The 115,343-nt window shown below is 63.9% G+C and carries 102 protein-coding genes and 1 pseudogene (1 of these 103 running past the window's edge); 36 read left to right on the forward strand and 67 right to left on the reverse strand.

From position 1 onward, the window contains the following. Nucleotides 1-111: 111 nt before the first annotated feature. The 6 genes from holA to glpK form a co-directional block, all read right to left on the reverse strand. The gene (gene holA / locus AC5RWO_RS10890) at nt 112-1,119 is read right to left on the reverse strand and encodes a DNA polymerase III subunit delta (RefSeq protein WP_498731397.1); all 1,008 of its coding nucleotides are present in this window, start codon (nt 1,117-1,119) and stop codon (nt 112-114) included. A 69-nt stretch (nt 1,120-1,188) separates the two neighbouring features. Next, a complete protein-coding gene (locus tag AC5RWO_RS10895; RefSeq protein WP_498731398.1) occupies nt 1,189-3,909 on the reverse strand; it encodes a ComEC/Rec2 family competence protein in 2,721 nt (906 codons plus the stop codon). Continuing rightward, nucleotides 3,906-4,691, reverse strand: coding sequence for a ComEA family DNA-binding protein (locus AC5RWO_RS10900; RefSeq protein WP_498731399.1), 786 nt, complete (start codon nt 4,689-4,691; stop codon nt 3,906-3,908). Before AC5RWO_RS10900 ends, AC5RWO_RS10895 begins: the two co-directional genes overlap by 4 nt. Nucleotides 4,692-4,777: 86 nt before the next feature. Beyond that, entirely contained in the window at nt 4,778-5,731 is a 954-nt protein-coding gene (locus AC5RWO_RS10905) for a DegV family protein (RefSeq protein WP_498731400.1), read from the reverse strand. Nucleotides 5,732-5,743: 12 nt separating this feature from the next. Beyond that, entirely contained in the window at nt 5,744-8,233 is a 2,490-nt protein-coding gene (gene leuS, locus AC5RWO_RS10910) for a leucine--tRNA ligase (RefSeq protein ID WP_498731401.1), read from the reverse strand. Nucleotides 8,234-8,441: 208 nt separating this feature from the next. Then, nucleotides 8,442-9,956 (reverse strand): glycerol kinase GlpK, encoded by a 1,515-nt coding sequence (glpK, locus tag AC5RWO_RS10915; RefSeq protein WP_498731402.1) that lies wholly within the window; start codon nt 9,954-9,956, stop codon nt 8,442-8,444. Nucleotides 9,957-10,122: 166 nt separating this feature from the next. On the opposite strand from glpK, the gene AC5RWO_RS10920 reads away from it, so the two are divergent. The 3 genes from AC5RWO_RS10920 to AC5RWO_RS10930 are packed head-to-tail and all read left to right on the forward strand — an operon-like array spanning nt 10,123 to nt 12,926. Further along, the gene (locus AC5RWO_RS10920; RefSeq protein ID WP_498731403.1) at nt 10,123-10,962 is read left to right on the forward strand and encodes an aldo/keto reductase; all 840 of its coding nucleotides are present in this window, start codon (nt 10,123-10,125) and stop codon (nt 10,960-10,962) included. 3 nt (nt 10,963-10,965) lie between these two features. Beyond that, nucleotides 10,966-11,847: an alpha/beta fold hydrolase gene (locus AC5RWO_RS10925; RefSeq protein WP_498731404.1), complete on the forward strand. Its 882-nt coding sequence runs from the start codon at nt 10,966-10,968 to the stop codon at nt 11,845-11,847. Continuing rightward, complete coding sequence (locus AC5RWO_RS10930; protein ID WP_498731405.1) at nt 11,844-12,926, forward strand: glycosyltransferase family 4 protein; 1,083 nt, start codon at nt 11,844-11,846, stop codon at nt 12,924-12,926. The genes AC5RWO_RS10925 and AC5RWO_RS10930 overlap by 4 nt, the downstream gene beginning before the upstream one ends. Here AC5RWO_RS10930 and AC5RWO_RS10935 read toward each other — a convergent pair. The 25 genes from AC5RWO_RS10935 to rpsD all read right to left on the reverse strand — a co-directional run bounded on the left by AC5RWO_RS10935 (nt 12,923) and on the right by rpsD (nt 38,853). Further along, nucleotides 12,923-15,049, reverse strand: a complete 2,127-nt coding sequence (locus tag AC5RWO_RS10935; protein ID WP_498731406.1) for a primosomal protein N' — start codon at nt 15,047-15,049, stop codon at nt 12,923-12,925. The genes AC5RWO_RS10930 and AC5RWO_RS10935 overlap by 4 nt on opposite strands. A gap of 7 nt (nt 15,050-15,056) precedes the next feature. Then, entirely contained in the window at nt 15,057-16,262 is a 1,206-nt protein-coding gene (metK, locus tag AC5RWO_RS10940; protein ID WP_498731407.1) for a methionine adenosyltransferase, read from the reverse strand. Nucleotides 16,263-16,330: 68 nt separating this feature from the next. Beyond that, nucleotides 16,331-17,557 (reverse strand): bifunctional phosphopantothenoylcysteine decarboxylase/phosphopantothenate--cysteine ligase CoaBC, encoded by a 1,227-nt coding sequence (gene coaBC, locus AC5RWO_RS10945; protein WP_498731408.1) that lies wholly within the window; start codon nt 17,555-17,557, stop codon nt 16,331-16,333. Between the two features lie 36 nt (nt 17,558-17,593). Beyond that, nucleotides 17,594-17,857: a DNA-directed RNA polymerase subunit omega gene (gene rpoZ, locus AC5RWO_RS10950; RefSeq protein WP_169997529.1), complete on the reverse strand. Its 264-nt coding sequence runs from the start codon at nt 17,855-17,857 to the stop codon at nt 17,594-17,596. Nucleotides 17,858-17,906: 49 nt separating this feature from the next. Next, a complete protein-coding gene (gene gmk, locus AC5RWO_RS10955; RefSeq protein ID WP_498731409.1) occupies nt 17,907-18,479 on the reverse strand; it encodes a guanylate kinase in 573 nt (190 codons plus the stop codon). A gap of 21 nt (nt 18,480-18,500) precedes the next feature. After that, nucleotides 18,501-18,818, reverse strand: a complete 318-nt coding sequence (gene mihF, locus AC5RWO_RS10960; RefSeq protein ID WP_074702268.1) for an integration host factor, actinobacterial type — start codon at nt 18,816-18,818, stop codon at nt 18,501-18,503. Nucleotides 18,819-18,938: 120 nt separating this feature from the next. Next, nucleotides 18,939-19,802, reverse strand: coding sequence for an orotidine-5'-phosphate decarboxylase (pyrF, locus tag AC5RWO_RS10965; RefSeq protein ID WP_498731410.1), 864 nt, complete (start codon nt 19,800-19,802; stop codon nt 18,939-18,941). After that, nucleotides 19,795-23,094, reverse strand: a complete 3,300-nt coding sequence (carB, locus tag AC5RWO_RS10970; protein WP_498731411.1) for a carbamoyl-phosphate synthase large subunit — start codon at nt 23,092-23,094, stop codon at nt 19,795-19,797. Before carB ends, pyrF begins: the two co-directional genes overlap by 8 nt. Beyond that, nucleotides 23,094-24,356 (reverse strand): glutamine-hydrolyzing carbamoyl-phosphate synthase small subunit, encoded by a 1,263-nt coding sequence (carA, locus tag AC5RWO_RS10975; protein WP_498731412.1) that lies wholly within the window; start codon nt 24,354-24,356, stop codon nt 23,094-23,096. Before carA ends, carB begins: the two co-directional genes overlap by 1 nt. Nucleotides 24,357-24,364: 8 nt before the next feature. Further along, on the reverse strand, nt 24,365-24,871 hold the full coding sequence (locus tag AC5RWO_RS10980; protein WP_498731413.1) for a PH-like domain-containing protein: 507 nt from the start codon (nt 24,869-24,871) through the stop codon (nt 24,365-24,367). A gap of 5 nt (nt 24,872-24,876) precedes the next feature. Then, nucleotides 24,877-26,211, reverse strand: a complete 1,335-nt coding sequence (locus AC5RWO_RS10985; RefSeq protein WP_498731414.1) for a dihydroorotase — start codon at nt 26,209-26,211, stop codon at nt 24,877-24,879. After that, nucleotides 26,208-27,206, reverse strand: coding sequence for an aspartate carbamoyltransferase catalytic subunit (locus AC5RWO_RS10990; RefSeq protein WP_498731415.1), 999 nt, complete (start codon nt 27,204-27,206; stop codon nt 26,208-26,210). Before AC5RWO_RS10990 ends, AC5RWO_RS10985 begins: the two co-directional genes overlap by 4 nt. Continuing rightward, nucleotides 27,203-27,796, reverse strand: a complete 594-nt coding sequence (gene pyrR, locus AC5RWO_RS10995) for a bifunctional pyr operon transcriptional regulator/uracil phosphoribosyltransferase PyrR (RefSeq protein ID WP_498731416.1) — start codon at nt 27,794-27,796, stop codon at nt 27,203-27,205. The genes AC5RWO_RS10990 and pyrR overlap by 4 nt, the downstream gene beginning before the upstream one ends. A gap of 166 nt (nt 27,797-27,962) precedes the next feature. Beyond that, on the reverse strand, nt 27,963-28,385 hold the full coding sequence (gene nusB, locus AC5RWO_RS11000) for a transcription antitermination factor NusB (protein ID WP_498731417.1): 423 nt from the start codon (nt 28,383-28,385) through the stop codon (nt 27,963-27,965). Further along, nucleotides 28,385-28,948 carry an elongation factor P gene (efp, locus tag AC5RWO_RS11005; RefSeq protein ID WP_498731418.1) on the reverse strand — a complete coding sequence of 188 codons (564 nt, stop codon included), beginning with the start codon at nt 28,946-28,948 and terminating at the stop codon, nt 28,385-28,387. Before efp ends, nusB begins: the two co-directional genes overlap by 1 nt. A gap of 72 nt (nt 28,949-29,020) precedes the next feature. Continuing rightward, nucleotides 29,021-30,109: a 3-dehydroquinate synthase gene (aroB, locus tag AC5RWO_RS11010; RefSeq protein ID WP_498731672.1), complete on the reverse strand. Its 1,089-nt coding sequence runs from the start codon at nt 30,107-30,109 to the stop codon at nt 29,021-29,023. Between the two features lie 8 nt (nt 30,110-30,117). After that, entirely contained in the window at nt 30,118-30,642 is a 525-nt protein-coding gene (locus AC5RWO_RS11015) for a shikimate kinase (protein WP_498731419.1), read from the reverse strand. A gap of 17 nt (nt 30,643-30,659) precedes the next feature. Next, on the reverse strand, nt 30,660-31,859 hold the full coding sequence (aroC, locus tag AC5RWO_RS11020) for a chorismate synthase (RefSeq protein ID WP_498731420.1): 1,200 nt from the start codon (nt 31,857-31,859) through the stop codon (nt 30,660-30,662). A 32-nt stretch (nt 31,860-31,891) separates the two neighbouring features. After that, entirely contained in the window at nt 31,892-32,767 is an 876-nt protein-coding gene (locus tag AC5RWO_RS11025) for a shikimate dehydrogenase (protein WP_498731421.1), read from the reverse strand. 27 nt (nt 32,768-32,794) lie between these two features. After that, nucleotides 32,795-34,021 carry an endolytic transglycosylase MltG gene (gene mltG, locus AC5RWO_RS11030; RefSeq protein WP_498731422.1) on the reverse strand — a complete coding sequence of 409 codons (1,227 nt, stop codon included), beginning with the start codon at nt 34,019-34,021 and terminating at the stop codon, nt 32,795-32,797. Then, nucleotides 34,018-34,593, reverse strand: a complete 576-nt coding sequence (ruvX, locus tag AC5RWO_RS11035) for a Holliday junction resolvase RuvX (RefSeq protein ID WP_498731423.1) — start codon at nt 34,591-34,593, stop codon at nt 34,018-34,020. Before ruvX ends, mltG begins: the two co-directional genes overlap by 4 nt. A gap of 9 nt (nt 34,594-34,602) precedes the next feature. Next, nucleotides 34,603-37,284 carry an alanine--tRNA ligase gene (gene alaS / locus AC5RWO_RS11040; RefSeq protein WP_498731424.1) on the reverse strand — a complete coding sequence of 894 codons (2,682 nt, stop codon included), beginning with the start codon at nt 37,282-37,284 and terminating at the stop codon, nt 34,603-34,605. A gap of 74 nt (nt 37,285-37,358) precedes the next feature. Further along, a complete protein-coding gene (locus AC5RWO_RS11045) occupies nt 37,359-37,592 on the reverse strand; it encodes a hypothetical protein (protein WP_170837969.1) in 234 nt (77 codons plus the stop codon). 18 nt (nt 37,593-37,610) lie between these two features. Continuing rightward, a complete protein-coding gene (locus AC5RWO_RS11050) occupies nt 37,611-38,000 on the reverse strand; it encodes a DUF948 domain-containing protein (protein WP_139003451.1) in 390 nt (129 codons plus the stop codon). Nucleotides 38,001-38,226: 226 nt separating this feature from the next. Continuing rightward, nucleotides 38,227-38,853: a 30S ribosomal protein S4 gene (rpsD, locus tag AC5RWO_RS11055; protein ID WP_498731425.1), complete on the reverse strand. Its 627-nt coding sequence runs from the start codon at nt 38,851-38,853 to the stop codon at nt 38,227-38,229. Between the two features lie 241 nt (nt 38,854-39,094). Between rpsD and dtd the strand changes: the two genes are divergently transcribed. After that, complete coding sequence (gene dtd, locus AC5RWO_RS11060; protein ID WP_498731426.1) at nt 39,095-39,547, forward strand: D-aminoacyl-tRNA deacylase; 453 nt, start codon at nt 39,095-39,097, stop codon at nt 39,545-39,547. A gap of 26 nt (nt 39,548-39,573) precedes the next feature. Here the strand turns inward: dtd and AC5RWO_RS11065 are convergent, their stop codons facing one another. After that, the gene (locus tag AC5RWO_RS11065; protein ID WP_498731427.1) at nt 39,574-40,995 is read right to left on the reverse strand and encodes a replication-associated recombination protein A; all 1,422 of its coding nucleotides are present in this window, start codon (nt 40,993-40,995) and stop codon (nt 39,574-39,576) included. A 19-nt stretch (nt 40,996-41,014) separates the two neighbouring features. Between AC5RWO_RS11065 and AC5RWO_RS11070 the strand changes: the two genes are divergently transcribed. Continuing rightward, the gene (locus AC5RWO_RS11070; protein WP_498731428.1) at nt 41,015-41,686 is read left to right on the forward strand and encodes an acVLRF1 family peptidyl-tRNA hydrolase; all 672 of its coding nucleotides are present in this window, start codon (nt 41,015-41,017) and stop codon (nt 41,684-41,686) included. A 102-nt stretch (nt 41,687-41,788) separates the two neighbouring features. Here AC5RWO_RS11070 and aspS read toward each other — a convergent pair whose 3' ends face one another. Beyond that, nucleotides 41,789-43,615, reverse strand: a complete 1,827-nt coding sequence (aspS, locus tag AC5RWO_RS11075; RefSeq protein WP_498731429.1) for an aspartate--tRNA ligase — start codon at nt 43,613-43,615, stop codon at nt 41,789-41,791. A gap of 203 nt (nt 43,616-43,818) precedes the next feature. Between aspS and AC5RWO_RS11080 the strand changes: the two genes are divergently transcribed. Next, nucleotides 43,819-45,072, forward strand: coding sequence for an APC family permease (locus AC5RWO_RS11080; RefSeq protein WP_498731430.1), 1,254 nt, complete (start codon nt 43,819-43,821; stop codon nt 45,070-45,072). Between the two features lie 18 nt (nt 45,073-45,090). Here the strand turns inward: AC5RWO_RS11080 and hisS are convergent, their stop codons facing one another. After that, nucleotides 45,091-46,434: a histidine--tRNA ligase gene (gene hisS, locus AC5RWO_RS11085; protein ID WP_498731431.1), complete on the reverse strand. Its 1,344-nt coding sequence runs from the start codon at nt 46,432-46,434 to the stop codon at nt 45,091-45,093. Nucleotides 46,435-46,621: 187 nt separating this feature from the next. Here hisS and AC5RWO_RS11090 point away from each other — a divergent pair, with 187 nt between their 5' ends. The 3 genes from AC5RWO_RS11090 to AC5RWO_RS11100 all read left to right on the forward strand — a co-directional run bounded on the left by AC5RWO_RS11090 (nt 46,622) and on the right by AC5RWO_RS11100 (nt 49,711). After that, complete coding sequence (locus AC5RWO_RS11090; RefSeq protein ID WP_498731432.1) at nt 46,622-47,428, forward strand: peptidylprolyl isomerase; 807 nt, start codon at nt 46,622-46,624, stop codon at nt 47,426-47,428. A gap of 68 nt (nt 47,429-47,496) precedes the next feature. Continuing rightward, the gene (locus tag AC5RWO_RS11095) at nt 47,497-48,936 is read left to right on the forward strand and encodes a DUF349 domain-containing protein (RefSeq protein ID WP_498731433.1); all 1,440 of its coding nucleotides are present in this window, start codon (nt 47,497-47,499) and stop codon (nt 48,934-48,936) included. Nucleotides 48,937-49,066: 130 nt separating this feature from the next. Next, nucleotides 49,067-49,711, forward strand: a complete 645-nt coding sequence (locus AC5RWO_RS11100; protein WP_498731434.1) for a hypothetical protein — start codon at nt 49,067-49,069, stop codon at nt 49,709-49,711. Here AC5RWO_RS11100 and AC5RWO_RS11105 read toward each other — a convergent pair. The 9 genes from AC5RWO_RS11105 to pdxT form a co-directional block, all read right to left on the reverse strand. After that, complete coding sequence (locus tag AC5RWO_RS11105; RefSeq protein ID WP_498731674.1) at nt 49,708-51,927, reverse strand: RelA/SpoT family protein; 2,220 nt, start codon at nt 51,925-51,927, stop codon at nt 49,708-49,710. The genes AC5RWO_RS11100 and AC5RWO_RS11105 overlap by 4 nt on opposite strands. A 328-nt stretch (nt 51,928-52,255) precedes the next feature. Continuing rightward, nucleotides 52,256-53,263 carry a protein translocase subunit SecF gene (gene secF, locus AC5RWO_RS11110; RefSeq protein WP_498731435.1) on the reverse strand — a complete coding sequence of 336 codons (1,008 nt, stop codon included), beginning with the start codon at nt 53,261-53,263 and terminating at the stop codon, nt 52,256-52,258. Further along, nucleotides 53,263-54,996, reverse strand: coding sequence for a protein translocase subunit SecD (gene secD / locus AC5RWO_RS11115; RefSeq protein ID WP_498731436.1), 1,734 nt, complete (start codon nt 54,994-54,996; stop codon nt 53,263-53,265). The genes secF and secD overlap by 1 nt, the downstream gene beginning before the upstream one ends. Before the next feature lie 108 nt (nt 54,997-55,104). Then, complete coding sequence (gene yajC / locus AC5RWO_RS11120) at nt 55,105-55,554, reverse strand: preprotein translocase subunit YajC (protein ID WP_498731437.1); 450 nt, start codon at nt 55,552-55,554, stop codon at nt 55,105-55,107. Nucleotides 55,555-55,698: 144 nt separating this feature from the next. After that, nucleotides 55,699-56,781, reverse strand: coding sequence for a Holliday junction branch migration DNA helicase RuvB (ruvB, locus tag AC5RWO_RS11125; protein ID WP_498731438.1), 1,083 nt, complete (start codon nt 56,779-56,781; stop codon nt 55,699-55,701). Further along, nucleotides 56,781-57,419, reverse strand: coding sequence for a Holliday junction branch migration protein RuvA (gene ruvA, locus AC5RWO_RS11130; RefSeq protein WP_498731439.1), 639 nt, complete (start codon nt 57,417-57,419; stop codon nt 56,781-56,783). The genes ruvB and ruvA overlap by 1 nt, the downstream gene beginning before the upstream one ends. Before the next feature lie 126 nt (nt 57,420-57,545). Further along, nucleotides 57,546-58,127, reverse strand: a complete 582-nt coding sequence (gene ruvC / locus AC5RWO_RS11135) for a crossover junction endodeoxyribonuclease RuvC (RefSeq protein WP_498731440.1) — start codon at nt 58,125-58,127, stop codon at nt 57,546-57,548. A 7-nt stretch (nt 58,128-58,134) separates the two neighbouring features. After that, complete coding sequence (locus AC5RWO_RS11140; RefSeq protein ID WP_498731441.1) at nt 58,135-58,896, reverse strand: YebC/PmpR family DNA-binding transcriptional regulator; 762 nt, start codon at nt 58,894-58,896, stop codon at nt 58,135-58,137. A gap of 2 nt (nt 58,897-58,898) precedes the next feature. Beyond that, nucleotides 58,899-59,564 (reverse strand): pyridoxal 5'-phosphate synthase glutaminase subunit PdxT, encoded by a 666-nt coding sequence (gene pdxT, locus AC5RWO_RS11145; protein WP_139003436.1) that lies wholly within the window; start codon nt 59,562-59,564, stop codon nt 58,899-58,901. 146 nt (nt 59,565-59,710) lie between these two features. On the opposite strand from pdxT, the gene AC5RWO_RS11150 reads away from it, so the two are divergent. Further along, nucleotides 59,711-60,985: a MurT ligase domain-containing protein gene (locus AC5RWO_RS11150; RefSeq protein ID WP_498731442.1), complete on the forward strand. Its 1,275-nt coding sequence runs from the start codon at nt 59,711-59,713 to the stop codon at nt 60,983-60,985. Next, the gene (locus AC5RWO_RS11155; protein WP_498731443.1) at nt 60,986-61,708 is read left to right on the forward strand and encodes a type 1 glutamine amidotransferase; all 723 of its coding nucleotides are present in this window, start codon (nt 60,986-60,988) and stop codon (nt 61,706-61,708) included. Nucleotides 61,709-61,747: 39 nt separating this feature from the next. Here the strand turns inward: AC5RWO_RS11155 and AC5RWO_RS11160 are convergent, their stop codons facing one another. Then, on the reverse strand, nt 61,748-63,004 hold the full coding sequence (locus tag AC5RWO_RS11160) for a CapA family protein (protein WP_498731676.1): 1,257 nt from the start codon (nt 63,002-63,004) through the stop codon (nt 61,748-61,750). A 185-nt stretch (nt 63,005-63,189) separates the two neighbouring features. Between AC5RWO_RS11160 and AC5RWO_RS11165 the strand changes: the two genes are divergently transcribed. Both AC5RWO_RS11165 and AC5RWO_RS11170 read left to right on the forward strand, forming a co-directional pair. Further along, nucleotides 63,190-65,223 carry a M3 family metallopeptidase gene (locus AC5RWO_RS11165; protein WP_498731444.1) on the forward strand — a complete coding sequence of 678 codons (2,034 nt, stop codon included), beginning with the start codon at nt 63,190-63,192 and terminating at the stop codon, nt 65,221-65,223. Nucleotides 65,224-65,281: 58 nt separating this feature from the next. Next, complete coding sequence (locus AC5RWO_RS11170; RefSeq protein ID WP_498731445.1) at nt 65,282-66,265, forward strand: acyl-CoA thioesterase; 984 nt, start codon at nt 65,282-65,284, stop codon at nt 66,263-66,265. 140 nt (nt 66,266-66,405) lie between these two features. Here AC5RWO_RS11170 and pdxS read toward each other — a convergent pair whose 3' ends face one another. From pdxS to AC5RWO_RS11200, 6 genes are all read right to left on the reverse strand, one after another. After that, nucleotides 66,406-67,320, reverse strand: a complete 915-nt coding sequence (gene pdxS, locus AC5RWO_RS11175) for a pyridoxal 5'-phosphate synthase lyase subunit PdxS (RefSeq protein ID WP_074702214.1) — start codon at nt 67,318-67,320, stop codon at nt 66,406-66,408. Between the two features lie 108 nt (nt 67,321-67,428). Beyond that, nucleotides 67,429-68,040 carry a phosphatidylinositol phosphate synthase gene (gene pgsA, locus AC5RWO_RS11180; protein WP_498731446.1) on the reverse strand — a complete coding sequence of 204 codons (612 nt, stop codon included), beginning with the start codon at nt 68,038-68,040 and terminating at the stop codon, nt 67,429-67,431. Nucleotides 68,041-68,048: 8 nt separating this feature from the next. Continuing rightward, entirely contained in the window at nt 68,049-68,627 is a 579-nt protein-coding gene (locus AC5RWO_RS11185) for an HIT family protein (protein ID WP_498731447.1), read from the reverse strand. Beyond that, nucleotides 68,624-70,642 (reverse strand): threonine--tRNA ligase, encoded by a 2,019-nt coding sequence (gene thrS / locus AC5RWO_RS11190; protein ID WP_498731448.1) that lies wholly within the window; start codon nt 70,640-70,642, stop codon nt 68,624-68,626. The genes AC5RWO_RS11185 and thrS overlap by 4 nt, the downstream gene beginning before the upstream one ends. Nucleotides 70,643-70,715: 73 nt before the next feature. Next, a complete protein-coding gene (locus AC5RWO_RS11195) occupies nt 70,716-74,201 on the reverse strand; it encodes a DNA polymerase III subunit alpha (protein ID WP_498731449.1) in 3,486 nt (1,161 codons plus the stop codon). A 67-nt stretch (nt 74,202-74,268) separates the two neighbouring features. Beyond that, on the reverse strand, nt 74,269-74,583 hold the full coding sequence (locus AC5RWO_RS11200; protein ID WP_498731450.1) for a DUF6504 family protein: 315 nt from the start codon (nt 74,581-74,583) through the stop codon (nt 74,269-74,271). Nucleotides 74,584-74,851: 268 nt separating this feature from the next. On the opposite strand from AC5RWO_RS11200, the gene AC5RWO_RS11205 reads away from it, so the two are divergent. Beyond that, the gene (locus AC5RWO_RS11205) at nt 74,852-77,026 is read left to right on the forward strand and encodes an FG-GAP-like repeat-containing protein (protein ID WP_498731451.1); all 2,175 of its coding nucleotides are present in this window, start codon (nt 74,852-74,854) and stop codon (nt 77,024-77,026) included. Between the two features lie 119 nt (nt 77,027-77,145). Then, nucleotides 77,146-77,589 (forward strand): VOC family protein, encoded by a 444-nt coding sequence (locus AC5RWO_RS11210; RefSeq protein WP_498731452.1) that lies wholly within the window; start codon nt 77,146-77,148, stop codon nt 77,587-77,589. Here the strand turns inward: AC5RWO_RS11210 and AC5RWO_RS11215 are convergent. Then, a complete protein-coding gene (locus AC5RWO_RS11215) occupies nt 77,586-78,341 on the reverse strand; it encodes an SOS response-associated peptidase (protein WP_498731453.1) in 756 nt (251 codons plus the stop codon). The genes AC5RWO_RS11210 and AC5RWO_RS11215 overlap by 4 nt on opposite strands. A 178-nt stretch (nt 78,342-78,519) precedes the next feature. Here AC5RWO_RS11215 and AC5RWO_RS11220 point away from each other — a divergent pair, with 178 nt between their 5' ends. The 3 genes from AC5RWO_RS11220 (at nt 78,520) to AC5RWO_RS11230 (ending at nt 80,737) form a co-directional block, all read left to right on the forward strand. After that, a complete protein-coding gene (locus AC5RWO_RS11220; protein ID WP_074703397.1) occupies nt 78,520-78,777 on the forward strand; it encodes a mycoredoxin in 258 nt (85 codons plus the stop codon). 245 nt (nt 78,778-79,022) lie between these two features. Next, entirely contained in the window at nt 79,023-80,111 is a 1,089-nt protein-coding gene (locus tag AC5RWO_RS11225; protein WP_139003422.1) for an S-(hydroxymethyl)mycothiol dehydrogenase, read from the forward strand. Then, a complete protein-coding gene (locus AC5RWO_RS11230; protein WP_139003421.1) occupies nt 80,108-80,737 on the forward strand; it encodes an MBL fold metallo-hydrolase in 630 nt (209 codons plus the stop codon). Before AC5RWO_RS11225 ends, AC5RWO_RS11230 begins: the two co-directional genes overlap by 4 nt. A gap of 76 nt (nt 80,738-80,813) precedes the next feature. Here the strand turns inward: AC5RWO_RS11230 and AC5RWO_RS11235 are convergent, their stop codons facing one another. After that, on the reverse strand, nt 80,814-81,275 hold the full coding sequence (locus AC5RWO_RS11235; protein WP_498731454.1) for a DUF4262 domain-containing protein: 462 nt from the start codon (nt 81,273-81,275) through the stop codon (nt 80,814-80,816). A gap of 83 nt (nt 81,276-81,358) precedes the next feature. Further along, on the reverse strand, nt 81,359-82,306 hold the full coding sequence (locus AC5RWO_RS11240; protein WP_498731455.1) for a lipoate--protein ligase family protein: 948 nt from the start codon (nt 82,304-82,306) through the stop codon (nt 81,359-81,361). A gap of 171 nt (nt 82,307-82,477) precedes the next feature. On the opposite strand from AC5RWO_RS11240, the gene AC5RWO_RS11245 reads away from it, so the two are divergent. Beyond that, nucleotides 82,478-83,074 (forward strand): uridine kinase family protein, encoded by a 597-nt coding sequence (locus AC5RWO_RS11245; protein WP_498731456.1) that lies wholly within the window; start codon nt 82,478-82,480, stop codon nt 83,072-83,074. On the opposite strand, the gene AC5RWO_RS11250 is transcribed toward AC5RWO_RS11245, so the two are convergent. The 3 genes from AC5RWO_RS11250 to AC5RWO_RS11260 form a co-directional block, all read right to left on the reverse strand. Continuing rightward, nucleotides 83,071-84,174, reverse strand: a complete 1,104-nt coding sequence (locus AC5RWO_RS11250) for a class I SAM-dependent methyltransferase (protein ID WP_498731457.1) — start codon at nt 84,172-84,174, stop codon at nt 83,071-83,073. The two genes, AC5RWO_RS11245 and AC5RWO_RS11250, sit on opposite strands and share 4 nt — an antisense overlap. A 16-nt stretch (nt 84,175-84,190) precedes the next feature. Then, on the reverse strand, nt 84,191-84,574 hold the full coding sequence (locus AC5RWO_RS11255; RefSeq protein ID WP_498731458.1) for a hypothetical protein: 384 nt from the start codon (nt 84,572-84,574) through the stop codon (nt 84,191-84,193). 147 nt (nt 84,575-84,721) lie between these two features. Then, nucleotides 84,722-86,344 carry a LuxR C-terminal-related transcriptional regulator gene (locus AC5RWO_RS11260; protein WP_498731459.1) on the reverse strand — a complete coding sequence of 541 codons (1,623 nt, stop codon included), beginning with the start codon at nt 86,342-86,344 and terminating at the stop codon, nt 84,722-84,724. Nucleotides 86,345-86,449: 105 nt separating this feature from the next. Here AC5RWO_RS11260 and AC5RWO_RS11265 point away from each other — a divergent pair, with 105 nt between their 5' ends. Beyond that, a complete protein-coding gene (locus tag AC5RWO_RS11265) occupies nt 86,450-86,887 on the forward strand; it encodes a VOC family protein (RefSeq protein WP_498731460.1) in 438 nt (145 codons plus the stop codon). 96 nt (nt 86,888-86,983) lie between these two features. Beyond that, a complete protein-coding gene (locus AC5RWO_RS11270; protein WP_498731461.1) occupies nt 86,984-87,343 on the forward strand; it encodes an iron chaperone in 360 nt (119 codons plus the stop codon). Between the two features lie 41 nt (nt 87,344-87,384). Here the strand turns inward: AC5RWO_RS11270 and AC5RWO_RS11275 are convergent, their stop codons facing one another. The 4 genes from AC5RWO_RS11275 to AC5RWO_RS11290 form a co-directional block, all read right to left on the reverse strand. Further along, nucleotides 87,385-88,566, reverse strand: a complete 1,182-nt coding sequence (locus AC5RWO_RS11275; RefSeq protein ID WP_498731462.1) for an epoxide hydrolase family protein — start codon at nt 88,564-88,566, stop codon at nt 87,385-87,387. Nucleotides 88,567-88,670: 104 nt separating this feature from the next. Then, the gene (locus AC5RWO_RS11280; RefSeq protein WP_498731463.1) at nt 88,671-89,234 is read right to left on the reverse strand and encodes a dihydrofolate reductase family protein; all 564 of its coding nucleotides are present in this window, start codon (nt 89,232-89,234) and stop codon (nt 88,671-88,673) included. A gap of 208 nt (nt 89,235-89,442) precedes the next feature. Beyond that, nucleotides 89,443-90,045: a dihydrofolate reductase family protein gene (locus AC5RWO_RS11285; protein WP_498731464.1), complete on the reverse strand. Its 603-nt coding sequence runs from the start codon at nt 90,043-90,045 to the stop codon at nt 89,443-89,445. A gap of 474 nt (nt 90,046-90,519) precedes the next feature. After that, nucleotides 90,520-91,911: an MFS transporter gene (locus AC5RWO_RS11290; protein WP_498731465.1), complete on the reverse strand. Its 1,392-nt coding sequence runs from the start codon at nt 91,909-91,911 to the stop codon at nt 90,520-90,522. A gap of 83 nt (nt 91,912-91,994) precedes the next feature. Here AC5RWO_RS11290 and AC5RWO_RS11295 point away from each other — a divergent pair, with 83 nt between their 5' ends. The 14 genes from AC5RWO_RS11295 (at nt 91,995) to AC5RWO_RS11360 (ending at nt 105,807) form a co-directional block, all read left to right on the forward strand. After that, nucleotides 91,995-92,882 carry a sigma-70 family RNA polymerase sigma factor gene (locus AC5RWO_RS11295; protein ID WP_498731466.1) on the forward strand — a complete coding sequence of 296 codons (888 nt, stop codon included), beginning with the start codon at nt 91,995-91,997 and terminating at the stop codon, nt 92,880-92,882. Nucleotides 92,883-93,212: 330 nt separating this feature from the next. Then, complete coding sequence (locus tag AC5RWO_RS11300) at nt 93,213-93,908, forward strand: hypothetical protein (RefSeq protein ID WP_498731467.1); 696 nt, start codon at nt 93,213-93,215, stop codon at nt 93,906-93,908. 275 nt (nt 93,909-94,183) lie between these two features. Beyond that, nucleotides 94,184-94,915 (forward strand): hypothetical protein, encoded by a 732-nt coding sequence (locus AC5RWO_RS11305; RefSeq protein WP_498731468.1) that lies wholly within the window; start codon nt 94,184-94,186, stop codon nt 94,913-94,915. 260 nt (nt 94,916-95,175) lie between these two features. Next, nucleotides 95,176-95,475 (forward strand): hypothetical protein, encoded by a 300-nt coding sequence (locus AC5RWO_RS11310; protein ID WP_498731469.1) that lies wholly within the window; start codon nt 95,176-95,178, stop codon nt 95,473-95,475. Between the two features lie 44 nt (nt 95,476-95,519). Then, nucleotides 95,520-95,843: a hypothetical protein gene (locus AC5RWO_RS11315; protein ID WP_498731470.1), complete on the forward strand. Its 324-nt coding sequence runs from the start codon at nt 95,520-95,522 to the stop codon at nt 95,841-95,843. A gap of 172 nt (nt 95,844-96,015) precedes the next feature. Next, the gene (locus tag AC5RWO_RS11320; RefSeq protein ID WP_498731471.1) at nt 96,016-96,537 is read left to right on the forward strand and encodes a class I SAM-dependent methyltransferase; all 522 of its coding nucleotides are present in this window, start codon (nt 96,016-96,018) and stop codon (nt 96,535-96,537) included. A gap of 115 nt (nt 96,538-96,652) precedes the next feature. Then, a complete protein-coding gene (locus AC5RWO_RS11325; protein WP_498731472.1) occupies nt 96,653-97,201 on the forward strand; it encodes a hypothetical protein in 549 nt (182 codons plus the stop codon). A gap of 239 nt (nt 97,202-97,440) precedes the next feature. Further along, complete coding sequence (locus AC5RWO_RS11330; RefSeq protein WP_498731473.1) at nt 97,441-97,977, forward strand: hypothetical protein; 537 nt, start codon at nt 97,441-97,443, stop codon at nt 97,975-97,977. A gap of 1,296 nt (nt 97,978-99,273) precedes the next feature. Next, nucleotides 99,274-99,873, forward strand: a complete 600-nt coding sequence (locus tag AC5RWO_RS11335) for a recombinase family protein (protein ID WP_498731474.1) — start codon at nt 99,274-99,276, stop codon at nt 99,871-99,873. Between the two features lie 800 nt (nt 99,874-100,673). Further along, a complete protein-coding gene (locus AC5RWO_RS11340; RefSeq protein WP_498731475.1) occupies nt 100,674-101,117 on the forward strand; it encodes a hypothetical protein in 444 nt (147 codons plus the stop codon). A 457-nt stretch (nt 101,118-101,574) separates the two neighbouring features. Further along, nucleotides 101,575-102,564, forward strand: coding sequence for a 1-phosphofructokinase family hexose kinase (locus AC5RWO_RS11345; RefSeq protein ID WP_498731476.1), 990 nt, complete (start codon nt 101,575-101,577; stop codon nt 102,562-102,564). Between the two features lie 704 nt (nt 102,565-103,268). After that, nucleotides 103,269-104,273 (forward strand): 2-hydroxyacid dehydrogenase, encoded by a 1,005-nt coding sequence (locus AC5RWO_RS11350; RefSeq protein ID WP_498731477.1) that lies wholly within the window; start codon nt 103,269-103,271, stop codon nt 104,271-104,273. Nucleotides 104,274-104,284: 11 nt separating this feature from the next. Then, on the forward strand, nt 104,285-104,701 hold the full coding sequence (locus AC5RWO_RS11355) for a hypothetical protein (protein WP_498731478.1): 417 nt from the start codon (nt 104,285-104,287) through the stop codon (nt 104,699-104,701). Then, on the forward strand, nt 104,620-105,807 hold the full coding sequence (locus AC5RWO_RS11360) for an L-lactate permease (RefSeq protein ID WP_498731479.1): 1,188 nt from the start codon (nt 104,620-104,622) through the stop codon (nt 105,805-105,807). The genes AC5RWO_RS11355 and AC5RWO_RS11360 overlap by 82 nt, the downstream gene beginning before the upstream one ends. Before the next feature lie 157 nt (nt 105,808-105,964). Here the strand turns inward: AC5RWO_RS11360 and AC5RWO_RS11365 are convergent, their stop codons facing one another. Together AC5RWO_RS11365 and AC5RWO_RS11370 are read right to left on the reverse strand one after the other, a co-directional pair. Further along, on the reverse strand, nt 105,965-108,655 hold the full coding sequence (locus AC5RWO_RS11365; RefSeq protein WP_498731480.1) for a cation-translocating P-type ATPase: 2,691 nt from the start codon (nt 108,653-108,655) through the stop codon (nt 105,965-105,967). Further along, entirely contained in the window at nt 108,648-108,986 is a 339-nt protein-coding gene (locus tag AC5RWO_RS11370) for a DUF1538 family protein (RefSeq protein WP_498731481.1), read from the reverse strand. The genes AC5RWO_RS11365 and AC5RWO_RS11370 overlap by 8 nt, the downstream gene beginning before the upstream one ends. 534 nt (nt 108,987-109,520) lie before the next feature. Between AC5RWO_RS11370 and AC5RWO_RS11375 the strand changes: the two genes are divergently transcribed. Further along, nucleotides 109,521-109,973: a universal stress protein gene (locus tag AC5RWO_RS11375; RefSeq protein WP_498731482.1), complete on the forward strand. Its 453-nt coding sequence runs from the start codon at nt 109,521-109,523 to the stop codon at nt 109,971-109,973. Nucleotides 109,974-110,072: 99 nt separating this feature from the next. Here the strand turns inward: AC5RWO_RS11375 and AC5RWO_RS11380 are convergent, their stop codons facing one another. From AC5RWO_RS11380 to AC5RWO_RS11400, 5 genes and pseudogenes are all read right to left on the reverse strand, one after another. Then, a complete protein-coding gene (locus AC5RWO_RS11380) occupies nt 110,073-110,534 on the reverse strand; it encodes a universal stress protein (protein WP_498731483.1) in 462 nt (153 codons plus the stop codon). A gap of 191 nt (nt 110,535-110,725) precedes the next feature. Then, a complete protein-coding gene (locus tag AC5RWO_RS11385) occupies nt 110,726-111,151 on the reverse strand; it encodes a pyridoxamine 5'-phosphate oxidase family protein (protein WP_498731484.1) in 426 nt (141 codons plus the stop codon). 134 nt (nt 111,152-111,285) lie between these two features. Continuing rightward, nucleotides 111,286-113,164 (reverse strand): annotated as a pseudogene (locus AC5RWO_RS11390) (heavy metal translocating P-type ATPase). Nucleotides 113,165-113,544: 380 nt separating this feature from the next. Next, nucleotides 113,545-114,600, reverse strand: a complete 1,056-nt coding sequence (locus AC5RWO_RS11395; protein ID WP_498731485.1) for a zinc-dependent alcohol dehydrogenase family protein — start codon at nt 114,598-114,600, stop codon at nt 113,545-113,547. A gap of 489 nt (nt 114,601-115,089) precedes the next feature. Further along, nucleotides 115,090-115,343: the 3' portion of a DUF4389 domain-containing protein gene (locus AC5RWO_RS11400; RefSeq protein WP_498731486.1), read on the reverse strand. The gene runs 1,324 nt beyond the window's last position; only the last 254 of its 1,578 coding nucleotides appear in the window; its start codon lies beyond the right edge, outside the window; it ends in the stop codon at nt 115,090-115,092.

Here is a 115,343-nt window from a genome sequence, read left to right on the forward strand (position 1 = left end):
TTCACAAGTACTGGTGCTAAGGCATAACGAACCCCGTTTTACTGCACCAACACAGGGAAGCAAGCCGATTCGATACACACTTTTTTGCCTATAAGCCTTAACGATAGGAAGTCAGTGGCCAACGCTCGCTGCGATGACGGTAACGGCGCGCTCGACGGCATATTCGGGATCCCGGGCTGCGCCCTTCACTTGGGCATCGGTTTCGGCAAGCATTTGAATACAGGCAGCAAGCGCAGCCGAGTCCCAGTTCCTGGCGTCCTTACGTGCTTGGTCGAACTGCCACGGGGCCAGGCCGGCGTCTTTAGCGCTGACTGATGCTCCCTTTACCTTGGCGATCTGCCGGAGTTTCATAGCCAGGACAGCGACGATCGGCACCGGATCCACGCCCGTGGCCAATGCATGGCGAAGCGTGGACAGGGCGACCGCGCCCCTGCCGGAGACGGCGGCGTCAGCCACCTTGAACCCGGTGGCTTCCACCCGGCCGCCATAGTACTTCTCGACCGTCTCCTCCGTGACAGTTCCCTGAACGTCCGAGATCAGCTGGTTGCACGCCGCCGCAAGGTCCGGGAGGGATGCCCCGACGGCAGAGACCAGGGCTTGACCGGCCGCCGGATCGAGTCCACGCCGGGCGGCTTTGAACTCCCGCCGGACAAAGTCCAGTTTGTCGGAGTCCTTCTTCATCGCCTGGCAGTCGACCACTGGTGCCCCGCTGGCCTTGATAGCGTCAAGCAATTTCTTGCCCCGGACGCCGCCCGAATGGTGCAGCACCAGAGTGACGTCCTCCGCCGGCGCCCGCAGGTATGCCAAGGCGTCGGCCAGAAACTCGTCGTTCATCTGCGCAACTCCGTCCACTTCAACGAGCTTTGACTCGCCGAAGAGGCTGGGGCTGGCAATCATGGTCAGTTGGCCGGACGCATAGGATGCGGCTTCCAGCGTGGTGAGCTCGACGTCCGGATGCACTCCGCGGGTCAGCGAACGAATACGGTCTCTGGCCCGGTGTGCCAAATATTCTTCCGGCCCGCTGATGAGCACGACCGGAGCCGGTTCAACGTCGCGCCAGGAAACGATTCGGCCGGCAGTCTTGCTGCCTGCGGCCGGACGGGCCGGGGGTGGATTCACAGCTCAGGTCCTCCTAGTATCAGAGTCAACATTGTCACGGGCAGCCGATTTTCCCAAGCCGGAATCCCCTCATTCCGCCGGGCGCACGGCGAAGCTGCCCTCTGCGAGATCGACGACGATGGTACCGATTTGATCCGTCCGGAATACTGGTATCCGAAGCCGCTCCAGGGCCGAGAGGATCTCGGGCGCAGGATGGCCGTAGTCATTGTCACGACCCACGGAAATAACCGCCGTTCTCGGCTGCAGCTGGTCCAGGATCGCTGTCCCGCCGTTGCGGGCGCCATGATGGCTGATCTTGAGGACATCCACGCTGCCCGGTTCAAGAGCCAAGCCTCGGAGTAGATCTGCCGCGGCATCCTCTTCCAGATCGCCGGTCAGCAGTAGCCGCAGAACCCCGTCGGCGCCGGAGACTGTGACCAGCATGACGATACTCGAATCATTCTCCGAAGCACCGCTCCGTCCCGCCGTCGGCCAGAGTATTTGCCACGAAGCGCTGCCCGTCCGGCCGGACTGTCCCGCCTCGCCTAGCTCAGGATCCACCCCATGTTCAGCCAGTGTGCCCTCGACCAAATCGGGCAGCTCCTTCTTCGAACTTCCAACGAGCACCCGGGCCACCTTACGTCCGTCCAGGACGCCGTCCAGGCCACCGTAATGGTCCAGATGCATATGCGTGAGGACCAAAATCCCAACGCTCTCCACTCCGAGCGAATCCAGACATGAATCCATAGCGCCTGGTTCAGGCCCGGCATCAATGACCATGGCCTGACCTGCACCTGTGCGGATGACCAGCCCGTCTCCTTGGCCGACGTTGCAGACCACGGCATCCCAGCGATCCGGCAGCGGAACCGCACTCGTGCTGGAGACCAGCCAGCCCAGCAGCGCACCGACGACGGCGGCCGCGCAAAACGCAGCCCCCACCCGCTGCTTCCCGGTCCATCGCGCTACAGCAAACCGCGTGGGTCCGTTCCCGAAGCCGGTCCCCTGGTCCGCGTGCACGCGGGTCCCCTGGTTTGCGGACGCAGGCAGTTCAGGAATGTACCGCTGGCCGGAGCCACGGCCACGGCCGCTCGCCTGCCCGACCCTGAACCACAGAGAGGAAATGCCGCCGCGACCCTGTGCAGCCAGCCACAAAATGGCGAGAAGGACGACGGCGGCAGCGGCGGCCAGGACCGCGCCGGCCGCTCCACCAAGCCACGGAAGAGTGGCCAGTGGCAGTCCGGAGAAGGTCCGGGCGATCTGCGCGACCCAGAGGGTGAGAAAGCCGGTCGCCTGGACGAGCCAAACGCCGGGCAGTGGCGCCCATGGGAGCAGCCCCAAGGAAACCATGCCGCCGATGGTGACGAAGGGAACCACCGGCGCCGCCAGGATGTTGGCCGGTATCGAGAACATGGCCAATTCCGGTTGGAGCTGGACGAGGACGGGCGTGCAGAACAGCTGCGCAGCCAGCGGAATCGCCATGGCATCGGCGAGTAGCTTCGGCATAAAGTGTCGCAGCCATTGCGAGCACGTGCTGCCGAGCAGCACCAGCCCCAAGGTAGCCAGCACCGAGAGAATGAAACTGTATTCGCCGGCGAGCCATGGATTCGCCAGCAGGAGGACGATGACGGCCAGAGCGAGGAAAGATAGCGAGGCTCGACGCCGCCCGGATACCAATGCAGCCACGCCTATCGTGCCCATGACGGCGGCACGCAGGACGCTCGGCTCCGGCCGTACCAGCAGCACGAATCCGGCCAGCGCGACGATGCCCAGTACGGAACTCAGCCATCGAGGCGCTCGGCAGGCTGCCGCCAACAGGTAAATAAAGCCGAGCAAGTAACTGCAGTTTGCGCCGCTGACCGCCATGAGATGCGTCAGTCCTGTGCGGCGCATGGCCTCCTCCAAATCGTCGGTCTGCTGTTCCCTGTCGCCAAACACCATTCCTGGCAGCAATCCGCGCGCATCCGGCGGCAGTCCCCCGGTGTATTCGACGAACAGGCTCCGGAGTGTGTTGACTGCTTCAGCAGCCGCCGGCGTCGATGTCACATCAGGTGCCGTTGAGGCACTCAGCATGGCAGCTTCCGACGATCCCGGTTCCATCGGTGCCAGGGTTCCGGCGGCTTGCAATCGATCCCCGTAGCGGACTGTCTGCCATGTCTGGTTACCGATGACGAGCACCGGGGTTGCAGCCTCGAATTTCCGTCCCGCGTGCGATGCCTCCGTGATTTCGGCGGTGACGAGATACCGTGGACCGGAGCCAAACATCGACGGTGTCTTTGAGCGCGAGGCATCCGAGAGGGCCGTTAGTTCGGCGGTGACGTACGCTCCGGATTCGATGGCGGGACCGATCGGCCCGCTGAGCCGCTCCGTGTGTTTGACGCCAATGACCAGTGCCAGCAGGCCGGCAGTGCACACCAGCAGGAACACTGTGCCATTCACCGCGGGAATTGATTTCCACCGCCGGCGGAGCAGCCCTGCCAGCAGGAGAACTGTAACCGCGCCCATGCCGGTACCTGTGCAGGTCAAGGCCACGGCGGCCGGTAACCGTAGCAAAATGAGCGACACCAGCCAACAGGTTGTCGCCGCGGCGGCTAGCCTTAGATCCAGCCGGACGGTGTTGGGACCGTTCTCGCCAGCTCCCGGCCGCAACGCTTTTGCTGCGGCGGCACTACTTGGGCCCTTTTCCCGGAAGAACCATGCCTTCAAGCTTCGTTTTCCGGCGGGGCCTGCCTCGCTGGGGGCGTCCTTGACCGTTCCGCTGGCCACTTCGCGGGCGGCCCGCGCATAGTGCTGCCAGGGCGGTGCCGGGCTCATACCGTGACCAAGTCTACGAGGCTTGCGAGCATGACTTCACCGATGCCCGGCACTGCATCCAGGTCTTCGGGCCGGCCAAAGCTTCCATGCTGCTCGCGGAAGTCGATGATGCGCTGAGCAAGAATGGGCCCGACCCGGGGCAGCGTCTTAAGTTCTTCCAGCGAGGCGCTGTTGAGATTGATCTTGGCTGCGGGCTGGTCTTCTGCTCCGTCAGCACCGCCCTCGGGACCCGCTGCAGTCCCGCTGCTGCCGTGGACGGACTGGTGCTCGGGTGAGGAAACGAAAACCTGTTGGCCGTCCGTGAGCGACGCCGCCAGGTTCAGTGATGCCAGATCTGCGTTTTCGCTGGCACCTCCCGCGGCTTCCAGTGCTTCAAAAACCCGCGCCGATGCCGGTAGACGGACAATGCCCGGACGGCCGACGGCGCCGGCGACATGGACGATGATCTGCGCAGCATCGCTGGGACCGGCCTCCGGCCCTGGGGAAACACCCTCCTCGTCCGCCTGGGCCGAGGGCACCGGCTCGGCAGCATGCTCCGCGCCCTGTCCTTCCCCGGAGGGTCCGGCCTCTGCCGCGGAGCTCGTGACGGGCAGGGAGAGCAGGACGTCGCTCTCTTCCCTGTGGGTATCTGCTGTCAGGAGCAGCACCAAAGCGTAGCCGACGGCCAGTCCTGCAGCGATCAGCGCTGCTCCCAGTGCCACCCGCAGACGCGGGCGGCGGGCAGATATTTTCAGGCCGTGGCTGGCTTCTGTGGCGGCTGTTCCCCAGCGGTGGCGGCCCATGGGACTACGCTATGGAGGAAATCAACGGCCGGGCAGGACGCTCCTGCGCGTTGTGGACAGGAGCATCCCGGCCCACATTGTGGAGATCAGGACACCGGGTCGGGCATGGCGGGTCCTATGACGACGGCGAGGACCCCCAGTCCGGCATGCGCGGCCAGCACCGACGGTACTGCGGTAACCAGGATTTCATCACCGACATGAGGACTGAGCTCTTCGGCGAGCGACCTAGCCTCTGCTTCGTTGCCAAAATAATGGACAGCCAGCTGCGGCGAATACTCGAGTTCTTCGATCCGCCGGACCACCAGCTGCTGCATCCGGACCAGCGCCTTGGAAGCTGTGCGGATTTTTTCCACCTCTGCGATGGCACCGTCACGGATCGTGAGAATAGGTTTGATAGCCAGCAGCGACCCGATGAACCCGGCCGCCGGATTGATCCGCCCGCCCCGGCGCAGCTGGTCCAGGCTTGGAACATAGAAGAGCACATCGGCCGCTGCCGCCGCTTCCCGGGCCCGTTCCGCCACCGCGGATACCTCCGCGCCGTCCTGCGCCGCCAGCACCGCGGCGACAACAGCAAATCCCTCTGCCATCGCCACCGACCGGGTATCGACGATCTCCACCCGGATATCGACCTCTGCCGCAGCCAGCGCCGCGGCTTCCACGGTGCCGGACAGGGATCCAGAGAGGTGGATGGAGACGATCGCCTCGTAGCCCTGCCGCTGCAGTTCCTCGTAGGTCCGTATGAAGAGGCCTGGCGACGGCCTGGAGGTCTTGATTTCCTTGCCTTCGGCCAGGCCGATGGTCAGCACGGCGGGGACGTCGTCCACTCCCTCGCCGTAGATCTGGCCGGAAATCATCACCGGCATCGGGACAATCCGCAGCCAGTCCGCGGTTTCCGGTTCGGCTGCCCACTCCGCCGGCAGCGAGGCTGCCGAATCCGTTACGACGGCGACCCGTGGGCCTCCAGACGCCTCGTCCGGCTTGCGGCCAGCCTGGTGCAGCAGTTGCCGTGACCGCTGCACCAGCTCCTCAAGCCATGACACTGTCAGCCGTCCTTATGCCGGGACGATATTGACCAGTTTGGGTGCCCGGACGATGACCGTGCGGACGCTGCGCCCATCGAGAGTCTTAACCACCTGCTCCGATGCCAACGCCTTGGCCTTGAGTTCCTCTTCGCTGATGTCCGGGGCGACTTCGAGCCGGTCCCGGACCTTGCCCTGCACTTGGACGACGGCGGTAACCGTGGCCTGGACCAGCAGCTGCTCGTCGACCGCCGGCCAGCTGGCTGCCGCAACCGAGGGCTCATGCCCGAGCGCTGCCCAGAGGTCCTCAGCGGTGTACGGAGCGAAGAGGCTCAGCACAATGGCGACTGCTTCGGCAGCTTCCCGGACGGCGGGATCGGCGCCGCCGACACCGCCGTCGATCGCCTTGCGGGTGGCATTGACCAGCTCCATGAGGCGGGCGATGACCACGTTGAACTTATGGTTGTCCAGCAGTTCGGCGGCGTCGGCGATGGTCCGGTGGGTCACCGAGCGCAGCGCGCGGTCGCCGTCGGCGGGATCGGCACCGACGGCGGAAGTCACGTCCTGGCCCAGTCGCCAAGCACGGGCCAAGAATTTAGCCGAACCCGACGGCGAAACGTCGGCCCAGTCGACGTCGTCCTCCGGCGGTGAGGCGAAAATCATGGTCAGCCGGACGGCGTCGACACCGAACTTGTCGAGTTGCTCGCCGAGGTCCACACCGTTGCCCAGAGACTTGCTCATGGCCTTGCCCCCGTTGAGAACCTGGCCCTGGTTCAGCAGGGCGCTGAACGGCTCGTCGAAGTCCACCAGCCCGAGATCCTTGAGCACCTTGGTGAAGAACCGGCTGTACAGCAGGTGCAGGATGGCGTGCTCGACGCCGCCCACGTATTGTCCGACCGGCAGCCATTTGTTGACAGCTTCGACGTCGAACGGCCCTTCGGTGTAGTCCGGCGAGGCAAACCGAAGGTAGTACCAGGAAGAATCCACGAAGGTATCCATGGTGTCCGTATCCCGGGTGGCCGCGCGTCCACAGTTTGGGCAGTCCACATTCACCCAGTCCGCGGCGGCGGCCAATGGCGATGTGCCCTTCGGTGAGAGCGCTTCGCCGCGCAGGTCTTCGGGCAGCCGCACCGGAAGGTGCTCATCGGGAACGGGAACTTCACCGCATTCGGCGCAGTGGATGATGGGGATCGGCGCACCCCAGAAGCGCTGGCGGCTGAGCAGCCAATCGCGGAGCCGGTAGTTCACCGTCTTCTCGCCGGTGCCGGCTGCCTCGACGATGTCGATGGCCTTGGCAATGCCCTCTGCTTTGGACATACCGTTAAGGTCACCCGAGTTGATCAGGCTGCCTTCGCCCGTGGTGGCGGTGCCGCTGACCGCGGGATCTTCCTCACCGGTGTCCAGCACCGCCCGCACGGGCAGATCGAATGTCTTGGCGAAGTCCAGGTCGCGCTGGTCGTGCGCGGGAACAGCCATGATCGCGCCGGTGCCGTAGTCTGCCAGCACGTAATCGGCCGCCCAAACCGGCAGTTTCTCGCCATTCAACGGGTTGATGGCGTAACGGCCGAGGAAGACACCGGTCTTCTCCCGGTCGGTGGACTGGCGTTCAATATCGGAGAGGGCCTTGACCTTTTCGCGGTAGTCCATCAGCGCATCGTGCTGTTCGGGCGTGACCAGGTCCAGGGCAAGGTGGGCGTCAGCGGCAACGACGAAGAACGTCGCGCCGTGCAGAGTGTCCGGGCGGGTCGTGAAGACGGTGACGTCCTTGGCTTCCCGGCCGTCTGCGGGCTCGATGTTGAAGTTGACGTGGGCACCCTCGGACCGGCCGATCCAGTTGCGCTGCATGGCCAGCACACGCTCAGGCCAACGGCCCTTCAGCTCGTCCATGTCATCCAGCAGCCGGTCGGCGTACTCCGTGATCTTGAAGTACCACTGGTTCAGGCTCTTCTTGGTCACCGGGGTCCCGCATCGTTCGCAGGCACCGTTGACAACCTGTTCGTTGGCCAGCACGGTCAGGTCCTTGGGACACCAGTTGACCGGCGAGTTCTTCCGGTAGGCCAGCCCACGCTCGTAGAACCGCAGGAACAGCCACTGTGTCCAGCGGTAGTAGTCCGCGTCGGAGGTGTGCAGCCGCCGTGACCAGTCGGCGCTGATGGCGTAGCGCTTGAAGGATGCAGCCTGGGTCTCAATGTTGGCGTAGGTCCATTCGGACGGGTGCGCATTGCGCTTGATGGCCGCATTTTCCGCAGGCAGACCAAAGGAGTCCCAGCCGATGGGGTGCAGGACGTCGTAGCCCTTCAGCCGCAGGTAACGTGCGACGACGTCGCCCATGGCGAACGCCTCGGCATGGCCCATGTGCAGGTCACCCGAGGGATAGGGGAACATATCCAGCACGTAACGGCGTTCCTTCGAGCCGTCGTCAACAGCCTTGAAGACGCCAAGCTCTTCCCAAACGGCAGGCCATTTGGCCTCCATGGCGGAAAAACTGTACTCGTTCGGTTCGGTACCAGACTGCGTACTCACGTTGACTTGTCCTCGTCCTCTTGGTTGCTACGGCGCACTCCCGGTGGTTGCCGCTTAGACACACAAAAGCCCCTCGACACGGGAGGGGCGGCCGCACGTTACGGAAGTGTTCCGTAGGTGCGGCTAGCTAAGCAGAAGTGCGGACATGGAATTACTTTACCGCAGATCAGCCGGAGGCTTCCCTTGGCATCGTCCAGTCGCATCAGGTTCAGCGCACGTCCTCGTCCACCCAGTCAAAAGTGCGGGTCACCGCCTTCTTCCATAACCGCAGCTGCCGGTCCCGCTCGGAGGAGTCCAGCTGTGGTTCCCAGCGACGGTCCTGGGCCCAGTTCGACCGCAGTTCCGAAAGGTCCTGCCAGAATCCAACGGCCAGCCCCGCTGCGTAGGCCGCGCCTAGTGCCGTGGTTTCGGCGACCTTGGGCCGGATGACCGGGACACCGAGAATGTCTGCTTGGAACTGCATCAACGCATCGTTGGCAACCATCCCGCCGTCGACCTTCAATTCCGCAAGCGGAACGGCCGAATCCGCATTGACCGCTTCCAGCACTTCACGGGTCTGGAACGCCGTGGCTTCCAGGGCAGCCCTGGCGATGTGTGCCTTCGTGACGAACCGCGTCAGCCCCACAAGGGCTCCGCGCGCATCGGCGCGCCAATAGGGAGCAAAGAGGCCGGAAAATGCGGGCACGAAGTACGCGCCGCCACTGTCGGGTACGGAGGAGGCCAGCTCCTCGACTTCCGCGGCCGAACCGATGATGCCCAGGTTGTCCCGCAGCCACTGAACCAGTGATCCAGCAACAGCTATCGAGCCTTCAAGGGCATAGCACGGCGCGTCGTCGCCAATCTTGTAGGCCACGGTGGTCAGCAGGCCGTTGGCGGATTCGACGATCTCGCTGCCGGTATTGACGATGACAAAACAGCCGGTGCCGTAAGTGTTCTTGGCATCCCCGGCGTCGAAAGCTGCCTGCCCGAAAGTCGCTGCCTGCTGGTCGCCAAGAATCCCGGCAACGGGAACCTGCCGCAGCAGCTGGGATCCATGGACGGTCCCGTACACCTCGGCAGAAGACTTGATTTCCGGGAGAAGAGAAGCCGGCACGTCGAAGGCCTCAAGGATGGACGGGTCCCAGGCAAGAGTCTTCAAGTCCATGAACAGCGTCCGGGAAGCGTTCGTGACGTCCGTGACATGGACTCCGCCGTCGGTACCTCCCGTCAGGTTCCACAGCACCCAACTGTCCGTGGTGCCGAAAAGGAGCTCGCCGGCGTCGGCCTTGGCCCGGGCTTCCTCCACAGTGTCCAGAATCCACTTCAGCTTCGTTCCGGCGAAGTACGGGGAAAGCGGCAGCCCGGTAGTTGCTTTGAACCGGTCGGTGCCGCCGTCAGCGGCCAGGGCGTCGCAAATAGGCTGGGTGCGCACATCCTGCCACACGATGGCGTTGTAAACCGGTTTTCCGGTGTTCCGGTCCCACACCACGGTGGTTTCGCGCTGGTTGGTGATGCCCACGGCGGCAATGTTGTGGCGGGTCAGATTGGCGCGGGCCAGCGCGTTGCCGATGACCTCGCGGGTGTTGTCCCAGATTTCCACCGCATCATGTTCCACCCAGCCTGGCTGCGGGAAAATCTGCCGGTGTTCCTTCTGGCCGGTCGAAACGATCTGCCCTGCATGGTCAAAAATGATGGCCCGCGAGGACGTGGTCCCCTGGTCGATCGCCAGAATGTAGTCGGACAAAGCGGACCTCTTCCCTAGGACAGGACGCCGGCGCCGGAGGGCAGCACCGATTGGGCTCGAACCTAGTCCCGCTGCGGGTGGAGGTCAATTCCTGCCAGGCGGCTAGCGGCTCTTTTACGGCGGTGGTTGGCCGCCGATGCCGGCATTGCTCGGTAGAGTCTTGTATATGGGAACGGCAGATAAAACCGCGCTGAACAACGGCGTCCTGATGGATCAGCTGGGCTTCGGCCTGTATAAAGTTCCGCCACAGGACGCCGGCGGCCTTTGCTACCAGGCTTTGGAATCCGGCTACCGGCATTTCGACACTGCCGCTCTGTACGCCAATGAAGCGGGCGTGGGTGAGGCGGTCCGCCGGTTCCTCGCCGAGGAACCGGAATTCAGCCGCGACGACATTTTCGTCACCAGCAAGGTATGGAATGACAGCCACGGCTACGACGCGGCGCTGCGTGCCTTTGACGCATCGCTGGCCATGCTTGGGCTCGACTACCTCGACCTGTATCTGATCCATTGGCCGCAGCCGGAACGGGCACTGTACGTGGACACTTACCGCGCCTTGGAACGCCTCTACCATGAGGGACGCGTCCGGGCCATTGGCGTTTCCAACTTCCAGCCGGCCCATCTTGAAGAACTATTGAAAAACTGCGACGTGGTGCCGGCGGTCAACCAGATCGAGCTGCACCCGTGGCTCCAGCAAGAGCAGCTGCGGGAGCTGCACGCTGCTCACGGAATCCGGACGGTCGCCTGGAGCCCGCTGGGGCGGGGGAAAGTTCTGTTCGACCCGGTGGTCGCGGAACTGGCTCAGGAGCTGGGCAGGACGCCGGCCCAGATAGTGCTGCGCTGGCACCTGCAGTTGGGCAACGTGGCCATCCCGAAGGCTAGCTCGCAGCAGCGGATCCAGGAGAACTTCAAGGTGTGGGACTTCGCCCTCGATGCTGCAGCCATGCAGCGGCTCGGCGGGCTTGAGCGGAACGGCCGCATCGGTTCCCACCCGGACGAGGTGAACTAGAGCGTGCCTGCCACCAAAGACCGTGCGGTCCGCCGTGCCCTCAGTCTCGGCTCGGGGGAAGTGGCCTACTGGGAGTATCCGGCCCAGACCCCGAACGGTAAATCCGACATTCTGGTCGTTCACGGCTTCCGTGGCGACCACCATGGCCTGGAACTGGTCGCCCGGTCGCTCCCCGGGCACCGGATCATCTCCCCCGATCTGCCCGGCTTCGGCGCCTCCGCGCCGTTCTCGGGGCGCCGGCACAGCGTGGAAAGTTACGCGGACTTCGTGGCGGACTTCGCAGCTGCTCTGGAACTGGGGCCGGACACCGTCATCATTGGCCATTCGTTCGGCTCGATCATCGTCAGCCATCATCTGGCCGCGCACACGGGTTCGTTCCGGGCAGCCGTGCTGATCAATCCGATCAGCGAACCCGCCCTCAAGGGTCCGAAGGCGGTGGCTTCACGGCTGGCCGAGTTCTACTATTACCTCGCGGCAAAGCTGCCCGAAAAGCCAGGGATGTGCCTGCTGCAGCACCCGCTGATTGTCAGGGTCATGAGCATCATGATGGCCAAGACCAGGGACCGGCAGCTGCGCCGGTACATTCATGGACAGCACGACGCTTACTTCAGCGCCTTCGCCAACCGGGACGTGGTCCTTGAGGCGTTCCGCGCCTCCATTTCCCACGACGTCCTCGAGGTCGCGCCGCGGCTGAAGCTGCCGGTTCTCCTGATCGCCGGCCGGAAGGACGATCTGGGCTCCGTGGACAGCCAGCGGCAGCTGGCGGCGCAGCTGCCTGACAGCCACTTGGAAATGATCGACGGCGTGGGCCACCTCATCCACTACGAGGCGCCGGATATTGCGGCCGCCATGATCAGCGAGTTCCTCGAAGGGCTGGAGCGGTGAAGCTTGTCATCGATGCCCGTTATACGCGCACCGACCAGCTGGACGGCATCAGCCGCTATGGCTCCAATCTGATCTCGGCTGCCTCGAAACTGACCGAGGTGCTGATGCTCATCAACGACGAACGGCAGCTGCAGTTCCTGCCCGCCGATGTCCCGTGGGTCAAGATCAACAGTCCCCTCTCCCCTGCCGAACTCCTCGTGGCACGCCGGATTAATAAACTGGGCGCCGACGTCGTTTTTTGTCCCATGCAGACCATGGGCAGCTTCGGCAGGCGCTACGGCCTGATTCTGACCATCCACGATCTGATCTATTACCGCCACCCCAAGCCGCCCGGATTTTTGCCGCTGCCGGTCAGGCTGCTGTGGCGGGTCTACCACAAGGCGTACTGGCCGCAGCGCCTGCTGCTCAACCGGGCGGACACCGTTGCGACCATCAGCCGGACCACGCGGTCGCTGCTGCAGCAGACCCGGCTCACTCGGCGCGAGGTCAGGATCGTTTCCAATGCCGCCCAGCCGCTGGGACCACCGCGGGATCCGTCGGCGGCCGTGCGCAAGGAACTGCTCTACATGGGGTCCTACATGCCCTACAAGAATGTCGAGACGCTCATCGATGCAATGGCGCTGCTGCCCGGCTACCGGCTGCATCTGCTCAGCCCCATCCAAGGGCCGAGGCGTGCAGAGCTGGCGGACCGCGCGGCGGATGCCGCACAGCTGGTGTTCCACAACGGGATTTCCGACGGCGATTACCTGCGCCTCCTGCACGAAGCCTCGGCGCTGGTCACGCTGTCCAGGGACGAAGGCTACGGGCTGCCGCTCATCGAAGCAATGGCCGCCGGAACACCCGTCATCGCCAGCGACATTCCCATCTTCCGGGAGGTCGCCGAAAACGTGGCGCTGCATGTGGATCCGGATGATCCTGAAGCCTTCGCCGCCGCCGTCCGCGAGCTGGAGGATCCGGAACGACGGCGTCGTGCATCGGCCGAGGGGGTGCTCCGCGCCGCGGAGTATGACTGGGACAGCTCGGCAGCACAGCTGATTGGGGCGGCCGAAGAGGTGCTAGCCAGGCGCCGGGCCTGCTAGAGCAGATCCAGGCCGTCGCAGCGGACCTGGACTGGTTCCGCCAACCGTTTGGCGGAGACGGCCGCCTTTCTGGCCCGGAGGGCTCCGGTCACGGTATTCCCCTGCTGGTAGCTGAAGAACAACAGCAGGCGGTGGTGTCCGGCCGGGGCCCCGTAATTCTCCAGCTCAGTGGGGCCCACCGTGCGGACGTCGCCGGGGATTTCGAGTCCGGACATAAACGTCTCAATTCCGGCGGTCGAACCGGTAATGGCTGCGATCCTGAGCGCGGGAGGCAGCTGCAGTTCACGCCGCAACGCGAGCTCCCGGGAAGCGGCCCCGGCTGGATCCCAACGCACCAGCTGCCCGACCACCGCGTCATGGTCGGCCGTGATCACTACTGTCCCGCCCTCGGCTGCCGGACGGACCAGCGATGCGGCGGTGAACCAGCGGCGCAGGGCATCTTCGGGAGCGCGCAAAGACTCACGGCTCAGCAGCGAGTTGCCATCCAGCAGCAGGGCCGCGGCATATCCGCCGGCGACCGCCGGCTCCGCCCCGGGCGTCGCCACCACCACGGCTTTGCCGGCCTTGACCGTGGCCTTCACATGATCACCCGCTGAAGAGATGACTGTGGCCCCGGGAAAGGCCCGGCCAAGCTCCTCTGCTGTTCGCGAGGCCCCGATGACCAACGCCCGCAGTCTGCCCGAACCGCAAACGCCGCAGCGCCAGTGGGCGGCGAGCCGGCCGCACCACCGGCAGGTCAGCGCTGTTCCGTGACCGGCTTGTCCGAGCGGTCCTTGGCACTCGGTGCAGCGGGCCGGTGTGCGGCAGTCCTGGCAGGCCATGGCCGGTGAGAACCCTGTCCGCGCGACCTGTACCAGGACGGGCCCGTGTTCGAGTCCCTCCCTGGCTGCCCGCCACGCCGCCTGTGGAAGCCTGGCATGGCGGAGCAGAGGATCGCGTTCCTGCTGGAACGTATCGGCGGTGTTGACTACCCGGGGCGTGAGCGCGCGCAATGCCGGCCGGTCAGCCTGCAGGGGCTGGGCCCAGCCGGTTTCCACAAGCCGCTGGCTCTCCGTGCTGCGGGCAATCCCGGCCAGCAAGGCCGCGCAGCCGGTTTGCTCCGCGCGCAGCAGCAGGACCTCGCGCGTGTGCTGGTAGGGCGCGCGCTGTTCAACGTACAGATCATCGCCGTCGTCCCAGATCGCAACCAGGCCCAGCTCACGGACCGGTGCGTAAGCCGCGGACCGGGTGCCGATCGCGACCTTGGCGGTACCGTGCAGCAGTTTCAGGTAGTTCCGGTAGCGCGGCGTCGGACCGTCATCGGCGCTCAGCCGCACGAACGCCTCGGCACCGATCGTCGCCTCGAGCGCCTCGCCCAGCAGGTCAAGATCCTTGGCATCAGGGACCACCACGAGGGCACCGCGTCCGCTGGTCAGCGTCGCCGCTACGGCCGCCGCCAACTGGCGTGTCCAGGATGCCGGCCCGTAGGACTTGTGGCTTGAAAGTACCGCCCGTGGCGACTCTCCGGCGGCCAGATGGGCCAGAAACGCCGCACCGCTTCGGTAGCCGGCAAAGCAAACCGCCGGGTCCGCAGCATCCGCTGGCGCGTTGTCTGCGCTGGCTTCCGGGTCCGGCTCGTCCGACTGCCCCGGGTCTCCCCCTGTCGGTGCGCCCGGCATGAGCCGGCCCGCTGCCGCGAATTCCTTGTCCACCTTGGCCACCCGTGGAGGGATAGCAGCGCGGATGACGTCGCTGAGCGTCCCGGCGTACCGCCTGGCCAACGCGCCCGCCAGCTCCAGCAGCTCCGGGGTCAGGACCGGCTGGGCGGAAATTACCTTCGCCAGCGGGCTGAGCCGGACCCCCTCTGCAGCTTCTGATTTGCGTCTGATGATGTAGCCGCTGATCTCCTGGCCGCCGAAACGGGCTTTGATGCGTGCCCCGGGAACCGCCTCCGCGGCGGCCTCCTGCGGAACAAGATAGTCGAAGACGCGGTCCAGATGCGGCACCGCGGACTCGATCAGGACCTCGGCCACCGGGTTCTCGCCGGCCGGCACAGTGGCGCCGCGGGGTTTGGCGGGCGAGGCGAATCCGTGCAGCAGCGACAGCTGGACGGCTTCCTCCCCCGGGGCTGATCCGTCTGTCACGCTGGAATCAGGCGTTGAAGTAGCTGCGCAGAGCCTCGGCCCGGTCCGTGCGTTCCCAGGTGAAGTCTTCCTGTTCGCGGCCGAAATGTCCGTGCGCCGCGGTCTGCAGGTAGATGGGACGCTTGAGCTGCAGGTCGTTGATGATGCCCAACGGCCGCAGGTCGAAGATTTCCTGGACGGCGTCTGCGATGCGCAGCGGGTCCACTGTCTCGGTGCCGAACGTCTCCACATAAATCCCGACCGGCCGTGCCATTCCGATGGCGTAGGCGATCTGGATTTCGGCCCGGCGGGCCAAGCCGGCAGCTACGACGTTCTTGGCCACCCAACGCATGGCGTAGGCTGCCGAGCGGTCGACCTTGGACGGATCCTTACCGCTGAACGCGCCGCCGCCGTGGCGGGCCATTCCGCCGTAGGTATCCACGATGATCTTGCGTCCGGTCAGTCCGGCGTCCCCCACCGGGCCGCCGATGACGAACTCTCCGCCCGGGTTCAGGATATGGCGGACGTCGGAAACGTCCAGGTTCGAATTGGCCAGCACCGGTTCAATAACGTACTTGGACAGGTCCGCCCGCAGGTGGTCGAGATCCACGCCGGCTTCGTGCTGGCTTGAAATAACCACGGTGTCAACGGAAACCGGCTTATCGCCGTCGTACCCGACGGTGACCTGGGTCTTACCGTCAGGCCGCAGGTACGGCAGCGTGGCGTCCTTGCGGACTTCCGTCAGCTTCTCGGAAAGCCGGTGCGCCAACCAGATCGGTGCCGGCATGAAGACCTCGGTCTCGTCGCTGGCGTAGCCGAACATGATGCCCTGGTCGCCGGCGCCCTGTGCATCGTAGTCGTCCTGCTGCGTGCCCTCGCGGCCCTCCAGCGAATTGAACACGCCGGACGCGATGTCCGTCGACTGCTGCCCGATAGACACGGAGACGCCGCAACGGGCGCCGTCGAAGCCCTTGTCGGAAGAGTTGTAGCCGATGTTCAGGATGGTCTCGCGGACAATCTGCGGGATCTCAACGTAGCCCTGGGTCGTCACTTCGCCGGCCACATGGACCAACCCCGTTGTGGCGAGTGTCTCCACAGCGACACGCGAGTCCGGGTCTTCGCGGAGCAGCGCATCAAGAATGGCGTCCGAGATCTGGTCGCAGATCTTGTCCGGGTGCCCTTCAGTGACGGACTCGGAGGTAAAAAGCCGCAGGGGGGAAGCAGAAGAAGTCACAGACATACCTTACTTGGTCTTAAGCCGCAGCTGCCGCGCCTGTCAACAGGCGGCGAGGGGCGGAATGGTCAGGAGACGAGCTCCGCCGCCACCCGTTCGATGATGGCGCGGGCCACGGTGTCCTTGCTCCCGGCCGCTGTCTGCGGATCAGCGCCGGAATTATCGAGAATGCTGATTGCAGTCCGGTCCTGGCCGAACACCAGATCCCGGCCCACCTGGTTCAGCACCAGCAGATCGCAGCCCTTGCGGGCCAGCTTTTGGCGTGCGTAGCCCAACACGTCGCTGCTGCTGTCCCCGGTTTCAGCGGCAAAGCCGACGATCAACGCCGGACCCGTTCCGCTGTCGCGCCGGGCCTGGACAATTTCCTGCAGGATGTCCGGGTTGCGCACCAGGGTGATGACCGGATCCGCGGCGTCGTCGCGTTTCTTGATCTTGGTTTCGGCTGCCTCCGCGGGACGGAAGTCAGCTACGGCAGCAGCCATAATAACGACGTCGGCACGCGCCGACGCTTCAAGCGTCGCCGTCCGCAGCTGCAGGGCAGTTTCCACCCGCGTAGTCTTGACGCCCTCCGGCGGAGCAACATCCATGTGGGCGGCGACAAGCTCGACCTCGGCGCCGGCGGCCGCCGCGGCCCGTGCCAACGCGACACCTTGCTTTCCCGACGAGCGGTTGCCCAAAAAGCGGACCGGATCCAGCGGTTCGCGGGTTCCGCCGGCCGTGATGACCACACGCTTGCCCAGCAGCATGGTGGTGCCTGCGGCCGGCCGGCTTTCGCCGAGCTGCTCAAGGGCGAATTCGAAGATTTCCTCCGGCTCCGGCAACCGGCCGGGCCCGGTGTCTTTGCCGGTCAACCTGCCGACGGCTGGATCCATGACGAGGGCTCCGCGTCCGCGCAGCGTGGCAATATTTATTTGCGTTGCCGGGTGCTGCCACATTTCGGTGTGCATAGCCGGCACGAAAACCACCGGCCCCCGGGCCATCAGCAGCGTATTGGTGAGCAGGTCATCGGCAAGGCCAGCCGCGGCACGTGCAAGAACGTCCGCGGTGGCAGGAGCCACCACCACCAGGTCAGCGTCCTGGCCCAGCCGCACATGGTTCACGGTGTCCACCGCGTCAAAGACGGTGGTTGACACCGGCTGGCCGGAGAGTGCTTCCCAGGTGGCGCGTCCGACGAACTTCTCGGCGGCCTCGGTCGGAACCACGGTGACCTGGTGTCCGGCTTCCTTAAACAACCGGAGCAGGGATGCGGACTTGTAGGCGGCGATACCGCCGCCCACACCTAGAATGATCCGCATTCCTGCTCCGTTACCGTGTTGAGTTGTTGCCTGGTACTACTCTGCAGCCGGTTCGGCCGGCTTGGAAACCAGCAGGCCTTCGTTGATCTCGCGCAGGGCGATGGAAAGCGGCTTCTCGTTCAGCTTGGTGTCCACCAGCGGGCCAACGTACTCGAACAGGCCCTCATGCAGCTGCGAGTAGTAAGCGTTGATCTGGCGGGCGCGCTTGGCACCGTAGATCACCAGGGCATACTTCGAGTCCGTCGTCTCCAGCAGGGAGTCGATCGGCGGATTAATGATGCCTTCGAGGTTAGTCGACACTTATTCTCCAAAAAATTCTGTAGGTATCTGCTTCACTGACGGTCGCGGTCTAACGCGGGTTCGGTACGAGCCCCATCAGCGAAACAAGCTCTTCTGCCGCCCGCCGGACATCGTCATTTACGACGGTGTGATTGAATTCGGATTCGGCAGCAAGTTCCAGTTTAGCGGTTTCCAGCCGTTGCTGCTGTTCCTCCGGCGTTTCTGTGCCACGGCCCACCAGGCGGCGGACCATTTCGTCCCAGCTGGGCGGCGCCAAAAAGACGAAATTCGCCTCCGGCATGCTTTCCTTCACCTGGCGGGCGCCCTGCAAATCAATCTCCAGGAGCACCGATTTCCCTTCCGCCATCGCCTGCTCCACGGTGTTCCGGATGGTTCCGTAGCGGTTGCGACCGTGGACTACGGCCCATTCGAGCATGGCGCCTTCGGCCACCAGCCGGTCAAACTCCTCGGCGGCGACGAAATAGTAGTGGACCCCGTCCACCTCGCCTGGGCGCGGTGCCCGCGTGGTAGCGGATACCGACAGCCAGACCTGCGGGTAATGGTCGCGGATGAACGTGGAGACGGTTCCCTTGCCGACGGCGGTGGGACCGGCCAGAACGGTGAGGCGGGGTTTATCAGACATGCTTTCCATCTGTTGCAGGATCTATTGTGATTCCAGAAGTTCGATCAGGGCCTTGCGCTGGTGCACGCCCAGACCCCGGACCCGCCGGGTTGGGGCGATTCCGATGCTTTCCATTATGGCCGCGGCCCGGACCTTGCCGATGCCCGGCAGCGCCTCGAGCAATTCGACGACCCGAAGCCTGCCGATCGATTCAACATTCTTCGCCGTATCGATGACCTCGGCCACGCTGACCCGGCCGTCTTTAAGCCTGGCTTTGATCTCGGCCCGCTCGGCTCTGGCCGCGGTGGCCTTGTTTCGGGCTGCAGTGCGTTCAGTATCCGACAGCGGTTTCAGGCTCACAGGCTTCTCCACATCGTATCGCTGGCCGCAGCCGCGGCTAGGAAGTAATCAGCTTGCACTGAACCTATCCGCTAGCGCCCGGGAAAATCAATCCTCCCCGGAGCGCGATCGCTGTAGACCTCAGTCCGCAAGCATTTCCAGCGTGCTGTCGACTGCCGAACGCAGGCCCTGCGGGTCCGGTCCTGCCCTGAGGATTTCCCGGCTCGAAGTCGCCAGCACATTGCCGTAGGCCCGGCCGAAGGTGCGTCGCAGGTCCGCGCCCGTTGCACCCTGCGCGCCGAGACCGGGCGCCAGGACCGGGCCGTTGAGCGCGGCCAGATCCAGGCCCAGCTGCGCAGGCGCGTCCGCAACCGTGGCACCCACCACGAGGCCCACGGACCCCAGCGTGCCGTCGCGGTCCGCGGCAGCATTGTCAGCCGACGCGGCCTCCACAATCCGGCGCGCAACGGAGTCTGCGCCGCCGGCATGCTGGACGCTGGCGCCTTCGGGATTCGATGTCAGGGCCAGCACGAACACGCCCCGCCCCGTTCCGGCAGCCAGATCAAGGGCTGGCCGCAACGACTCGTAGCCAAGGTACGGGCTCAGCGTCACGGCATCCGCGGCCAGCGGCGAGCCGTCTGCAAGCCAAGCCTGGGCGTACGCGGCCATGGTGGAACCGATATCACCGCGTTTGGCATCGGCAATAGTCAGCACCTCGGCCGCTGCCGCGGCGGCGAGAAACTTCTCAAGGGCCGCAAAGCCGCGTGAGCCGTGGCGCTCGAAGAGCGCCACCTGCGGCTTGAGCGCGGCAACGCCCTCCCCCACCGCCTCCAGCACGGTGAGGGAAAAGCGTTCCAGCCCATCGGCGTCGTCGTTCAAACCCCAGGACTCCAGCAAGGCCGGATGCGGATCGATGCCCACACACAGCTGTCCGTGTTTCTGCATGGCGGCCCGCAGCCGCGCCCCGAAGGACGCGGCGGGTCCGGAAGCGGCGGCGTCAGGCATCGACGGCGGCCTTCAGCTTCAGGGCGTGCTCCTGCAGGCTGGTGACGTCCCACTCGTACTGGCGCATGGCTTCGATGGCCTGGATCGCCGCGCCGAATTCGGACACGGTGGTGATGACCGGGGTGCCTACGGAGGTTGCGGCCGCGCGGATCTCGTAGCCATCCCCGCGTGCCTGTCCGCCGGAGGGGGTGTTCAGGATCAGTCCGATGGCACCTTCAGTGATCAGATCCACTATGGTGCCTTCGCCGTCGGAGCCGCGGCCTTCGGCAACCTTGCGCACGGTGGTGGACTGGATGCCGTTGCGCCGCAGCACTTCGGCGGTGCCGCCCGTGGAGAGGATTTCGAAGCCCAGATCAACCAGCAGCTTCACGGGCATGATGATGGAACGCTTGTCCCGGTTCGCCACGGAAACGAACACCTTGCCGGACGTGGGCAGGGCGCTGTTGGCGGCGGCCTGGGACTTGGCGAAGGCCGTGTCGAAGTACTTGTCGATACCCATCACTTCGCCGGTGGAACGCATTTCCGGGCCGAGCAGCGAGTCCACAACCGTGCCCTCGGGAGTGCGGAAGCGGTTGAAGGGCAGCACGGCTTCCTTCACGGCCACCGGTGCATCCAGCGGCAGGGTGGAACCGTCCCCCGTCTCCGGCAGCATCTTGTAAGCGGTGCGCAACTGGTGGATGGTCACCCCGGTGCCGATCAGCGCAGCAGCCTTGGCCAGCTGTACGCCGGTGGCCTTGGACACGAACGGCACGGTGCGGGAGGCACGCGGATTGGCCTCGATGACATACAGCACGTCCGAGGCGAGGGCGAACTGGATGTTGATCAGGCCGCGCACGCCGACACCCTGGGCGATCGCGAAGGTAGCCTCGCGGACCCGTTCGATGACGGAAGATCCGAGGGTGATCGGCGGCAGGACACAGGCCGAGTCGCCGGAGTGGATGCCGGCTTCCTCGATGTGCTCCATGATTCCGCCCAGGTACATGTCCTTGCCGTCGTACAGCGCGTCGACGTCGATCTCAATGGCGTCTTCGAGGAAACGGTCCACCAGGACCGGGTGGTCCGGGGTGATTTCCGTGGCGTTGGCGATGTAGCGCGAGAGGTTGGGCTCGTCGTAGACAATCTCCATGCCGCGGCCGCCCAGTACGTAGGACGGGCGGACCAGCACCGGGTAGCCGATTTCGTCGGCGATCTTTTTTGCTTCCTCGAAGGAGACTGCGGTCCCGTTCTTCGGGGCTATCAGGCCGGCCGCGTCGAGCACCCGTTGGAAGGCACCGCGGTGCTCGGCCAGGTCGATCGCTTCGGGCGACGTGCCCAGGATGGGGATGCCCGCGTCGGCCAGTGCCTGGGCCAGCTTGAGCGGGGTCTGGCCGCCGAGCTGGACGAAGACGCCCATCACGCCGCCGGTGCGCTCTTCGGCTGCGATGACCTCCAGCACGTCTTCGAGCGTCAGCGGCTCAAAGTAGAGACGGTTGGAGATGTCGTAGTCCGTGGAGACGGTTTCCGGGTTGCAGTTGATCATGACCGTCTCGTAGCCGGCAGCGCGCAGCGCCATGGTCGCGTGCACGCAGCTGTAATCGAACTCGATGCCCTGGCCGATCCGGTTCGGGCCCGAGCCGAGGATGATTACGGACGGCTTGGCGTGCAGCTCGACCTCGTCCTCCTCGTCATAGGAGGAGTAGTGGTACGGCGTGTAGGCCGCGAATTCCGCTGCGCAGGTATCCACGGTCTTGAACACCGGGCGGATGCCCAGTGCGTGCCGCACGCCGCGCACTACGGCCTCGGGGGTGTTGGTCAGCTTGCCGATCTGCTCGTCGGAGAAGCCGTGCCGTTTGGCGAGGCGCAGGATCTCCTCGGTGAGGGCAGGCGCATTGCGGATCTCGGCGGCGATCTCGTTGATCAGCTGCAGCTGGTCCAGGAACCACGGGTCGATGCCGGTGGCTTCGTACAGCTGTTCCACGGTGGCGCCGCCCAGCAGGGCGCGCTGGACCTGTGACAGCCGCTCGGTCGTGCCGGTTTTGGCCTTTTCCAGCAGTTCCGGAACCTCGAAGTCATTGACCGGATCGAAGGTCAGCTGCGCGTCCTTCTGCTCCAGTGAGCGCAGGGCCTTCTGCAGCGCTTCGGTGAAGTTCCGGCCCAGCGCCATGGCCTCGCCGACGGACTTCATGGTAGTGGTCAGCGTCGGATCGGCCGCCGGGAACTTCTCGAAGGCAAAGCGCGGGACCTTGACGACAACGTAGTCCAGCGTCGGCTCGAACGAAGCCGGCGTCTTCTGGGTGATGTCGTTGGGAATTTCGTCCAGCGTGTAGCCCAGGGAGAGTTTGGTGGCGATCTTGGCGATGGCGAAGCCGGTTGCCTTCGAGGCCAGGGCCGAGGAGCGGGAAACGCGCGGGTTCATCTCAATAACGACGACGCGGCCGGTATCCGGCTCGATCGCGAACTGGATGTTGCAGCCGCCGGTATCGACGCCGACCTCGCGGATCACCGCGATGGAGATGTCGCGCAGCCGCTGGTATTCGCGGTCCGTCAGGGTCAAGGCGGGGGCCACGGTGATGGAGTCCCCGGTGTGCACGCCGACCGGATCGAAGTTCTCGATGGAGCAGACGACAACGACGTTGTCGTTCTTGTCCCGCATCATCTCGAGCTCGTATTCCTTCCAGCCCAGGATGCTCTCTTCGAGCAGGACCTCGCTGGTGGGGCTGTACTGGATGCCGGCGCCGGCAATGCGGCGCAGGTCCTCCGCGTTGTACGCCATTCCGGAACCGAGACCACCCATGGTGAAGGACGGCCGGACCACCATCGGGTAGCCCAGCTCATCGGCTGCCTTGAAGGCCTCATCCATGGAGTGCACGATGATGGACTTGGCGGACTCGGCGCCACAGCGTTCCACGACGCCCTTGAACTTCTCGCGGTCCTCGCCGAGTTCAATGGCTTCGATGTTGGCGCCGATGAGTTCGACGTTGTACTTGTCCAGGACGCCGTTCTTGTCCAGCGCGATGGCGGTGTTGAGCGCGGTCTGGCCGCCCAGGGTCGGCAGCACGGCATCCGGGCGTTCCTTGGCGATGATCTTCTCGACGATCTCGGGAGTGATCGGCTCGACGTAGGTGGCGTCGGCGAACTCAGGGTCCGTCATGATCGTGGCCGGGTTGGAGTTCACCAGGATGACCCGGAGGCCTTCCTCCTTGAGCACCCGCAGGGCCTGCGTGCCGGAGTAGTCGAATTCGGCGGCCTGTCCGATGACGATGGGGCCGGAGCCGATAACCAGGACGCTTTTGAGGTCTGTTCTCTTGGGCATTAGTTTTCTTCCTTGGCGTCGCTGGCGACGGCGACAGTTGTATCGGTGTCTGCAATAAATGCTTTGGAGACGTCGGCAGCATCCGTAGTGCCGGGATTCTTCTTTTCGGCCGCCATCAAATCAATGAAGCGGTCGAAGAGGTAGGCCGAGTCATGCGGGCCAGCTGCGGCTTCGGGGTGGTACTGGACCGAGAAGGCAGGGATGTCCAGGCAGGCCAGGCCCTCGACGACGTCGTCGTTGAGGCTGACGTGGCTGACCTCGACCCGGCCGAAGCGCTCTTCCGGTGCGCGGGTGACGCCGTCGGTGGGAGCGTCGACGGCGAAACCGTGGTTCTGGGAGGTGATCTCCACTTTTCCAGTGCGGCGGTCCATCACCGGCTGGTTGATGCCGCGGTGGCCATAGCGCAGTTTGTAGGTGCCGAAGCCCAGTGCCCGGCCCAGAATCTGGTTGCCGAAACAGATGCCGAAGAACGGCATCCGGGCGTCCAGGACGTCCCGCAGCATGCCTACTTGAGTGTCAGCGGTGGCAGGGTCACCGGGGCCGTTGGACATGAAAACGCCGTCGGGATTCACTGCCTGGATGTCTGCCAAAGTAGCGGTGGCGGGCAGCACATGCACGCGCACGCCACGTTCAGCGAAACGCTGCGGCGTCATGGATTTGATGCCGAGGTCCAATGCGGCGATGCTGAAGCGCGGCTCGCCTTCCCAGCCGTGATCTGCCGGCTCGACCACATAGGCGGCATCGATGCTGACCTCCTCGGCCAGCCGGGCGCCCTCCATCGGAGCCTGTCCGTTGACCTCGGCCAGCAGCTCCGGCATGGGCCGGGCGGCTTCCTCGCCGGAGAAGATTCCGGCCTTCATGGCGCCGCGTTCGCGCAGGTGCCGCGTGATGGCCCGGGTGTCGACGCCCTGGATGCCGATGATGCCCTGTTCGATCAGTTCCTCGTCCAGGCTGCGCTCGGAGCGCCAGTTGGACGGCCTGCGGGCGGCGTCGCGGACAATGTAGCCGGCAACCCAGATCCTGCGGGACTCCGCGTCCTCGCGGTTGACGCCGGTGTTGCCGATGTGCGGAGCGGTCTGCACCACCAGCTGGCGGGCGTAGGACGGGTCCGTGATGGTTTCCTGGTAACCGGTCATGCCGGTGGCGAAAACCGCCTCGCCCAACGCCGTGCCCTGGGCACCGTAGCTGCGTCCGCGGAATGCGCGGCCGTCTTCGAGAATCAGCAGCGCTGCATTCGAGGAAGTTGTTTGATGATCTGTCACTGTAGTTCCTAGTCTTCGTCAGGTGCAGCAGTAGGTAGGTAAGAGTTCAGGTGCGCCAGGAGCGGCTTTTTCTCCTCGGCGTGGCGGTTGCGGAACGCAGTGTCCACGTCCTGCCCGCCCAAATTCCAGGTGATCACGGCCAGTCCGTCTTTCTCCACGAACTTCCCGATCATCCCGCTTTCGGACCGTACGGCCCTGATGCTTCCGGCCGGGATGTAGACATCCGTGGCACCGCGTCGTTCGAACAGCAGTCCGTGGTCGTAGAGGCGCAGCAGGGCGCCCGAGCGGATCCCCAGGCCATGGACCGCGAGGCGGTCCAGCCAGTCCCCCGCCGTCGTCGTCACAACGTATTGCCCGTCATACGCCGCGGATGGATTATCGACGTCGTCCGGAATCTCCGGCAGCGGGGCGATGTCCTGCTGCCGCTTGAGCCTGCTGCGCCAGCCGACAAAAACCAGCGCCAGCAGGACGATGATCAGGCTCAGTGTGAGGAGCCCGGGGCCAAGATATTCCACTGAAGCTACTCCCCCTCTGCGGTCCGCGGGGCGTTGAGGCTCCCGTCCAGAACGGTGGGGTGGCCTTGGTAGAAGGTCGCCACCACACGGCCCGGAAGCTCCCGGCCGGCGAACGGCGAGTTGCGTCCCATGGTCGCCATCTTGTTCGGCTCAACCGTCCAGCGCGCCGCCGGGTCGATCAGCGTGATGTTGGCGGCGGAGCCGATCTCCAGCGGCTGGCCCTGGTCCTGCAGCCGGCCGATCTGCGCCGGCATCAAGGAGGTAATCCGGGCGAAATCGTCCCAGCCGATCAGACCCGACTCGATCATGGTGTGCTGGACCACGGAGAGCGCGGTCTCCAGTCCGGTCATGCCCATCGCGGCCTGCGCCCACTCGCATTCTTTGGCCTCGCTGGGATGCGGGGCGTGGTCGGTGCCGATGATGTCGATGGTGCCGTCGGCCAGTCCCGCCCGCAAAGCCTGCACGTCTTCATCGGTGCGCAGCGGCGGGTTCACCTTGTAGACCGGGTCGTAGCTGCGGACCAGTTCGTCCGTGAGCCACAGGTGGTGCGGGGTGACCTCGGCCGTGACCCTGATACCGCGCTGCTTCGCCCAGCGGATGATCTCCACGGAACCGGCGGTGGAGACGTGGCAGACGTGCAGCCGGGAGTCCACGTGCTGGGCCAGGAGCACGTCGCGGGCAATGATGCTTTCCTCGGCGACGGCGGGCCAGCCGGTCATGCCGAGCACGGCAGAGACATCGCCCTCGTTCATCTGGGCCCCGTCCGTCAGCCGGGGTTCCTGGGCGTGCTGGGCGATGACGCCGTCGAACGCCTTGACGTATTCCAGCGCCCGGCGCATCAGTACCGGATCGTGGACGCAGATGCCGTCGTCGGAGAAGACCCGGACGCGGGCGCGCGAATCGGCCATCGCCCCGAGTTCGGCCAAGCGTTCGCCGGCCAGTCCGATGGTCACGGCTCCGACCGGACGGACATCGGTCCAGCCGGCCTTGCGGCCCAGGGTGTAAACCTGCTCGACGACGCCGGCTGTGTCCGCCACGGGCGAGCTGTTCGCCATCGCGTGGACGGCGGTGAAACCACCGAGGGCAGCGGCCCGGCTGCCTGTCTCCACGGTCTCGGCGTCTTCACGTCCGGGTTCGCGCAGGTGGGTGTGCAGGTCCACCATGCCCGGCACGGCCACGAGGCCCTCGGCGCCGATCACGGTGGCACCGGCGGCGCTGAGCCCGGTGCCGGTTTCGGTGATGACCCCGTTGCGGATCAGCAGGTCGGTCGCGGCGCCGCTGCCGATTGCGGCTCCCTTGACCAGATAGGCCGTAGCTTCGTTGGGTGCTGTAGCGGTCATCGCTGGGCCTCCTGGATAGTTGCGGGTGCGGTGTGGGTCTCACCGGAGAGGAGCAGATAGAGGGCGGCCATGCGTACTGAGACGCCGTTGCGCACCTGCTGCAGGACAGTGGAGCGGGGCGAGTCCGCTGCGGCTGCGGATATTTCCAGTCCGCGGTTCATCGGACCCGGGTGCATGATGATCGTGTCCGTCAGGCCGTGCGAATCCAGCGCCTGGAGGCGGCGGTCATCGAAGCCCCAGCGCCGCGAGTATTCCCGGGTGGACGGGAAGAACGCGGCGTTCATACGTTCGCCCTGAAGGCGCAGCATCATGACGGCGTCCGGGCCGGTTGCCAGGGTCTCGTCCAGGTCGTAGCTGACGGTGCAGGGCCACTTCGCGACGCCTACCGGAAGCAATGTGGGCGGAGCGACCATCGTGACGTCGGCGCCCAAAGTGCGCAGCAGCCAGAGGTTGGACCGCGCCACCCGGGAGTGGAGCACATCGCCGACAATGGCCACTTTCATGCCGGACAAATCCGTGCCGAGGGAAGCCGTACCGTTGATGCGCGCCCAGTTGCGGCGCATGGTGAACGCGTCCAGCAGCGCCTGCGTGGGATGTTCGTGCGTGCCGTCGCCGGCGTTGACCACGGCAGCGTCGATCCAACCCGAGGCCGCGAGCCTTGCCGGCGCGCCGGAGGCCCAATGTCGGATAACGACGGCGTCGGCCCCCATCGCTTCGAGCGTCTGCGCGGTGTCCTTGAGCGACTCGCCCTTGGACACGGAGGATCCCTTGGCGGCGAAGTTGATCACATCCGCCGACAGGCGTTTGGCGGCCGCCTCGAAGGAGATCCGCGTACGCGTCGAGTCTTCGAAGAAAAGGTTGACCACGGTACGGCCGCGCAGGACGGGAAGTTTCTTGACCTCGCGGTCGGACACGGCCGCCATTTCTTCGGCGGTATCCAGAATCCGTACGGCGTCGTCCTTGCCGAGGTCTTCCGTGGAGAGCAAATGCCTCATGCGGTGCGGTCCTCGATCACTACTTCGTTGACGGGCCGGCCGTCCACGGTATCCGTCTCGGCCAGGTGTACCCGCACCTTTTCGGCCGAGGACGTCGGCAGGTTTTTGCCCACGTGGTCCGCGCGGATGGGCAGTTCGCGGTGGCCGCGGTCCACGAGGACGGCGAGGCGGACACTGCGCGGGCGGCCCAGGTCAACGAGGGCGTCGAGGGCGGCGCGGATGGTCCGGCCCGAATAGAGCACGTCGTCGACAAGCACCACGACTTTGTCGTCGATGCCGGTAGCGGGAAGCTGGGTGGGCAGCGGAGCCCTGGTCGGCTGGCGCTTGAGATCGTCACGGAACATGGTGACGTCCAGCTGGCCGGTAATGTCATCGGCCTGCACATCGGGATCGGTGGCCGCGATTTTGGCGGCGAGGCGGCGGGCCAGTGGATAGCCGCGGCGCGGAATGCCCAGCAGAACAAGATCCTTGGATCCCTTGTTCGCCTCGAGAATCTCATGGGCTATACGAGTGAGGGCGCGGTCGATGTCCGCTTCGGCAAGAACTACACGGGCTGGTTGCGGCGATGGCGCCGCGGCTGACGTGCTCATATTGTTGCCTCCTCCTTCCCCGCCTCACAGGACGGATTTAAAGGCTGGTTGCGTAGTCAAAACTACCACAGGGCCAGGGGCGGACAGCCCAAAAACGCCCGAAGGTGGCCCCCATCACGGGGACCACCTTCGAAGCTCGATCAGGCCTGCCTGCAGCCGCCGCCAATCACGCCAGCAGGGTGGGCTTCAGTTGCTGCAGCCGGCCGAGCAGACCGTTGACGAACGACGGCGATTCATCCGTTGAGAGCGTCTTGGCCAGTTCGACTGCTTCGCTGACCGCTACCCCATCCGGAATGTCTTCGTTGTACAGCAGCTCCCAGGAGCCCACCCGCAGGATGATGCGGTCCACGCTGGGCATCCGTTCCAGCGGCCAGCCTTGGGAGTAGGTAGTCAGGAACTCGTCGATCTGGGCCTGCATGGCTACGACGCCCTCAACGATGTCCACCGTGTAGGGGTTGATAACCTGATCCGTTTTTTCGCGGCGGTCCCGAAGCGCGTCGAACGCCGAAACGGAACGCTGCTCCGCTTCAAACAGAACATCGACGGCGCGGCGCCGGGCTTTGCCGCGTGCGGAAGTGGGTGCACTCACTAGTCGTTAACACGTCCCAGGTAATCGCCGCTGCGGGTATCAACCTTGACCTTGGTACCGGTTTCCAGGAACAGCGGAACCTGGATCTGGTAACCGGTTTCTACTGTCGCCGGCTTGGTTCCGCCGGTGGAGCGGTCGCCCTGAAGGCCCGGCTCGGTGTAGGTGATTTCCATGGTCACGGAGGCCGGCAATTCGATGTACAGCGGCGTACCGTCGTGCATCGCGATGTTGACCTTGATGTTTTCCAGCAGGAAGCTCTCGTCATCGCCGACAACGGGGCCCGGCACGGTGACCTGGTCATAATCCTGCACGTCCATGAAGACGAAGTCGTCGCCGTCCTTGTACAGGTAGGTGTAGTCGCGGCGGTCAACCGTAGCGGTCTCGATCTTCAGGCCTGCGTTGAAGGTCTTGTCCTGGATCTTGCCGCTGACAACATTCTTGATCTTGGTGCGAACGAAGGCGCCGCCCTTGCCCGGCTTGACGTGCTGGAACTCGATGACGTTCCACAGCTGGCCGTCCAGCTTCAGCACGGTGCCGTTCTTAATGTCGTTGGTTGTCGCCACAGTTTCTCTTTCGTCGATTCAACTTGTGTGTGGAAAGTTCATCGGTAATTCTACCTGCTGAGCGCAGAGCAACTATTCGGCGATCTCCTGGTACGCGGCGAAGAGCAGCGAAGTGTCGGGAACATCGAGGATTGCCGGCTTTTCCAGAGCGTCCAGGACAACGAATCGCAGCAGGTCTCCGCGGGCCTTCTTGTCACGCTTCATTCCGTCCAGCAGCGCCGCCCAGCGGTCACGGCGGTAGGTGACCGGCAGCTCCAGGGACTGAAGGATCCGCTTGTGCCGGTCCGCTGTTTCATCGTCCAGGCGGCCGACCATCCGCGAGAGCTCGGCCGCGAATGTCAGGCCTACCGATACCGCCGCTCCGTGACGCCAACTGTAGCGCTCTGCGAGTTCGATGGCATGGCCCAGGGTGTGGCCGTAATTGAGGAACTCCCGGCGGCCGGCTTCCTTCAGATCGCTGGACACAATCTCCGCCTTGACGGCGATAGACCGTTCCACCAGCTCCCGCACCACAGCAGATTCGGGGTCTGCGACGGCCTCCGGTGCTGCCTCGATGAGGTCAAGAATGGCGGCGTCCGCGATGAAACCGCATTTGACCACTTCCGCCATGCCGGTGAGCAGCTCATTCTTGGGCAGGGTAGCCAAGGCGTCCAGATCAGCGAGCACTGCCGCCGGCGGATGGAAGGCCCCGACCAAGTTCTTGCCTTCGGACGTGTTGATCCCGGTCTTCCCGCCGACCGCTGCGTCGACCATGCCAAGCAGGCTCGTGGGGATGTGGACCACCCTCACGCCCCGCAACCAGGTAGCGGCAACAAATCCGCCCACGTCGGTGACCGCCCCTCCGCCCACCGTGACGATGGCGTCGGACCGGGTGAAATCGTTCTGCCCCAGCACCTGCCAGCAGAAGGAAGCGACCTGGATGTGCTTGCCCTCTTCGGCGTCGGGAATTTCCGCGGTCAACGCGGTGAAGCCGGCCGCATCCAGATCCTGGCGCACCGCATCGCCGGTGGCACGAAGCGCGCGCGGATGGATGACCAGCACCCTGCGCACCCGCTCGCCCAGAATGCCGGGCAGCCGACCCAGCAGGCCATTGCCCACTACGACGTCGTAGTTTTCGTTCGGGGAGCTGCCGGTGACCTTAATGACCTTTGGCTCGCTGATCGGGTTCGTCAACTGTTTTGCCTTTCGTTGAGCAGTGCGGAAAGTTCTTCGACCAGCTCTGCTTGTGATTTGTTCCGCGTGGTCAGGACCAGGTCCGCCAGCTTCAGATACGTTGGACGGCGGCGTTCGGCCATCTCGACCCATCGGGCCGCGGCGTCCCCCGCCAGCAGCGGCCGGCCGGTGTCCCGGCGGATCCGCGGAAGCACTGTTTCCAAGTCGGCATCCAGAAACACCACGCGGCAGTTGGCCAGCAGCTGCTGGGTGCCGGTGTCGAGTATCGCTCCCCCGCCCAGCGAGATCACGCAGGGATCGCCCGCAGCGGTGAGCAGTGCGGCAACTTCACGCGCCTCGATTTCACGGAATCCGCGTTCGCCTTGGGCACTGAAGATCGAGGGAATGCTGCCGTGTTTGGCCACGATTTTCTTGTCGCTGTCGACAAACTGAAGACCATGGCGGGCTGCGAACAACTGGCCCACCGTGGATTTGCCTGATGCCATCGGGCCGATCAGCACCAGATGGCGGTCTAACGCCATAGCCATGGAGTCGGGCACTAGCTGCCGATCGAATCCAGAGATTCCGGAATAGCCTCAATGAAGCTGCGCATGTTGCGTGCCGTCTCTGCTACCGAATCGCCGCCGAACTTCTCCGTAACCGCCTGTGCGAGCACCAATGCGACCATGGCCTCGGCGACTACGCCGGCTGCCGGGACGGCGCACACGTCGGAACGCTGGTGATGGGCCTTGGCGTCTTCGCCGGTGCTGACATCGATGGTCTTCAGAGCGCGGGGAACGGTGGCGATGGGTTTCATGGCGGCGCGCACACGCAGCGTATCGCCGATGCTCATGCCGCCCTCGATTCCGCCGGCGCGGTTGGTGGAACGCACGATGGTGCCGCTGGAGTCGCGGACAATCTCGTCATGGGCAGCCGAACCCCGGCGGCCGGCGGTCTGGAAGCCGTCACCGACTTCAACGCCTTTGATCGCCTGGATGCCCATCAGCGCCGCGGCGAGCCGTGCGTCGAGGCGGCGGTCCCAATGCACATAGCTGCCCAGCCCCGGCGGCAGGCCGTAGGCCAGGACCTCGACAACCCCACCCAGGGTCTCGCCCTCCTTGTGGGCAGCGTCAACCTCCTGGACCATGGCCAGCGAGGTCTCGGCGTCGAAGCAGCGCAGTGGATCTTCGTCCAGCGCAATCACATCGGAGGGAAGCGGTACCGGACTTTCCTCGGGAACGGCAACCCGTGCAATCGAAACCGTGTGGCTGACCAGCTCGATGCCCAGGGCCTTCAGGAAATTGGCGGCCACGGTGCCAAGGGCCACCCGGGCAGCGGTCTCGCGGGCGCTGGCGCGTTCCAGGACGGGACGGGCTTCATCGAACCCGTATTTCTGCATTCCGGTGAAATCCGCGTGGCCGGGCCGCGGACGCGTCAGCGGCGCGTTGCGGGCCAGTTCGGCCAGCTCCACGGGATCAACCGGATCCGCTGACATGATCTTTTCCCACTTGGGCCACTCGGTGTTGCCCACCTGGATGGCCACCGGGCCGCCCTGGGTACGTCCGTGCCGGACGCCACCGGTGATGGTGACGGCGTCTTGCTCAAACTTCATGCGTGCGCCGCGGCCGTAGCCGAGCCGGCGTCGGGCCAGGGCCGCCTGGATGTCGGAGCTGTTGAGCTCCACTCCGGCAGGGACGCCTTCAATAATTCCAACCAGGGCCGGACCATGGGATTCACCGGCAGTTAACCAACGCAGCATGGAAACAATACTGCCATGACCACGGCACCGCTTTAACGCCGGGGCGCGCCCACAGCGTCACACATCACATTTATGACTTGATCCGGTTCGGCCAGCTCCATGCCCGTGAACAGTCGTACTTGCTCGACGGCCTGGTAGATCAGCATTTCCAACCCGGGAACGATTGCGCCCCCGCGTTGATTCCAGACAGAGGCGATCCGGCTGGGCCACGGATCGTACGTGACGTCCAGCAGCACCTGGGAGTCCAGCCGTGCTCCCGAGGCATCCAGCCCATCCGCGATGGGGTCGGCTGCGTGCGGGGGCAAGGTGGAAACCACCACTTGTGCCGATGCCAGTTCGGCCACCACGTCATCCCAGCTGGCCACCCGGCACTCCAGCCCTGCGTTGCGTGCGACGGCCAGGACAGGGCTGGCCTTCTCCGGGTCGCGCAGGCAGACGCTCAGGCTGTTCACTTGCAGTCCGGCAAGGGCGGCGGCCGCAGCCGCGGCGGTGCCGCCACCGCCGAGGATGACTGCGTGGCCGCCCGGGGTAGCGCCGGCATGGCGCAGCGCCTCAATGATGCCGGCTACGTCGGTGTTCTGCCCGGCCAATCGAACCGTACCGTCCGGCTGCCGGCGCACCACCACGGTGTTGAGAACACCCAGGGAGCGGACGAGGTCACTCGTCTCGTCCATCAGCGGCACCATGGCTGCCTTGAGCGGCATCGTGACGGACAGCCCGGCCCAGCAACTGCTCTCCCGCATACCTGCCACGAACGCCGGCAACTGTTCCGGGGTCAGGTCAATGGCCTCATACGCACAGTCGAAGCCGAGCAGTTCGTAAGCGGCCCCGTGCAGCAGCGGGGACCGCGAATGACTGATCGGATGGCCCAGGACCGCGGCCCTCCGGGCAGGCGCCGGCTCAGCCACGGCGGATGACCGTGAAGTCGGAATTTCTTAGTTGCAACGGCCTTCCTCCTGCTCGCTGCACCAGTTCAGATATTCCTTGGTGTAGGCGTTGTGCTCGGCAAGCGTCTCGGAGAACTTGGTCTCCCCGGTATCCAGATTCACCGTTACCCAGTAGTAGTACGGCACCTCATCCGGATTGGCCGCGGCATCGATGGCCGGGCCGCCCGGGGAATTAATCGGTCCCGCGGGCAGACCGGTGTGGGCGTAGGTGTTGTACGGGTTGGACTTATCCGCCTTCTCTTCGGGCGTGATGTCGTAGCCCTTACGGCCCAGCCCATAGGTGACCGTGGCGTCGGACTGGATCAGACCGTTCGTCTCCGTGTTGTCGGGTTGCAGCCGGTTCTCGATGGCACCGGCAACCGCGCCATAATCGGCCTCGCCTGCCTCCGCCTCGATGATGCTGGCGATGGTCAGCACGCGGAACTGCTGGTCGGCGTCGGTAATCCCGTCCGCTTCCAGACGCTCGATCGTGTTGCCGATCATTTCGCGCAGGATTTCCTCTGCGGTGATATCCAGCGGGAACCGGTATTCGGCCGGGAAGAGATAGCCCTCCAGGTTCCGTGCCTCCTCGGGCAGGCCCAGTGCCTGCGGGTCCTCGGCCAGTTTGGCGAATTCGGCAACGGGGATCCGGGTCCCCTCGGACAGGGCCTTGAACACTTCTTCCTGTCGCCAGGTCCGGTTGATGGCCGCGTAATGCACGCCTTCGTTGCTTTCCTCCAGCAGGATCGACGCCGCTGCAGCGGCCGACATGCGGTACTTCAGCGGGTACTGCCCCGGCTGGATCTCCCGGCCTTCGGCCTGGTTCGAAACCTCATCGACGAAAGTATCGGTGGAGGCAACAATGTCCTGTTCCACCAGCGAAGCGGCGATGGCGAGAGGACCGGCACCCTGTTCAACCGTGAACGTTACCTGGCCTTCACCGGGACCTTCATAGTCTTTGAGCTCGTTCATGCCCAGCAGATTTTGCAGCAACAAGACGACGCCGATCAGGCCTGCCGCGAAGACGCCAAAGACCACCAGCATGATGATGTTGCGCCGGCGCCGACGCTGCCGCTTGATCTTGTTTCGACGGCTGCGCTTGATCACCGGCGTCTCGTCGTAGAAGACGCCAGGATCATCGTCATGCCCATGGGCCAGGTGATCGGCCTCATCGACCAACTCGTCAACGGGCTGTTGTTCCGGATACGGAGGATGCTCCGGATAAGTATTGCTCACCGTCTGCTCTCACCATCGCTGTCATGTACGTGTGGAATCTTCGTCTCCTCTTCCAATGCCTGGGCTCCCCTGCGGACTGAATCCGGAACGGCCACAGGACTCCCCACGTCCCGTCCAAGCGCGCGTTGCATGTCCAGCGCCTGCTGGAGTATTTCGACTGCTGCAACCTGATCAACAACTTTACGATGTTCACGGCTGCTCATGCCAGCGCTGTGAAGAGTGCGATGAGCCGAGACTGTGGTCAAACGCTCATCGATCAGATTCACTGAAACCGCCAGGCCTGCATCGGCAAGTGCCTGTGCCAGCAGATCCGCGTACTCCCGCGCCATCTGGGTGGAAGCAGACTCTCCGCCCTTCATGGTGCGCGGGAGGCCGACGAAGACCTGCACCGCGGAACGCTCGGCAGCCTCCCTCACCAGCACGCGGATGTCGCTGTTCTTCTTCACATCGCGCTTCAAAGTGCGGATCGGCGTCGCCAGGATGCCGCCCGGATCGGAGCCGGCCAGACCGACCCGAGCCAGTCCGACATCGACCCCGAGTTTTGTTCCGGCTGGCGCCTCTGAACTGGACACTTAAGGTCCTTAGCCCCGGTTAGCCACGGCATTGACGACGGCGGTGATCGCCTCATCAATTTTCGTTACGTCCGTGCCGCCGCCCTGTGCGACGTCGTCCTTGCCGCCGCCGCCGCCGCCGAGTACGCCGGCAGCAGTCTTGACCAACGCACCGGCCTTGACGCCTGCGGCACGGGCTGCTTCGTTGGTCGCCACGAGAATCAGCGGGCGTCCATTCGCCACGCCCGTCATGGCGACGGCAGCCGGGTCTGAACCGAGCCGTGCGCGCAGGTCCAGAGCGAGGGACCGCAGGTCATCCGCTCCGCCAAGCTCCCCGGCATTGTGCGCCAACAGCCGTACGCCGGCGACATCCTTGGCTTTTTCCACCAGGGAGGCGGCCGAGGCAGCCAACTGTTCCTTGCGCAGCCGGGCCAGTTCCTTCTCGGCAGCCTTGAGCTTGGCCAACGTGGCAGCAATACGGTCCGGCAGCTGCGGACCCGGCACCTTGAGCATTTCCGAAAGTTCGGTGACCAGGGCGCGTTCGGCTGCCAGGTGGCGGAAAGCCTCCATGCCCACGAACGCCTCCACACGGCGGTTGCCGGAGCCCACCGACTGCTCGCCGAGCAGCGTCAGGCTGCCGATCTCCGCGGTGGCATCCACATGGGTACCGCCGCACAGCTCACGCGACCACGCGCCGTCGATCTCCACTACGCGGACCTTGTCCCCGTAGGCCTCGCCGAACAATGCGGTGGCGCCGAGCGCCTTGGCATCGGCCAGGCTCATGACCTTCGTCTCAACCTGGTAATTGTTACGGATGGCCAGGTTGGAGACTTCCTCGATTTCCGACTTGGCCGCGGCACTGATGCCTTCGCCCCAGGAGAAGTCGAAGCGCAGGTAGCCTGCCTTGTTGAAGGAGCCTCGCTGCAGCGCCTCCGGACCGAGAATCTGGTGCAGGGCGGCGTGGATGATGTGCGTGCCGGAGTGGGCCTGCTCGCCCGCCTGCCTGCGCTGCTGGTCCACCGCGGCCAGCACCTTCGCATCCGCGGGGATCTCGCCCTCGCGGACAATGGCCTTGTGGACGCTGAGTCCCTTGACCGGTCGCTGGACGTCGAGGACCTCAACCACAAAGCCGTCGCCGGTGATAAGTCCGACGTCGGCGGCCTGGCCGCCCGCTTCGGCATAGAACGGCGTCTCGTTCAGGACCAGTTCGATTTCCTCGCCCTGGCTGGCGAAGCCGACCGTGGCTCCGCCGCTGACGATGCCGCGCACGGCGGACTCGGTGGCCAGCTCTTCGTAGCCGGTGAACACGGTCTCACCGCCGGCGAGCAGCTCGTTGAAGACCCGGACATCTGCATGGCCGAGCTTCTTGCCCCGGGCATCGGCTTGGGCACGCTCGCGCTGCTCGGTCATCAGGCTGCGGAAGCCGGCCTCGTCGACCTTCAGCCCGGCTTCCTCGGCCATTTCCAGCGTCAGGTCGATCGGGAAGCCGTAGGTATCGTGCAGGCTGAAAGCGTCTTCACCCGAGAGCGGCTTGCCGGCGGCCTTTGACTCCTTGACGGCTTCCTCCAGGCGTGCGGTGCCGGAGGCGATGGTGCGCAGGAAGGCCTTCTCCTCGGCGTATGCGATGCGGCTGATCCGCTCGAAGTCGGTGTCGACAACGGGGTAGGTTCCCTTCATCGCATCCCGGGACACGGGCAGCAGCTCCGGCAGGCAGGCCTGTTCGACGCCCAGCAGACGCATGGCGCGGACGGCACGGCGGATCAGGCGGCGCAGCACGTAGCCGCGGCCCTCGTTGGAGGGGGTCACACCGTCGGAAATCAGCATCAAGGCCGAACGGATATGGTCGGCCACCACGCGGAGGCGCACGTCGTCGGTGTGGTGCGGGTCCTCATCGGTCTCGGCGCTGGTGTACTCCTTGCCCGCGAGCTCGGCGGCCTTGTCCAGGACCGGGCGGACCTGGTCCGTCTCGTACATGTTCTCCACGCCCTGGAGGATCATGGCGAGGCGTTCCATGCCCAGGCCGGTGTCGATGTTCTTCTTGGGCAGCTCGCCAAGGATCTCGAAGTCCTCCTTGCCGATGCCCTCGCCGCGCTGGTACTGCATGAAGACCAGGTTCCAGATCTCGATGTAGCGCGTCTCATCGGCAATGGGACCGCCCTCGATCCCGTATTCGGGGCCGCGGTCGTAGAAGATCTCGGAGCAGGGGCCGGCGGGGCCGGGCTGGCCGGTGGACCAGTAGTTGTCTTTCTTGCCGGACTTCTGGATCCGCGCGACGGGCACGCCGATCTTGTCGCGCCAGATCTGCAGCGCCTCGTCATCCTCCTGGTAGACGGTGATCCAGAGCCGGTCGGCGGGCAGGCCGTAACCGCCGTCCTCCACGGGGGAGGTCAGCAGCTCCCACGCCATCGCAATGGCGCCTTCCTTGAAGTAGTCGCCGAAGGAGAAGTTGCCGCACATCTGGAAGAAGGTGCCGTGCCGGACCGTCTTGCCGACCTCTTCGATATCGGCGGTGCGGATGCACTTCTGCACGCTCGTGGCGCGGTTGAACGGCGGTGTTTCCCGGGCGGTGAGGTACGGAATGAACGGCACCATGCCCGCGACGGTGAACAGCAGCGAGGGGTCCGGCGACACCAGCGACGCCGAGGGCACCACGGTATGTCCCTTTTTCTCGAAGAAGTCGAGCCAGCGGCGAACGATCTCATGGGACTTCATGGTGCCTAAATACCCTTCCGGTGAAACAAAAATGCGGCGCCGCTTCCCGAAAACGGGAATGCGCCTAGGAAAATCTAGCGGTTGTTGACGTGATCTGCGGAATCGATTCCCAGGGCGGCGCGCAGATCCGCTTCACGTTCGGTCATGCCGGTGCGGAATGTGTGGGTGAAATCCGCAACGCTGTCCGCCAGGGACGCGACCGCACGGTTCAGCCCCTCGGGCCCGAAGGTCTGCTTGGTCGCGGAAATCTTGCGGACCGCCAGAACGCCGATGGCGATTCCGGCGCCCATCCAAATAAGCCGTTTCATCTGTTTCCTCCCTCAGCCTTAGCGGCTGCGACGGCCTTTGCCCTCGGTAGTTCTGCCGGACTGGCCGCGCGAGTTGAATGCGGTGCGCACGCCGTAGGAGAAGGCTGCCACCTTGATCAGCGGCGAGCCGATCGTCGCGGCGACCAATGAGGACAGCGCGGAGACATTGGCAGAGGCGTCCGAGACGTTGGACGAGATGCCGTCCACCTTCCGCAACTGCTCGTTGGTGGTGGTCACCGTGGTAGTCACTTCATCGATCAGCGGCGTGGTGCCGTCGCTGATCGAGCGGATGGCTACCCGAAGTTCGTCAAAGACTTTCCCCAGCTTCCATACCGGTATGGCCAGCAGGGCCACCAGCACCGCGAAAACGCCCGCAGCGATGAGACCGGCGATATCTCCACCTGACATGGGAGGGAGCTCCTTTGTTTGGCATATTTTTTAAACCCACCCGCGGGCGGATCCAGCTAACGACGACGGCGCCTGGCACTCGTTGCTTTCGGCGCACCTGTAAGTACATTACCTACTGAACAGCCCGCGGCGCGTGCCACGGGCTGTTCAGTGAGGTTTTCCGCCCAAGGGCGGTATGCAGTTTTACGCTGCCCAGCTTCCAGGGAGGATTAGCTCCCGGAAAGGTTTAGCGTGCGTAGTATTCAACCACCAGCTGCTCTTCGCAGGTTACGGGAACCTCGGAACGCTTGGGGCGGCGGACCAGGCGGGCCTGGAGCTTGTCCAGCGTAACGTCAAGGTAGGCCGGAACGTTCGGCAGAACGTCGCGGTGTGCGCCGGCTGCTGCAACCTGGAACGGCGGCATGACCTCGCTTCGGCTGTGCACGTGGATCAGCTGGCCCTCGGACACGCGGAAGGACGGGCGGTCCACGCGTGCGCCGTCAACCATGATGTGGCGGTGCACAACCAACTGGCGGGCCTGGGCGATGGTGCGGGCGAAGCCGGCACGCAGCACCAGGGCGTCAAGACGCATTTCCAGCAGCTCGACCAGGTTCTCACCAGTCAGGCCGGCGGTGCGCTTGGCTTCCTCGAAGGCACGGGTCATCTGTGCTTCGCGGATGCCGTACTGGGCACGCAGACGCTGCTTTTCACGCAGACGTACGGCGTAGTCGCTGTCCTGCTTGCGACGGGCACGGCCGTGCTGGCCGGGACCGTACGGACGGCGCTCCATGTACTTTTCGGCTTTAGGGGTCAGGGCAATGCCAAGGGCACGCGAAATGCGGACCTTGCGGCGGGCTCGTGTGTTGTTAGCCACGATGTCCTTCCAATTCATGCGGTGAGGTGATGTTGCTGGCCTCCAAGTGTGGAGAGCGTTGGTCAACCGCTGCCTTCAGCTACAGTCCGGCTTGCTCCCATGCACACGTGCACCCCCGCGAACACACGGGTTTCCGCTAAGAAACTGTGCGCGTACAGGAGTGGATTGCGGCACCGAAGAGTCGGCTTGCCAGTCAGCGCACAATTCTAGCACCTATCCGGGTTCGGATTAGAGTTATCGGATGCGAGCCATTCTTCAACGGGTCAGCCGGGCCAGCGTCAGCGTTGACGGACAGATAGTCGGAGCCATCGACGGTCCCGGCCTGCTGGTCCTCGCCGGCGCCACCCACACCGACACTGCCGCCGACGCCGGGGTGCTGGCCGAGAAGATGTGGCGGCTTCGGATTCTCGACGGCGAAAAGTCCTGTGCTGACGTCAACGCGCCGCTGTTGGTGGTCAGCCAGTTCACGTTGTACGCCGATACCCGCCGGGGCCGCCGGCCATCCTGGTCCGCAGCGGCCCCCGGGGATGTCAGCGAGCCGCTGCTTGAGAGCCTGGTCGAGCAGCTGCGGGGACTCGGCGCCACCGTGGAAACGGGAGTCTTTGGCGCAATGATGGAAGTGTCGCTGGTCAACGACGGACCCTTCACCATCAGCTTGGACACCGCGGACTTTGCCAAACCGCGCCACGGCTGACGCACCTGCGGAACCGGCCGCCGTCGTTATTCGCCGCGGATGATTTTGCGCAACCGTTCCAGCCGTGCCGAAATCTCGCGTTCGACGCCGTTCCCGGTGGGCTCGTAGTAATTCCTGCCGACCAGATCGTCCGGCGCATACTGCTGCTTGGCAATGCCGTGCGGGGCATCGTGGGAATAGATGTAGCCCTTGCCATGGCCCAGCTGCTGCGCGCCGCGGTAGTGCGCGTCCCGCAGGTGGGCCGGAACGCCCTGCCCGCGGCCGGCCCGGACATCGGCGACGGCGGCGTTGATCGCATCGTGCGTGGCATTGGATTTCGGCGCGGTGGCGATGTGGACCACGGCCTGCGCCAGCACCAGCCGGGCTTCGGGCATGCCGATCAGCTGCACCGCCTGCGCGGCCGCCACCGCGGTCTGCAGCGCCGATGGGTCCGCCATCCCCACGTCCTCGGAGGCCGAGATCACGATCCGGCGGGCGACAAACCGCGGGTCCTCCCCCGCCTCGAGCATGCGCGCCATGTAGTGCAGCGCGGCGTCCACATCGGAGCCGCGCATGGACTTGATGAAGGCGCTGGCAATGTCATAGTGCTGGTCGCCGGCGCGGTCATAGCGCAGCGCCGCGCGGTCCATGGCCCGCTCCGCATGCGACAGTTCCACGCGCACGGGGCCTTCCTCTCCCGGGTTTTCCGCCTCGCCCCAGGCCACGCCGGCAGCCGCCTCCAGTGCTGTCAGGCCGCGGCGTGCATCGCCGGCCGCCAGCCTGACCAGGTGTTCCAGCGCCTCATCGCTCACCTCTACCCGGCCCGCCAGGCCGCGCTCGTCCGTCACGGCCCGCTGGAGCAGCCCCTCGATGTCCTCGGTGGTGAGCGGCTTGAGCGTCAGCAGCAGCGACCGGGACAGCAGCGGCGAGACAACGGAGAAGGACGGGTTTTCGGTCGTGGCCGCAACCAGCACCACCCAGCGGTTCTCGACACCGGGCAGCAGCGCGTCCTGCTGGGCCTTGTTGAAACGGTGGATCTCGTCCAGGAACAGCACGGTGGTGGTCCGGTGCAGGTCGCGGGCGGTCAGCGCCTCGTCCATCACCCGGCGGACATCCTTGACGCCGGCGGTGATGGCGGAGAGTTCCACGAATTTCCGGCCCGGCCCCCGGGCAATGACGTGCGCCAGCGTTGTCTTGCCGGTGCCCGGCGGCCCCCAGAGCATCAGCGACGAGGGCCCCGCAGGACCGGTTGCCTGTCCGCCGGCGGCCAGCAGCCGCAATGGCGAGCCCGGCTGGAGCAGATGCTGCTGGCCCACCACCTCATCCACGGTCCGGGGACGCATCCGCACCGCGAGCGGACTGCGGGGCCGCTCAATGCTGCCGGCGCCACGTCCGGAACTGCCCCCGGGACCGGCTTCTTCGTCCCGATCATCTTCCGTGTCGCTGCCGGCACTGAACAAATCACTCACACTGCCTAGGCTATCGCTTATGGCACGGACCAAGACCATCTACCTGCCGCCAGGCCGCCTCCGGGCCTGGGTGGACAAATTCGCCGCGGACCACGGCGATCCCCTGCGTGAGGTCAACAGTCCCGGGCCGGGTGCCGGCGTCGTTCTTTCATGTCCTGACGGCTTTGCCGTTCGGCTCGGCCTGCCGTGGGAGCAGCTGACCCCGGAGCTGAGTGCGGAAGGGTGGCCGGAGCAGCTCGCTGCCGCTGCGGCGGACAGCGGAACCTGCGGGCTGATCCTGCTGCGCCGCGGCGGCTACAGCGTCGGCACGTCCCTGCAGGGGCAGCTGACCTGGTCCAAGTCCGGCACCCGGTATGTACAGTCCCGCACTGCCGCCGGAGGCTGGTCGCAGCAACGTTACGCCCGCAGACGCGCCAACCAGGCCGATGCGCTGGTGCTGACCGCGACCGAGTACGTGGCCGGCCACTTCCCCGCAGCCAAACCGACATGCCTGGCCACGGGCGGCGACAGGGACATGCTGCGCCAGCTGCTGGCCGATGCCCGGCTGGCCGGTCTCGCGGCGCTGCCGGCGGCACACCTCGAGCTGAACGCCGATCCGCGGCAACGGCAGCTCGTCGAGGTTGCACGGGAGTTGGCGGGCATCAAGGCGGTGATCTCCTGGCCGGCCGCCGGTCTCGACAACTTCGCTTGAGGCGGCCCGGCGCCAGGCCGGTAAACGAGGCGGCCGGTTAACGGACTGCGCCGCCCGGACTGACCCCTGGGGGCCGGCCGGACGGCGCAGTCGTAACGCAGGTCAGCTTTGGACGCTGTCCTTTACAGGGTGCTGGGCAGCATCCTTCTGCCCGTCATTGGAGGCGTCCTTCGGCTTGGGCTTGAAGTCGATGCCGGCTTCCTTGCGCTGCTGCGGGGTGATCGGCGCGGGCGCATCGGTCAGCGGGTCGTGGCCGCCGCCGGTCTTCGGGAACGCGATGACGTCGCGGATGGAGTCCGAGCCGGTCAGCAGCTGGACAACGCGGTCCCAGCCGAAGGCGATGCCGCCGTGCGGGGGTGCGCCGTACTTGAAGCCCTCGAGCAGGAAGCCGAACTTGCTCTGGGCCTGCTCCTGATCGATCCCCATGACGGCCAGGACACGTTCCTGCACGTCCCGCTGGTGGATACGGATGGAGCCGCCGCCGAGTTCGTTGCCGTTGCAGACAATGTCATAGGCGTAGGACAGGGCGTTCGCCGGGTCCTCATCGAACGTGTCCATGAACTCGGGCTTCGGCGAGGTGAAGGCGTGGTGGACGGCGGTCCAAGCACCTGCGCCGACGGCGACGTCGCCCGATTCGACCGCTGCGGCGGCCGGTTCGAACAGCGGGGCATCGACGATCCATACGAAGGCCCAGTCGCCGTCGTTAATCAAACCGGTGCGGTGGCCGATCTCCACGCGGGCGGCACCCAGCAGCGCACGCGCCGAGGACTTGTCGCCGGCGGCGAAGAAGACGCAGTCGCCGGGCTTGGCGCCCACGGCATCCGCGAGGCCGGCGCGCTCGGTGTCGGTGAGGTTTTTGGCCACCGGACCGCTCAGCGTTCCGTCTTCCTGGATCAGGACGTAGGCCAAGCCCTTGGCGCCGCGCTGCTTGGCCCATTCCTGCCACGCGTCCAGCGTGCGGCGGGCCTGGGAGGCACCGCCGGGCATGACTACGGCGCCGACGTACGGGGCCTGGAAGACGCGGAAGGTGGTGTCCTTGAAGAACTCCGTCAGCTCGGTCAGCTCCAGGCCGAACCGCAGGTCAGGCTTGTCGGACCCGTACTTCGCCATCGCATCGGCGTAGGTCATGCGGCGGATCGGGGTGGGGATCTCGACGTCGATCAGCTGCCACAGCGCCTTCACGATGCTCTCGCCCAGCGCGATGATGTCATCCTGCTCGACGAAGCTGGCCTCGATGTCCAGCTGGGTGAATTCCGGCTGGCGGTCGGCGCGGAAGTCTTCGTCCCGGTAGCAGCGGGCAATCTGGTAGTACTTTTCGAAACCGCCCACCTGCAGCAGCTGCTTGAACAGCTGCGGGGACTGCGGCAGGGCGTACCAGGAGCCCGGATCCAAGCGCGCCGGCACCAGGAAGTCGCGGGCGCCTTCCGGGGTGGAACGGGTCAGCGTCGGGGTTTCGATTTCCACGAAACCGTCCTGGTGCAGCAGCTCGCGCGCCACCCGGTTGGCCTCCGAGCGCAGCCGCATGGCGGCCGCGGGGCCGGGACGGCGCAGGTCCAGGTAACGGTGCTTCAGGCGTGCTTCCTCGCCGACCTCGACGTGCTCGTCGATCTGGAACGGCAGCGGATCCGAAGTACTGAGTACGACGACGGAATCGGCTATGACTTCGATCTCACCTGTGGCCAGGGCCGGGTTTTCGTTGCCTTCGGGCCGCTTCTCGACCGTGCCCTTGATCTGCAGCACATATTCGTTGCGCAGGGCGTGAAAGACGTCCTCTTCGCGCACCACAACCTGGGCAATGCCGGAGGCATCACGCAGATCCAGGAATGCCACGCCGCCGTGATCACGCCGGCGGGCCACCCAGCCGGCGAGGGTTACGGTCTGTCCAATGTGCTCAGCCCTCAGCGAGCCGAGGTCATGTGTGCGCAGCACAGCATTCCTTTCAGTAAAACTTCACCGGCGCTATCGCGGAGGCTTCCGCCCCGGGCCGGCTGTGATGTGACTAGAGTGTTCTTAAATGGGTCTTGAACGAGTTTACCGTTGATCGGGCTTGGGTCCCGACACCGGACCGGCAGCCGCAGGATCGACCCGGAGCGCCGATGCCTGGCGGAACCAGGAACAGACGGAGGCAAACTTTGAGCAGTGAATCAGCCCTGGAACGCAGGCTGGGCGGTGTTGACGCCACCACGGTGGGCATCGGTTCCATGGTGGGCGCCGGCGTCTTCGTGGTCTTCTCCCCCGCCGCCGCGATAGCCGGCAACTGGCTGCCGCTGGCGCTGGCAATCGCCGGTGTTGTTGCTTACTGCAACGCGATGGCCTCGGCCCAGCTGGCCGCGGTCCATCCCACCAGCGGAGGCACCTACATCTACGGCCGCCGGCAGCTCGGCGAATGGCCGGGCTTCCTGGCCGGCTGGGGCTACATCACCGGAAAGGTGGCTTCCTGTGCCGCCATGGCGCTGGCCTTCGGCCTCTACGCCGCCCCGGAATTTGCGACGGCGGCCGCGGTAGCCGCCGTCGTACTGCTCACCGGCGTGAACTTGATGGGGATCACCCGCACGGCTTGGGCCACGCGCTGGATCGTGTCCATTGTGGTGGCCATTCTGGTCTTCGTGATCGTGGTCGCCTTCGACGCCGAACCCATCGGCCAGAATATTCCGGTTGACGGTGCCTCGCCGTACGGGATCCTGCAGGCCGCCGGACTGTTTTTCTTTGCCTTCGCCGGCTATGCCAGGATCGCCACCATGGGCGAGGAAATCCGCGACCCGAAGAAGCTGATTCCGCGCGCCATCCTGGCGGCCCTGGTCGTCACCCTGGCCCTCTACGCCGTGCTCGGCCTGGCGCTGCTGGACTTCATGGGTGCAGGCCTGCTGGCCGCCACACCCGCCCCGTTGCTGGCGGTCGGCGAAGCTGTGGGCGGCGGCGTTGGCACCACCGCCGTAACGATTGCCGCAACGCTGGCCTGTCTGGGCGCACTGCTCGCGCTGATTGCCGGCGTCAGCCGCACCATGTTCGCCATGGCCCGAGAGGGGGATCTGCCGCGTGCCTTTGCCTCGGTCTGGGAACGCTTCAAGGTTCCCTACCTGGCCGATCTGGCCGTCGCCGCCGTCGTTATTTTCCTGCTGCTCACCCAGGATGTCCTGGCCGTGGTGGGCTTCTCCAGCTTCGGCGTGCTGATCTATTACGCGGTCACGAACGCGGCCGCGCTGACCCTTACGGAGCGGCCGTGGCAGGCGCCCAAGGCCCTGAACTGGTTGGGCCTGGCCGGCTGCTTGATCCTGGCGTTCACCCTGCCGCTGTCCTCGGTGCTGACCATGACGGCGGTGCTGGCTGTGGGGCTGCTGGGCCGCGCCGTGCTCAAACCCGGACGGCGGCGCAGGCCCCACGCCTAGCCGCCCGGGCCGCGGCCGCTACTGGGCGGAAGTGATCTGCGGGATCAGGTCCGCTGCCGGCGGCGTCCAGGTCTTGGGATCGGCCGCAACCTGTTCGCCGGATCGAATGTCCTTGACCTCGTGGTTGAGGTTGCCGTCTTCGTCGGTGCTGAACCAGACAAAGGGGATTCCCCGGCGGTCCGCGTACTTGATCTGCTTGCCGAATTTCTCGGCCTTGGCCGCAACTTCCACGCTAATGCCGCGTCCGCGCAACTGCGCCGCAATATCCTGCGCCTGCGACCAGCTGCCGTCGTCGGCCAGCGTGACCAGCACGGCGGTGGGCACGTGCCGGGAGGCCGAGGCGAACTCCTGGCTGAGGATCCGCATCACCAGCCGGGTCACGCCGATGGACAGGCCCACGCCGGGGAACTTGCGGTTTCCCTTGGCGGCGAGGGCGTCGTACCGGCCGCCGGAGCAGATCGAGCCGAGCTGTTCGTGTCCGACCAGGACCGTCTCATACACGGTTCCGGTGTAGTAATCGAGCCCGCGGGCGATGCTCAGGTCCGCCAGGACGCGTCCCGGTGCGCGGTGCGAAGCTTCACCGATGACCTGTTCGAGCTCGGCCAGGCCCTCGTCCAGCAGGTCATTGCTCACGCCGAGGGCACGCACCTCCTGTGCAAAGGAGGTGTCCTCGCTGCGGATGGAGGCCAGCTTCAACGCGGCCTCGGCCTGCTCCGCGGTGGCACCGAGCTCTTGCTGCAGCAGCTCGGCAACCTTCTGGGGCCCGACCTTCTCAAGCTTGTCGATGCTACGCAGGACCCCGGCGGTATCGTCCAGCCCGATTCCACGGTAGAAGCCCTCCGCCAGCTTGCGGTTGTTCACGCGAAGCTTGAATTCCGGAATGGGCAGAGAGCCCAAGGCTTCCACGATGACCAGAGCCAGCTCCACGTCGTAACGGAACGGCAGCTCACCGTCACCCACGACGTCGATATCGGCCTGCGTAAATTCGCGCGCGCGGCCCTCCTGCGGGCGTTCCCCGCGCCAGACTTTCTGGATCTGGTAGCGGCGGAACGGGAAGGCGAGGTGTCCGGCATTCTCGACGACGTACCGGGCAAACGGCACGGTCAGGTCGAAGTGGAGCGCCAGTTTGTCCTCCGCCTTGGCGCCCTCTTCGTCCGCCTGGAGCCGGTGCAGGCCGTAGACCTCTTTGTCGATCTCGCCCTTGCGCAGCAGCTGCTCCACCGTCTCCACGGCACGGGTTTCAATGGAGGAAAACCCGTGCAGCTCAAAGGTCCGCCGCAGGCTGTCCAGCACATGCTGCTCCACGAGTCTCTCCTGCGGAAGCCATTCCGGGAAACCTGACAGTGAGGCCTTACGTGCCATGCGGGGATATCTCCTAAATTGTGGGTCGAAAGACTCATGGGGGCTGACTACTCAGGATAACGGGCCCTTTGGCCCGCGAATGCCTAAACTGGCTGCCGGACCATTTTAAGGGCAGGCAGCAGTCCCGGCCCAATGAATTGACCATCCCACCCGCCGAGGTGGGGCCAGAGGGGAAAGGAAGGGCCCGGTGGCCGCCAAGAGCCAGGACCGCGAAACAAAGCGTCGCATTGCGCAGATGGAGGCCAAACGCTCCCTGCGTGCAGAACAAACCAAGCGGCGCAAGCGCGACAACATTATCGGCGGCGTGACGATCGCCGTACTGGTCATCGTGGGTGTCCTGCTCCAGCTGACGGTATTCGGCACCAACCCCACGGCGCGCGAGGTTGACCAGGTACGCGAGGGTATCGAAGAGCCGATACCTGGCGACTCTGCCTCCCCGGATCCCGCCGGGGCACAAACGAATGCGGCCCATATCCCTTCCGCGGATCTGGCGCGTGGCCAGGTACTCACCGGCACGCTGTCCACCAGTGCCGGCGACATCGGTGTTGAGCTCGACGGCGAGGCTGCGCCGCAGGCCGTTTCGGTGTTCAAGTCCTTGGCCGACGAGGGCTTTTTCGCGGGCAAGACGTGCCACCGCCTCACTACCGCCGCTTCCATGGGCGTGCTCCAGTGCGGCTCCGTGGACGGCCAAGGCGGCGGCGACCCGGAGTTCCAGTGGGGTCCGGTCGAAAATTCGCCGGAATCCGGTCTGTATCCTGCCGGCACAATTGCGGTCGCCCGCGGCCAGAGCACTTTCAGCAACGGCAGCCAGTTCTTCATTGCCTACAAAGACAGCACGATTCCGCAAGATACCGGTGGCTACACGATTATGGGTAAGGTAACCACAGGCCTCGACGTGATCCAGGAGATTGCCGACGGCGGCGTCAAAGAAACCGGCAGCCAGGACGGACAACCTAAAATACCAGTAACGATTGATGCGTTTACTCTAGATTGATCTAGTGAAGTATCTGGTGCGCGCACCTGCGGTGGGTGCACCGAACAACGAGTGAAAGAGTTTTAGCGGTGACAGACAGTCAGAAATCCGACGAAACAGTTGACGGCACGGGCTCCGAAACGCCAAAGCCGCCGACGCCGGCCAGCATGAAACCGTCCGCACGGCCTCGCCCGACGCCGGCAGCAATGGCACCGAAGCATGCTGCGGCCTCTGCGGTTCAGACCGTTGTCGCTGCTCCGCCGGTACACAGTACGCCGCTTTCCGAAGCCGCCAAATGGGGCCGGGTTGCCGAGGACGGGCACGTTTTCCTGATTCTCGACGGCGAAGAACACCCCGTCGGGCAATATCCGGATGCCCCAGCCGACGAAGCGCTGGCCTACTTTGTGCGCAAGTATGACGACGCCGCCGCACAGGCAGCGCTCCTGGAGCAGCGGGTGGAGGCGAAGGCGCCGTCCACCGACATGCACAAAACCCTTGAGCATCTGAGGGCACAGGTTGCGGAGCGCCACATGGTCGGGGACATCCCGGCCCTGGAGGCACGCCTTGATAGCCTCGACACCGCGATCGCAGAGCTGCAGCGCAGTGAAAAGGATGCGCAGGAAGCACAGCGCTCCGCCGAACTGGCTGCGCGTGAAGCCATCGTCGCCGAAGCGGAATCCATCGCCGGCAAGGACCCTGCCACGGTGCAGTGGAAGACCAGCAGCGCACGGATGAACGAGCTGTTCGAAACTTGGAAGAGCGCGCAGAAGAACGGCATCCGGCTGGGCCGCGGCACCGAAGATGCGTTGTGGAAACGCTTCAGGTCCGCACGCACCGTCTTTGACCGCCACCGCCGCGCCTACTTCAGCCAACTGGACAGCGACAATGCTGCCGCCAAGGCGGCTAAAGAAGCGTTGATCGCGCGTGCCGAGGAGCTCTCGAACTCCACCGACTGGGGACCGACCGCCGGCGAGTACCGCCACCTGATGGACGAGTGGAAGGCTTCCAAGCGTGCCAGCCGGAAGGACGACGACGCGCTCTGGGCCCGTTTCCGTGCCGCCCAGGACAAATTCTTTGCCGCACGCCAGGCCGCTAACCACGTCATCGATCAGGAGTATGCCGCCAATCTGGTGGTCAAGGAAGCGCTCGTAGCCGAGGCGCAGGCGCTGCTCCCGATCACCGATCTCGGCGCCGCCAAGAAGGCCCTCCAATCCATCAGGGACCGTTGGGAAGAAGCCGGCAAGGTGCCGCGCGGAGACATGCAGCGGATCGACGGGGGCCTGCGCAAGGTCGAAGACGCTGTCAAGGCAGCCGAAGACGACCAGTGGCGGCGAAGCAACCCGGAAACCAAGGCCCGTACCAACAGTGCTTTGAGCCAGTTGGAGACGGCCATTGCGGGTCTCGAAGAGGATCTGTCCAAGGCTGAACGGCAGGGCGATGAGCGGAAGATTGCCGACGCCCGCGAGGCTCTCGAGGCTCGTCGGCAGTGGCTGGATACCTTGCAGAAGTCGGCACAGGACTTCTCCTGAACGACCCAGCGAATAACTGACCGGGCGGCCTGATCCACCCGATCTACACACCGTCTGAGGGCGGAGCCGCTTTTCCACAAAGAGGTTCCGCCCTCTCTCGTTGGTCAGCGGGCTTTGACAAGCTGGCATCATGACCATGGGAGAGCACCGGCAGCAGCCTTCGACGACCGTTCCCGGCACCAGCTCCCAGGGAGGCGGCCTGCTCTATGCCGGGCGACCGTTCAGCCTTGCCGAACTGCAGGCCATGGCAATCGATGGCCTGGTGGTCAATATTTACGGTCCTGCCTACGTCGCCGCCGGCGAACCCGTCACCTCCGTACACCGTGCGTTGGCTGCACATGCGGCCTTGCCGCAGCCCATCCGGCACAAGGTGGTGCTCGGGAGGCTCACGGCAGCTTGGGTCTACGGCTGCTCGCCGCCGGGCAACAAGATCACCGTCCTGCTCGACCACCGCTACCGGGCCACCTCACAGGGGAGGCACCGAAGTATCCATCTGCACGAAGTCGCGCTGGGACCGCTGGACACGTTGAATATCTCGGGCGTCCTGATCACTTCTCCCCTGAGGACGGCGCTGGACATCGCCGTCTACGCCCGTGACGAAGACGCGGTCCGGATCCTGCTCGCCTTATCCTCCGACCCCGGGCTGAAGTGCCCCTTGGGCTACATCCGGCAGGCCCTGCAGATCCGGGAGCGGATGCCGGGCAAGAACGTGGCCCTCCGGCGCTTGGCAGCCGCACTCGACCTGCGGAAACAGCAAGCCGGAGGAACCACTTAGATCCGGCGGCGGGCGTCCGTAGTGCGGTACACGTCGAACACTCCGTCGATGCGGCGGACCGCGCTGAGCACATGGCTCAGATACTTCGGATCCCCCATCTCGAAGGAGAACCGCGAGATCGCCAGACGGTCGCTCGAGGTGTGCACGGTGGCGGAGAGGATGTTTACGTGGTTCTCGGCCAGCACGCGCGTCACATCGGAGAGCAGGCTCTTGCGGTCCAGCGCCTCGACCTGGATCTCGACGAGGAAAACGCTGGACTTGGTCGGTGCCCACTCAACATCCACGATCCGCCCGGGTTGGTCCCTCAAGTCGGACACATTCCGGCAGTCGGAGCGGTGGACGGACACACCGGATCCCCGCGTCACAAACCCGATAATCGGATCCGGCGGCACCGGAGTACAGCAACGCGCCAGCTTCACCCAGACATCGCCCACACCGACCACGGTCACGCCGGAGTCCGAGGTCTTCGGGCGTTTGGGGGCGGTGGAGATCGGAGCTTCCATCTCCTCGGCCGCCTCCGTTCCGCCGAGCAACGCCACCAGGTGTTCGATGACGTTCTGTGCCGAGGAATGACCGTCCCCGACCGCAGCATAGAGCGCGGCGATGTCCTGATGGTGCAATTCCTGCGCCACAGCCATCAAGGCGTCATGTGTCATCATCTTCTGCAGCGGCAGGTTCTGCTTCCGCATGGCCTTGGTGAGCTGGTCCTTGCCCTTTTCGATCGCCTCTTCGCGGCGTTCCTTGGTGAACCACTGCCTGATCTTGTTGCGTGCCCGAGGACTCTTGACGAAGCCCTGCCAGTCCTGGCTCGGCCCCGCCCCCTCGGCCTTCGAGGTGAAGATTTCAACCCAGTCGCCATGGTTAAGCTCGCTGTTGAGCGGGACAAGTTTCCCGTTGACGCGTGCACCGATGGTGCGGTGGCCCACCTCGGTATGGACGGCGTACGCAAAGTCCACCGGTGTTGATCCCGCAGGCAACGCCATGACCTCGCCCTTGGGTGTGAAGACAAACACCTCGCGGGCGTTGATTTCGAAGCGCAGCGAATCGAGGAACTCTGCCGGGTCGGAGGTTTCCTGTTGCCAGTCGACCAGGCTGCGAAGCCAGCCCATGTCGCCGCCGTCCGCCGCCGTGCCGGAGTTTTTCGCCGCGTCCTTGTACTTCCAGTGCGCGGCGACGCCGTATTCGGCCCGGCGGTGCATCTCGTACGTCCGGATCTGGATCTCCACCGGCTTGCCGCCCGGACCGATCACTGTAGTGTGCAGCGACTGGTACATATTGAACTTCGGCATGGCGATGTAGTCTTTGAACCGCCCGGGCAGGGGGTTCCACCGCGCATGCAGCGCACCGAGCGTGGCGTAACAATCGCGCACGCTGTCCACCAGGACACGGATCCCCATCAGGTCATGGATATCGTCGAAGTCCTTACCTCTAACGATCATCTTCTGGTAGATGGAGTAGTAGTGCTTGGGGCGCCCGGTGATCGTCGCCTTGATCTTCACCGCGCGCAGATCGTCGCCGATCTTGGTACGGAGCATGGTCAGGTACTTCTCGCGCTCCGGCGTGCGCTCCCCCACCATGCGCACGATCTCTTCGTACACCTTGGGGTGCAGCGCTGCGAAGGACAGGTCCTCGAGCTCCCATTTGATGGTGTTCATGCCCAGCCGGTGCGCCAGCGGGGCGAAAATCTCAAGCGTCTCGCGGGCCTTCTTGGCGGAGGATTCCGGCGAGACGAAACGCCAGGTCCGGGCGTTGTGCAGACGATCCGCAAGCTTGATGACCAGGACCCGGATGTCCTTGGCCATCGCCACAACCATTTTCCGCACGGTCTCCGACTGCGCGGCGTCGCCGAACTGGACTTTGTCCAGCTTGGTCACGCCGTCGACCAGCATGGCGACCTCGGATCCGAACTCGGCACGCAGCTGGTCAAGGGTGTATTCGGTATCCTCGACCGTGTCATGCAGCAGTGCGGCGGCCAAGGTCGTCCCGGTCATGCCCAGCTCGGCCAGAATGGTGGCCACGGCTACCGGGTGGGTGATGTAGGGGTCGCCGCTCTTGCGCTTTTGGCCCCGATGGCTGCGCTCGGCAACTACGAACGCGCGGTGGATCAGGTCGAAGTCCTCGCGCGGGTTGTTCGCCCGCACTGTGCGCAGCAGTGGTTCAAGGATCGGCGAGTAGCCGGCGGAGCCGCGTCCGGTCAGCCGTGCCAGGCGGGACATGGTGCGTTCGCGCCGTCCCGGGAACGAATTGCGGACCGGTGCCTGGTCCGGAACGGCCTGTTGTGGTGAGGGCACAACAACAGGACCGGGCCCCGGCTTTACCGCCGAATTGGGACCCTGGTCCGTAGGCCTGCCGTTCTCAGCCAAATCCTGCCCCGCTTTCCTTGCCGGCAACGAGGCAGGAATACTCCAGCCCGCGTTGTACCTGACAACAGATACATCATCCGATCGTTCTAGTCTATGCCCCATGAGACATGGCATTCACATCCATGGAGAGCAGAAAGGCCGGTTGCCACCGATGAGTGGCAACCGGCCAATCAAGGGCCTGCTATACGGTAACCTCGTCGCTTTCCGACGACTCAAGACGGCGGCGGGCGTCAACCCGCTTGGCTTGCTTCACCAAGGCAGGTTCCTTCGCGCGCAGCCACGCATACATCGGGGCCGCAATGAAGACCGTTGTCACGGTGCCGATGATGATACCGATAAAGAGGGACAGAGACAGGTCCCGGAGGGTGCCAGCACCGAGCAGCATCGCCCCGATAAAGAGGATCGACGCGACCGGCAGGACGCCCACTACCGACGTATTGATCGACCTGACCAACGTCTGGTTGACGGCAAGGTTGACCTCCTCCGAGAACGTCCGTTTGGTGGATTTGTCGATGTTCTCGGTATTCTCCCGGACCTTGTCAAAGACCACCACCGTGTCATACAGCGAGTAACTCAGGACCGTCAGGAAGCCGATGATGGCCGACGGCGTCACTTCGAAGTCGCTCAAGGAATAGAGGCCCGCGGTCACGATCAGGACCACTGTCATACCGGACAGGGCGGCCACGGACATCTTCCAAGTGCGGAAGTAGATGGCCATCATCACCGCTGCCAGGGCAACAAATACCACCAGTCCCCAGATGGCTTGACGGGTCACGTCCTGTCCCCAGGTGGGTCCCACGAAGGTCGACGTCACCTGGTCCGCTTCCACCTCGTACGCCTCGATCAAGGCGTCACGGACGGCCAGTGTCTGGTCATCGGAGAGCTGCTCTGTCTGGATCCGCATGGTGTTGGGCGCAATATTGGTCACCTGCGGGACCAGACCCGGCTCCACCGAGGTGACTGCCTCTTCACCCCGGGAGATGTCGGTGTTCTCCGTTTGCGAAACCGTGAATTCGGAACCGCCGCGGAAGTCGATGCCCAGGTTGAACCCGCCCTTGACGACCGGCACGATGATTGAAATCAGGATGGCTACCGCCGCGATCAGGAACCACAGCTTGTACTTCTGCACAAAGGGGTAGGAGCGCTTGCCGGAATAGAGGTCATTACCGAATTTTGCCAAGCTGGGCATTAATTGCTCTCCTTATCCGAGCCACGTCCCGGAACAGAGGCCGAGCGTTCCTTCTCCGCTGCGGCCCTCCGTTCGGCAATGGTCTGGCGTCTGCTGGCTTCAGCTGCGGCCTTGGCGTTCTTGGTTGGGACCTTGGGCTGGGCCTCGCCCGGTTGGCGGATCCTGCCGGCACCGCGGTACAGCGGGACGGCTCCCAGCAGCTTCGGATCCAGCCCGGAGAACCTGTGGCCTTCGCCGAAGAACTTGGTACGCGCCAGCAGCTGCATGACCGGGTGCGTGAAGAGGAAGACGACGGCGAGGTCGGCTACCGCTGTCAGGCCCAACGTGAATGCGAAACCGCGCACGTTTCCGACAGCGACGAAGTAGAGCACGACGGCGGCCAGCAGGTTGACTGCCTTCGATGCCAGCACGGTCCGTTTTGCCCGCTTCCAGCCATTGTCGACGGCGGAAACCAGACCGCGGCCATCGCGAAGCTCGTCACGGATACGTTCGAAGTAGACGATGAACGAGTCTGCAGTCTGGCCGATGGCGACAATCAGACCGGCAACGCCGGCGAGGGAGAGCCGGTAGTTCTCGGTCCATCCCAGCAGCGCAATCGCCAGGTAAGTCAAGAACCCTGCCACCACCAGTGAGGCGATGGTGACAAACCCGAGCATGCGGTACTGGAACAGCGAATAGACGGCCACGAGGACCAAACCAATCAGGCCCGCGATGATGCCCATGCGGAGCTGTTCGTCACCCAGGGTTGCGGAAATCTGCATTTCGCTCTGGATCTCGAAACTGATCGGCAGGGCACCGTACTTGAGTTGCTCGGACAGCGCGCGGGCGGACTCTTCCGTGAAGTTGCCCGTAATCTGCGGCTTGCCATCGGGGATCACAGCGTTCGTTGTCGGAGCTGAAATCACGGTGCCGTCGAGGACAATGGCGAACTGGTTCTGCACACCGGACATTCCAAAGAGGCGTTCGGTGACCTCCTTGAAGGTCTGGGTGCCCTCTTCGTTGAATTCGATGTTGACGGCCCACTGGTTCAGCGACTGGCCCTGAGTACCGCGGACCTGCCCGAAGCTGGCAGTAGCAATATTGGTACCGGGAACCTCCACCGGGCCCAGAATGTATTTCATCCCGGTGTCAGGCTCGCATGCCACCATGGGCTGGTCCGCCGGTGCACGCTCTTCGGTAGCAGCGGCAACGGCCGCCGGATCCGTGCAGTCCAGGGCTTCGAACTTCTGATAGAGCTCCGGCGTAATCCAGTTCAGGTCGCTGGCGTTCGTCGGTTCAGCCGTTGGCTCCGGCAGTTCTTCTTCCGGTGTGCGGCTTTCTTCCGGAACTGCTGCTCCCTGGCTTCCGGCCAGGACGGGCCGGAACTCCATCGCGGCGGAGGCCTGAATGAGCTCGCGGGTCTTTGCATCGGGAACGCCGGGCAGGCTGACTACAACGTTGCGGCCGGACTGGGTGCTGATTTCAGCCTCGGCGACGCCGGAGCCGTCGACACGCTGACGGATGATTTCCACGGCTTGCGTCAGCTGTTCGGCGGAAATTTGATCACCGCCGCCTTGGACCTGCGGAGCCAGAATCATCTGCGTTCCTCCCTCAAGGTCCAGCGCCAGCTTCGGCGCCCAGGTGGCCTGGCTGGACATGACTCCGCCGGCGAGAGCGGCGGTGAGGACGGCAAATAGGACACCCAGCCAGACCAAGGTCCGTTTAGCTGCGGTGGTGTGACCGGATCGTGCCATTGATGATCTTTCTCTCATCAGCTTTGGCCGGCGGTGCCAGTGCACCTGCGTGACAACCAGGCGGGGCCCTGCCCCACCCAGTGCCGCGTCGACAAAGCCGTTATCGGCCTACTTGTTGTCTTTGTTGTTTTCTTCGTTGAGGCGGTTCAACGGGTCCTCTGCCGGCTCCGACGGAGCAGTGCTCCCGCTGCTCTCGCCCGTCAACGCCGAGGCATCGTCCGGTACAGCAGGGCTTTCGGTGTCGACTACTTCGTTGACAGCCTGCGTATGGACGGTGGCCGTATTGCCGGGCGACAGCTCGATGACAACCTTGTTCTCGTCACGGTCCACAGAGACAACAGTGCCGTACAGCCCGAACGCGGTCATGACCTGGGCGCCCGGATGCATTTTTTCCTGCAGAGCTTCAGCCTTTTCCCTCATCTGGGCCTGGGCCTTCTTCTGCTTGCGGAACATCATGAAGATGAGCAGCCCGAAAATCACGAACAACGCGATGGTCATGAAGTCGATGCCACCGCCCTGCGGCTGCGCGTTGCTGGCGGTCAAGACGTTTTCGAACACAGAGTTGTTCCGTTCCTTGTTCTGGGTTGAGCCCGGCGTGGCCGGGCCCAGCGGTCTGCGCCGGCATCGCTGCGGCCTGAACAGCCCCAGGATGTGCCCGGCATCTCCACTATTCTACGCGTCGTGGCAAACCGGCGCGCATCATCAGTTGTCGGAGAAATCCGGTTCGTCTTCGGCAAGTACCGTAAACAGGTCTGCACCCGTCCGGACCGCCGATTCCGGCATCTCGATCCCCAGATGAGCCCAGGCAGCAGCCGTGGCTACGCGTCCTCTCGGGGTCCGGCCCAGCAGTCCTTCACGGACCAGATACGGTTCCGCCACCGTTTCAACGGTCTCGGTCTCCTCCCCCACGGCGATCGCCAGCGTGGACAGCCCAACAGGGCCGCCCCCGAACTTGGTGATCAACGCGCTGAGCACCGAGCGGTCCAGACGATCCAGTCCGCGGGCGTCCACTTCATACATGTCCAGCGCGGCGGCCGCCGTCCGGGCATCGATTTCCTCCACCCCGTGGACCAGTGCCCAGTCCCGGACGCGGCGCAACAACCGGTTGGCAATACGCGGCGTCCCGCGGGAGCGACCGGCAATTTCCGCGAAACCGACCGAATTGATCTTCAGATCCAGCAGCATTGCAGAGCGGCGAAGCACCAGTTCGAGCTCCTGGGTCGAATAGAACTCCAGATGCCCGGTAAATCCGAAGCGATCGCGCAGCGGCCCGGGCAGCAGGCCCGCCCTCGTGGTAGCGCCGACCAAGGTGAACGGCGGCAGGTCCAGCGGAATCGCCGTCGCCCCCGCCCCCTTGCCGACGATTATGTCCACCCGGAAGTCCTCCATCGCCATGTAGAGCATTTCTTCGGCGGGACGGGACATGCGGTGGATTTCGTCGAGAAACAAAATCTCACCCTCTGTCAGCGAGGACAGAATGGCAGCGAGGTCGCCGGCATGCTGGATTGCTGGTCCCGAGCTGATCCGCAGCGGCGCATTCATTTCGGCAGCAATAATCATGGCCAACGTGGTTTTTCCCAGGCCGGGCGGGCCGGAGAGCAGAACGTGGTCCGCCGTCCGTTCCCGGATCCGGGAGGCTTCGAGCACCAGGGAGAGCTGTTGGCGGACCCGGGCCTGGCCCACAAAATCGGAGAGGTTCTTCGGGCGCAGCGCGGATTCGATGGCCCGCTCCTCCGCTTCCCCCGCCGCCGACACCAGGGAATCGCGGTCCGCGTCGGAAGCCATTACCTGGCCCCCGCGGCAGTCCGCCGCGCGCTGCCGCTACGCACACCGTCCTGGCCCAAGCTGCGCAGCGTCAGCCGGAGCATGTTGGCCACGTCGCCCGCTGCCGCCGCTTCCGGATGCTCTGCGGCGGTGTTGTCCAGTGCCGCGCCGGCGTCCTTCTCCGTCCAGCCGAGGCCTTTGAGCGCTTCAAGGACCTGGTCCTCCCAGGCATTCGCGACAGGAGCGGAAGCCTCGCCAAGGGGCACGAGTTTGCCGGCAAGTTCAAGCACCATCCGGCTGGCAAGCTTCGGGCCGATGCCGGGAACCTTGCTGAACGTCTTGGTGTCCCCTTCGGCTGCGGCGATACGTAGGATCTCAGGAGTATGGACCGACAGAGCGGCCAGTCCCAGCCGGGGACCTACACCGCTGACGGATATGAGCGTCTCGAAAACTTCCCGCTGGGAGGGATCCTCGAAGCCGTACAGCGTCATGGAATCTTCGCGCACGATCATGGTGGTGGAAAGCTCCGCCTCGCGGCCGAGGTGCAGGGTTGCCAAGGTCTGCGGCGTGGCCTGGACCAGCATCCCGAAACCATTGACATCAACGACGGCGGAATTCAGGCCAACGTGGTTGACGATTCCGCGCAACGAACTAATCATGTACCCGCTCCAAAACAGCTTCCGGCGGAAATCGGAGCCACTGGCGGCATCCGTTCTTCCGAACATACGTACGAACAGCCTACGACGCCGAGCCGCTGAACGCAGCACCGCCACGCCTGGTAGTGATCAACGGATCTTGCGCCGCGCCTTCGCCTCAGCTTCTGCCCACAATCGCTGCGCGGCAGTCTGCCCGCCGCCGGACTGGCCCCTCGACCCCGCCACCGGCGCCGCACTTCCACGCCACGCATGGGTAATGGCCAGGGCCAGGGCATCGGCCGCATCGGCCGGCGTCGGCGGCCTGTCCAGGCGCAAAATCCTCGTGACCATTTTCGTCACGGCGCTCTTGTCCGCCTGGCCGTTTCCGGTTACCGCGGCCTTCACCTCCGTGGGAGTGTGCAGGGCAACGGTTATGCCGCGACGGGCTGCTGCGGCAATAACGACGCCGGAGGCCTGGGCCGTACCCATCACGGTACTGACATTGAGCTGGCTGAAGACCCGCTCGACGGCCAGCACGTCGGGCGTGTACCTGTCGAGCCACTCATCGATCGAGTTGGAAATGGCGAGGAGCCTCTGCTCCAGAGCTACATCGGCCCGGGTGCCTACCACCGTGACGCCGACCAGGGTCGCCCGTCGGTTGGGCTCAATGTCCACCACGCCGAAACCGCACCTGGTCAAACCCGGGTCCACTCCCAGCACCCGCAACGTCACTGCAGCACTACGCGTCTTCGGATTCCAGCGTTGCCATGACCTCTTCGGAGATGTCAGCGTTTGAATAGACGTTCTGCACATCGTCGAGGTCTTCGAGAGCATCCACAAGTTTCATGAATTTGCGCGCCGCGTCCGCTTCCAGCTCGACCTCCATTGAAGGCACAAACTCGACCTCGTCGGTCTCGTATTCGATGCCGGCTTCCTCCAGACCGGCGACCACGGCACGCAGGTCGGTCGGATCGGAGTGGATTTCGAAGTTGTCGCCGGCTTCCTTGACCTCTTCGGCGCCTGCGTCCAGCACCGCCATCAGAACGTCGTCCTCGGTCAGATCGTTCTTGGGCAGAGCGACAACGCCCTTGCGCGCGAACATGTACGCCACCGATCCCGGATCGGCGATAGTTCCGCCGTTGCGCGTGATAGCCAGGCGCACCTCCGAGGCGGCGCGGTTCTTGTTGTCGGTCAGGCACTCAATGAGCACTGCCGATCCCTGCGGACCCCGCGCTTCATAGATGATTTCGGTGTAGTCGACTACTTCGCCGGTCAGGCCGGCACCGCGCTTAATGGCACGGTCGATGTTGTCGTTCGGCACGGACGTCTTCTTGGCCTTCTGCACGGCCAGTTCCAAGCCAGGGTTGCCCGCCATATCGGCTCCGCCAGCGCGGGCGGCAACCTCAATGTTCTTGATCAGCTTCGCGAAGGACTTCGCACGGCGGGCGTCGATGACCGCTTTCTTATGCTTAGTGGTCGCCCATTTAGAGTGTCCCGACATGCTTACGCTTCTCCTCTAACGATTCGGATAAAAAGTTCGTGGATGCGGCGCTCCCCCGTAACCTCCGGGTGGAAGGATGTCGCCAGCAAATGCCGCGAACGCACTGCGACAATTCTAGCCGTCCCGTGCAATGTATCCGTATGGGAGGCTTCCTGCGGCTCAACCTGGGCCAGGATCTCCACGCCCTCCCCCACGCGTTCCACCCACGGCGCGCGGATGAACACGGCATGGACCGGCGCGGGCTCGGTGCCAGGCCCGGTGGCGCTGAATTCGAGTCCACTAAAGCGCAAATCCGTTTCGAAGGACTCGCGTTGGCGGCCAAAGGCGTTCCGGCGCACGGTTATATCGAGCCCGCCCAGGGTTTGCTGGGGGTTGCCCTTCAGATCGGTGGAGGGATCGGCAATCTCATCGGCAAGCATGATCATTCCGGCGCACGACCCGTATACCGGCATGCCGTCGGCAATCCGCTTCTGCAACGGGACGGCGAGTTCGAAGATGCGGGTGAGTTTGTCAATGGTCGTGGATTCACCGCCGGGGATCACCAGACCATCCACAGCATCGAGTTCGGCGGGGCGGCGGACCGGGACCGCGGAGGCGCCGCTGTGTTCCAGAGCCGCGATGTGTTCGCGGACATCTCCCTGCAGGGCAAGTACACCAATGTTGACCAACGGCTGATTCCTCGGGTTTCTCGATCAGGGGCCGGAACTTGAGCGGCCGCTGCAAAAACAGTAACGCCAACTCTTGGTCCAGCGTTAAATGGGCCGGCGCGCAACCGTCCCCGAACGGTCATAGGCCTCTTGTATAGTTTCTACTCATGCGACACCTCCTTGCGACCCTTGCCGGAAAGGCCGTTAAGACGGTGGCGAAACTGCGCGGGGGTGGTTCCGCCCTCCCCGGCCTGGTTGCGGAGAAGATCGATCCGAACTTCCTGCCGCGCACTCTGGGCAATCTGCCCCAGGGCGTCGTCGTCATCAGCGGTACCAACGGCAAGACCACCACCACCAAGATGGTGGTGGAACTGCTGCAGGGCCAGGGCTTGAACGTCTTCACTAACCGGACCGGCAGCAATTTCACCCGCGGCGTGGTGGCGGCCGTGCTGGGCGAAACCACCATCGGCGGCAAGCTCGACGCCGACGTTGCCGTGCTGGAGCTCGATGAAGCCCACGCGGTGCACTTCGTCAAACTCGTCGCCCCGCGCTACTGCCTGCTGCTCAATGTCATGCGCGACCAGCTGGACAGGTTCGGCGAGATCGAGACCACCGCAGGGTTCCTGCGGCAGATCGCTGCGGCCACCACCGAGGCCGTGGTGCTCAACCGGGAAGATCCGCGCATTGCCGCCCTGGCCGAATCCGTTACCGCGGAGCGGGTCCATTACTTTGGCTTGGCCCCGCAGCTGCGTGTCATGTTCCCCAATGACGATGACATGCGTTCGGGCGGCACAAGCGACGCCTCCGGCCTGCCCGCGGCCGACGTCGTTCTGTCCACCTGTGAGGGTGCCTCAGCGACTTTTACCGTTGGCAGCCGCGATATCGACGCGGAGTTGAAACTTACCGGTGTCTACAACATCTACAACGCTGCCGCCGCCTTGGCGCTGGCCCGGACCGTGGTCGGCGCGGACGTGGATGAAGAAGCCCTGCTGGACTCGCTGGAGGCAGTCACCCCTGCCTTCGGCCGCGGCGAGAGTTTGACCGTCAACGGCAAGCCGCTGGACCTGGTGCTGGTGAAGAATCCGGCAGGGTTCCGTCTGGCGCTGCGCTCGTTCCCACCTGCAGGCTTCAGCACCATGATCGCGATCAATGACAATTACGCCGACGGCCGGGACATGTCCTGGCTGTGGGACGTGGATTTCGACTCGCTCGCCGCAGCCGGCGTGGCGGAAGTCAGCGGAGTGCGTGCCAACGACATGGCACTGCGGCTCTTCTACGAGGACGTGCCGGTACGGCACGTGGACACGGACCTTTCGGCGTCGCTGCACCGGTTCATCACACTGGAACCGGAAGCGCCCAAACGTATTTACTGCACTTACACCGCCATGCTCGCGCTGCGCCGGGAGCTGGGGAAGCTGACCGAAGTGGAGGTGGTTTCCTAAATGGATGCCCCCGTGATTGACCTGCTCCAGCTGTATCCGCGCGACATGAACATCTACGGAGACTGGGGCAATGTCCTGGTCCTGCGCAAGCGCCTGCAACTGCGCGGCTACGACGTCCGGCTGCACGAATACAACCCGGGTGACACGTTTCCGGACCAAGTGGACCTGATTGTCGGCGGCGGCGGCCAGGATTCCGGCCAGAACAAGATCCAGGCCGATCTGCACCAGCTCGGCGGGCGATTGCGCGAACTCGCGGACGACGGCGTGCCCATGCTCGCCATTTGCGGGCTGTACCAACTGTTCGGAAACTTCTTCAAGACCCACACCGGCGAGGTCATCAAGGGCATCGGGCTGCTGGATGTGGACACCGTCGGCGGGCCCAAGCGGCTGATCGGCAACACCGTCCTGGAGAGCGAAGAGTTCGGCACCGTCATCGGTTATGAAAACCACAGCGGCCAGACGTTTCTCAAGGGCGGGACCCAGCCGCTGGGCACGGTCACCAAGGGGGACGGCAACAACGGCCAGGACTCCACCGAGGGCGCCCGCTACCGCAACGTGGTTGCCAGCTACCTGCACGGTTCGCTGCTGCCCAAGAACCCTGCGGTGGCGGATTTCCTGGTCCGCCACGCCGCACTGCGCCGCCATGGCAGCTTCGATGATGCGCCGCTGCAGATCCCGTTCGAGGAACAGGCCCGCGAAGACGCCGCCGCGCGCCCGCGCTGAGCGTGCCGCACCGCTACCCGCTAGGGCAGCTGCCCGGCACTACTTGCCGCTAAGCAGCCACTCCTGCGCGCCGTCCTCCCCTGCTCCCATCGACTCCACGGTGTCCTTGGTCCGTTCCCGGCTTGCGGCATCGGCTGCCGGTGAAACGCACGCCGGGCCCTCTTCCAGTGCATCCGCTGCGACCGGACACCAGCGGTGCTCCGGGCCGTCAAAGGTAACCGGCAGCCAGGCGAGCCGGGAAACGTCCCAGGGGCCGCCGTCGTCGTTCTGGCTGAACTGGGCGCGCACCATGAGCCCCTCGGTGTTGAGGATGTTCGGCGTGGCATGGGCCGCGATGGCATTGCCCAGCCCGTAGACAATCCACGTGTCCTTGTACTTCTCGATGGGCTGCACCGAATGGCTGTGGTGCCCGTAGATCAGCGAGAATTCGCCGCTGTCGGCCAGCTCGTGCGCCACGTCCTGCTGCTGCGCGTTCGCGTAGTCGGTGTACTCATCCCCCGCGTGGACAACGCCAAGTACGATGTCCGCGCCTTCCTCCCGGGCCTGCCTGGCCTTGGCGATCATGGCGTCCGCGTCCAGCATGTCCACCTGCCACGGCTCGTCCGGCACCAGCCCGTTAAGCGCGTACGTTGCCTCGATGACTGCGACCCGGGCGGCAGGCGTATCCATGATCAGCACTTCCTCGGCATCGGCGCGGGTGCGGTAGGACCCGGTATGTTCAAGCCCTGCCTCGTCCAGCGCGTCCAGCGTCCGTTCCAGCCCCGCGGTGCCGCGGTCGATGGTGTGGTTGCTGGCCGTGGTGCAGGCGTCGTAGCCGAGCTCCGCGATGGCATCCAGGATTTGCGGGGGCGCGTTGAAGGACGGATACGCCGCGTACGGGCCGCCAGCTTCGGCCACCGGGGTTTCCATATGGCAGAGGGCAAGATCGCTGGTGTCCACGTAAGGTTCCTGCGCTGACAGGATCGGGCCAAAGTCCAATGGTCCCCGGCCCGTTTCTTCCGCATCCTTTGCCGCCTGGTCCCAGAGGGCTTCGTGCAGCAGCAAATCCCCGGTCATGACCACCGAGGTGCAGCGGACACCGGGGCATTCCGGTCCGGCTCCGGCCGTTGTGGACGGCGATACGGACGACGACGGCGTCACCTTGCTGCCGCCGTCGCTCCCCTCTTGGGCCGGGCCGGCCGAGGCAGACGGAGCAGCTGCGGCAGAAGATGCCGTGCCAGCTGCCGTTCCATTGCCTGACCCTGTGCCCGTTGCACTGCAGCCCGCGAGCAGGACTGCCGCGGCCAGGGGCAGCACCAATCGAGGCCGCACCTTGCCGGCCCCGCCCATAGCCACCCATTGCCGCGGACGCGGGTGAATCCTTGCGCTGCTTTCTGGCATGCCGTCAGTGTAAGCCGCAGCGAGGCGTGGCCTTCAACGACGCGTCTGCGCCGCCCCTAAATGACCTCAGGAGTACCGGCTGCGCATGGCAAAGTAGTGCCATGGCAAACCCGTTTCTCGCCCCCAGTACGCTCCCCTACGAGCTGCCGGCCTTCGCCGACATCCGCGCCGAGGAATACCTGCCCGCGTTCGAGGCCGGATTCACACAGCAGCTGGCCGAAATCGAGGACATCGCCGCGAACCCGGAACCGGCGTCCTTTGGCAACACCATGGTTGCCTTTGAGCGATCCGGCCGGACGCTCCAGCGTGTGGCCGCGGTCCTGCGCAACATCGCCTCCGCAGACGCGACCGAGGAGATCCGGCAGTTGGAACAGGCCGTGTCCCCGCGGCTGGCCGCGCACCAGGACAACGTTTACCTGCATCCAGGACTGTACCGGCGCATCATGGCGGTCGATGAGAGCGCCGAGGACCTCGCCGGCGAGGATCTGCGCCTGGTGTCCGAGCTGCGCAAGCATTTCCGCCGGGCCGGAGCCGGCCTCGAGCCCGCCGGGCAGAAACGGCTGCGCGAGTTGAACGTGCGCTTGTCGGAACTGGCCACGGAGTATTCGCAGGAGCTCCTGGCCGCGGGGAACGCTGCCGCCCTGCACGTGGTTGACCGCGCTCTTCTGGACGGGCTGGCCGAAGAGGACATGACCGCCGCGGCTCAGGCCGCCCGGGAAGCCGGATATGACACCGGCTGGCTGCTGACGCTGGTCCTGCCGACCGCCCAGCCTGCCCTCGAAGTGCTCACGAACCGGGAGACCCGGCGGCGCCTCTTCCAGGCCTCTGTGGGCCGCGGCGACGATGGAAACCGGACGGTGCTCCTCGCAGCGCGATTGGCCGAACTGCGCACCGAGCGCGCCGCGCTGCTCGGCTACCCGAACCACGCCGAATACGCCCTAGATTCCCAAACGGCGCCGTCGCTTGAAGCAGTGCGTCAGCTGCTCGCGCAGCTGGTGCCGGCGGCGGTGACCAATGCGCGGACCGAGGCCGGCGTCCTGGCCGCGGCGGCGGGACACGACATCGAACCCTGGGACTTGGCCTTCTACTCCGAGCAGGTTCGGCGCCGTGACTATGACGTCGATCTGGCGCAGCTGCGTCCTTACTTCGAACTCGAAAGTGTGCTCCATGGCGGCGTCTTCCACGCGGCGGAACAACTGTACGGACTGAGCTTCGAAGCACGTCCGGACCTGCCGGGCTATCACCCGGATATCCGGGTTTGGGAAGTCAAGAACGACGACGGCACCGGACTTGGCCTGTTCCTGGGCGACTACTATGCGCGGCCGACCAAAAACGGGGGTGCGTGGATGGATTCGTTTGTCGAACAGTCCGGCTTGCTCGGCCAGCAGGCAGTAGTTGTTAACAATCTGAACATCACCAAACCCGCGGCGGGCGAGCCAACCTTGCTCACCTTTGACCAGGTGGTGACGCTCTTCCACGAATTCGGCCATGCGCTGCATGGTTTGTTCTCCCGGGTCAGGTATCCGCGGTTCTCCGGAACCAACGTGCCTCGGGACTTCGTTGAGTATCCTTCCCAGGTCAACGGAATGTGGGCGTTGTGGCCGCAGGTCGTGGACGGCTATGCCCGCCACCACGTCACGGGTGCCGCCCTTCCGCCGCGGACCGTCGACAAGATCGATGCGGCGCGGCTCTGGGGCGAGGGCTTCGCCACCACCGAGTATTTGGCGGCCGCCCTGCTGGATCTGGCCTGGCACAGCCTGCCTGCAGGAACGCGCATCGATGATCCGCTCTCCTTCGAGAAGGAGGCGCTTAAGGACGCCGGACTCGATCTGGACATCATTCCCCCGCGCTACCGCAGCGGCTATTTCAAGCACATCTTCGCGGGTGGCTATGCGGCCGGCTACTACTCATATCTCTGGAGCGAAGTGCTGGACGCGGACACCGTGATGTGGTTCCGCGAAAACGGCGGACTGAACCGGGAGAACGGAGACCGCTTCCGGACCCGATTGCTCTCCCGGGGCAACAGCATGGATCCGTTGCAGGCCTTCCGCGATTTCCGTGGCCGCGACGCCGAAATCGGGCCGCTGCTCACTCGACGGGGACTCGACGGCAACGAGCGGACCAGCATCAGCTAGCGGAACCTTCGACGAACAATGCAATGCTGATTCCACCACCAACCAGGAGATACGACCAATGCCTGAACCGGCCACCGCGAAGAATTCCATCACCCTTCGGTTCCTCGCCGCTCCCACGGATGTCGGTTACAGCGGGACGGTTGACGCCGGAACTGTCCTTGAGTGGATCGACAAGGCTGCCTATGCCTGTGCCGTGGGCTGGAGCAAGTCCTATTGCGTGACGGCCTATGTGGGCAACATCCACTTTGCCGATCCTGTTCGCGTCGGAGACATGGTCGAGGTTGAATCCACGATCATCTACACCGGGCGCAGCAGCATGCACATCCAGACCACTGTTAGCTCCGGAGATCCCAAGGGCGGCGGCGCCACGATGCGCAGTCGGTGCCTGGTGATCTTCGTGGCGGTGGGCAAGGACGGCAAATCCATTCCGGTAGAGCCCTGGATTCCCCGGACCGCGGAGGAAAAGGAACAGGAGCAGCTGGCCATCAAGCGCCTGGACATCCGCGCCGACATCGAGAAGGCGATGTCCCGGCAGGTGTACACCGAAGCAGGAACAGCTCCCCGCACCGTGCTGCGTTTCCTGGCAGCCCCCGCCGATGTGAACTGGGGCGGGAAGGTTCATGGAGGGACTGTGATGAAGTGGATCGACGAGGCCGCCTACGTTTGCGCGTCGCGGTACTGCGGCAAGGACGTTGTCGCCGTCTTCTCCGGCGGCGTGCGGTTCTACCGTCCCTTGCTGATCGGCAATGTGGTCGAAGTCGAGGCACGGCTGGTTTACACCGGCAACAAGGGAATGCACGTCTCGGTACATGTGCGCTCGGGCGACCCGAAAACCGGCGAACTTGAGTTGACTACCCATTGTCTGACGGTCATGGTGGCGCGCGACGAGACGGGCACCGCCGTACCGATCCCCCCGTGGCATCCGGTTTCCGATGAGGACCGCGAACTGGAACAGCACGTCCGGGAGATCATCCGCATCCGGAGCCGGATCCCCGGCAACCGGCTGCCGAGCCACCTCCGAGGCAACGCGAACGCCGACTGACTTTGAACAGAACCGGCGTCTGCTGGACCAAGCGCTGCTTTTGCCGCAATCCGGTCCCCCAAGAGTGTTAACGCAAGAAGTCCGGAACCGTTGCTTTCAGCGGTTCCGGACTTCCGGCGTCGTTAGTTGTTCCTGGTTTCCTACCAGCCGCGCTCGGCGAGGCGGTGCGGCTCAGGAATTTCGTCTACGTTGATGCCGACCATGGCTTCGCCCAGTCCGCGGGAGACCTTGGCGATCATGTCCGGGTCGTCGTAGAAGGTGGTGGCCTTGACGATGGCGGCGGCACGCTCGGCCGGGTTGCCGGACTTGAAGATGCCGGAACCGACGAACACGCCGTCCGCCCCGAGCTGCATCATCATGGCCGCATCCGACGGAGTGGCGATACCACCTGCGGTGAAGAGCACCACGGGAAGCTTGCCGGTCGAAGCGATTTCCTTGACCAGTTCGTACGGGGCCTGCAGTTCCTTGGCCGCGACGTACAGCTCGTCTTCCGGCAGGGCGGCGAGCTTGGCGATCTGCGCGCGGATCTGGCGCATGTGCCCGGTGGCGTTGGAGACATCGCCGGTACCCGCTTCACCCTTGGAGCGGATCATGGCTGCACCTTCATTGATGCGGCGCAGGGCCTCACCGAGGTTGGTGGCGCCGCAGACGAACGGAACGGTGAAGTTCCACTTGTCGATGTGGTTGGTGTAGTCGGCCGGGGTCAGGACCTCGGACTCGTCAATGTAGTCCACGCCGAGGGACTGCAGGACCTGGGCCTCGACGAAGTGGCCGATGCGTGCCTTGGCCATCACCGGGATGGAAACGGCCTCGATGATGCCGTCGATCATGTCCGGATCGCTCATGCGGGACACGCCGCCCTGGGCACGGATGTCGGCGGGAACCCGCTCGAGAGCCATCACGGCGACCGCGCCGGCGTCTTCGGCGATGCGGGCCTGCTCGGGGGTTACGACGTCCATGATGACGCCGCCCTTCAACATTTCAGCCATACCGCGCTTAACCCGGCTGCTGCCCGTTACCGGTGCGTGAGTTGAAGTTTCGTTACTGCTGGACACTAAAAGCCCCTAGGAGTTGGTGGGAAGGAGTACATTTCATGATACGCCGTGCCGTCGTGTTTCAGCTCACCTATGACGGCATGCGGCAGGACCTAGGTCAGGGACGCTTCACGCTTCGACTTGCGTCTGGCGGTAGACAGCCAGGATGCGCTGGATGACGGTCACCAGGCTGGCAGCCGCCAGCAGGACCAACACCACGAGCAGCACCACCGGCGGCAGCCCGAGCCCGGTGAAGCCGGTGAAGACCAGCACCGCGACGAGCCGCTCGGAACGCTCTGCTATCCCGACGTCGGCCCGGCAGCCGAGGGACTCGGCTTTCGCCCGCGCGTAGGAAACCAGCATCCCCAGAACCAGACAGATCAGTGCCGCGACGGCGATGGGAATGCTGGCTCCGCCCGTGAAGAACCATATGGTGACCCCGGCGAACACCGCGGCGTCAGCCAGACGGTCCAAGGTCGAATCCAGGAAGCTCCCCCAGTTGCTGCTGCGGTTGAGCATCCGAGCCATCAACCCGTCCACCATGTCCGAGAAGACGAACGCGGTGATGAAGAGCGTGCCCCAGAACAGTTCGCCCATGGGGTAGAAGACCAAGGCGCCGATGGACACGCCGAGAGTGCCGATGATGGTCACCGCATCAGGTGAAACACCGAGTTTGATCAGCAGCCGTGCCAAAGGGGAAAACAGCTTCCCGAAGAAACCACGCGCGTACTTATTGAGCATCCGTGCCGCTACCCGGCCGGCCAGGCTTGCGCCACCTGTTGACGGACCTCGTCCAGGGTCTGCGTGATGGCCTTCGTCTGGGCGATGATCGGCAGGAAGTTTCCGTCCCCGCCCCAGCGCGGCACGACGTGCTGATGCAGGTGTGCCGCCACACCTGCTCCCCCGGTAACACCCTGGTTCATGCCCAGATTGAAACCGGTTGGATTGGCCACCTTGCGCAGCACGCGCATGGCGGTCTGGGTCAGCTCGGCGAACTCGGCTGTTTCTTCCACCGTAATGTCGGTGTAGTCCGGAACGTGGCGGTACGGGCAAATCAGCAAGTGGCCGGGGTTGTACGGGAATAGGTTCAGGACAACGTAGTTGAACTTGCCCCGGTACACGATCAAGGACTCTTCATCGCTACGCCCGGGCGCTACGCAGAAGGGGCACTCGTCCTTGCCCTTGAACTGGTCCTGTCCGCCTTTGACGTAGGCCATGCGGTGCGGAGTCCAGAGGCGCTGGAAGGCGTCCGGGACTCCGGTCAGCTCGAACTCGTCGGTCATCTGCCCTTCGGGCTGCTGGTGAGGTACACCCGCCGAATCCGTCATAGCTGGTGGTCCCGGTTACGGACGGCTTCAACGATCCGGCCCACGGCGTCGTCGACGGGTACGCCATTGTCCTGGCTGCCGTCGCGGAAGCGGAACGACACCGCGCCGGCTTCGGCGTCTTCTCCACCGGCAATGAGGACAAACGGGATCTTGTCCTTGCTGGCGGTCCGGATCTTCTTCGGGAACCGGTCCGAACCAAAATCGGCTTCGGCCCGAATGCCGGCGGCCTTGAGCTTGGCGATGACCTCGCCCATGTAGTCGTTGAATGCCTCCGCCACGGGGATACCGACAACCTGCACCGGTGCGAGCCAGGCCGGGAAGGCACCGGCATAATGCTCGATGAGCACGCCCATGAAGCGTTCGACGGAGCCGAACAGGGCACGGTGGATCATGACGGGCCGCTGGCGGGAACCGTCCGCGGCCTGGTACTCAAGTTCGAAGCGCTCGGGCAGGTTGAAGTCCAGCTGGATGGTGGACATCTGCCAGGTACGGCCAATGGCGTCGCGGGCCTGCACAGAGATCTTCGGGCCGTAGAACGCAGCTCCACCCGGATCCGGAACCAGTTCCAGTCCGGAGGCTTCGGCGACCTCGGCCAGTGTACGGGTAGCTTCGTCCCAGACTTCGTCCGCCCCGACATACTTCTCGGGGTCCTTGGTGGAGAGTTCCAGGTAGAAATCGTCCAGCCCGTAGTCCTTGAGCAGCGCCAGCACAAAGTTCAGGGTATTGGTCAGTTCGTCCTTCATCTGCTCGCGGGTGCAGTAGATGTGGGCGTCATCCTGGGTCATGCCGCGGACCCGGGTCAGCCCGTGCACCACGCCCGATTTCTCATAGCGGTAGACGGAACCGAATTCGAACATCCGCAGCGGCAGCTCGCGGTAGGAACGTCCGCGGGAGCGGAAGATCAGGTTGTGCATCGGGCAGTTCATCGGCTTCAGGTAATAGTCCTGGCCGGGCTTGACCACTTCATTGGTTTCGGGATCGCGGGTCTCGTCCACGTGGATGGGCGGGAACATACCGTCGCGGTACCAGTCCAGGTGGCCGGACACTTCGTACAGGTGCCCCTTGGTGATGTGCGGGGTGTAGACGAAGTCGTAGCCTGCTTCGGTGTGCCGCTGGCGCGAATAGTCCTCCATCGCCTTCCGGACAATGCCGCCCTTGGGATGGAACACCGGCAGCCCTGAACCGAGTTCATCGGGGAAGGAGAACAGGTCGAGCTCCGAGCCGAGCTTGCGGTGGTCCCGGCGCTCGGCCTCGGCGAGGCGCTCCTGGTAGGCCTTCAGCGCTTCCTTAGTGGGCCAAGCGGTGCCGTAGATTCGCTGCAACTGCTTGTTCTTCTCGTTGCCCAACCAGTAGGCGGCTGCCGAGCGGGTCAGCGCGAAGGCGTTTGAGATGAGCTTGGTGTTGGGAAGGTGCGGGCCGCGGCAGAGATCGCACCAGATGGTGTCTCCGCTCTTGCGGTCCACATTGTCGTAGATGGTGATCTCGCCGGCACCGACCTCGACGTTTACGCCCTCGCCGGCTTCATCGGCTTCGGCGGACTTGTCCAGCAGAATCAGCTTGTAGGGCTCATCAGCCATCGCAGCCCGGGCTTCGTCCTCGGTGACCACCCGGCGGGCAAACTTCTGGTTCTGGTTGACGATCTTGAGCATCATCTTCTCAAGGGTCTTCAGATCGTCAGGAGTGAAAGGTTCCTCAACATCGAAATCAAAGTAAAAGCCGTCGGTGATGTACGGGCCGATGCCGAGCTTGGCGTCCGGGCGGAGCTGCTGCACTGCCTGTGCCATCACATGGGCGGTGGAGTGGCGCAGGACGTTCAGCCCGTCGGGCGAATCGATGGTGACGGATTCGATCTTGGCGTCTTCGGGCAGCGGCTGGTCCAGGTCCTTGAGCACCCCGTCGACGCGCATAACGACGACGTCGCGGCGCTCGAAGAATAGCTCCGCCCCGGTAGTGCCCGTGTTCACTTGTTTCTCTTCGCCGTCGACGATGAGAGTCATGTTTTGGGGCGCTGACACGAAGGTCTCCTTATGTTTCGATTTAGGCCTGAACCGCGCCACCATACTTTGGGTGCCGCGAGCCTCTTTGATGTTATCCGCTGATATTGAGCCCGACCAACATGGCCCGGGTTGGGAGTTGCAGGTGTGGCTGCTCAGGTGCCGGCACCGGTGTTTCCGCCGGACGGACCAGGGGCAGCGTCTCCGGACGGGAAAGATCCCAGGCGTTGGTGGCTTGCAGACTCATCCCCCGCGGTCCGGTCCTCCTCGTCAGTCCCTGGATTAACAGCAGCCTGGTGCCGAACAGCAAGGGCCCGGCCTTGTCCTGAGCTTCATGGAAGAAAGTGCAGTCCACACAACCCGTGCCGTCATCCACACTGATGAACACCACACGGCGGCCTCCGCGCATGGGTGGAGTTTGGGTGGCGACCCGGATTCCTGCCACCAGAACCTCAGTTCCGTTGCGCAGGGAAAGCAGGTCCTTGGCTGCGGTTACATTTAGTTCTTTCAGCAGCGGCGCGTAGCTGTCCATCAGATGGGCGCTGACGTCCACGGCCAGCAGATCCAGTTCGGTGCGGACCTTTTCCAGCATCGTCGGTTCCGGCAGGCAGGTTTTGAGGTTGCTTAATTCCAGATCGCCCAGAGGGAAGGAGAGCTGGCCGTCGATGGGTTCATAGCGGCGCGGAACCGGGCGGACGGGAGGCTTATCCAGATGATGGACGAGATCCGCGCGGGTGGAGGTCCCCATGCGGCCGGCAAGGTGGTTGAGTTCGTCGAAGGCTCCCAGTTTGGCCAGCCGTTTCAATGTAGGTCTGCTGACTTTGGCCCGGGCACGCAAATCAGCCAGGGAATCATAGGGCTGTCCGGCCACAATACGCTTCAGCTCTACAGCTGATAATCCATAGATACCAGCAAAGCTCAAGCGAATTCCGAGTTTTTCCGGTTCACCGTTGGCAGCAGGTACGCGCTCAACCCGGTACGTGTCCGCGCTGCGGTTGATATCCAGCGGCAGGATGGGAATTCCCATCCTGCGTGCCTCTGCCACCAGCAATCTTCGTGGGTACATTCCCGGGTCATGCTCCCAGAGGCCGGCCAGGAAGGCTTCGGGATGGTGCGCCTTCAGCCAGGCCGACTGGTAGGTGGGCACGGCAAAGGCAGCCCCGTGTGCCTTGCAGAACCCAAAGCTGCCGAAGGCTTTCAGCGTGTCCCAGATCTTGTCAATGGTGTCCACCGAGTATCCGCGGTCCATAGCTTGACGGCGGAAATATTCCTCCACTGTTGGCTCTGCTGCCTCGTCCCCCAGTAAACGCCGGAACTCGTCTGCCCTTGCCAGACCGCAGCCGGTAAAAACATCGAAGGTCCTCAAAACCTGCTCGTGAAAAACCGTGACACCGTGCGTTTCCTTAAGCACGGTTTCCAGATCCGCATGCGGGTAGCTTTCGGGCGCCCATCCATGGCGTTGTTCCAGGAAAGGGCGGACCATGTCCGATTTCATTGGGCCCGGCCGGAAGAGGGAGATATCTATGATCAGGTCGTTGAAATTACGGGGGGCCATTTTGCCCACCAGTTCCCGTTGGCCCGGGGACTCGATCTGGAAACACCCCAAGGTGTGGGTGCTGCGGATCAGTTCAAATGTTTCTTCATCATCAAGCGGAACTGCTTCCAAATCGATCCGGCCGTCCTCGGCGATATAACCGGGACCATTTCCGCCGGCGTCAACCGGATGGTTTCCGGCCGCGGTAACTGCGGCCTTTCCCGAATGGATACGGACAACCTCGTTCACGGCATAGGCCATGGAACTTTGCATCCGGACCCCGAGCACATCGAGTTTGAGCATGCCCATCGGGTCCATGTCGTGCTTGTCGAACTGGCTCATCGGCAGACCGAGGCCACTGGGCTGGACCGGCGTCCGGTCCAGCAGGGATTCGTCCCCCAGAATCACGCCACAGGGATGCATGGAAATATGCCGTGGCAGCCTATCCAACCGCTCCGTCACATCCACCAGCAAATCCAGCTGTTTGTTCTGCTCCACCTGTGCGGAAAAATCACGAAGCTCGGGCTTCTCTTCCATCGCTTCCCGGAATTTCCGGGCGGAGAAACGCCAAAGCTGTTTGGCAATGCCGGAGATGTCTTCCTCTTCCATCCCCAGAGCCAGCCCGGCATCACGGACGGCACCGCGAGCGCGGTAGCCGTTCTGCATGCTCATCAAAGTCACCCGACGGTCCCCAAACCGTTCGAAGATCCGCCGGTAGACGTTATGGCGTTCGGCGCTTTCCACGTCAATGTCGATATCCGGCAGGGTTGAACGGTCGCGGGAGAGGAACCGTTCAAAGATCAGCCCATGGGCCAGCGGGTTGACATGGCTGATGTAAAGCAAATAGTTCACCAGGCTCGAAGCGCCAGATCCCCGGGCCGATGCCCTGACCCCCATATCGGTGATGATCTTTGATACCTCGGCCACGGTCAGGAAATACGAGGCGAACCCTAATCTGGTGATAATCCCCAATTCATGGGTAAGGCGATCCCGCAGCTCATGCTCGGCTTTGCCGCTGATGCCGGGGAACCTGTCGGTAATCCCTGCCTCACATCGTTGGATAAGTTCTGTCACCGGATCCTGGCCGATCCCGATTACCGATGCCTCCGGTACCACCGGGTTCTTGTAACCCATGTCCTGGTACGGATCCATCCGACAGCGATCTGCAACTGTTTCAGTCATCGCAAGCAGTTTCCCGGCGCCGGCACGGCCGATACCTGCCTCCTGTGCGGTTTCATAGGCCAGGACCTGCATCTGAGCCGAACTTTTGAGCCAGCCTTGGCCGTTGGGCTGCAGATCCGGCAGCTTTGCGAGCGCGGTTAAAGCACGGACGGAGTCCAGTACGTCTGCTGTAGCGGCGTCATCCACTTGACGGTATCTCGCCGCGTTTGTAAGCACTGCCGGCAAGTCCAAGTCAGCGGCCAGCTTTAACATTCTTACGGCATGGGCCGTACTGAGATTGTCTCCAGGCGGACTGAGGTGGTTGACCACTTCCAGCACCAGGGAACCGGCTGGCATGATGCTGCGCCAACGACCCGCCAGCCGGCGGGCCTCCGCATAACGGCGGTGCCGCAAAGCCTGTCCAACATCAGAATACGGACCAAGCAGCACCGTGAGCATAGCTGGGGAACCTGCATCAGATGACTCCGGGGAACCTGCGGCGCGGTGTGCTATCTGTGCTATGCCCACACCCGGTTCCCTGCCCTTGGCGCCGCGGCCGGAGGCTGTACCTTCATGCGCATCCGAGATCAACCGGCACAAGGCGTGATAGCCCCTGCCGTTGTTATGGCCGTGGGCCAGGACAACCACCCGGCCAATGCTTTGCCCCTGGGAACCACGGAGGGCGAGGTCTACCCCCACAATCGGATCGATCCCGGCGGCCAGGCAGGCTTTGACATGTTTGACCGTTCCGTACAGTCCGTCCCTATCAGTACAGGCCAAGGCATCCCCTCCATCCGCGGCCGCCGCTGCCACCAGTTCATACGGCCAGGACACACCGTAGTGGGCACTGAAGGCCGATGAAACATGCAAGTGGGTAAAGCTCATGATCATCCAATGAACAGGTAAAAGAGACGGGACAAGAAGCTTCCGCGGACAGCGAGGCAGGTACGTATTAAGCGCTCAGGCGCTGCAGGGCATCATGGACCCTGATCAGCCGCCAGCGTCCTGTATCTGCCTGATGGGAAAGATCAAGCGTGCGCAGTTCCGAGCGGTTGTTCAGCCGTGCCTGGACCCGCCAGATTTCATGGTCCACCAGTCCCGCTCCCCTGCCGCGTTCGGCCCGGAGCTCTTCGGCCCACCATTTTCGCCGCTCATACCACCGCACCGGTTCCGCGGCGATGTGCCAGGTCCGGTTCTGCCACTGCAATCTGATCGGCTGGCCGGCAGGAGAACAAACAACTTCTACTGATTCGCTGAAAACACCCATGTTCCAGTCACCTTTCTTCTGGAAATACGGGCCAAACACTTCGTGGCATGCTCCTGCCGACACGCCCGTCGAAATGGTTGACCTCTTCATTCTATTCGAATACGTATTCGATTCAAAGATGAGCTTACAAACCACCACCGACAAGATGTCTGGGTACCCCAAGATTTATCCAATAACCGAAGTCCACAGTTATCTCAGCGCATCCCGCGCTATCAGTAACACCTAGAGGTAAAGGTGTCCGAGGGGGACACCTCACAAGGAGCCCAGCATGTCACTCGCACCCAGGGCAGAATTACAACCTAGCCCGACCCGGAAACGCATTGTCACTTCCCTGACGGCTGCCGCCATGCTTGCGGCTGCCTTCACTCCACTTGCTGCGATACCGGCGCACGCCGAACTCGCGGGAAGGGGCGAGGTGGACCCGCAGCACGGGTACCCCACCTGGTACTCCGACGGAACCGTCAAACTCAAGTACTGCTACACGGCGGAAGACGGTTGCGTCTCCCCCCAGCCGAACGCAGGCCCCGCTTCCTACCCGGACAACTTCCCCGACGAAGCCTTCTGGTTCCATGCGGAAGCCAGCAACGGAAACCTTGGCCTGTACGAAGCCGCCCTCGAGGGCGCGCACGCCAATGAGGCCGTGGTTGACGGGGACCAAATGGGCTTTGCCCGGCTCCGCTTCCGCCTCACAAACCTCGTTATAGGCCAGAGCTACACCATCACTCACCCCTACGGCGAACACACTTTTGTAGCGGTTGATGACGACAGAGGCGTAGGCGAAATCAACGAAACGATCGATAGTGGCTGCACCGGCGCTCCATGCAACTGGGACGCCGTCGGTGACGCCTTCCTCGGCCAGTACCAGCTAGGTACCACCGCCACCTTCCTCCGTCAGGTTAATGCACCTGCAGGACGGCTCGGCGATCCTACTGTTCCCGCCCCCGTTACAGGGGCACCTTCCGGCAACAACTTCGTGCGGGTGACAGGGCTCAATGCAGGAGGCCCGGGCGTCAACACCCTCACGGTCGATACCTTCAACATCCAAGGCGTCATTTCAGAGGAAGTCGACGGGGCACCAAGCACTCCAAATCTGGCCGATTCCAGTGACAGTGGCAAGTCGGCCACGGATAACATCACCAATGTCGCCACGCCTACCTTTACTGTGGACGCTCCGGCAGGTACCGAAGTCAGCCTGCTGGTCGGCAATTCAACCACTCCTGCCGTGACGGGAACGAGTACTGGCAACGGCTACAGCCTCACCTTGCCGGCGGCGCTCACAGATGGATCCCACCAGATCAGGGCCAGGATCAACAATCCTGCCTTCGCCACCGATCCGGCAGCACCGGAGTTCCTGACGTCGACCCCGGTCACCATCACGGTAGACACCGTTGCTCCAACGGCTAGCATTGCTGCCCCGGTGCCGTCCAATCCCTCCGCAGATACGACGCCTTCGTTCAACTTCGGCAGCAACGAGACCAACAGCTCCTACGATTGCCAGCTGATGCCGTCCAACTCGGCCTGGGAGACAAACTGCGCTTCAGGCAAGACTTACGACGCCCAAATGAACGGGGTGGTGTACACCTTCAAGGTCCGCGCCGTTGACACGGCGGGCAACGTCGGGACGCCAGCCGCTCACGGCTGGGGAATCGGCACTACTGCGGGCCCCATGGGAACGGGCATCCAGAAGGACATGAACGGCGACACGAACCCGGATTACATCGGACGCACCAGCGATGGCAAACTCTGGTTCTACGGCGGCACAAATGCCGGCACGCTGTCTCCACGGCTCAACATCGGCAACAGTGGCTGGAATGTCATGACCTCGCTGCTGATGCCCGGTGACTTCAATGGCGATACCAGGGCGGACCTGATCGCCAGCGACACCTCCGGCAGGCTTTGGCTCTACGCCGGCGCAGGCGACGGCCGGCTTTCGGGTCGCACGCTGATCGGTGCAAGTGGCTGGAACTCGATGTCGGAGCTCGTCGTTCCGGGCGACTTCAATGGCGACACCACTCCTGATCTGCTCGCCCGTGACAGTGCCGGCAAGCTGTGGCTCTACCCCAACAACGGCAACGGCGGCTTCAATACCAAGTCTCTGGCCGGTGCCAGCGGCTGGAACGCCATGACCGAACTCGCCGGCGTCGGAACCTTCGATGCAGGCTCTACGAACGACATGATCGCACGGGACAGCAACGGCCGGCTCTATCTGTACAAGGGCAACGGAACCGGTGGCTTCAGTGCACGGACCATGATCGGCTCCAGCGGCTGGAACTCCATGACTTCGCTGGTTGGACCGGGCGCATTCGATACGGGCGCCAACAACGATGTCATCGCCCGTCACAATGACGGCAGGCTCTGGCTCTACCCGGGCAACGGCAGCGGCCTGAGCCCCCGTATCCAGATTGGGCATGGCTTCAACATCTTCACCATGATCGCCCAGTAGCCCAGAGACAGGAGTAACCCAAGGACAGGAGCCCGGCCGGGTTCCGAGCACCGCAGCAGCGGTTGCCGGATCCGGCCGGGCTTCTTGCCGTCCGCCTCCCGACCGGCGACGATTGAGGCATGAGACCACAAGTCACCGCTCTGACCCTTGGAGTGCGGGACGTTGCCGCTGCCCGCCGCTTCTACATTGACGGCCTGGGCTGGGAACCGCTGTTCGAGCAAGAAGGCGAAATCTTCTTCGTCCAGATTGCCCACGGCCAGATGCTGGGGCTCTGGAACGTGGAGAGCATGCGCAGCGAATACGGGGACGTGGGCCATAACGACGGCGGACCGTCCATCCCGGTCTCACTGGGCCAGAACGCCGCCAGTCCTGGCGACGTGGATGATCTCATCGCGCAGGCGCTCGCCGCCGGCGCCACCCTTGTTTCGGCGGCACGTAACCAGGCGTGGGGCGGTTACAGCGGTTGCTTCGCCGATCCTGACGGTTACCGCTGGGACATTGTCTTCAACCCGGGATTCAAGATCGACGACGACGGCGCCGTCCACTTGGGTGCCGCAGGCTAACCATCCAGCAGCGAGGGTTGCGGAACGATCAGTTCCGGCGAATTGTTGCGGACGTTGCCCACAGCGGGACCTACCGGTTCCAGCGTCCAGTCAGTGGCGGCGTCGTACGCCCTGTTCCGGAGCATCTCCAGCAGGTGCGTCCCATCCCTGACGGTGGGATCCAGCCACCCAGCCATGGTGTCCGTGTCCATCGGCACCGGGTACCTGTCATGCAGCCCGGCCAGTTCCCGCAGGACCGGCGAGCCGCTGTCTGCCGGCGGCGACGGCGCGGTCAGCACGGTCGCGGAGAGCAGCCATGCGTCTTCGGCGTCCGGGGCCTTGGACGGGTCTTTCCACCAGCCATACAGCCCGGCGAAGAAAATCGGCGCATGGTCCCCGCGGCGCACGAAATAGGGCTGCTTGGTCTTGACGCCGAGCTTCTTCCACTCGTAGTAACCGTCCACCGGGACCGCGCAGCGGCGGGTATGGACCGAGTCCTGGAAGGTCGGTTTTTCTGCGGCGGATTCAATCCGGGCATTGAAGGAACGCGAGCCGACGGAGATCTCCTTGGCCCAGCGCGGCACCAGGCCCCAGCGGGCGATATGCAGCTGGCGGCGGACGGCGCCGTCGATCAGCCGCTCCAGGACGATCGGCACGTCGTCCGTGGGCGCCACGTTGTAGGACTCCTTGAGGCCGAAGTCCCCCGGAACTTCAGCGCCGCATTCCATCATCAGGTCACCGACGGCCCTTGCCATGACGTATCGTCCGCACATCTCCCCAGTCTGCCATTGTGCGCACAGGCGGCGGGAATGTTTGAGGCCCCGCCGCCGTTTGCACCTTTAAATGCAGTTCTGCGAAGGAGTCACCTTGGAATACACCCCGGAAGCCGGCACCATCACGAGGCCCCGCCGCCGTTTGCACCTTTAAATGCAGTTCTGCGAAGGAGTCACCTTGGAATACACCCCGGAAGCCGGCACCATCACCATGTTCTCCACGTCCTGGTGCGGCTACTGCCGCCGCCTGAAGACACAGCTGGATGCGAAGGGCATCGGCTACACGGAGATCAACATCGAGAACGTGCCGGGCACCGCGGAGCTGGTGGAACAGATCAACGAGGGCAACCAGACGGTGCCAACCGTGCTCTTCCCCGATGGCAGCAGCGCAACCAACCCCTCGCTCGCCGAAGTGCAGGAACGCCTCGCGGCCTGATCCCGCGACATTTTCCGCAGACCGCGCTGGAGCGCAGATGACGCTCCGGCGCGGTTTGTTACTTAACGGCTGCCCCGCAACGAAGACCGCATTCCAACCGCCACGGGCGTGGAAGGTAGACAGCAGCCGCAGTTTCCATAACAATCGTTTTGGTAATTGTGATCGGCCCTACATGGCTGCCTAAGATGATGGTGATACGGCCAACCGGCCGACCTGATGACTCCGCGGAAAGGAACGACCCAGGCATGGTTCATAAAGTTCGGGCAGTAATTGCCAAAGAGAAGAATGCCCCGGTATCCATCGAAACCATTCTGGTACCGGATCCGGGTCCGGGGGAAGCGCTGGTGGACATCCTCACCTGCGGCGTCTGCCATACGGACCTGCACTACAAGCAGGGCGGCATCAACGATGACTTCCCGTTCCTGCTGGGACACGAGGCCACCGGCGTGGTCAGCGCCATCGGCCCCGATGTGACCGATCTTGTCCCGGGTGACCGTGTCATCCTCAACTGGCGCGCCGTGTGCGGCGAGTGCCGGGCGTGCAAGCGCGGCGAAGCGCAGTACTGCTTCAACACCCACAACGCCACCCAGAAGATGACCCTGGAGGACGGCACCGAGCTGTCCCCCGCCCTGGGCATCGGCGCCTTCGCCGAGAAGACGCTGGTCGCCGCGGGCCAGTGCACCAAGGTGGACGACGACGTCGACCCCGCCGCCGTGGGCCTGCTCGGCTGCGGCGTCATGGCAGGCATCGGCGCGGCGATCAACACCGGTGAGGTCAAGCGCGGCGAGTCCGTGGCCGTCATCGGTTGCGGCGGCGTGGGCATCGCAGCCATCGCCGGCGCCAAGCTGGCCGGCGCGACGACCATCATCGCCGTCGACATCGACGACAATAAGGTGGAGCTGGCCAAGTCCCTGGGCGCTACGCATGGCGTCAACTCGAAGGAGCAGGATCCGGTCGAGGCGATCCAGGCCCTCACGGGAGGCAACGGCGCCGACGTCGTTATTGAAGCTGTTGGCCGCCCGGAGACCTACAAGCAGGCGTTCTACGCCCGCGATCTGGCCGGCCGCGTGGTCCTGGTCGGCGTTCCCACGCCGGACATGAAGATCGAGCTGCCGCTGCTCGACGTCTTCGGCCGCGGCGGTTCATTGAAGTCCTCTTGGTACGGCGATTGCCTTCCCAGCCGCGACTTCCCGATGCTGGTCAGCCACTACAAGCAGGGCAACCTGGATCTCGATGCCTTCGTCACCGAGCGCATCGGGCTGGACCAGGTGGAGGAGGCCTTCGAGAAGATGCACGAGGGCAAGGTGCTGCGTTCGGTGGTAGAGGTCGCATGAGCGTGAAGATCGAAAACCTCGTCACCTCCGGGACCTTTTCGCTGGATGGCGGCACTTGGGACGTCGACAACAATGTGTGGATTGTCGGCAACGCCGAAGAAGCCATCATCATTGATCCGGCGCACAACCCGGAAGCTGTGGCCCAGGCCGTGGAGGGCCGGACGGTCAAGGCCATCCTGCTGACCCACGGGCATGACGACCACATCCGTGCCGTCGGCGAAGTGCGGGACCTGGTGAAGGCACCGGTCTACCTGCATGCAGCCGACCGCATGCTGTGGGACGCCATCTTCCCGGACTCCGCACCTGACCATGAGATCAATGACGGCGATACCTTCCAGGTAGCCGGGGCGGAACTGCGAGCGCTGCACACTCCGGGCCACTCCCCTGGATCCGTCTGCTTCCATCTGGAGTCGGAGAACGTCCTGTTCAGCGGCGACACCATGTTCAACGGCGGCCCCGGCGCAACCGGACGGAGCTACTCCAGCTTCGAGACCATCATCGATTCCATCAAGTCGCGTCTGCTGACGCTGCCCGCGGAAACGAAGGTGAACACCGGACACGGCGATTCAACCAGCATCGGCGCCGAAGCACCGCAGCTGGACGAGTGGATCGCGCGCGGTCACTGACAACTGCGGGGAAAGCGGCTCGGGGTGCTTGCGAGGGAAAACTCGCGGGTGCTCCGGGTTTGCTGTTCCCTGCCGGTTATAGCCCGGGAGGTGTACCGTACAGCGGCTGGGTGAGCGTGTCCGGAACCTCCTGCTCCCAAGGCAAGCAGCCGTCGTCGTCCGCCCAAACGGCTTGTAGCGCAGTTGCCCGGGGGCCGTACAGCGAGACGGCGGTCAGGACAACACCTTCCGGCCGCTCCACCGGCGCCAGGTAGACATTGCGGGCCTGAAGCGGCAGGACCATGCCCGCCATCAGGGTGTGCCCATGGCCGCGGACCATGTCCACGAGTTCGTTGATCAGCGCTACCGTGTCATCCTGGCAGCGGCCGGTGACCAGAATCTCGGGGTGCGGCAGCTCGGTCAGGCCGACCGTGTAGCCAAATGCAGGCTCCGTCGCTGTACCTGAGACCATGACAAGCTGCCAGCCGTACCGGGCAACCGTGCGGACAGTCTTTTCCAGTGCCTCGTCCTGCGTCATCCCGTTGCATATGTCGCACATTTTGCCTCCTGTTGAAAGTGTCATGTGCGACCAGTCTGGCGCCTGCGGCCCTGCGGCAATACCCGCTATTTGCCGTTTGTGGATTACGGGGCGGACCCGGGGACCTCGGCCATGGATGCAAGGTCTGTGAACGGTATTTCCCGCGTCTGCGCGTAGGTACCGAACGCGCCGAGCAGGGCCTGCTCGACCTTGTCCACATCCGTTCCGGGCACCAGGTCCTCCGCCGCACCGGCAGTGCGCGGATCCCAGTCCAAGCCGAGCGCATCGTAGCTCTGGGTGAGAACTTCGCGCAGCGGGGCGGAATTTTCAACAACGACGACGGAGGAAAACAGCCAGGCTCCGGATACAACTCGCTGCGCAGTTCCCACAAGTTTGATCTGGACCGTGGCGTCCTCCGGATGTTCGCCGTGGATGCTGAACTCCCCGGGGCAGTACTCCCCCGGGATCTCTCCGACCCGCGCAAGCAGGCCCGCATCCCGCAGTCCTTTGGCCAGGAGTTTACCGAACTGGGAGAACCTGCTTTTCGCCCCGACGATCGCATCGCGTTCGGGCTCCACATGGTCCAGTACCAGGCACCCCTGATGGTAGGCGGCAGCGCGTCCGCCGGCTTTACGGACCAGCGGCTCAAATCCCAAGGCACGGCAGCGCGCGGCGGCTTCTTCGAACCCGGGCAGGTGCGCATCCCGCTGGCCGAAGGCAACGGTCGGCACAGGACGGTACAGCCGCAGGGCAGGCCCCAGCCGGCCCTTCTTGGCGGCATCCAGCATGCTCAGCCCGTACAGCAGGTCCTCCCCCGCACCGAAGGAAGATTCCTGCCGCGTCCAGTCCAGCCGCCGGGCGGCATCAGGCACAGACGCAAACGCCGCTTCCAATTGAGGTTCTCCGGCCAGCTCAGTCGCCAACAGTGACTCCGTTCCAGAAGGCCACGTGGCCACGGATGTTTCCGCCGCGGGAAAGTAATGGTTGCCCTCTACCATGACCGTCTCGCCGGATTCGGCGATGACGGCTCCGTTCCAGGTCGCCTTGACCATGTCCACTCCTGCTTTCCTTCGGGCTGCGCGGCGCTCTCCGGCGCCGACGCCCCAGACACACTATCCAACAGTAGCGGTGCCCCGGATCATTCCGCCGCTCCAAGAACACCCCTGACACCGCAGATTTACAGGTATCGGACCTGTACGGCTCACGCACGCAATAATGGGCCTGTGCCTTCTCCCCACATCCCGCTCGTCCTGCTCGGCGGCGCCTCCGGTTCCGGCAAGTCCTACCTCGCCGCGCGCTTCGGCCGCCCGCATGTGGAGCTGGACAGCTTCTACCGGGAGATCAGCGAACACACCCCGCAGTCGCCGCTGCCCCAGACGGCGTACGAGGAGATCGACTGGGACCATCCGGACACCTGGAATAGTGGTGCAGCCGCCCGCGCCATGCTGGAACTGCTGCAGACCGGCCGCACGCAGGTGCCCAAGTACTCCATTGCCACCTCCAGCTACACCGGCCACCGCTCCATCCGGCTGGCCGAGGGCCCCGTGATCGCCGAAGGGATCTTCGCCGACGCCGTTCTGGCCCCGTTGCTGGGCCTCGGCGTCTCGGTGGAGCCCATCTTCATCCAGGTTTCCCCGATTACGACGGCGGTGCGCCGCCTCGTGCGCGACCTGCGGGAGCACCGCAAACCCGTTCCTTTCCTGCTCAAGCGCGGCTGGGCGCTCTTTTGGAACGAACGGCGCGTCCGGCAACGCTATCTTGACGCCGGCTTCCGGCCCGTACCCAAGCGGCAGGTGAAACGGCTGCTGGCCGGGCTTTAAGTCCGGGCTATGTAGTAGGTGTTGAACGGATCCGAATCGATGTCCTTGGGTTCAACGGTGCCAAAGCCCGCCTCATCGAGCATGGACAGCGCAAGCTGCTGTCCCCAGGCGGTACCCAGCCCGTCGCCGTCGAGCCCCAGAGATACGCTCATGCAGTGGAACGTCGAGATGGCATATACGTAGCTGGCCCATGGCATCTCGATGTTGTCCTCCACGTTGCTGGATGCCTTGATATCCACCATCAGGAAGACTCCGTCCGGGCGAAGGGCACGGCGGATGTTGCGCAGCACGGTGCCTGGGTGAGCCTGGTCGTGGATGGCATCGAATGCTGTCATGACGTCGAAGCCTGCCTCGACGTCGAGCTTGGCGACGTCGAGCACCTCAAAGGACGCATTCGCCAGCCCCCATCGTTTTGCCTCGCTTCGGGCGCTTTGGATAGCTTCCTTCGAGAAGTCATAGCCGGTGAAGCGGCTGGCGGGGAAAGCCTGTGCCATGAGGTTGACCGCATGTCCGGAGCCGCAGCCGACATCGGCAAGGTCAAGACCGGCCCGCAACCTTTCCGGCAGTCCAGGTACCAGCGGCAGGATCACGTCCAACAAAGCCGCATCGTTCACCGCGGCGCTGGTTTCTGCCATGTTTTGATGAAACCGCGGGTAGTCCGCGTACGACAGGCCTCCACCGGTCCGGAACCGCTCGATAATCTTCTGTTCCACCTCGCCCATCATCGAGATGTCCTGCATCAGGATGGCCATGTTGTCCGGACCCGCCGCGCTGGTCAACACGGCCGCATGTTCACGTGGCAGCCGGTACGTCTTGGCGGCAGGGTCGTAGGTGACAACGCGCGCCGTGGTCATGCCTCCCAACCATTCGCGTACGTAGCGTTCGTTGAGGCCTGCCGCATCAGCAATCTGCTCGCTGGTGGCGGCCGGCATTCCTGCCATGGTCTCGAACAGTCCGGTCTGATGGCCGACACTGGTCAGCACCGCGATCGCAGCATCGTTGAGGATGCCCACGAAACGTCCGGCAAACGCCTGAACGGCTTCGGTATCAAGTTCCTGATCAGCGGAATCCTGCAGTGATGTTCCTTGCTCAATAGTCATTTTCCTTCTCCGACTCCTAGGGGCTGTTGCTGCCCATTTGAGGTGACTGTTGGAATTCTGATGAGGGCCCGGCCCCGGGCGAATCCTGCATCGTGCCCGCCGTTGCGAAGGCCACACCATGCGAGCGCTTCCTGCCGAGCGCTTCGTGCCGTAGGTACATCGCCAGCATGAATCCGGTCGTGACCAGGTAAAAGGCGTGCAACGCCCAGATCGGGCCGGCCGGCAGGCTGTAGATGTAAACGGAATGGACCAGGTTGCCCATGTTGCTCAGCAAGAGGTTGCCCAAACTGTACGAGGCCAGGTCCCTGGTCTGCACGGCTTTCACAATCATGGGCATGACGCTGCCGGCAAAGATGACGGTGGAAACGCCGCCGGCCAGAACCATCAGGTCGATTTCCATGACCGATTCTCCTTTGACGCCCGTTCGAATAGTTCACTATCAACGCTACGAAGCGGACGAGAGCTGCGCGTCGGGCGAATTACCCATCTTGTTCCCTAGTGCACTGGTGCAGGTCATGCAGACAGTGTCGTTGGTTCGCGCCGTTGCCTACCGGCGCGAAGGCAACCCATGTTCGTGTGCCCATGCCGCCGCAGCCGTCCGCGTTGACACGCCGATCTTGGCGAAGATATTGGCCAGATGGCGGCCTACCGTCTTCTGGCTGATGAACAAAGCATCCGCGGCATCCTTGTTGCTGCCCCCGGCGGCGATAAAAGAAAGCACATCGGCCTCCCGTTCCGTTAACCCGCCGGGCAAGCGCCGGCCATCAAGCCGCTGGACATCCGGCAGCGCGCCAAGTTCCCGGTAAATGGCCAGTGCAGTAGCGGTGTCCGCGGCAGCAGTGCCGGTTTCTCCCAGCCCGCGGTGGGCCCGCCCCAGAAGCTCGTAGACTCTGGCCGTTTCGTACCGCGCGTGCAGTCCGCGGTACTCACGAGCAGCATTCTGCAGCACCGGCAGAGCCTCTTCGTGCCGGGACTGCGCGATCAGCACTGCAGCCCTGGCCTGTCCTGCCCACGCGCGGAAACCGGCTGTAGCGAACACGGCAGCGGTTTCTTCCAGTTGTCTGCACAACCGCTCCGCTTCTTCCTGGAGGCCGAGTGCAAGGGCGATTTCGACGGCGGATTCCAGCAGCCTGGCGCAGGCCAGCCGGTCACGACCCGCCAACGCAGCACAAAGGCCGGCCCACGCGGCGTCCTGTTTCCCGACAGCCTGCTGGAGAAGGGACTCCCCGGGCTGCGGCTCACAGCCCAACTCTTGTGCCCGCGCGTAGGCTCCACGGGCGCCACTTAGGTCACCGCGCAGACGACGGATCTCGCCCAACTGGTAGTAGGCCTCCCCCGCGACCCAGTTGTTCCGGCCCACAAGCTCCGACCCGGTCCGTTCGATGGCCTCTTCAGCAGTGTCCCATCCGCCTTCCGCGCTCTGCAGCTGAAGCCGGTGGATGCGGCAGATGCCGGAGTAAATCGCCTCGCCGTGGAATTGCTCGCACCACTGCTCCGTCGCCTGGGTCCAGGCCCGCATTCGGGACAAGTCAGCCAGCGCATGACAGGCGTGGATCACGGTGCAGTAAATATCTCCAGCCCATTCCGGCGGCAGCTGGCCTGCCAGCACCGGCAACATTGCTTCGTCCAGCTGGGCAAAGCCCTCGGCCGTACTGCCAGTGCGCACGTCCGCCAGCCCTGCGAGTACCAGGCCGAACGATGTCAGGGCCGGAGCCCGAAGCCGGCGCCCCATCTCCTGCAGCGTCGCCGCGGCATCCCGCGCCGGCTGGAGGTTCCCGAAGTCCAACGCCACGGTCGCATCCAAGTAGACAAGGTAGCCGTGCTCCACGCCTTCAGGCAGTTGCAACAGGATTCTTCTGGCCCGGTTGACCCACCCAGAGGCTATGACCAGGTCGCCCCGGATGAACCACAGCAGCGCGAGGTTCAAGGCCTTCTTGGCGGCACCCAGGACATCGCCGTCGTCATTGAACCGGTGGTAGACCTCTTCGGAAATCTCCAACGATTCCCTTACCTGTCCTACCCACCAGGCAGAACTGCCTAGCAGGCTTAGGTCCTCCGTCGGCAGCTCCGAGAATGTCCGGGCCTGCGTGAAATTCCGGTGAGCGGCGTACCAGTCCCCGCGGGCGTACGCCGTCCGCGCCGTGGACAGTAACTCCTCGAACTCGTCCATCCGGGCCTCCACCTCAACGGTAGTCCCGTCAACGTCCGCCGGTCGAGCCTTAAGCGCTGGATCCGCCACTGGAGCTAATCGCTCCGTCTTGGTAGCTTTCAACGCATGGCCATCAAATTTGAGAATGTGGGTATCGCTGTTCGCGACATCGAAGCAGCAATCGCGTTTTTCACCGATCTCGGTCTTGCACTCATCGGCCGTGACACGGTTAGCGGCGAGTGGACCGATACTGCCGTTGGACTTGATGGAAACCACGCCAAGATCGCCATGCTACAGACCCCGGACGGTCATGGTCGACTCGAGCTCTTCGAATACATCCATCCTGAAGCAATCGAATCGAAACCAACTCGTCCCAACGACATCGGCATGCACCGCGTGGCCTTCTCCGTAGACGACATCGATAAGGCCCTCGAAATAGCGGCAAAGCACGGATGCCATCCGCTACGCGGTGTGGCGACCTATAAGGACGTCTACAAACTCACGTACCTCCGCGGCCCCAGTGGGATCCTCGTGATGCTCGCCGAGGAACTGAAGCACGGCTGACACACGAATCGGCCCAATTGCATATGCTCGGGGCTTGTATCATCGCTCAAGATGCGACAGGCGTCCCACATGACGCCGGCGAACAGGGAGACCACCATGACAGCGAGTTCGATCTTCGAGTACATCGACGGGTACGACGGTGATGTTCGACATCGGCTGCTGACCGTGTATGAACTGATCCGGTCGGCCGTGCCCGATGAAGCGGTGGAATCGATCAGTTGGCGTATGCCGACCTTCAAACTCGGCACCGAGCCGTTGTTCTTCTTCACCGGAACAAAGCGCCACATCGGGTTCTATCCGACTCCAGACGCGATCGTGCATTTCTCGACAGAGCTGGCCGCATATGGAACCACCGAGCACGCTATCCAGCTGCGCCATGATGCCCCGCTCCCGACCGAGCTCATCCGCGAGATAATCGCGTGGCGGCTACAGCAGCTGCCTTCAGACAGGGTTTGAGTCAGTCGCCTCGGCGCACCGCACCGCGCGCTGAGCAGCGTTCACCGTTTAGCGGCCAGCACCGCCGCGAGACCCTCTTGCAGATCCTTGACGAAATACTCGGGAACCTCCAGCGACGGGAAGTGTCCTCCGATTTCGGGCGTCTTCCATCGGACGATCTGTCGGTACCGCTCCTGTGCCCAGGCGCGCGGACACTTCTCGATGTCGCGAGGATACATGCTGATTGCTGAGGGAACGTCCACCCGAAGCTCGGGGTCCAGCGCGTTGATACCGCCGTGACTCTCGTAATAGATGCGGGCCGCCGACGCGCCGGTCCGCGTCAGCCAATACAGGGTGACGTCGTCAAGAATCCTGTCAATGGAAATCGACTCGAACGGGCTGTCTTCGGTATCCGTCCATTCAGCGAACTTGTCAAGAATCCAGGCAAGGAGCCCGACCGGCGAATCAACGAGCGAGTAGCCGATGGTCTGCGGTCGGGTCGCCTGCTGCTTCGCGTACGCCGCGCGGTGGGCCCAGAAATCGCGGGTTTCCTCGGTCCACCTGCGCTCGGCCGCCGTCAGCCCGTCCGTGGCCATCCCGGGCGGTGCCTGAGCCAACGTTGTATGAATGCCGAGGACATGCTCTTGGAACCTGCCGCCGAGAACCGTGGTGATCACACCTCCCCAGTCGCCACCGTGGGCGGCGAACTTACCGTAGCCGAGCCGTCCCATCAGTTCCACCCAAGCGGCGGCGATCTTTCCGGTCCCCCACCCGGTGCTGGCCGGTTTGTCGCTGTATCCAAAGCCCGGCAACGACGGAACGACGACGTGGAACGCCGGCGCACCTGGATCTTTCGGATCTGCCAGCTCGTCGACGACATCGATAAACTCAGCAATGCTGCCTGGCCAGCCGTGGGTCAGGATCAAAGGAGTGGCATCTGCGCGCGCGGATCGGCGGTGCAGGAAGTGGATTCCCAGATCATCAATGGTCGTGCGGAACTGGCCGATGCGGTTAAGGCGCTCTTCGAACGACCGCCAGTTGTAATCTGTGTGCCAGTAATTCACAACATCAACCAGATCGGCGAGAGGAACGCCCTGCTCCCATCGGCGAGGGTCGGGCGCGGCGCGATAGACCGTCTCGGCCTCCGGCAGCCGCGCCGCAGCCAATCGTCTGCGCAGATCATCAAGATCAGCGTCAGTTGCGTGGGCTTCAAATGCTTGCACGTCGCTGGTGACACGAGACATGAGTCCTCCTGGCGGTCGCGGAACCTCCTAAGACGTGATGCGAACAAGCCTAAGTGTAATTGCGGGATCTGGTGATCTACGAGTCCCGGCTGGAGTTGGCGCGCTCAGCGCCTCGTCTCGTACCTGGTCAGGACCACCCCGCCGGGAAACGTCCGCGTCTCCACCAAGTTCAGGTTCACCCAGCTATCCAGCGCGGTGAAGAACGGCGTGCCGCCGCCCACCAGGACCGGATGGGTCACGATCGTGTACTCGTCGATCAGCCCGGCTCGCATGGCCGCCCCGGCGAGCGTTGCGCCACCAACCCTCATCGGCTCGCCGTCGTCGGCCTTGAGCCGGGTGATCTCCGCGACCGCGTCACCGGTGACCAGGCGGGTGTTCCAGTCGACCTTCTCCATCGTCGAGGAGAACACTACCTTCGGCGTGTCCCGCCAGTTCCGCGCGAACTCGATCTGCGCCGGGGTGGCATTGGGCTGCTGGTCGCCGGTCGGCCAGTAGGAGCTCATTGTCTCCCACAGCTTGCGTCCATACAGCAACAGGCCGATCGCCCGCTCCTGGTCGAGCCACCACTGGAACAGTTCATCACTTGGCCCGCTCCAGCCGATGTCGTCGCCAGCCGCAGCGATGTAGCCGTCCAGAGTCAGGTTCATGCCGTAAATCAGTTTCCGCACGGTGCCAGCCTTCCGTCAGTCGGTCTCCAGTGTATAAACCGGGCGTGCCACGGGAAACTCATCGGTGCGCTATCTGGGCACGCAGGTAGTCCTCGTGCTCGGGGTTCAGCGTGGCGAACATTAGAATCCTTCGTTTTCCGAGTAAATACCACCGGCAGGCGGCAGGTGCGGCGACATGGACGATCTGCAATGCGGGTGGCGGAGCAGTTCATTCGGCCGTGTTCCCCGTCTCCGGAGGTCCCTCAAGGCGCCGATAGCGCATCAGCAGCACACCCGCCCGAAATGATTTCGGCGGCTCGACCAACTCGAAGCGGGTGGCTGCCGTGCCTTCCGGGAACAGCTTCTTTCCCTTCCCGAGCACGACCGGACACATCCAAAGGTTCACCCGGTCGACCAGGCCTTCGCGGAACAGTGTCTGCAGCAAATTACCGCTGCCCCAGGTGTGGATTTGCCGGTGCCGATCGCGCAGTCCGAGCACTTGGGTGGCCACGTCGGTTATCTGGGTGCTGGTGTCCCAAGACAGCTCCGGCGTGCCGCGGGAAGCGACGTACTTGGGCACCCGGTCGAAGGCCTGCCCGATCGCGTCTAATTTTCCCGGCCAGTAGCTGCGGAAGATTTCGTATGTGGTGCGACCCAGCAGAAGCGCGTCGGCTTCCTGAACATCCGCATCCACTTGTTCCCCGGACTCAGAGTCCCAGAACGGGCGCTCCCATCCGGCGTACTCAAAGTCCCCGTCCTGGACGGTGGGACCACCGTTAGCCTGGATCACGCCGTCCATCGTGACGTTCATATTGACGTGCAGCTCACCCATGTCGCTATATCCTCACTATTCTCATAGCGTCCCTTTCGGTTCACCTCCGCGACCAGGATCCGAAAGACATCCGGCGCCCGCGACAGCGGTCCGTCCGGACGCGGCCAGCCCGGCTCCCACCAGCAGTGTGGCGTCGTAACGTGCCTGGGGTCCTCCGGCTAGAGGACTCGCGCCCACGGCCCGGGCCCGCTGTTCCGGCCGTGACAATTCGCTCATGCTTATTCACGGTACGTCGGCTCTGCACCGCTGTATAGAGACCTCAAATCGTTAGAGAGCTGCCTCGAAGGAACCCTTCCCCGTTACCCGCTGGCCCACTGTTGCATCCCCTCGAGTCGTAGCCTGCCACGGACCAAATCGGCGATGCCCAGGGCGAAGTAGTAGTGGACCGTGAAGCCGAGCTAGCGGGTGTGGAAGAAGACGGCCTCTGCCACGTCGTCGACGAGATAGCGGATGCTGACCAGGCCGGTCGGGTTCTCAGGCATGGCTGTTCCTTGGGGTTTTCGAAGGCGACGAGCCGGGACGTGACCAGGGTGTCGAGCGGAGGCGTAGGAGCGCAACCACAGAAATGGCGCTGCATGCCGTCGCCAGCAGCAGGGCCGCGTTCATGCCGTCCAGCCGGTACGATGACAGCCCCCAGGCAACCATGGCCAGTGCCGGACCGAAGGCGAATCCGACCTGGCGGGCGAGACTGGTGGTTGCACCCGCCGTCGCTAACTTGCCCGGGGGCGTCTGGGACATCGCGATCGCCATGTTGGGTGCGTTGAACAGCCCGTTGCCGCAGCCGGCCAGGAAGAGCCGCCACACCACATCACCGAGTGCCCAGGACAGATCCATCGGCGCTATGAGGAGCAGAGAAACAGTGAATAGGCTGGCGCCGAGCAAAGCCGTACGCCGCCAGCCCCACAGGTCCCCGAGGAACCCTCCGACGGGGCCAGCCATCGCCATGCCGGCCGGAAACGCCAGGAGGATCGCTCCGGCGGCGGCCGCCGACTCCCCGAGCGCTCGTTGCAGGAAGAACGGTGCGATGAAAAAGACCACGCCGATGGCGGCGGCTGCACCAGCCAGTGCCAGATGCGGCGCGCCGACCCCTGGGGTGCACAGCAATCGGCGGACAGGGCGGCTGACGGGCAAACGGAGCCAGCCACCGAGGAGAGGCAGCGCCAACGCCGCGAGCAGGAGCCACGCCGGCCCTTGCCCGGCCGTCAGGGTCAGCGCCAGCAGCAGCGCCGCGCCGGCGACGCTCAGCAGGGCAGCCTCCGCGAACCAGGTGCGGTCGGGCCTGCGAAGCGGCAGGTCTGCCGCCAGCAGCCGGAGCCCCAGCAACAGCACCACAAGACTCACGGGAAGGTTGACGAAGAAGACCCAGGGCCATCCAGGGGCATCGACGAGCAGGCCGCCGAGCACCGGCCCACTGATCAGGCCCAGCGGACCGAGCGTCGTGATCAGGCCCATCGCCCGTCCCCGCGCCTCTGGTCGCACCGCCGTCGTCGCCAGTGCCGGCATCAGCGCGAACAGCAACGCGCCGAACGCCCCCTGTGCGAGCCGTGCACCGATCAACCAGACGAGGTCGGGCGCCACGCCCGCAGCCAGGCTCGCGGTTGCGAACCCGGTGACCGAGAACGCCAGAGCTGGCCGACGGCCGACCGTGTCCAGCCAGCGGGCGCCGGGCAGCGCCAAGCTGGCCAGTGGGAGGAGATAGGCCAGCACGATCCACTCGGCAGTAGTCGTGGAGAGGCCAAGGTCGCGTTCAATCACCGGCAGCGCGGCGGTCACGATACTCATGTCCACCGACGCCATGAAAACCGCCAGTCCGGCAGCGATTACCAGCCACCACTGGTTCTGCTGCGATTCAACTGTTTGCATCATGCCCCCACTCGCCCTTCGCCTGTCACAGGTACCCGACTGCCGGGATCATAGATATGAGCCCGGCCGAGAGGATGATGTGACAGATGCAGGACGATGAAAGGCTCGCGCAGCAGTTCGAGGAACATCGTCCGCTGCTGCGCGCAGTCGCCTACCGAATGCTCGGATCCCCTACCGATGCCGAAGACGCGATCCAGAACGCGTGGCTCCGCTTCAACCAAACAGACACCGACACCATCGACAACCTCAGCGGCTGGCTAACCACGGTCATCGGTCGCGAGTGTTTGCACCTGCTGCGCGCAAACAGGCGGCGCCGGGAGGACCTCCTCGACCCGGTGACGCAACTGCCTGATCCGATCGTCACGGCCGCCGAGGACGACGACCCCGAGCAGCAGGCTGTGTTGGCCGACTCGGTCAGCCTCGCCCTGCTGGTGGTGCTGGACTCTCTCAACCCCGCCGAGCGGTTGGCGTTTGTGCTGCACGATATCTTCGACGTGCCCTTCGACGAGATTGCCCCGCTCGTGGAACGTACGCCGGCGGCCACACGGCAACTAGCCAGCCGTGCCCGGCGCCGTGTCCGAGACCATGAGCCTCGCGTACCCAACAGCGATCCGGGCCGACAGCGAGAGGTGGTCGAGGCGTTTTACGCGGCCGTCAACGCGGGAAACTTCGCTGCACTGCTTGACGTGCTCGCCCCGGACGCCGTGTTCCACGCCGATTACGGCCCGGACCGCCCGTCCAAGGTCTACCGCGGTGCAGAAACCATTGCGCGGCAGTCGCATGCAGCGCGAGGCGCCGACCTCCAACCGGTGATGGTCAACGGTCTGCCCGGTGTTGTTGCATTCCGGGACGAGCGGCCGATATCGCTCATGGCCTTCACTGTAGTTGACGGCCGGATCGTGGCGCTCTACGGTATCCGCGATACCGAACGGGTGCTGCGCCTCACCGCCGGTATTATCCGGTCCGGACGCTGAACCCACGCGACGTTGACGGCCACTCGCGGAAAGGGCTGTCCTTTCAAAGTTGCCCGGATTAGCTGTCGTTGAACTCCTCGGCCGAAAAACTGAACTTGTGGCATTCCGCCAGCCAGCGCGCGTTTCCGATTCCCCCGGACCCGCACGCTGACGTGAGCGACCCGAAAGCGGATCGTCCTAGGGCACGCGCGGGCACCGAATTGCTGGCGCCCAGTAGAGCATTGAATCATGGTCGGAGAAGAATCTAACGCGTACCTTTAAGTCATCCCTCACTGCGACGATTCCTGGACCGCTGGTCAATCTCCTGTCGAGGTCGGCAAGAATAGTCGTGTGCCTCCGATACCTGACACTCACCATGCAGCTTTTGACAGCCTGGTCACCCGTGCACGGCAACTTTTCGGCAATGCGGTCGAGGAAAAACTGCTCGCTCCCGATAGCTATCGGCTTCCCACGTTTAGGGTCGGCCAACTTTCCATGATTGGTGAGCAATGGCTCGTGGTAGAGATCGCCCCTGGCCCGTACTCCCGTCACCACCACCAGCGGTGGGAACTTGATTGGAACTCAGACCTCGAGAAAGCAACGGTGCTGCTGGAGAAGTATCACGCGCGGCAGCTGCTCGCTCCGAGTTCAGGTGATGTCCTCGTTGCGCGGCTCATTGCCCTGGTGGGAGACCATGGCGAAGTCGCCGTCTCAACGGAGCAAGCTGAGTTCGACCGGATTGCCGCTGTCACGCCGCATCATCGCGGCGCCATCCCGTTCGAGGTCCTCGTGACCAGCGGCTACGTTGTGGTCATCAACGGGCCCGACTTCGGATGGTGGACCTTTGGGGGCGATTACGAAGATGACGGCGTTGAGGAGGCCCAGAGAGTGCTGGAGCACTTGATCATCCGAGGCGGGACCATCCGTATTATCCGACGCACCGGCGAACTCCTCGACACCGACGGCAGCATTGTCAGCGGCCCCCACCGGGATGCAGTCCGCACACGCCGTACCAAAAACCTGCGCTTCCTGCCGTATCGTCAGTAGGTCTGATTCTCAGCCCGAATACGGCGACCACAACCTGCAACTTCATCACACTCGTTGCCCGGTGTTCGCCGTCGCATAACCGCTGCCGTTATGCCGTAGGGCTTCCTCGGCGCAGCGCGCATCACGGTCTCCGCTTACCCGCCGCAAGCTTCCCATGGACGGTGAATGCTAAAACCAGCTTTTTCCAAGAGGACGCATGAAGGATGTGCCATGTAGCCGTCATCATGCCGGCACATCCACGGCCGGTGACCGGCGAACCGAGGGAGACGGTAAGAATGGCACGCAATACCGGGATTTATGCGGTGTTCCTGTCCGCAATGCTGATGCTCACAGCCTGCGGAGGTGGAGCAGCGCCGGAAGAGACCGCTGAGCCTGCAGCACCGACTGCCGCAGAATCGACGCAGGCAACCGCTGAGCCCAAAACATATTCGAACGATGACCTGAAAACGGTGATCTCGGGCCTGAAAGACGCGCAGGGCCAGCAACTGTCGGTCATTCCGGCAGCCCAGCTCGACCAGGGATTAGCGGCCGCGAAGGAACTCCTGGCGAACGCAACCATCACCCCTGAAGCATGTTCCATCTTCGCCACGGAACAAACCCAGATACCCGAAGGCAGCACCTACGCCGCCGGAGCCAGCCAATCCGCCGAGGAAAAGTCCCAGACCATCATCACCCTCACTGCTGTCAAAGACCCGCAGGTCATCGCCGACCAGGTCGAAAAAGCACAGGAATCCATGCAGGAATGCGCCGAATTCGAGATCGAAGCCCAGGGACAGAAAATCAGCAGCAAGATCACCCCGCTCGAGGTAACGACCGACGGTGAGCAGTCGCTCGGCTCAATCACCACCCAGGAACTGCCGAACGGGCAGAGCCAGAAAGTCATGTCCATAGCCGGAACGCAAGGAACCCTCGCGGCCACCGCCGTGAAAATCGGACCCGACGTCGAGGAAAAAGCACAGGACGAACTCATCAAACTCGTCAACGACGCCCTGGCCCAAAGCCAGTAACCAACCATGCTGGCAACGGACAACACCGCCGCTGCAGAGGCACCAGCAACGTAGCTGGGAGCGTGATTGAGCCCTTCCACGATCCAAAGCACGCAATGTTGCCCCGTTCCCGGGTTTTGCAGCTCTTGCAAGGCGGAACGGGGCAAACACAATTACCAACCGAATGAACAAGACACCCCGCGGCGAAAGGCATCTTCATGACTCACCCGCCTCCAGAACCGAATCGAGACTCAGGTCCTACCGATCGAGTAACGTACTCCATGCCTCAGCAGCAAACAATTGATCCCGGTCGCTCCTTGGGGATAGCCGGGTTCATCTTGTCATTGCTGGTACCAATCAGCGCCGTCGGTTTGATCCTGAGCATCATCGCCCTGGTGCAATCCCGCAAAGCCGGAATGAAGAACAAGCTGGCTCTCGCCGGAGTCATCATCGGTGCGGTCATCACTCTCCTTGGTCTCGCCTTCTTCGTTTTCTTATTCACCTCCCTGTTCCAGGTCTGCTCCGAACTTGGGAACGGGGTGCACCAGCAAAACGGCATAACCTACACCTGCAATTTCTAAAATGCAGCCGCATTCATGTCGATCCCCTACTGTCAGGAGCCAAAATGGACACTCTTGCTGTTGCTGTCCTGATGCTGGCCTGTGCTCTTTCAACTGCATCCGCGATGCTTCAAGTAATCACACATCCGACGCAGCGACTCCCCTACTTCGACACCAGCGGCGCGAGTTTTACCCGCGGCAGCGCATGGCTGTTCTGTGGTGCTCTTGTCCTGATCATTGTTGGTTCGTTCCTGCATTCGCAAGCCACCGGGGCGGACCCCCTTGTTGAGGTCGTCGTATTCCTGTTCATTGGCGACTGTCCGGTGATTCTGATCCGGATGCTCCATAATCGACGGGTCGCTCATCCGGAATCTCCCACCTCGGTTTAGGCAGCGAAGACGAGATCTGGTTCTGCAGACTCGACATCAGCAAAGGATCCGCCGACGGACACGTAGGCCTTTTCCTCCTACTACTCTCTTAAGCATGGCTGATGAACTTGTCCGAGCCGCATACAGTACACGTGCTGCCGAATACACGAGCCTTCTCGGTTCCGTTGAGGACATGCACGAGCTGGACCGGGAACGCATCGAACGTTGGGCCCAAGGCATTGATGGGCAAGTAATCGACATCGGTTGCGGTCCCGGCCATTGGACGAATTTTCTACACCAGCGCGGCGTGAAAGTGCACGGTATCGATCTGGTTCCCGAGTTCATCGACAGTGCGCGGGAACGCTTCCCTGGCGTGCCATTTCAGGTCGCCTCGTTCAGAGATCTCGACGTGCCAGCTGGATCGCTGCACGGAGTGCTCGCGTGGTATTCCTTGATCCACGTTCGCCCAAACGAGATGCCTGCAGTTCTCTCCAAGATCGCTGGCGCACTCGCGCCCGGAGGGCGCCTTCTTATCGGATTCTTTCAGGGTGGTTCCGCCGAGCCTTTTGAGCATGCAATCACAACGGCGCACTATTGGCCGGTAGAGCAGATGCGACAGATGCTCAGCGAAACAGGATTTAACGTGTTGAACGTAGAAGCACGTCAGGACTCGGGTAAACGGCCGCACGCGGCCATCGTCGCCACCATGCAATAAGGGGATCCTTTACTGACGTCGATGCTGGGCAGAAATTCATAGCCCTTGACAGCTCTGGAGACGATTCCTGAAGGAAGGGGTAAGGTAGCGCCAAGACTTAGAAAGGTCAGGCAGCGTGCCGGAGTCGGACTTGGAGCCTACGCCTCAAAGCTGGTTGGAGAGAGCCTACGACTGGAACCTCGCGATGCTGCCGGGACTATTCTTCTTCCTCGCGGCATTCGAGCCGCTGAGGGAAGAGCTAGGCTACTGGCTCGCGCTGGTGATTACCCTTGCCGCCGCCCTTGCTCTGACCTTGATCGTTTCCCTGCCGTCCATCCCCTTGAAAAAACGAAGAGTCGCGCGGGACGCTGAGCAGGGGATCTTCGAATGCGCCCATAGAGAGCCAGGATCCTCGCTGAAAGACAAATGGGCCTTGGGGTATGCCAAGGCCCAACCTGGCCGGCTTCTTTTCCAAGAAAAAACTGGCACAATCGGCCCTTTAGTCGGCCGCGTCGAGACATATTCGGGACTAAGAGTTCTCGGCCCTCCAGCCAAATCCCCATGGTCAGTATTTCCGCGGGGAAGAGTTATAACCTTATCTACTGACAAAGGAACCGTGGAGTTGGCTGCAACTCCCTCCGGCCTGAGGTTGCTAACCAAACTCTCCTTGGACCATGGTTCCTAGAACGCGCGTTCTCAACTAATTGCCAGAAGCTGATAATGCAGGGCGGCTGTGTAAGACCATCCTGCCGGAAGGGTGTCCGTCGAGGGATCGACTTACGAGGCGTTCAGGCTAGGCCGAGCTTCCTGAGGCCGACCTTTACTAAGACGAACCGACAAGCGAGATGCTGCCTCCCGGGTATTCGTATGAGTAAGGGGATACATTTCACCAGTAGGAACGAAAAATCTGAAGGAGCCGAGAGCTTGGACCCGGATACACAGCACCTCACCAGCACCACTGGCATTCTCGTACGCATGGTGCAGGACGTGGAGGACTTCGAAGAGCATCCGGACAAGTACCTGGTAGACCTATACGCCGACGAACAAGAGGCCAAGAAAGCTTGGCTGCGGACCGGGAAACGCCACCACTTCACGTACAACGACGGCGTTGTGACCCTCACCTGGCAGGGGATTCCCCTACTCGGCGTCCCCGTGTGGGACGACATCTGCGGCCTCTGGCGCAACTTAGTGACCGTGGTCGATGGCTACCTAACAGACGGCCGGGGAGAAATGTCCTTCCCCGACAGCCCCGCACCGATCATCCTGGAACACGTCCACGGCGGAGCCCTCGTCACCATCGTAGATACCAAGGCCCGCGTCGAACCTCTCACCTTCTGCCGTGAATTGCTCGACGAGGCTGAACGATTCTGGCGTTGGACAGACAAGCAAGACATCCCTGTGGACTCCGGATGGGCGCTTACGGAAATCGAGCGGGTTCGTTCAAAGATCCCCTGGCGTTGATCCTTCGAATTGCGATCAGAGAAGTCTTCACGGGCAGTCACGGTTAGGCCTGGGGTAAAGTCCCGCTCAGACCGCCCGTAGAAGGATCCCTTCAACAGTCACTCCATCAGGCACGGGACTTGAGATCAGGCGTATCCGTGAAATGTCACGGCGCTCCTAAGAAGCCTAAAGTCCAGTCAACCCCCAGGCGGCAAAAGCTAAACCGGCAAGACAGACGATTCCACTTCCTGTTGCAAGGGTCCTGATCTGCAATTGGTAATGGCGTTCTCTGTTTTGGGTCGGAACGACGTTGACAGCAACTTTCGCCAGCCGCTTCCTGCTGAGAAAAATTAGCAGGGCAACGAGACACAAACATCCTCCGAATAGCACGGCCCCAAGCGACTCACTCATCTCATCATCCTGACATGTGGGGGCTAAGCAATTTGGTTCACGAGTAGAAATACCCCAATCCCAAGGCACGACAACCCGAACAGAACGGCTACGACTGTGAGGGTCTTCTCTAGAACCTGATTAGCTCTGGGCGCGACCTTCAGTTCCTCGAGAGTGACGATTTGGAACCTTGTCAGGTGACGCCTGAACACAATCACCGCGATTCCGACGATGATGATGAGAACTGCGTTCAGCAGGGCCATTTGAAAACTACCTCACCTTTCGGTCCGCTTGTTCCTTCTTCGGTCACCCACCAGTGATCTGCCCGCTCTCTTACGTTCCAGGCAGACGGCCTCCCGCCATGGAGAAAATGACCAGGGCCAAGCCAGCGGCAAGCAGAGTCAGTCCGAAGACAGCGCCCTGAATGAGTTGGAATCTTTCAAATCGCTTCGCGTTACGGCGAGGGAAAACCCTTGAGACTATCCTTGCGTTGGTTGATGCCGAAAACTTTCGCACAACCAAGGCAATGGCTCCAAGGAGAACGAGCCATAGACCGAAAATCATTGTTGGTTCCACGCCACCTCTTTCCGTCTACGTATATCTATCCATTCCATGCTTGGAAAGACTCTAGGGGCTCCCGAAATCGCTCGATCAATGCCGTTCCTAGAAGTCAGGTTTGCTTGAAGGAGACATTTAGCGCTGCTGATTAGTGGCTTGGTGCAGCGGCGGTTAGGGGCTGGCTGCTGCGTCAAAGTGTCCCGCTAAGGCGGTTTCGTATAGGCGCCGCAAAACGTCCCGTTAGAGGGTACCCGATCAGACAAACCCACCGCTGGCTAGCAGTGTCGAGGTAGCTGGCTGGAGGCCGTGCCATATAGATAGACCGGTGAACTGGCCGGTGACGGGGAGTTATGTGACACACTCATTGGCATGGCTGAATTACTTGTTGGTTACGCCAGATGCTCAACCGACGAGCAGGACCTCACCGCACAGCGCGATGCGTTGACTCTCCTCGGCGTCGACACGGAACGGATCTATGTCGATCACGGACTCACCGGAACCAATAGAAATCGGCCAGGGCTCCGCGAGGCCATGGCGGCCTGCCGTGCCGGCGACACTTTGATCGTGACCAAGCTGGACCGTTTGGCCCGGTCCGTTCGAGATGCCCATGACATCGCAGACGATCTGGCAAGTCGGGAAATCAAACTGAACATCGGGGGGTCGATCCACGATCCGACCGACCCTATGGGCAAACTTCTGTTCAACGTCCTGGCAATGATCGCGGAGTTCGAAACCGACCTCATCCGTTCTCGAACCCGCGAGGGCATGAAAATTGCCAAGGCCAAAGGCCGCCTGCGCGGTAAGCAACCGAAACTGTCGCCCAAGCAGGAAGCTCATCTTTACAAGTTGCACAACGCCGGCGAACACACCATGTATGAACTGGCCGAGCTGTTCTCCGTTGGCCGATCCACTGTCTACCGCGCCATCGAAAGAGCAAGACGAAAGCTCCCTCCTGAGGACGGTGCTTGACGCCGTGCAGGCGACATCTGACGATGAAGGCACCGCAGCTCTGCTGCGGTGCCTTCATCGTGAAAGGATGCTGAGGTAAAACAGGCCCCTGTGAGACGCGGGCCTATCTGAGCAATTGCTCATAAACGCAAACATTGAATTTCCGGTCTCCTAGTCCCACATCGACGGGCCTCGCGGACCAACCTATCTGAGCATTTCCGGAAAAGAGTCAGGCTAGCATTCGGAAGCCCACTGCAAGTCACTGGGGGCGGCGGCACGGCACTCGGCACTGCCGCCCCGTGTCAACATTGTTCAAGTCTGGGAGAGGTCCAGCACCCACCTATCCGAGCAATAAAGGGGTAGGTCGTTGCTCTTGCTCCACCTACACGGAAGGGTGGCACAGCCGGCAGCAAGAGCAGGGCAGCATACCGTGATAGTCCCACTCAGCTGCTTTGTCGGACTGCCCGTTCTGGATACAGTCCTGCTTGCTGAATGACTGCTCCGCTGCGCGCCTCGAAATGTCTCTTGATGTACTGCCCCGGCAGGTACCCGCCCAGATAGGCAGACCAGAACGCTTCCTCAACTACGGGCTCCACCTGGAAATGATGGCGCCTAACCCTACCTTCCAGGGACCGTCCGTTCCACTCGTCGGCGCGGCCGGAGGAGAAACCGAACTCAACCTGGGCTGCCCCATGGTCCAAGCTCCCATCGCGAAGCCTGAGGTACTCATCGCGCAGCCACCGGTAACCCGTCTCCTTCCCTATCCCCGCTGCGCGGGCTGAAGGTTTGAGACCACTGGGGCTCGCCTTGGCCTTGCCTCCGTGCTCGTAACTGCCGCTGCCATCACACTGCTGCAGGCCGTCGACGGTGTAGCACTGAAGTGGGCGGTGGACGCATGGGCCGGCGCTCCCCCTGATCGGGAGACAGCCTTGTTGGCTGCCGCTGAAGCCTTGAGATGGACTGAGTATTCGCTGCAGTCGTTTTCCAACATCCTGCTGGGGATCACTCTTATCCTCTACGGGCTGGCTGTGGCTGCCGGCACTGCTTACCCCCGCTGGCTTGGATGGCTGGCTGCCGGCTCCGGGACCGCCTGGATCATGCACGGACTGATGGTTCCCTACCTTGGCCTTTTCGAGTCGATCCCGCGCGGGATTGCCTCAATTCTCCTGTATCTGTGGGCATTCATCATGGCGTTCCTGATGTGGCGGAAGAGTAGCCGCGCCCCATCTTCCCCTTCCACCGAGTCAGGTACAGCGGCTGGCTAAGGCCAGAACAGAGAGTATGAAGGTCTGCGTCTGGCGTTGCGCAGGTCCTATTGGCTGCTTCTTGTGCCTGTCCTGGCCGCAGCCGCGTCGATTGGTGGGATGTGACTCGGCGGAGCAGTCCGTGGCTGGAGGGCCTAACCCCAGACCGCCTGTGCCACCGGCGAAACCCGGAGCTTTACATAGAGCCAGCAAGCACAGCCGCGGCCGCATCCCCAAGGCGTATCCGAGGCATACGAAAGGCGCCGATAACGGCGCATATGACGGCGAAGTCTTCGGCTTTGTTGCTTGAGCATTTTGCGGTGGTCCGTGATGCCATGCGCTCCGTCCTGTCCGGGAAGGGCCGAGGTCAGGTCCGGGTCAGGGTCATGGTTGTCAGCAGCCCGGTGCAGGCTTGCTCGCACCGGGCACAGGCTTCTGGCCCTGATGGGGAAACGGCGGGGTCTCCTATGCTGGGCGTATGGAAGCCTCACAGCCAAAGAGCGCGAAGCCGATTCTTACTCTCACGGTGAACCCGGCTCTGGACGTCAGCACCTCAACTGAGCGGGTCGTCAGCGTTCATAAACTGCGGTGCAGCACGAGCCGCCTAGATCCGGGCGGCGGAGGGGTAAACGTGTCCAGGGTAATCCAGCGGCTCGGTGGGCATACTTTGGCGGTCTATACAGCAGGTGGTCCCACCGGTGAGGCCTACCGCCGGCTCATCGAAGCCGAGCGCATCCCCAGCTTGGTGGTACCTGTCCACGGGAGTACCCGCCAGAACTTCACTATTGATGAGACTACGACCGGGAAGCAGTTCCGTTTCGTGCTCGAAGGTCCGGAGCTCAGCAACGCGGAGTGGCGCGCCTTCCTGTCCGTTGTTGCCGATTCGGTCCCGGTAGACGGGTACGTGGTCGCCAGCGGTAGCCTGCCTCCGGGGGTTCCGGAAAATTTCTATGCGGGCGTCGCCCGCCTGGCGTGCGAGGGCGGTGCGCGCTGCGTAGTGGATGCGTCGGGAGCGGCCCTCGCCCAGGCGCTGGCCGAGGGGGTTTTCCTGGTCAAACCCAGCCGACGCGAGATGGAGGTTCATTTCAACGTGGCGCTAGACAGCGTGCCGAGCCAGATCGAAGCGGCCTCTGCACTGGTCGCGGACGGGTCCGCGGAATACGTTGCCCTGACCCTCGGTGAAGCGGGCGCCGTGCTCGCCTCGAAGTCCGGCGTTATCCGCTTGCCGGTGCCATCGGTGCAGGTGCTCAGCGCTGTCGGGGCCGGTGACAGTTTTCTCGGCGCATTTGTGCTCCGGCTCGCGCAGGGCCGCCCAGTTGAGGAGGCGTTCCGGGCTGCCGTCGCCGCCGGAAGCGCTACCGTGATGACGCCGGCGACAGAACTGTGCCACCGCGGCGATGTCGAACGTCTGGAGGCCGAACTTTCGGCCTCGGGGCCTTTGAATGGCATGGCGAGTCAGACACCGTGATGAACTCCGCTGCCTGCATAACGGCCTCAACCCTTCCCGTGACGGATGAAAATCCCGTGCAATCGAGCGCCGGGAGAAGATGCTTGAGAACTCCGGAATCACGCCGTCCTCCGTGGCCGCGGGCGCCGGTAAATCAGGGCCGCCAGCAGCTCACTGGCTTAACTCGATGATTACCCCGGATACATGCCCCGGCTCCATGCCCGGATGGAGAAACTGATGGTCCCTTCCTCGACAGCGGGGGCCTGCTCGAGCCATCCCGGGAGCGCCGGTCCTGATCATCCTCGGGCACATGCTCACAACCGCAGAACGCGATGCCGGCCCGTACCCGGCTGCTGCACCCCGGCAGGCGCTGCGACAGGAGGCATAACCGCGTGCCCTGCCGGCCGTAACATCCATCTTCCCGTCAGGCCCCTTGGACAACCCGAGCAGGACAGTGCCCCAAACCGGGAACTCCCTGTAGTCTCGGCTCATGGCTTAATCCAGTGTGTGTGAGGTCCCGGCCAAGGCGTACTTCCGTCTCTCTCCGGCGGAGCTGCGGCCGGAGAATTGCTGGTTTTGGTACCGGAAGACCACGTGGCGAAGAGAAAAACAGATGCTGGGTTTTGCCGCCGGCTTGCTGATCGGATTTTACGTCTCGCAGGCTCGGCTTACTTCCTGTACCGAAAAAGGCGTGCGGGATCCAGTGAAACAGGCGGAGGCAGAGCATGCGGGTAGCCGTTTACAGCACGAAGCCGTATGACGAGCAGTTCCTGACGGCGGCAAACATCGCCCACCGGCATGACCTCTCGTTCCTGGAGTCACGTTTGTCCCGCGACACCGTTCCGCTGGCCGCAGGCGCTGAAGCGGTGTGCGCCTTTGTCAACGACGATCTAAGCGCCCGGGTGCTTGATGACCTCGCACGGCTCGGTGTCCGCAGCGTGGTTTTACGTTCCGCGGGCTTCAATCATGTTGATCTGAAGGCGGCGGCACGGCTTGGGATCTTGGTGTTTCGCGTTCCGGGCTACTCGCCGCACGCGGTAGCCGAGCACTGCGTGGCTTTGGTGCTGGCCTTGAACCGCCGGATCCACCGGGCCTACAACCGGGTAAGGGAAGGCAACTTCGCGTTGAGCGGCCTGCTGGGATTCGATCTGTACGGCAAGACGGTGGGCGTCGTGGGCACCGGCCGGATCGGGACCTGCTTCGCGCGCATCATGATCGGCTTCGGTTGCCGGGTGGTGGCCAGCGATCCGTATCCCAACGATGAATGCCGGACGATGGGAGTGGAGTATCTGCCCCTTGACGCTTTGCTGGCGCAAAGCGACATCATCTCGCTGCATCTGCCTCTGACACCGCAGACCCAACATTTCATTCAAGCCGAACAGCTCGGCAGCATGCGCGACGGCGTCATGCTCATCAACACGAGCCGGGGCATGTTGATCGACACGCGCGCGGTAATCAATGCCCTCAAGCAGGGGAAGATAGGTTACCTGGGCCTGGACGTGTATGAGGAAGAGGCAGACCTGTTCTTCGAGGATCTCTCAGACCAGGTTCTGCACGACGACATATTTTCGCGGCTGCTCACCTTCCCCAACGTGCTGATCACCGGCCATCAGGCGTTTTTCACACGCGAGGCCCTGACCAACATCGCGGCGACGACGATGGATAACCTCACGGCTGCAGAGCGCGGCGAGGACCTGAACCAGGTCACCGCTGACGACATCGCAGGGTAATCCAGCCCGGAATGCTGGCATTCCTGGCAGCTGTACCGGTGCTGCTGGTACTGGTACTCATGACCGTCGCCGGATGGTCAGCCGCACGGGCAGGGCTGGTAACAGCCACGGTCACCCTGGTGCTCGCCGTGGCAGCGTTCGGCTTTGGTGGTCCGGCAGATCGGTTCAGTGCGGTCTCCGGGACGGCCGGTGTGCTGGCGGAAGCTTCTTTCATCGCCGCGACCGTGGCGGGCATCATCGGACCCGCGCTAGGCATCCACTACCTGCAGCAACGCACCGGCGCTGCGGAACGGTTGCACGCCGGCCTGGCTCGTCTCCACCCCGACCCCCGGCTGGCGCGCTGCTGGTGGCTTGGTTCTTCGCATTATTCCTTGAGGGCGCCGCCGGGTTCGGCACGCCTGTGGCGTTGGCCGCGCCCTTCCTGGTAGCCGCGGGCCTGCCCCCGGTGCGTGCGGTGGCAGCGGCCCTGCTGGGGCACGCCGCCGGCGTGTCCTTCGGCGCCATCGGCACACCCGTGCTGACCCAAAGTGCGCTGGTGGATTTTTCCGCAACGGAGCTGGCCAAGGCCACGGTCCCCTACCACGTATTCCTCGGAGGAATCCTGACGGGTGCGGTCGTGCTGGTCATCGGCCGCGGCCTGCCCGACACCCGCAGGCTGTGGACCTGGGGGGTCCTGGCCGCGGTATCCTTCCTCGTGCCCTACGGCCTGATCGCCACCTTTGTCGGTCCTGAGCTGCCCACACTCGGAGGGGCCCTGGCCGGGGTGGCCGTCTTCGCCGGAGTCCTTGTCCGCCGGGCCCGGCTGGAGGCAGCCCCCTCCCGCGGCGAATCCACCGGGCCCGGCGAACGGTCGGAGCTGCTGCGCGCAGCAGCCCCGTATCTGGTCCTGGTTTTTCTTGTCCTCGCAACCCGTTTGATCCCACCGGTCCGCGACGTGCTGGAAGGCGTCACGATCGGGTGGGAGACCGGTACAGGATTTTCCGGCAGTGTCCGGCCGCTGTTCCACCCGGCAATGTTGCTGACCGTGGCCTTTGCCGCCGGCGCCGTTTTGCAGCGGGCCTCCGGTGGCCAGGTCCGCGAGGCTTTCCTGACCGCGACCAGACAGCTGGGCCCGGTGATGGTGGCGCTGGTCGCGATGGTCACCATCGCCCGCACGATGTCCCATGCCGGGATGACGGACGAGCTGGCCTATGCGGCAGCCGGTATCGGAATGGCGTGGCCGCTGGTCTCCCCTGCCCTTGGGACGTTCGGGACCTTCGTCACCGGCTCGGCCACCGCCTCCAACGTGCTTTTCACCGAGCTCCAGAGCACTACCGCCCACGCTGCCGGCCTTCCGGCGCTGCCCCTGCTCGGGGCACAGGGGTTCGGAGCCGCGGTAGGAAACATCATCTGCCCGCACAACATTGTGGCTGCCGTAGCCACCGTGGGCCTCACCGGGCAGGAGGGAAAGGTACTGCGCTCCACTTTTCCCACCGCCATGCTTTACGTCACGCTCGGGGGGCGTGCTGGCCTTTGCCTTCACACGCTGACCTGAGACAGGGAGCACCGCTGCTTTCACCGGACCCTGATTGGAAATGAAGGCGGCGAGCCGATGACGCGGCGCAGCACCACGCACCGCAAATCCAGTTCCTGCGGGCAGGCGGAATGCGGGTGCGCAGGGACAGCTCCGCCCGGGGGTACGGGGTACCCGGTCATGCCGCCGATGCGTCATTGCGGTGGGACCAGCGCCGAACGGCCTTTTCCGCCTCGACAATGATCAGCACGGTGGAGCCGACGGCGGTGCAGAGAAGCCATTCCCAGCCGTTCAGAGGCGACAGTTCCAGCAGCCCCGCGGTGACGGGCCAGGTCATGACGGCCCAGTGCAGCGCGAGGGCGGCAAGGGAGGTGCAGAGGAGTGGCTTGTTGGCCAGCAGCCGGAGTTGGAAGAGGGATTTGTTCTCTGCCCGGGAGCTGAAGACCTGAAAGAAACTGAGCATCACGAACATGGTCAGCGCAAGGGTTCGTGCATGGGTCTCGGGGATGCCGTTGTGCAGTGACACGATGAAGCTCAGGATCACTGCCAGCGCCATCCAGGCGCCGGTGATTCCGGCCCGGAACCACAGTGTGCGCGAAAGGATGCCTTCGGACGGGGGACGCGGCGGTCGGCTGAGTTCATCGCCTTCCGCGGGTTCGAAGGCCAGAGCGATGTCCTGAACACCGTTGGTCACCACGTTCATCCACAGCATTTGAACCGGCAGGAACAACAGGGGTGTGCCGGCAAAGACGCTCAGCGTCACTGCCACCAGCGCGGCGGCACCGGTGGAAAGCAGGAAGTACGTGGTTTTGCGGATGGCGGCGAAGGTGACTCTTCCTTCCTCCACGGCGTGCACGATGGTGACGAAGTTGTCGTCGGTCAGCACGATGTCCGCTGCTTCGCGGGCCACGTCCGTGCCGGACTTGCCCATGGCCACGCCGATCGCGGCCGCTTTGAGGGCCGGGGCGTCGTTGACGCCGTCGCCGGTGACGGCGACGATCTTCCCGGCCCTTTGCAGGGCGTGCACGATCCTGAGCTTGTCCACTGGGGAGACACGGGCGGCAACGCTGGTCTGCTCGAGGCGTGCGGCGAGCATGTGGTCATCCAGGTCCGCCATTTCGATGCCGGTCAGCGCGGGTTTATCCGTCGCCAGGCCGAGCCGGCCGGCAATGGCCGTCGCGGTAACCGGGTGGTCCCCGGTGATCATCATGACTTTGATCCCGGCCCGCCGGCACTTGGCGATGGCGCCGGCTACGCCCGCCCGCGGTGGGTCGGTCATGCCTTCCAGGCCCAGGAAAGTGAGCCCTGACGGCGGCGGCAGCGGCGAGGGCAGTTCCTCGTCGTTGTCCAGCACCCGGGAGCCGACGGCGATGACCCGCATTCCGTCCCGGCCCATCGCCTCGTTGGCGGCATGAATCAGCGCCTTGTCCAGCGGGACCCCGCCATCTTCGCCGGCCATGGTGCCGGCGGCGTCCATCAACACTTCCGGGGACCCTTTCACATACAGGGTGAGCCGTCCTGGAGCGGTGGCGTGGACCGTCTGCGAGTAGCGCAGGTGCGGTTCATACGGCTGGTGGGCCAGAGGTGCCGTCGTGCGGACGTGTTCGCTGATGGCGCCCCGGGCGACGGCGGTCTTGGCCATGGCCACATCTACGGCGTCCCCGGAGTACTCCAATGCCTCGTCCTCGGAGGAGAGCGTCGCTTCGTTGGTCAAGGCACCGGCCCGCAGAACAGCCCGGACCAGCGGAGGGTCAGCCTGCCCGCCGCCGTCGTTTCCGTCCGTGATGTCCAGCAGCCCGGCAGTGGTCCATATTCTTTCCACGGTCAGCCGGTTCTCGGTCAGCGTCCCGGTTTTGTCGGATCCGATGACGTTGGTGGAGCCCAGTGTCTCGACCGCGGGCAGGGTGCGGATGATCGCGTTCCGCCTGGCCATCCGTGAGACACCCAGACTCAGCGCGACGGTCAGGACGATGGGCAGGGATTCGGGGATGGTCGCCACCGCAAGCCCGACGGCGGTGCGGAACATGGTAGAGACATCGTTTCCCAGCACCAGCCCGGCAATGACAATGAAGACCAGGGCTGCGAGGACGATCAGTCCGATCCGCCGCTCCAGGCCGTGGGTGAGCAGTTGCAGCGGCGATTTGCCCTGCGGCCCCTGGATGAGGGCATTAATTTCACCCAGCGCAGTGGCGGCACCGGTGGCAACCACCACCCCCTTGCCGCGGCCGCCTCCCACAAACGTGCCGCTAAACGCCACATTGGCCCTGTCCGCGGCGCCGGTCTCTACCGGAAGCTGTTCCGTGTTCTTGGTAGCGGCATATGGCTCCCCGGTAAGCATGGACTCATCGAGCTGGAGACCGTTGGTTTCGAAGAGCCGAAGATCGGCCGGGACACGTTCACCGCTCTCCAGCAGCACGACATCGCCCGGAACCACACCGGGCCCGGGCACCAACCGTTCGGCTCCGTCCCGAAGCACGCGGCAGGACGGTGTCGAGAGCGACTGCAGTGCCCGCACATCAGCCTCCGCCTTGCGCTCCTGAACAAATCCCAAGACGGCGTTGATGGACAGAACCAGGAAGATCGCGCCGGAGTCCACCCAATGGCGTTGGACGAGAGTCACGACGGCCGCGATCAGCAGGATCCCGATCAGCGGGCTGATGAACTGGCGCAACAGGACCCTCCACCAGGAAGTGACCCCGGCAAAAACCAACTGATTCGGGCCGGCATCAGCAAGCCGACGGGCCGCCTCGGCACTGCTCAGTCCCTCCGGACCCGACGAAAGCGCCGAAAAGACGGCATCAGTACTCAGCGCATGCCAGGCAACGGGCCCGCCAGCGGTCGGTGCCTGAGTATCGGGCCGGTTAGTCATGAACACCAGTCTTCACTTGCACCGACTCCCTGGACAAGGATTGTCCAGGAGGCCTGCGGGCTGCGCCTTGCCGCCCGAACACTGAAAGACCGCGTGGCCAACGATGACAAAGCGCAGCACCAAACCTGTTGATCCTGCCTTCACCTACCGGCTGCGGCTGCTGCGTGACGGCGATCACGGCCGGCTCCGCAATGGAGGCAGCACCGCCGATGACAAAACCAAACGGCAGAAGCAGCCTCAACGCCCCGCGACGGACAAACTCACTGGCCAGGTTCTTCGCCACCGGAAAGATACTCAGGTCCAAACCAACCAGGAACAAGGCAATGCCCACCCCCGCAAGCAACAGTCCCCCACCAGGCCCAGGGGCTCCTCAGGCATAAGACGGAACAGCAGCAACTGACACAGGGCACCGACGGCCGCGCAGGGCAGGAAGTTCCGAAACGCCACAGGGAAGTCGCGGGCGCATCGGCTGAGGTGCTCCATTGGTCCTCTCCTGGGATATTCCGTGAATACCTAGTCTCTTAGTCTGCCGGTCCGTCGAAAGGGTGTCCACCACGGAAGGGCTGGCCCAGAGACCTGACCTGAGTCAACTTTCTGCCCGGACGGATGAGGCCGCCCAGTCCGACTCCTTGCCGCCGGCCGCGGCAATATCGCCTTGTCCCACATGGCCGGGGTTTCCGCAACGGTCTGATCCCGCCCGAGGCGGCAGGGCATTTACCCCGGAGAACACGGAACTCCTCCTGCACCGCCGGGACGACCACGGCAGGGGTGACCAAATCTCGACGGATCTAACGCCGTCGGGCATGATGGTTATCACCGGGGCCGGTGGTCCCGCTTTTTGCAAGCGAACGCTGTGGAGGAAACCGTGACGACCGGTCAGGACCGCGCCCGAAGGCTGATTGTCGTCGGTGTGGACGGTTCGCCCCAATCGGTGGAGGCATTGCGCCAGGCCCGCCGGCTTGCGGAGCTGACCGGCTGCCGGTTGAAGGCCGTGACTGCCTGGCAGTTCCCGGTACTGCGGTCCGATTATCCGGCCATTGACTGGAATCGACTGGAGGGCCCGGAACAGGTCATAACCGAGACCGTCAATGCGGCCTTCGGTGACGATGCGCCGGCGGACATGGAGAGAGCTGCCGTGCGGGGTCAGGCAGCCCATGTGCTGGCGGAGGAAAGCCGAGGAGCCGAAATCCTGGTGGTCGGCAAACGCGGGCGAGGCGGGTTCAAAGGCCTCCGCTTGGGCTCGGTGAGTGCTGCCGTCGCAGCCCACGCGCATTGCCCCGTACTGATCACGCCCCTGGAAACGGATGCTCCAGATTGAGGAACGAAGGCTTGAAGCCGGTTCTTATGCGTTTATGCGCTGAACTACCTTGAGCTTTAGCGCTGTCTGCAGTTCACGATGGCGGGAAGTGCAAGGCTGCTACCCAGCGTCTTCGCCGTGCCTGTGCTCCTGATCATGATGAGTGACGAGGACGGAACAGTGTGCGTGCGCGGCAACGGCGGAGCTGACAGAGCCCAGGAGCAGTCCGGAGAACCCGCCTTCGCCGCGGCAGCCAACCACCAGCAGCTCGGCCCCGCGGCTGGCTTCCACAAGGATATGGGCCGGCTGGCCCTGGGTCACGGTTTTCTCCACGTCTGCGGGAACGCCCGGCTCGAACGCGGAGCTCAAGGCGTTGTCAAGGGTCTCGGCCGCGTCCACACCCGGATTCCATGCCACGACGGGAGAGGCACTGAGCATCAGCGGATATTGCCATGCCGTCACGGCCTGGATCCGGGCACCTAGCATTGCCGCGTACCGCTGCGCTTCCTGCAGTGCGTGCACGGAATGCTTCGACCCGTCCACACCCACAACAATCCTGGGACCCTGATCTGTGTGATTCATGGTGTTTCCTTCCGTTGCTCTTTGGCCGAAATGACGGGGGGATCGTCAGGGACGCAGTCGTGGTCCGGCGAAAAGGACTCTGTTCCTTCACCGGCCAGGAACGCGGCGCAACCGGCATGGCTGCTCGGGCCCTGCCGCAGATGCAGGCTTTGATGCCGCCTGCAGGGCATGATGACCAACGTCATGACGGGCTAGAACCGCTCGGGTTGTTCGCCCAGGTTGAAATGCCGGCCGCTGATGTGCCGCGGGGTCACCTCGACGTAGAAGTCCTTCAGCGTCGGGACCCAGGATTTCAGTCCCAGGCTCTCGGCCTCGGCGATCTCCTGGCCCGACTGCAGGACCCGGGCGGTTCCCTTCACGACGACGCTCCACGCCTCGTCGCTGCCGATCCCGTCCGTTTCGAACACGACTTGGTCATTGATGGTGATCTCGGCCAGCTTCGTACCCGGTGCGGTGCGCATGAGCAGCACCCGGTTGTGCACCAGGTAGTTGATCGGGAAGATATCTGTCTCGCCGGCCGCTGTGAGGACGATCCGGCCGTGCCGGGTCTTCTCCAGCAGCTTCCAGGACTGATCATCGGTAAGGTCAAGGATCGGGTCTGTGTGTTCGAACATCATAGGCCCATTCTTCAAAGGTTCAGGGCAAAAGGAAAGGGTATGCCGGCGGTCGGGCTCGCCGGTGCGGCAGACCGGTGCGAAGGCGCCCTGCCTCGTTTAGGCCGATGTGCCCGTCGTCGTCCGGCACGACAAGCTTACGGTGCTGACCGGGAGTAGTCCTGCGGCACGGCAGCGCCGGCCGTGAGCTGGCGGTCTCTTCTGGACGGCCGCAGAGCCCGCAGGGCATTGAGGATTGTGGCGAGGTCTACCAGTTCCTGGGCCAGCGCGCCGGCTACGGCCGGGATGTGGCCTAAGGCGGCCGTGACCATGAGTCCGATGCTCAGCAGGATGCCGATCCAGATGCTTTGCAGGCCCACTTTCACGCTGCGCTGGCCGATTTCCACCGCCCGGGCCACCCGGGAGAGGTCATCGAGCATGATGACCACGTCGGCCGACTCGCTGGCCGCGGTCGATCCCTTGGCGCCCATCGCCACTCCCACCTCCGCGGCGGCCAGCACCGGGGCGTCGTTGACTCCGTCGCCGACCATCATGACCGGCCGCCGTGGCAGGGACCTGACCGTTGCCACTTTGTCCTCCGGCAGGCATTCGGCCTGCACCCGGGTGATTCCCACTTCGGCCGCAATATGCTCCGCCGTCTCCTGCGCGTCACCGGTGAGCATGAGCACTTCACGGACGCCGAGCCGGCGCAGCTGCGCCAGGGTGTCCCGCGCGTTCGGCCGCCCCTGTCACTCATGATCAGTGCGCCGGCGTAGGACCCTTCCACGCCGATGTAGACCGCCATCTGGCCGCTGTCCAAATCCGTCCTGGCGACCCCGGCAGCCCTCTCCTCGACGAATCTGCGCTTACCCACCACGACCAGGCGCCCGCCGAAGTCGGCCGCGACCCCGTGGGTCGCGTATTCCATGGCATCGCCGGCAGCCAGCAGGCCCAGACCCCGCGAAGCGGCAGCCTCCATCACGGACTCCGCCAGCACATGCGAGGAATACTGCTCCGCGGAGGCCGCCAGCTGCAACAGTTCACCGGCTCCCACGGGCCCGGCCCAGCAGCCGTTTCCGCGGACCTCCACCAGCACCGGGCGCCCGCTGGTCAGCGTCCCCGTCTTATCGAACGCCGCGACCCGGACGCGGCTGAGCATTTCCAGCACGCCGCCGTTCTTGATAATGATGCCGGCCTTGGCGGCCCTGCCCATGCCGCCCACGAAGGCTACCGGGGCGGCAATCAGCAACGGACACGGTGTGGCGACCACGAGCACTTCGGCAAAACGTGCTGCCTCCCCGCTGACAAACCACGCGGTCCCGGCCAGGACAAACGCGAAAACGGTGAAGGGGAGTGCGTACCGGTCCGCCAGCCTGACGACAGGGGCCCGGCTGGCGGTGGCCTCCTGCACCAAAGCAATGATCCTGCTGTACTGGGAATCCTCCACCGCCGAAACCGCCTCCATCCTGACAGCGGATTCGCCGTTGACCGAGCCGCTCATCACCAGGTCGCCTGCCGCTTTTTCCACCGGCAGGCTCTCCCCCGTCAAAGCCGACTCATCGAAGGAACCGAAGTCCGAGACCAGCCTCCCGTCCACGGGAACCACCTCCGCGGGCCGGATCAGGAGCAGGTCCCCCGCACGCACTTCCCCGACGCTGACATCCCGGATGCGGCCGCCGGTTTCCAGGTGAGCGATCTGCGGCACCCGTTCCAGCAGCGCCCCGAGCTCACGCCGGGCACGGCCCTGCGCAAAGTCCTCCAAGGCACGGCCCCCGAAAGCATCAGGACAATAATCAGGGAAGCAACGTACTCCCCCACCGCCACCGTGCTCACCACCGCAGTGACCGCCAACAGGTCAATCCCCAGGCCGCCGCGCAGGAGCGTCCCGACCAGGTCCACGGCCAGCCGCGCGGCAACGGCCAACGCAAAGATGCTCGCGTTCCACTGCGCTACCGTGCCTTCACCAACCAGCAGGAAGCCAGCCGTTACCAGACCGCAGAGAACGGTGGCCACTACCAGTGGATACGAGCTGACCAAAGTTCTCAAAACGGCCTGTCTTTCGCTCCCGCAACCGGGCCCCGGCTCTCTTCCCGTCCCGGCCCCCCGGGTTTTCCCAGTATCCGCCGCAAGAAGGCCTAACGCGATGTCTCCGGCCGGCGACCATGCCCGATCCGCATACAGCCACCAGCGCTACGCCCTCGGCAGACAGTACGTACCGCTGCAGGACAGGGGGTTCAAGAGCGGTAGCCATACCCTGCTTACGGCATGTGAACGGCCAGGCAGCGGGGGCCGGGTCGCATACAGAAGGAGCGTGGCCGGCACCCCTCCGGCTCCGTGGGCCACGGGCGCAGCCGCCGGATGGACAGGTTTCTCGCTTCACTGGGACCTTTAACGCGTTCTCCTTCGTTCCGGGGGCGTCAGCGGGTGAGAACTACTTTCAGTGCCTTGGTTTCCGCGGCCCGGGAAAAGGTATCGTAGGCGTCCATGATCTCTTCGAGGGGGAAGTGATGGGTGGCGAACTTTTCGGCCGGAACCCGGTGCTGGGCTACCAGCTTCAGCAGCATGGGGGTGGTGTTTGCGTTGACCAGTCCCATGCTGATGTTGATGTTCCGGATCCACAGTTCCTCCAGATGCAGTTCCACCGGTTTGCCGTGGACACCGACGTTGGCCACGTTTCCGCCGGGGCGTACGAGGTCGACGGCCATGTCAAAGGTTGCGGGGATACCGACGGCTTCGATGGCGACGTCCACGCCTGCTCCGTCCGTTAGGGCAAGAACCTTCTCTTTCCAGTCAGGTGCCGAGGAGGTGACGGTGTCGGTGGCACCGAATTCCCGGGCCTGGGCGAGGCGGTTTTCGTCCAGGTCGATCGCGATCACGGTTGCCGCCCCGTGGAGGCCGGCGGTGGCGATGGCGGCCAGGCCCACGGGCCCTGCCCCTACGACCGCGACGGTGTCCCCTGGTTTGACCCGCCCGTACTGCACGCCGATCTCGAAGCCGGTGGGCAGGATGTCCGAGAGCATCACCGCCTGCTCGTCGGTGACGCCCTCGGGGAGTTTGTGCAGCGAGTTCTCCGCATACGGCACGCGCACGTATTCAGCCTGCGTCCCGTCGATGAGATGGCCGAAAACCCAGCCGATCCCGGATTGTCCCTCGTCGCCCAGACAATGGGAATACAGACCGGTCCGGCAGTTCGCGCAGTGTCCGCAGGACTTGATGCAGGAGATAATGACGCGGTCCCCGGCGCGAAGACCGGTGACGGAAGAACCGGTTTCCGTGACCGTACCGACTCCTTCATGACCCAGGATCCTGCCCTCCCTGACCGCTGGAACGTCGCCCTTGAGGATATGCAGATCAGTGCCGCAGATGGTGGTCGTATCAACGCGGACGATGACATCGGTCGGGTTTTGTATGGCCGGGTCCGGAACATCTGTCCAGGATTTCTGTCCCGGTCCGCCGTAAACAAGTGCTTTCACGTTGACTCCTTCGCTGGTGCCGCCGTCGCCGGCAGCCGGTACATATGTCGTTTGTGCCTGTCCCGGGGACCTCAGGCCCGGCGTTCGGGCGCTCGTACGTGTATGCCCACGGTTCGGATCCGCGTCCCGTCCTGACCCAGCCGTCATGTTCAATATCGTGGATCAGCTGCTCAAGACTGCGGGTCATCCCCGGCGCCCATTCCTCCCCGGGAGGTGTGGTCGGGGAGCTGCGGGCGGAGGGAAAGGTGTCGCTCTTATAGAGACTTTTCCGTCCGTCCGGCCGACGAACCGCAGATACGCGTTGCCCGTTTGCGAGGCGAGTGTGGTGAGCATTCCGGCCCACCAGGATGTTCCCCCGGCATCCTCCAGTTCGATCTGCAGTTCCTGGGACATTTGCCCGTCCTTTCAATGGGTGCCCGGTCTTTCGTTCGTGGACCGCTGCCGCAGCGGTTTCGCCCGGTCCGCGGAGTAGTGGCCGGAGGGAAGGGGTTATCCCTGCCTTCCGGAGGAGGCCTGCGGGGAGGTATCGGGGACGACAGGCGGCGAGGTTTCGGGGGCGGGATCCGCGGGCCCCTGGTCGAGGCGGAACGGCGGGTACTCATCGCGCATCAGCAGCACGTAGGCACCGACCCGGTAGACCCAGCGGTTGAGTCCGATGACCAAGGCAAACAGGTCGGTGCGGTACCGGCCGGTGAAGAGCAGGATGACGGCGGCGATGAGCACCAGTATCCCGAGCAGGGACG

The organism is Arthrobacter sp. B055-34 (assembly GCF_059090425.1).

Excerpts from the sequence above, each read along its gene's own strand:
- AC5RWO_RS11165 (WP_498731444.1), top strand. The coding sequence starts at position 63,190 with ATGGCAAACCCGTTTCTCGCCCCCAGTACGCTCCCCTACGAGCTGCCG.
- AC5RWO_RS10920 (WP_498731403.1), top strand. The coding sequence starts at position 10,123 with ATGGGAACGGCAGATAAAACCGCGCTGAACAACGGCGTCCTGATGGAT.
- aroC (WP_498731420.1), bottom strand. The coding sequence starts at position 31,859 with ATGCTGCGTTGGTTAACTGCCGGTGAATCCCATGGTCCGGCCCTGGTT.
- AC5RWO_RS11295 (WP_498731466.1), top strand. The coding sequence starts at position 91,995 with ATGCAGGACGATGAAAGGCTCGCGCAGCAGTTCGAGGAACATCGTCCG.
- coaBC (WP_498731408.1), bottom strand. The coding sequence starts at position 17,557 with ATGCGGATCATTCTAGGTGTGGGCGGCGGTATCGCCGCCTACAAGTCC.
- AC5RWO_RS10985 (WP_498731414.1), bottom strand. The coding sequence starts at position 26,211 with ATGACCGCTACAGCACCCAACGAAGCTACGGCCTATCTGGTCAAGGGA.
- AC5RWO_RS11155 (WP_498731443.1), top strand. The coding sequence starts at position 60,986 with ATGGATGCCCCCGTGATTGACCTGCTCCAGCTGTATCCGCGCGACATG.
- AC5RWO_RS11355 (WP_498731478.1), top strand. The coding sequence starts at position 104,285 with ATGCTGGCATTCCTGGCAGCTGTACCGGTGCTGCTGGTACTGGTACTC.
- AC5RWO_RS11320 (WP_498731471.1), top strand. The coding sequence starts at position 96,016 with ATGCACGAGCTGGACCGGGAACGCATCGAACGTTGGGCCCAAGGCATT.
- AC5RWO_RS11265 (WP_498731460.1), top strand. The coding sequence starts at position 86,450 with ATGGCCATCAAATTTGAGAATGTGGGTATCGCTGTTCGCGACATCGAA.
- AC5RWO_RS11050 (WP_139003451.1), bottom strand. The coding sequence starts at position 38,000 with ATGTCAGGTGGAGATATCGCCGGTCTCATCGCTGCGGGCGTTTTCGCG.
- AC5RWO_RS11260 (WP_498731459.1), bottom strand. The coding sequence starts at position 86,344 with ATGGACGAGTTCGAGGAGTTACTGTCCACGGCGCGGACGGCGTACGCC.
- AC5RWO_RS11290 (WP_498731465.1), bottom strand. The coding sequence starts at position 91,911 with ATGATGCAAACAGTTGAATCGCAGCAGAACCAGTGGTGGCTGGTAATC.
- gmk (WP_498731409.1), bottom strand. The coding sequence starts at position 18,479 with ATGTCTGATAAACCCCGCCTCACCGTTCTGGCCGGTCCCACCGCCGTC.
- AC5RWO_RS11205 (WP_498731451.1), top strand. The coding sequence starts at position 74,852 with ATGTCACTCGCACCCAGGGCAGAATTACAACCTAGCCCGACCCGGAAA.
- alaS (WP_498731424.1), bottom strand. The coding sequence starts at position 37,284 with ATGAAGTCCCATGAGATCGTTCGCCGCTGGCTCGACTTCTTCGAGAAA.
- AC5RWO_RS11015 (WP_498731419.1), bottom strand. The coding sequence starts at position 30,642 with ATGGCGTTAGACCGCCATCTGGTGCTGATCGGCCCGATGGCATCAGGC.
- AC5RWO_RS11365 (WP_498731480.1), bottom strand. The coding sequence starts at position 108,655 with ATGACTAACCGGCCCGATACTCAGGCACCGACCGCTGGCGGGCCCGTT.
- AC5RWO_RS11350 (WP_498731477.1), top strand. The coding sequence starts at position 103,269 with ATGCGGGTAGCCGTTTACAGCACGAAGCCGTATGACGAGCAGTTCCTG.
- AC5RWO_RS11385 (WP_498731484.1), bottom strand. The coding sequence starts at position 111,151 with ATGATGTTCGAACACACAGACCCGATCCTTGACCTTACCGATGATCAG.
- ruvA (WP_498731439.1), bottom strand. The coding sequence starts at position 57,419 with ATGATTAGTTCGTTGCGCGGAATCGTCAACCACGTTGGCCTGAATTCC.
- AC5RWO_RS11100 (WP_498731434.1), top strand. The coding sequence starts at position 49,067 with ATGACCATGGGAGAGCACCGGCAGCAGCCTTCGACGACCGTTCCCGGC.
- AC5RWO_RS11045 (WP_170837969.1), bottom strand. The coding sequence starts at position 37,592 with ATGAAACGGCTTATTTGGATGGGCGCCGGAATCGCCATCGGCGTTCTG.
- AC5RWO_RS10900 (WP_498731399.1), bottom strand. The coding sequence starts at position 4,691 with ATGGGCCGCCACCGCTGGGGAACAGCCGCCACAGAAGCCAGCCACGGC.
- AC5RWO_RS11215 (WP_498731453.1), bottom strand. The coding sequence starts at position 78,341 with ATGTGCGGACGATACGTCATGGCAAGGGCCGTCGGTGACCTGATGATG.
- AC5RWO_RS11240 (WP_498731455.1), bottom strand. The coding sequence starts at position 82,306 with ATGGTCAAGGCGACCTGGAACGGAGCCGTCATCGCCGAATCCGGCGAG.
- secD (WP_498731436.1), bottom strand. The coding sequence starts at position 54,996 with ATGGCACGATCCGGTCACACCACCGCAGCTAAACGGACCTTGGTCTGG.
- AC5RWO_RS11255 (WP_498731458.1), bottom strand. The coding sequence starts at position 84,574 with ATGGAAATCGACCTGATGGTTCTGGCCGGCGGCGTTTCCACCGTCATC.
- AC5RWO_RS11195 (WP_498731449.1), bottom strand. The coding sequence starts at position 74,201 with ATGAGCTTTACCCACTTGCATGTTTCATCGGCCTTCAGTGCCCACTAC.
- AC5RWO_RS11335 (WP_498731474.1), top strand. The coding sequence starts at position 99,274 with ATGGCTGAATTACTTGTTGGTTACGCCAGATGCTCAACCGACGAGCAG.
- hisS (WP_498731431.1), bottom strand. The coding sequence starts at position 46,434 with ATGGCACGTAAGGCCTCACTGTCAGGTTTCCCGGAATGGCTTCCGCAG.
- AC5RWO_RS11230 (WP_139003421.1), top strand. The coding sequence starts at position 80,108 with ATGAGCGTGAAGATCGAAAACCTCGTCACCTCCGGGACCTTTTCGCTG.
- AC5RWO_RS11310 (WP_498731469.1), top strand. The coding sequence starts at position 95,176 with ATGCCTCAGCAGCAAACAATTGATCCCGGTCGCTCCTTGGGGATAGCC.
- AC5RWO_RS11210 (WP_498731452.1), top strand. The coding sequence starts at position 77,146 with ATGAGACCACAAGTCACCGCTCTGACCCTTGGAGTGCGGGACGTTGCC.
- AC5RWO_RS11150 (WP_498731442.1), top strand. The coding sequence starts at position 59,711 with ATGCGACACCTCCTTGCGACCCTTGCCGGAAAGGCCGTTAAGACGGTG.
- secF (WP_498731435.1), bottom strand. The coding sequence starts at position 53,263 with ATGCCCAGCTTGGCAAAATTCGGTAATGACCTCTATTCCGGCAAGCGC.
- AC5RWO_RS11235 (WP_498731454.1), bottom strand. The coding sequence starts at position 81,275 with ATGTGCGACATATGCAACGGGATGACGCAGGACGAGGCACTGGAAAAG.
- AC5RWO_RS11345 (WP_498731476.1), top strand. The coding sequence starts at position 101,575 with ATGGAAGCCTCACAGCCAAAGAGCGCGAAGCCGATTCTTACTCTCACG.
- pyrF (WP_498731410.1), bottom strand. The coding sequence starts at position 19,802 with ATGCCTGACGCCGCCGCTTCCGGACCCGCCGCGTCCTTCGGGGCGCGG.
- AC5RWO_RS10895 (WP_498731398.1), bottom strand. The coding sequence starts at position 3,909 with ATGAGCCCGGCACCGCCCTGGCAGCACTATGCGCGGGCCGCCCGCGAA.
- pyrR (WP_498731416.1), bottom strand. The coding sequence starts at position 27,796 with ATGAGCACGTCAGCCGCGGCGCCATCGCCGCAACCAGCCCGTGTAGTT.
- AC5RWO_RS11285 (WP_498731464.1), bottom strand. The coding sequence starts at position 90,045 with ATGGGTGAGCTGCACGTCAATATGAACGTCACGATGGACGGCGTGATC.
- AC5RWO_RS11140 (WP_498731441.1), bottom strand. The coding sequence starts at position 58,896 with ATGTCGGGACACTCTAAATGGGCGACCACTAAGCATAAGAAAGCGGTC.
- AC5RWO_RS11380 (WP_498731483.1), bottom strand. The coding sequence starts at position 110,534 with ATGAATCACACAGATCAGGGTCCCAGGATTGTTGTGGGTGTGGACGGG.
- carB (WP_498731411.1), bottom strand. The coding sequence starts at position 23,094 with ATGCCCAAGAGAACAGACCTCAAAAGCGTCCTGGTTATCGGCTCCGGC.
- AC5RWO_RS11250 (WP_498731457.1), bottom strand. The coding sequence starts at position 84,174 with ATGACTATTGAGCAAGGAACATCACTGCAGGATTCCGCTGATCAGGAA.
- pgsA (WP_498731446.1), bottom strand. The coding sequence starts at position 68,040 with ATGCTCAATAAGTACGCGCGTGGTTTCTTCGGGAAGCTGTTTTCCCCT.
- AC5RWO_RS11275 (WP_498731462.1), bottom strand. The coding sequence starts at position 88,566 with ATGTCTCGTGTCACCAGCGACGTGCAAGCATTTGAAGCCCACGCAACT.
- dtd (WP_498731426.1), top strand. The coding sequence starts at position 39,095 with ATGCGAGCCATTCTTCAACGGGTCAGCCGGGCCAGCGTCAGCGTTGAC.
- AC5RWO_RS11185 (WP_498731447.1), bottom strand. The coding sequence starts at position 68,627 with ATGACGGATTCGGCGGGTGTACCTCACCAGCAGCCCGAAGGGCAGATG.
- AC5RWO_RS10990 (WP_498731415.1), bottom strand. The coding sequence starts at position 27,206 with ATGAGGCATTTGCTCTCCACGGAAGACCTCGGCAAGGACGACGCCGTA.
- AC5RWO_RS11070 (WP_498731428.1), top strand. The coding sequence starts at position 41,015 with ATGGCACGGACCAAGACCATCTACCTGCCGCCAGGCCGCCTCCGGGCC.
- AC5RWO_RS11200 (WP_498731450.1), bottom strand. The coding sequence starts at position 74,583 with ATGGGTGTTTTCAGCGAATCAGTAGAAGTTGTTTGTTCTCCTGCCGGC.
- AC5RWO_RS11170 (WP_498731445.1), top strand. The coding sequence starts at position 65,282 with ATGCCTGAACCGGCCACCGCGAAGAATTCCATCACCCTTCGGTTCCTC.
- AC5RWO_RS11225 (WP_139003422.1), top strand. The coding sequence starts at position 79,023 with ATGGTTCATAAAGTTCGGGCAGTAATTGCCAAAGAGAAGAATGCCCCG.
- AC5RWO_RS11270 (WP_498731461.1), top strand. The coding sequence starts at position 86,984 with ATGACAGCGAGTTCGATCTTCGAGTACATCGACGGGTACGACGGTGAT.
- AC5RWO_RS11315 (WP_498731470.1), top strand. The coding sequence starts at position 95,520 with ATGGACACTCTTGCTGTTGCTGTCCTGATGCTGGCCTGTGCTCTTTCA.
- ruvB (WP_498731438.1), bottom strand. The coding sequence starts at position 56,781 with ATGGCTTCCGACGCGGACCGCGATTCCCTGGTGTCGGCGGCGGGGGAA.
- AC5RWO_RS11305 (WP_498731468.1), top strand. The coding sequence starts at position 94,184 with ATGGCACGCAATACCGGGATTTATGCGGTGTTCCTGTCCGCAATGCTG.
- AC5RWO_RS11105 (WP_498731674.1), bottom strand. The coding sequence starts at position 51,927 with ATGTCCCGCCTGGCACGGCTGACCGGACGCGGCTCCGCCGGCTACTCG.